The sequence below is a fragment of the Streptomyces endophytica genome, from assembly GCF_026153355.1.
GTDB lineage: Bacteria > Actinomycetota > Actinomycetes > Streptomycetales > Streptomycetaceae > Streptomyces > Streptomyces endophytica.
Genome location: NZ_CP110636.1, coordinates 1,840,108 through 1,955,450, shown reverse-complemented (window position 1 = coordinate 1,955,450; position 115,343 = coordinate 1,840,108). Strand labels below are relative to the sequence as shown.

The following is a 115,343-nucleotide window of genomic DNA, read 5'->3' as shown; positions in this document are numbered from 1 at the left end:
CGGCGCGCACCTGGTCGGGCGCGATCAGCCCGACGCCCTTCGGCAGCCCGGTCAGGCCGTGCGCGTCGTTCTCGTACGGCCAGCGCTGGGTGAGCGCGGCGTACAGCAGTGCGCCGATCGCCTCGGTGTCCGTGCGCTGCGGGTGCTCGCAGGTGATGCCGCGGAGCGCGGCCATGACGGCCAGGCCGCGGATGCGGTACTGCCCGGATTCGGTCCGCAACACCGAGCTGGGGGTGATCCGGAGGTGGGCCAGGCCCTCGCGGTGTGCGGCGGCCATGGCCTGGGAGACCTGGCTGACGAGCTGGTACGCCTCGTGTGGCTCCAGGGGGCCGTTGGCGAGGTGGGTGGTCAGTTCGGTGGCGTCCGGAAGCCACTCGTGGACGACGTAGACGAGGTCGTTCTCCTCGACGGCGTCCAGGACCTGGACGAAGCGGGGGTCGCCGAGCAGCGCCGAGGAACGGGCCGCGGAGAGCACCGGCCGGGCCCTCGGATGGTCGGCGGGCAGGATGTGTACGCCGACGGCGCGGCGCAGCTTTTCGTCGACCGCACGCCAGCTGCTGAATCCGTCCAGACGGGTGACGCACTCTTCGAGGCGGTAGCGTCTGGCGAGCTTGTGGCCGCTGTGCAGATCCGGTGGCTGGGCCTCGTCCGCCGCACGCGTTTCGTCGGTGCGTGCCGCGTCCTCGTCCCTGCTGGATACCTTCTCGGCCTTAGCACCGTCGTCCGTGACCTCGCCCGCCTTGGCGGTCAGCGGCTCTTCGCCGCTCGTGTCGGCCACGTCGACGGCAGCCGTGCTCCGTTCCGCCACCGTCGTTCCTGCCTCCCCATCCGTTGCAGGCTCAATGAGCCAAGACAATTGTGCCCACAGTCCGCCACTATGCACGACACACGGTGGCAGTCGATGGTTGTGCTCAATCAACGCCCAAGCTTTGACCGGACCATGCCGACCAGGGCGTTCATTTCCTCGATGCGCATTTTGCGTGCGGCGACGTAGAACACGCCCAGAAGGGCGGCGGCGCCGACGATCAGAGCGGCCAGCGAGCCGATGAACCCGCTGCCCAGCGTCTGCATGATCGCGTACACCAGGACGCCGGAGACGAGCGTGGCCGGGATGCTGGCGCCCGCCAGCCGCGCGTAGGTCCGGACGACGTGCGCCGTGTCGAGGTCACCGTCCATCCGCCTGCTCAGCCGCTGCCAGGCCACGCCGACGCCGATGATGTACGCCAGGCCGTAGGAGGCCGCCATGCCCACCACGGCCCAGCGGGCGGGCAGGACCAGGAAGCAGAGCCCGGAGGCGGCGGCGTTGACGGCGGCGACGATCACCGTGTTGTAGAAGGGGGTGCGGGTGTCCTCGTACGCGTAGAAGGCGCGCAGGACGACGTACTGCACCGAGAACGGGATCAGGCCCACGCCGAAGCCCATCAGCATGTAGCCCATCGGGACGCCGGCGCCGGACGAGCCGTAGACCAGGGTGCACAGCGGGACGCCGAGGGACAGGAAACCGAACGCGATCGGGACGATGGCGACCGCGGAGGTGCGCAGGCCCTGCGACATGTCGTCCCGGACGGCGCCGGTGTCGCCGTCGTGCGCGGACCGGGCCAGCCGCGGCAGCAGCGCCGCCATGACGGAGACGGTGATGATCGCCTGCGGCATGTTCCAGATCAGCTGGGCGCTGGCGTACGAGATGAAGCCGGTGCCCGGGTGTCCCTGCTGGTCGGCGGTGTTGCCGGCCCAGGTGGAGAGCTGGGTGACGACGAGCACGCCGGCCTGGTTGGCGAGCACGAAGAGCACGGTCCACTTGGCGAGCTTGGCGGCCTTGCCCAGGCCGTGGCCGCGCCAGTCGAACCGCAGCCGGAGCTTGAAGTCGGCGTCGCGCAGGTACGGGATCATCGCCAGCGCCTGGACGACGAGCCCGAGGAGGGTGCCGATGCCCAGGAGGCGGATGCCCTCGTCGGGGATGGTGGTGACGCCGATGTGCGAGGTCTTCGCCGTGCCGTAGACCCAGATGAAGAGGCCGAAGGTGGCGATCATGACGATGTTGTTGAGGACCGGGGTCCACATCATCGCGCCGAAGCGGCCGCGGGCGTTGAGGATCTGCCCCATGACCACGTGCAGGCCCATGAAGAAGATCGTGGGGACGCAGTAGCGGGTGAACGCCACCGCGACCTCGTTGGCCGCCGGGTCCCGGGAGATGTCGAACGAGACCAGTTTCACCAGCAGGGGCGCTGCGACCACCGCCAGCACCGTCAGCACCCCGAGCACGACGATGACGAGGGTCAGCAGCCGGTTGGCGTACGCCTCGCCGCCGTCGTCGTCCTCCTTCATCGCGCGCACCAGCTGCGGCACGAAGACGGAGTTCAGGCCGCCGCCGATGGTCAGGATGAAGATCATCGTCGGGAGCTGGTAGGCGACCTGCCAGGAGTCACCGAGCACCGCGCCGCCGAGCGCGGCGACGATCAGCGCCGAGCGGACGAAGCCCGTCAGGCGGGACACCATCGTGCCGGCGGCCATCACGGCGCTGGACTTGAGCAGTCCGGAGGCCCGGCCGCCGGAGGGCTTGCCGGCCGCCGGCACGGGAGCGGGCTCCGGTTCCGTCGCGGTCTGCTGGGGCACGGCCTCCGGGCCGGGTACCGCCCCGGTCACCGGCGCCCCGGCGGGCGGGCCGGCCGGGGCGGGGCGCTGGGGCTCGTAGGGATGCTGATCCCGGTAGAGGTGTGCAAAGGCGTCGGACTCCGGACGCTCGCCCCCGGCCTGATTGACCAGGGGATCGACGCCCATGAACTGCGTCGTCGCGGCGTCGTCACCGTACGGAGCGGCCCGGTCCGGGCGCTGCGGCGCGGGTGTGCGGGGCGCGGCCCACGCCTGCGGGTCAGGAGCCTGCCGCCCGGGCCCGGGCTGCGGGTAGAACGGCTTGGTGGGCTGCCCCGGGGACGGCGGCGGGTGCGCGGCGCGGTCGTAGCGCGCGTCGCTCACCGGATCCTGGGCCATCGGGTCCTGGGCGTGGTGCGGGTCGTTGCGGTAGGCGTCCCGGACGTAGGGGTCCTGCTCCGTGGGGAACGGGGGCGTCGGAGGGACCGGCCCCATGGGGTCGCCATTGGCGCCCCGGCCCCGGTCACCGTCGTACGGCGCATTCATCGCTGCCCCACCTCATCAGTCGCCGGCCATCCGGCCCCGCCATCTATCAACGGTCCACTTTCTCACCTGAGCCGGACGGCTCGGAGTTTTCCGAACCGGTGTCCGGCGCGGGGTCACTCGGCTGCTCGGGCTCGTCTCCGTCCGTGCCACCGTCGTTGCCGTCCGTGCCCGCCGTGCCTTCGGAGCCGTCATCGGGGCCGTCCTCCTCGGGCCGGCTGCCCGCCCGCTTGCGCTGGAGGTAGATCCGTACGCCGGCGAGCACGAGCAGCAGCACGCCGCCCGCGATGACGAGCATCACCGTGGCGGTGATCTCCGTGACGTTCACCTGGAACGTCATGGGCTCACCGTAGGGCTTGCCGTCCGAGGTGTAGAGCTGGGCGGTCACCCAGGCCCGGCCGTTGGCGTTGGCGGTGGTGTCGAACTTGAACGACTGGCTGTGCCCGCCGTCCACCGAGATCTGCTGCGACTTGCCCACGTCGAGCCGGTTGGGCTGGGAGGACGTGAGCCGCAGCGTCATGTCCCTGACGCCCTGGAAGAGGTTGTTCTGGACCGTCACCGGAATCGTGGCGCTGCGCCCGGAGAGCGTGGCCTCCGACTTCTGGATCAGGTGCACCTTCGTCGTCAGGTTGTCGAGGTAGTTGCGCACGGAGTGACGGAAGCCGGCGGCACCGGAGCCGTCGCCGCGCCACTGCGTCGACATCTCCCGCATTATCGCGTTGCCGAACGGGGTCACCACCCGCTCCGGCTGGGCCAGGATCGGCTGGAAGTCCTCCAGCGACGACTGCGTGCCCTGGATCTGCCGGAACGCCTCGGTGGGGAGCTCCTGCCGGCGCAGCGAGGCCGGGTAGGAGGCGCTGCTCGGCACCTGGCGGGTGGCCGCGGGGTCGGGCTTGGCCTTGGCCGCGGCGCCGAGGTTCTGCGCCTGGGTCCAGCGGCCGGACTCGTCCAGCTCACGCAGGGCGGTGGCCATGGCGTGCGCCTGGCTGGCCGACGGCATCCGCTGCGGCGCGACGACGACACTGCGCTGCCGGTCCGGGTCCTGGAGGCCGATCATCTGGGTCTGGGCGAGGAATTCCTGGACCGCGTGCGTCGCGTTCGTCGCCTTCGACATGTCGCCCTCGAAGGCGCGGGAGAGCTGTGCGTCCGCCACGATGGCGGTGTTGCCGCCGCCGATGGGACGGGCCGCCGTCGGGGTGTACGACAGCTGGCCGGCGTCCCGGAGGCTGTCGCTGCGGGTGATCACGTTGTGCGCGCCGGCCGAGGTCGCGACATCGACGATCGAGCGGTCGATGGCGCCGTCGAGGGGCCAGGCGAAGTCCGTACGCGGCTTGACCCCGAGGATCGTGTCCACGGTCTTGTCGGCGAGGTCGGTGGCCGGCCCGAGGTGGCCGAGCGCACTCGGCACGCCCTTGCCGTGGTGGGCGAGCGAGGCCAGGTCGGGGTCGGCGAAGGGCAGCGCGACCACCTGGTGCGACTTCACCGCCTCTTCGAGCTCGTGCAGCCACTGTTTGGCGACCGCCTGGTTCTTCCCCATGGGGCCGTCCGGGCCGTTCACCCGGTACGACTTGGTCATCGCGTCGACGGTCGCGAGCAGGTCCGGGTCGATGACGAAGGTCACCGGGAGGTTCTTGCCGAGCGTGACCATCTGCTGCAGCCGGCCGCCGGGGGCGAGCTCGGCGGCGAGATCGTCGTTGCGGAAGACCGGGGTCTGCTGGGTGTCGGCGTCGGTCTCCGCCGTGAGGTGCGTGGACGAGATCAGCGGCCACATGTAGGTGAGCTGCGTCTTCTTGTCGGCAGCCGCGGACTGCCAGGGCAGGAAGGTCCGGTCGATGCCCAGGAGCTGGTCGTACGGCGAGGACTGGGAGTGCCCCGACAGAGAGACACCGATCTGATACACGCCGTCATCGTTGAGATCGAGGTCCTTGACCGGGACGCTCAGGCTGAAGGGGCGACTGGCACCGGCCTCCAGCTTGTCGATCTTCTCCGTGTGGCCCTTGATCTCCTCGCCGTCCACGCTGGGCAGATAGCCGGTCCGACGGGAGGCCGTCTCGATCGAACTGCGGTTGCCCAGCGCGTCGCCGCGGTGCATGCCGACGTGCGCGTCGGTGATCGTGCTGCGGCTGTCGTTGGTCAGGGTGCCGGAGACGGTGACGGTGTCGCCCTTGCCGGGAGCCGACGGCGACATGGAGTCGATGGACACGTCGACCGCGTGCGACCCGGCCGCAGCGGCCTGGGCGGAGGGGGCGTGCGGGGCCTGGAGCAGTCCCACGAGCAGGGGTACTCCAGTGACGAGTGTCACGGTCCTGCGCAGCCATCGACCACGCGGCCGTTCAGTCCCCTGGAACCCTGCCGCCTCGGCCACGCGCTCGCCCGTCCCTCGTCGTCGTCAGTGGTCGTCGGAATGTGCGTCCACGAATGGTAACGAGACCCGCCGCGGACGAGTGCCGCGGACTGCTCCACATGATCGCGGAGCCGACGGCCGCCCGACCGTCCTGTCCCCTTTATTACCTGCGCCTTTATTACGTGGCGCTTCGCGCGGCGCGGCCACGTACCCTGTTCTGTTGTGCCGAACGCCAACAATGACCTCCCTGCCCCGCACGCCGAGCGGGCCCCGCAGTCGACGAACGCGTTGAACCACGTACAGCGCCGCGCCGTGAGCGAGCTCCTGCGGGTGTCCCCCGTCGCGGACGACCTGGCCCGCCGATTCCAGGAGGCCGGGTTCACACTTGCCCTGGTCGGCGGCTCGGTCCGGGACGCGCTGCTCGGCCGGCTCGGCAACGACCTGGACTTCACCACCGACGCACGCCCCGAGGACGTCCTGAAGATCGTCCGGCCGTGGGCGGACGCGCTCTGGGAGGTCGGGATCGCCTTCGGCACGGTCGGCTGCAAGAAGGACTCGTTCGACATCGAGGTCACGACCTACCGCTCCGAGGCGTACGACCGCACCTCCCGCAAGCCCGAGGTGTCCTACGGCGACTCCATCGAGGACGACCTGGTGCGCCGGGACTTCACGGTGAACGCGATGGCGGTCTTCCTGCCGCAGAAGGAGTTCGTCGACCCGCACAACGGCCTGGAAGACCTGGCCGCCCGCGTGCTGCGGACGCCGGGTGCGCCGGAGGACTCGTTCTCGGACGATCCGCTGCGGATGATGCGGGCGGCCCGGTTCGCCGCCCAGCTGGACTTCGAGGTCGCGCCCGAGGTCGTCGCCGCGATGAAGGCGATGTCCGACCGCATCGACATCGTCTCCGCGGAGCGGGTCCGGGACGAGCTGAACAAGCTGATCCTCGCGCCGCACCCGCGCAAGGGACTGCGACTGCTCGTCGACTCCGGCCTGGCGGACCGGGTCCTTCCCGAGCTTCCCGCGCTGCGCCTGGAAAGTGACGAGCATCACCGTCACAAGGACGTCTACGAGCACTCGCTCACGGTGCTGGAGCAGGCGATCGACCTCGAAGAGGACGGTCCCGATCTGGTGCTGCGGCTGTCGGCCCTGCTGCACGACATCGGCAAGCCGCGGACGCGCCGCTTCGAGAAGGACGGCCGGGTCTCCTTCCACCACCACGAGGTGGTGGGCGCGAAGATGACCAAGAAGCGGATGGCCGCGCTGAAGTACTCCAACGACATGATCAAGGACGTCTCGCTTCTGGTGGAGCTGCATCTGCGCTTCCACGGCTACGGCACCGGCGAATGGACCGACTCGGCGGTCCGCCGCTATGTCCGTGACGCCGGCCCGCAGCTGGAGCGGCTGCACAAGCTGACGCGTTCGGACTGCACGACCCGCAACAAGCGCAAGGCCGGTGCCCTGTCCCGCGCCTACGACGGGCTGGAGGAGCGCATCGCGCTGCTGCAGGAGCAGGAAGAGCTCGATGCGATCCGTCCGGACCTGGACGGCAACGACATCATGGAGATTCTGGGTCTGCGGCCGGGCCCCGAGGTCGGCAAGGCGTACAAGCAGATGCTGGAGCTCCGGCTGGAGCACGGGCCCATGGAGCGCGAGGCGGCGATCGCCGCGCTGAAGGACTGGTGGGCCACGCAGCAGGGCTGATGTTTCACGTGAAACGGCCGGACGGCCGGCCGGGTGTGATGTTTCACGTGAAACGAGCAGACCGCGGACAGCTGCCACGTTTCACGTGAAACGAGCGGACGGTGGCTCGGTGTCGTGTTTCCCGTGAAACGTGGCGCAGACGGCTGGGGCGGTGTTTCACGTGAAACACCGCCCCAGAGCCGTCTTCAGGAGACGGAGTGCGCTACTTCGTGGGGGTCAGGCAGAGCACCATGGCCGTGTCGGCCCGCCGGCGGCGGTGCACCGTCTTGACATAGGCGTCCTCGCCGGCGGAGCACACGGTCGGGTCCGAAGTGCCGTCGTGCACCTTGGAGACCTTGTACTGGGCTTCCCCGCTGCTGCAGTCGACCACTGCGAGCCCGTCGTCGAGTGAACTGCTGGACTTCTTCACGCAGTCGCCGGCCTCGGCGTTGCTGGCGTCGTCGCGGCTGGTGAACCAGAAGAACGCGAAGGCGGCCAGAACGACGACGATCCCGATGCCCCGCAGGATCGACTTGGCGGAATGGGTCTTGGTCGGGCGGGGCGGCGGTATGGGAGCGCCGGGCTGCACATAAGGCTGCTGCGGCTGTGCCGGGTACCCGGGCTGGGGCTGACCGTAGGGCGCCTGCGGCTGCTGGGGATAGGCGTATCCGCCCTGGGGCTGGCCGTACGGCGCCTGGGGGGCCGGTGGCGCCTGCGGATACGGGTTCTGGCCGTAAGGCTGCTGCCCGTACGGCGCCTGGCCGTATGGATTGGGACCCGGCGGCGGCATGGTCATGGAACTCCCCCGATTTTGTTGTGTACAGGCTTGTGTGGGACGCCCGTAAGGTACCGGGTCCCGGCGCCCACCGCAGGGACGGTGTCCTACGGGCCGAGGGAGGGCGGGGCCTAACTCCGCCGAAAGCGGGCCATTGCCGCGGCGACCAGCCCGTAGATGACGGTCACCATCCCGAGCAACGCGGCCGATCTGCCGTCCGGCGGCAGCATGAGGGCGGCGACCGCGGCGGCGCCGACGAAGGCGACATTGAAGAGCACGTCGTACAGGGCGAAGATGCGCCCGCGGAAGGCGTCGTCGACCCACGACTGGACGACCGTGTCGGTGGAGATCTTGGTGCCCTGGGTGCCAAGACCAAGCACGAACGCGGCGGCCAGCATCGGCCCCGGTGTGAAGAAGAGGCCCAGTGCCGGCACCAGCACCGCACATCCGAAGGCACAGCAGGCGATCCAGCCGAACGGGGTGAGCCGTTCCACCGCCCAGGGAGTGACAACGGCGGCGGCGAAGAATCCCGCCCCCGACACCACGACGGCGATGCCGAGCAGCGCCAGGCCCTCGGACTCGGTGGCCGACCACGCATACCGGCACAGCATCAGCACCATGACCGTCAGTGCCCCGTAGCAGAAGCGGATCAGGGTCATCGCGGCCAGGGCACGGGCCGGTACGCGCCGCTGGGCGAGATGGCGCAGGCCCGCCGCGAGGCCCCGGACGGTGCTCAACAGGGCCTCGCCCAGGTGGGGTTGGAGCTGCGTCGGGTCGGGGCCGAGCAGCTGCGGCGTCATGCGCAGGGCGGTGAGCGCCGAAAGGAAGTAGAAGGCCGAGGCGAGCAGCACCACGAACGCATCCACGTCGGGGCCGATCAGCCGGATGGCGAAGGCCAGCCCGCCACCGGCCGTCGCGGCGAGCGTCCCGGCCGTCGGGGCGAGCGAGTTGGCCATGACCAATTGCTGTTCACCGTCGACGACGCGGGGCAGCGCGGCCGAGAGGCCGGCCAGGACGAAGCGGTTCACCGCCGTGACCGAGAGGGCCGAGGCGTAGAACAGCCAGTCCGGGACCTTCGACACGATCAGCGCCGCGGTGGCCATGGCGAGCAGCGTCCGCAGCAGGTTCCCGTACAGCAGGACCTGACGGCGCCGCCAGCGGTCGAGCAGTACGCCGGTGAACGGCCCGAGCAGCGAGTAGGGGAGCAGCAGGATGGCCATGGCGGAGGCGATGGCCGCGGGCGAGGCCTGTTTCTCCGGGGAGAAGACGACGTAGGTGGCGAGCGCGACCTGGTACACGCCGTCGGCCGCTTGGGAGAGCAGCCGTGCGGCGAGCAGCGAACGGAAATCGCGTAGCCGGAGTAATACGCGGAGGGCGCGCACAGCATGCATGGGGCACAGCCTCACACAGCCCGCAGGCCCCCGGGTGGAATACCCGGGGGCCTGCGAAGGATGGTGGCGACCGGCGCCTCAGCGCTCGACCTCGCCCTTGATGAACTTCTCGACGTTCTCGCGGGCCTCGTCGTCGAAGTACTGGACCGGCGGGGACTTCATGAAGTACGAGGACGCGGACAGGATCGGGCCGCCGATGCCGCGGTCCTTGGCGATCTTCGCGGCACGCAGCGCGTCGATGATGACGCCCGCGGAGTTCGGGGAGTCCCAGACCTCGAGCTTGTACTCCAGGTTGAGCGGAACGTCGCCGAAGGCGCGGCCTTCGAGGCGGACGTAGGCCCACTTGCGGTCGTCCAGCCAGGCCACGAAGTCCGAGGGGCCGATGTGGACGTTGTCCTCGCCCAGCTCGCGGTCGCGGATCTGCGAGGTGACGGCCTGGGTCTTGGAGATCTTCTTGGACTCCAGGCGCTCGCGCTCGAGCATGTTCTTGAAGTCCATGTTGCCGCCGACGTTCAGCTGCATCGTGCGGTCCAGGACGACGCCCCGGTCCTCGAAGAGCTTGGCCATGACGCGGTGCGTGATGGTGGCGCCGACCTGCGACTTGATGTCGTCACCGACGATCGGGACACCGGCCTCGGTGAACTTGTCGGCCCACTCCTTGGTGCCGGCGATGAAGACCGGGAGGGCGTTGACGAAGGCGACCTTGGCGTCGATGGCGCACTGGGCGTAGTACTTCGCGGCGTCCTCGGAGCCCACCGGGAGGTAGCAGACCAGCACGTCGGCCTGGGTGTCCTTGAGGACCTGGACGATGTCCACCGGAGCCTCGGCGGACTCCTCGATGGTCTGGCGGTAGTACTTGCCCAGACCGTCGAGGGTGTGGCCGCGCTGGACCTGCACGCCGGCGTTCGGCACGTCGCAGATCTTGATGGTGTTGTTCTCGCTCGCGCCGATGGCGTCCGCGAGGTCGAGGCCGACCTTCTTGGCGTCGACGTCGAAGGCGGCCACGAACTCGATGTCACGCACGTGGTGGTCGCCGAACTGCACGTGCATGAGGCCGGGCACGCGGCTGTCCGGGTCGGCGTCCTTGTAGTACTCGACGCCTTGTACCAGCGAGGCGGCGCAGTTGCCCACGCCGACGATGGCTACGCGAACCGAACCCATTCCGGTTGCTCCCTGTGTTCTCGATGAGGAACTGCGCCGCAGTGCCTCATGTGGTGGTGTCATCGGACGGATCCGGCCGGGATCCACCCCGGTGCCGGGGCAGGCCGCCCGTATCTCCTGACTGGTTCTTCTTGTTCTGCGCTGCGGGGTCCGGCGCGCGATGGTCGCGTCCGGCACGCTCACTCTCGATGAGCCCGTTCAGCCAACGGACCTCACGCTCCACGGACTCCATGCCGTGGCGTTGCAGTTCGAGGGTGTAGTCGTCCAGCCGCTCGCGGGACCGGGCCAAGGACGTGCGCATCTTCTCGAGGCGCTCCTCCAGCCGGCTGCGGCGGCCTTCCAGTACACGCATCCGTACGTCCCGCGACGTCTGGCCGAAAAATGCGAAGCGGACGCCGAAGTGTTCGTCCTCCCACGCATCCGGACCGGAGTGGGCGAGCAATTCTTCGAAGTGTTCTTTGCCCTCTGCGGTCAATCGGTAGACGATCTTGGCCCGCCGCCCGGTCAGCGCCGCGGCGGGAACACCCTCCGCGTCACCGTCCGTCTCCTCGGTGAGCCAGCCGTTCGCGACCAGCGCCTTGAGGCAGGGGTAGAGGGTGCCATAGCTGAACGCACGGAACACCCCGAGCGACGTATTGAGCCGTTTACGCAGCTCATAGCCGTGCATCGGGGATTCACGGAGCAGGCCGAGGACGGCGAACTCAAGGATGCCGGAACGTCTGCTCATCCTCCGCCTCCTCGGCCCGGTGCGTTCTTTATGCCGTCCTGATGTATCGACTCGATACATCCAGACGATAGAACGGCCCCTGGGGCGGAACAAGAGGGGGGACGGTGAACGGCGTCACATCACTGATTCGTGCCATCCAACCTGACTGATTTGGAGTGAATTTCAACACTGGGCAGGTTTTGGCCGTGCGTAGTCTGTGCGGCATGCAGACTGCCGGGAACCGCGGGCCGATATCAGACGTCCCCGTCCTCGGTGTAGTGCGGCTCGCGCCTCTGGGGCGGGCCGCGCATCGGGGGGACCTGAAGACAACTGCCGCCTTCAGGCGACGAGATAGCGCGCCTGCCCGAGGAGTATCCGTTCCATGAGCGAGCACCGTCGCAAACCGCCACAGCCGCAAAGTGGCGGACGTGCCGCGGCCCGACGCGCCGCACAGCAGTCAGGGTCAGGGCGTCGTGCCGCCCCTACGTATGGCTCCGCTGCCGGCCCCACCCCTCCTTCCGGCCCGCCCGGGCAGGAGCCGAGGCAGGGCGGGCGGGCCGAGGCCCGCAGGGCCGCCCAGCGCGGCGGCCGCCGCCGGGCGCCCGACACCGCAGCCATGGGCTCCGGTGGTGGCGGCCGCGGAGGCCGTCGTGGCGGTGGCGGTGGTGGCCCGAGGGCGGCCGCGGCCGCGGCCGTGACGGCGGCGGCCCGCCCGGCAAGAAGCGGTTCATCGACTATCCGCGTGCCAACAAGTTCGGCTGGCGGCGGTTCGTCCCGTCCTGGAAGCAGGTCGCCAGCCTGTGTGTCGGCTTCCTCGGCCTGATGGTCGGTGCGGCCGGTGTGGCGCTCGCGATGGTCAAGGTGCCGAGTGAGAGCGACGCGGCGAAGTCGCAGAACAACGTCTATCTCTGGGCCAACGGCAAGGTCATGGCCCGCGACGGTGAGACGAACCGTCAGAACGTGACGATAGATGAGATTCCGAAGTCGATGCAGGATGCCGCGATCTCAGCCGAGAACGCCTCCTTCCGCACGGACTCCGGTGTCGACCCGATGGGTATCGCCCGCGCCGTGGTGAACATGGCCAGAGGCGGCGAGACCCAGGGTGGCTCGACCATCACGCAGCAGTACGTGAAGAACGCGATGCTGAGCCAGGAGCAGACCCTTGACCGCAAGTTCAAGGAGCTGTTCATCGCGATCAAGGTCGGCTGGAAGATGGACAAGCCCCACATCCTCCAGGGCTACCTGAACACCAGCTACTACGGCCGCGGCGCGTACGGCATCCAGGCGGCGGCCCAGGCGTACTACGGCAAGGACGCGAAGAAGCTGACGCCGGACGAGGGGGCCTTTCTCGCGGCTGTCCTCAAGGGCGCCAACCTCTACGACCCGCGGGTGGCACCGGGCCGGGTGCGACGGCGGCGGAGAACACCAAGCGCGTCAAGGCCCGCTGGTCGTGGATCCTGGACCGCGAGGTGGCCAACCACCTCATGCCGAAGGCACAGCGGGCCAAGTACACGACGGACCGCTTCCCGCGGCCCATCCGGCCGAAGCCCGTGGCCAGCAAGAGCGGCCAGATCGGCTATCTGATGGACGTCGCCAAGAAGTACGTCCTGAGGCACGCCAACATTCCCGAGGCCCGGTTCGACAAGGGCGGCTACACGATCCGGACCACCTTCGACGAGAAGAAGACCCAGGAGCTGGAGTCCGCGGTCAAGAAGGTCGACAAGCGCTACATCGACCCGAAGAAGCGGGAGAAGGACAAGTTCGTCCAGTTCGGTGGCGCGTCCGTGGTGCCGGGAGACGGCAAGATCGTCGCCCTGTACGGCGGTGAGGGCTACGACAAGGGCCACTTCAGCAACAACGCCGACACCTTCGGTGTGCCGGTCGGTTCGACCTGGAAGCCGTTCGTCCTGGCGGCGTCGATGAAGTACGGCGTCCCCAAGACCCGGCCCGAGGGGCTCTCGCCGGACAGCCTCTACAACGGCAACGACCACCTCAAGGTGAAGGACGCACAAGGCAACTTCGTGCTGAAGAGGGACAACTCGCCCTTCTATCAGGAGAACGAGAGCAACCACCCCTGGGGCTACATCTCGCTGGTCAAGGCGATGGAGCAGTCCGTCAACACGCCCTTCGTCCAGCTGGGCATGGACGTCGGCATGGACAAGGTCCGGGACATGGCGCAGGCCTGCGGTATCTCCGAGGCCAGCTTCGACAAGCACCTCAACCCGTCCTTCGCGCTGGGCACCTCCACACCGAGTGCGATCCGCATGGCCGATGCCTATGCGACGTTCGCCGAGTCGGGCACCAAGGTGGAGCCGTACTCGGTGACCAAGGTGACGTCGGGGGGCGTGGACGTGCCGGGCTTCGATAAGCCCAAGCAGGAGACGGCGATGGACGCCAACATCGCCAACAACGTCACCAAGGTCCTGAAGAACGTCATCCAGAACGGCACCGGCAAGGCGGCCCGCCGCCTGAACATGCCGGCCGCGGGCAAGACCGGTACTACCGACGAGAACAAGTCGGCCTGGTTCGTCGGCTACACCAAGCAGCTCTCGACGGCCATCACGATGTTCCGTGAGGACGCCCAGAACCCGCGCCAGCTGTCCATGAACGGTGTCGGTGGCTTCGACTCGATCCACGGTGGCGCACTGCCCACCGAGGTGTGGACCGAGTACATGCTGCAGGCGATGAACGGTGTCACCCCGGAGGACTTCCCCGCGGCGACGCCCATCGGGCAGAAGGCGGACGAGGCGGGCATGCCGGCCCCGACGCCGACGCCCACGCCGTCGGACACCCCGTCGGCGACCCCGTCGGACAAGCCCACCGAGTCCGCTCCCCCGAGCGACAGCCCGAGCCCGTCGCCGACCGACACCTGCTCGCCGTTCGACCCCACCTGCCGGGACACGGCGGTAACGGCAACGGTGGAGGAAAGGGCGGCGGCACCGGCGGACCGGGCGGCAGTACCGGAGGCACGACTCCGACACCGGATCCCACGGATGCCAACGGCGGTGGAGGCATCTTCGGCGGACCGCAAGGCTGACCCCGCGACCGTTTCACGTGAAACAGCGCCATGTTTCACGTGAAACGGAGGAGCCGACGAGGCCCCTGCCCGGCTTGACCGGGCCGGGGCTTCGCCATGTTCTGCCCCCGCTCGTACGGCAGGATGGGCCCATGACGAGCGTGCGACAGGACGAGCCGGTGCGGCCGACGAAGCGGGACGAGGTGGCGGCGGCCGGCAGCGAGCTGATCGGAGGGCCGTTCGGCCGGCACGCACTGTTCGGTACGCACTGGCTGACGCCGGTACGCGTCATCGCGCTGGTCGCGATCGGGATGTTCGCGCTCGGCATGGTGCAGAAGCTCCCCTGCTACAACGGCGGCTGGTTCTTCGGCGCCACGAGCCAGTACACCCATGCCTGCTACTCCGACATCCCCCATCTCTACTCCGGCCGCGGCTTCGCCGACGGGCTCATCCCGTACTTCGACCGGCTGCCCGGCGACATGGAGTACCTGGAATACCCCGTGCTGACCGGCGTCTTCATGGAGGTCGCCTCCTGGATGACGCCGCACAGCGGGGACCTCCAGTTCCGCGAGCAGGTCTACTGGCTGGTCAACGCCGGGATGCTGATGATCTGCGCCGCCGTCATCGCGGTGTGCGTGACCCGTACCCACCGGCGGCGTCCCTGGGACGGCCTGCTGGTGGCGCTGGCGCCCGCCTTCGCGCTCACCGCCACGATCAACTGGGACCTACTGGCGATCGCCCTGACGGCGGCCGGCATGCTGATGTGGGCCCGCAGCCGCCCACTGGGCGCAGGCGTCCTGATCGGTCTGGCGACCGCGGCGAAGCTGTACCCCGTGCTCCTGCTGGGGCCGCTGCTGGTGCTGTGCTGGCGGGCGGGGGCCTGGCGCGCGTACGGCAAGGCGGTGGCGGGCGCGGTGGCGTCCTGGCTGGTGGTGAACCTGCCGGTGATGATCACGCACGATGCGACGGGCTTCCACATCCGCGAGGGCTGGGCGAAGTTCTACGTCTTCAGCCAGCAGCGGCCCATCGACTTCGGTTCCGTCTGGCTGCTGATCTCCCAGCGCACCGGCGCCGCGCTGGAGAACGCCAACACCTACGCCACGCTGCTGATGATCCTGGGCTGCGGCGCCATCGGTGTGCTGACCCTCTATGCGCCGCGCCGGCCGCGCTTCGCCCAGCTCGCCTTCCTCGTCGTGGCGCTGTTCATCCTCACCAACAAGGTCTACTCCCCGCAGTACGTCCTCTGGCTGACCCCGCTGGCCGTGCTGGCCCGGCCGCGCTGGCGGGACTTCCTGATCTGGCAGGCCTGCGAGGTCATGTACTTCCTCGGGATCTGGATGTACCTCGCGTACACCGGCAACGGCGACAAGCACCAGGGGCTGCCGCCGGAGGGCTACCAGCTGGCCATCGCGCTGCACCTCCTGGGCACTCTCTACCTGTGTGCCCTGGTCGTCCGGGACATCCTCATGCCGGAGCGCGACGTGGTCCGCAGGGACGGTGACGACGACCCGTCGGGCGGTGTCCTGGACCGTAGCCCCGATGCGTTCGTGCTCGGGCGGGCGTACCACCCGCCGCGCCATGCGGTGCACTTCGAGAAGGCACCGCGGGTCCGCTGGGGCGTGGCACGCGACTGAGCCGGCCGGCCCCCATGCGACGGGCCCGGTGCCGCAGAGGGGATCTGCGGCACCGGGCCCGTCGTCCGTCCGGTGGGGTTGCTGTCCGGCTCAGCGGTCCACGAGACGGTCGTACTGGGTCGTGGTGTGCCGCAGATGGGCCACCAGCTCCTCGCCGACCTGCGGCTCCGGCGCGTCGGCCGGCACGAAGAGGATCGAGACCTGCATGTGCGGCGGCTCGGCGAACCACCGCTGCTTGCCGGCCCAGAGATACGGCGCGAGGTTGCGGTTGACGGTCGCCAGGCCGGCCCGGGCGACTCCCTTGGCGCGCGGCATCACGCCGTGCAGCGCCTTGGGCGCTTCCAGTCCCACGCCGTGCGAGGTGCCGCCGGCCACCACGACCAGGTAGCCGTCGGAGGCCGCCTTCTGCTGGCGATAGCCGAAGCGTTCCCCCTTGGCGACCCGGGTGACGTCCAGCACCGAGCCGCGGTACTCGGTGGCGTCGTGGTCGCCGAGCCAGAGCCGGGTCCCGATCCGGGCGCGGAACCGGGTCTGCGGGAACTGCTGCTGGAGACGGGCGAGTTCATTGGCCTTGAGGTGGCTGACGAACATGGTGTGCAGCGGGAGGCGGGCGGCCCGCAGCCGGTCCATCCAGCCGATGACCTCCTCGACCGCGTCGGACCCGTCGGCGCGGTCCAGCGGCAGGTGGATCGCGAAGCCCTCGAGCCGGACGTCCTCGATGGCCGTGGCCAGCTTCGGCAGGTCCTCCGGCTTGACGCCGTGCCGCTTCATGCTGCTCATGACCTCGATCACGACCCGGGCGCCGACCAGACCGCCCACGCCCTCGACCGAGGAGACCGAACGGATCGCCCGGTCGGGCAGCGGCACCGGCTCCTCGCCGTGCCGGAACGGCGTCAGGACGAGCAGGTCACCGCTGAAGTAGTCCTTGATGTGGGCCGCTTCGTAGGTCGTCCCGACCGCGAGAATGTCGGCGCCCAGGCGGGTGGCCTCCTCGGCGAGCCGCTCATGGCCGAAGCCGTAACCGTTGCCTTTGCAGACCGGGACCAGCCCGGGGAACTGCTGGAGAACGCTCTGCTGATGCGCCCGCCAGCGCGCGGTGTCGACGTAGAGGGTGAGCGCCATGGCCGGGCCCGGAACCTTTCTCGTGGCTGGGGTGTGTCAGGAGTACGGACGGTGCGGTGGAGCGGTCAGCGGCGCGACATGTAGATGTCGAGCGCCTTGTGCAGCAGCTTGTTGAGCGGGAAGTCCCACTCACCGAGGTACTCAGCTGCCTGCCCACCCGTGCCGACCTTGAACTGGATCAGGCCGAAGAGGTGGTCGTTCTCGTCCAGCGAGTCGCTGATGCCGCGGAGGTCGTAGACCGTGGCGCCGAGCGCGTAGGAGTCCTGCAGCATCTTCCACTGCATGGCGTTGGAGGGCCGGACCTCGCGGCCGATGTTGTCCGAGGCGCCGTAGGAGTACCAGACGTGCCGCCGACGACGAGCATGGTCGCCGCGGAGAGGTTCACGCCGTTGTGGCGGGCGAAGTACAGCTTCATGCGGTTGGGATCCTCGGAGTTGAGGGCCGTCCACATGCGCTGGAAGTAGCCGAGCGGCCGCGGGCGGAAGCGGTCGCGCTCCGCGGTGATCTCGTAGAGCCGCTGCCATTCGGCCAGGTCGTCGTAGCCGCCTGGACGACCTCGACGCCGGCCTTCTCGGCCTTCTTGATGTTGCGGCGCCACAGCTGGTTGAAGCCCTTGTGGACCTCCTCCAGCGAGCGGTCGGCCAGCGGCACCTGGAAGACGTAGCGGGGCTGGACGTCACCGAAGCCGGCGCCGCCGTCCTCGCCCTGCTGCCAGCCCATGCGCCGCAGCCGGTCGGCCACCTCGAAGGCGCGCGGCTCGATGTGGGTCGCCTCGACGTCGCGGAGCCGCTTGACGTCCGGGTTCTGGATGCCCGACTTGATCGCGGCCGCGTCCCAGCGACGGATGATCACGGGCGGGCCCATCTTCACGGAGAAGGCGCCCTGCTGCTTGAGGTGGCTGAGCATCGGCTGCAGCCAGTCCTCCAGATTCGGCGCGTACCAGTTGATCACCGGTCCCTCGGGCAGATACGCGAGGTAGCGCTTGATCTTGGGCAGCTGGCGGTAGAGCACCAGGCCGGCACCGACCAGCTCACCGCTCGCGTCGAACCAGCCCAGGCTCTCCGAACGCCATTCGGCCTTCACATCCGCCCAGGCCGGAACCTGCATGTGGCTCGCCGCGGGCAGGCTCTGGATGTATGCCAGATGCTGCTCTCGACTGATGGTCCTCAGGGTCAGGCTCATGCGGGGCGCTCCTCGGCAGGTGTGTCCCCTTGTTCGGGGCTCCGGCTCTCGCGCCGAAGCCTACTGTGGCCGGGGAGCGCCCCGTCTGGGCCATACGTGCCGGGGCCCCGTATGCCGCAGTGGCACCGGGGCCGGGCGGCTATCCGATGACGCCTCCGAAGAGGCCGCCGTGCGCCATGCCGAGGAAGAAGCCGAAGCCTGAGGCTCCGAGGCCGATGATCAACAGGAAGCGCTCACCCGTCGTCGACGAGATGAACTGACCCCACAGGCCGCTGCCGATTCCGACCAGGCCGACCCAGGAACTGACCAGATGCAGACTGGGAGAAAGTGTGGTGAAGGCGGCGATCGCGCCGAGCACCACGGTGACAAGGGCGAAGGTGTTCTCTACGGGATGGTCCTTGCCGTCGCTGTTGAGAAGCGAGAGCAGACTGCGCTGGATCCTGGCTGCCTGTGCCATGCGGCACCTCCCATGACAGGGCGGCGCACTGTAACGCCGCTCACACCCGTTGTGTTCCAGATTGGGGGGTGTACCGGGCGGATTTCAACCGGAAGACTTCAGGCAGGTAGTGTGTACCGTCTGCGCCTATGTCTGCCCGATGACCGGTCCGGCTCGGCGCGGAACGCATATGACCCTCCTGCCACGGAACGACCGTGGCCGCTGAGTCCAAAGGAGGTGGGTTCACCATGCGTCACTACGAGGTGATGGTCATCCTCGACCCCGATCTCGAGGAGCGCGCTGTCTCCCCGCTGATCGAGAACTTCCTCTCCGTCGTCCGTGAGGGCAACGGAAAGGTCGAGAAGGTCGACACCTGGGGCCGTCGTCGTCTCTCGTACGAGATCAAGAAGAAGCCCGAGGGCATCTACTCGGTCATCGACCTGCAGGCCGAGCCTGCGGTCGTCAAGGAGCTCGACCGTCAGATGAACCTGAACGAGTCGGTCCTCCGGACCAAGGTTCTCCGTCCCGAGACCCACTGAACGCGTCAGCGTCCAGCGGTAACCGGGTCCGAGTAGCAGCAACACCAGCAGCCAGCAGCACACCCGCCGAGAGGTTCCCCTAATGGCAGGCGAGACCGTCATCACGGTTGTCGGCAATCTTGTCGACGACCCCGAGCTGCGCTTCACCCCGTCCGGTGCGGCGGTCGCGAAGTTCCGCGTCGCGTCCACCCCCCGCACCTTCGACCGTCAGACCAATGAGTGGAAGGACGGCGAGAGCCTGTTCCTGACCTGCTCGGTGTGGCGCCAGGCGGCCGAGAACGTCGCCGAGTCCCTGACGCGGGGTACCCGCGTGGTCGTCCAGGGCCGCCTGAAGCAGCGGTCGTACGAGGACCGCGAGGGCGTGAAGCGCACGGTCTACGAGCTCGACGTCGAGGAAGTGGGCGCGAGCCTCAAGAACGCCACGGCCAAGATCACCAAGACCAGCGGTCGCGGTGGCCAGGGCGGCGGCTTCGGCGGCGGTCAGGGCGGTGGCCAGGGTGGCGGCGGCTGGGGCGGTGGCCCCGGCGGCGGCCAGCAGGGCGGCGGCGCTCCCGCCGACGACCCGTGGGCGACCGGCGGTCCTTCTGGCGGTGGCCAGCAGGGTGGCGGCGGTGGTGGCTGGGGCGGCGGCTCCGGCGGTGGCTACTCGGACGAGCCGCCCTTCTAAGTCCGTATCGGCTCGGCGCTGCGCTGTTTCACGTGAAACAGCGCCGTGAAACGGGCGGCGGCCTTGAGGGCGTCAGCACAAACTTCTTGAACTCACTGGAGAGAGACAATGGCGAAGCCGCCTGCTCGCAAGCCTAAGAAGAAGGTTTGCGTGTTCTGCAAGGAGAAGATCTCCTACGTCGACTACAAGGACACGAACCTGCTGCGGAAGTTCATCTCCGACCGCGGCAAGATCCGTGCCCGTCGAGTGACCGGCAACTGCACGCAGCACCAGCGTGACGTCGCCACGGCCGTGAAGAACAGCCGTGAGATGGCGCTGCTGCCCTACACGTCCACCGCGCGATAAGGGAAGGGTGACCGACAAATGAAGATCATCCTCACCCACGAGGTCTCCGGCCTCGGCACCGCCGGTGACGTCGTTGACGTCAAGGACGGGTACGCCCGTAACTACCTGGTTCCGCGTGGTTTCGCGATCCGCTGGACCAAGGGTGGCGAGAAGGACGTCGAGCAGATCCGCCGCGGTCGCAAGATCCGCGAGATCGCCACGATCGAGCAGGCCAACGAGGTCAAGGGCCGGCTCGAGGGCGTCAGCGTGAAGCTGGCCGTGCGTGCCGGCGACGCGGGCCGCCTGTTCGGTTCCGTCACCCCGGCCGACGTCGCTTCGGCGATCAAGGCCGCCGGTGGTCCGGACGTCGACAAGCGCCGCGTCGAGCTGGGCTCGCCGATCAAGACCCTGGGCGCGCACCAGGTCTCCGTGCGTCTGCACGCCGAGGTCGTCGCGAAGCTGGGCGTCGAGGTCGTCGCCGCGTAATCGCAGCACCGAGCCGAAGGGCCGCACCCCGTCCTGGGGTGCGGCCCTTCGCCGTGCCGGTCCGCGTTCGCCGTGGCCGACGACGGTGGGCTCAGTCGTCGTCCTGGGCGCGCCTGTAGAGCGCGGCGACGTCGTCGTCGAAGTACGCGGCGTACGAGACGTCGTCCTGGTCGCCGCCGCCTTCGTGGCCGCCGAGGACACCGATGACCGTGCCGGTGTGGCTCTTGGGGTCGTAGTCGGCCAGCCAGGGGCTGCCGCTCGTACCGCCCTCGAAGTCGGTGCACTGGATGCGCATCTGGGTGTCGCTGTACTTCGTGGTGCGGTTCTGGCAGGAGATCGGGGTGTCGCGGCTGGTGGGATAGCCGGTGATCTTGACTTCGTTGTCGAAGCCGCGGTCTATGCCGAGGGTGTTGCCGCCCAGGACGTCCTGGATGTCCTTGCCGTCCTTCTTGTCCAGGATGAGGAAGGCGACATCGAGGTCCTCGTCCTGCGACTTGGCCCAGCGATCGTCGAGGATCACCTTCTTGACCTTCCACAGACCGGTGGGCTCGTCGCCGTCGCGGTAGTCGGGGGCGAAGACGAGGTCGTCGACCGTGCTTCCGGCCTCGGCGTCGAAGGCGCAGTGCGCGGCCGTGATCAGCATGTTCCGGCCCGGGCTCTGCACCACGCTCGCGGTGCAGAAGTGATCGCCGGAGTCGTTCTTCTCGAAGACCACGCCGACCCGGGCGTTCTGCTCGGTCCGGCGGGGGGTGTACGCGTTGCCGTCATCGGCCGGTGCGGTCGCCGCGGGATCCTGGTCCTGCGGGTCCTGACCCGACTCGCCGGACTTGCCGAAGCTGCTCCGCCCGCTGGCTCTGCTGCTGGTGTCCGACACGTCCGAGGCGTATCCCGCCACGGCAGCGGCCATGACGATGACGAACGTCATGGGCAGCAAGGACCTTCTGGCAAGCGAGCGCACCCCGTCATTATCGACAAGCGCGGAGTGTTACGGGAGATGCTTCAGCGAGAGGCTCCGGTCACAATCCACCGGCCGGACCGAGTGCGCAGCAAGAGCGTGAGCATGCGGACGGTCATCATCAGGGCCATCGTCCACCACAGGGCGACCAGACCGCCGCCGAAAGCGGGCACGGCGAGCGCGGCCGGAGCGAACACGGCCAGCGTCACCACCATCGCCCAGGCGAGATACGGACCGTCCCCCGCGCCCATCAGCACGCCGTCGAGGATGAAGACGACACCGGAGACCGGCTGGGTCACGGCGACCACCAGGAGCGTGGTCAGCAACGGGTCCCGTACGGCGGGGTCGGAGGTGAACAGCGGGATGAACAGGGGGCGGGAGACGACGACCAGGAGCCCGAGGACCAGGCCGGAGGCGATGCCCCACTGCACCATGCGGCGGCAGGCGGCCCGGGCGCCGGCCCGGTCCCCGGCGCCGAGGTAGCGGCCTATGATGGCCTGCCCGGCGATGGCTATCGCGTCCAGCGCGAAGGCCAGCAGGTTCCACAACGTGATCACGATCTGATGGGCGGCGACCTCGGCGTCGCCCAGCCGGGCGGCGATGGCGGTGGCGATCATCAGCACCGCGCGCAGCGAGAGCGTACGGACCAGCAGCGGCACGCCGGCCTGGGCGGAGGCGCGGATGCCCGCCGCGTCGGGGCGCAGCGAGGCGCCGTGCCGGCGCGCGCCGCGGACGACGACGGTGAGGTAGACGGCGGCCATGGCGCACTGGGCGATGACGGTGCCCCAGGCGGAGCCGGCGATGCCGAGGCCGGCGCCGTAGACCAGGCCGACGTTCAGGGCGGCGTTGGCGGAGAAGCCGCCGATGGCGACGTAGAGCGGGGTCCGGGTGTCCTGGAGGCCTCGGAGCAGGCCGGTGGCGGCCAGCACCATGAGCATCGCGGGGATGCCGAGCGCGCTGATGCGCAGGTACGTCGTGGCGTACGGCGCGGCGGTGCCGGAGGCGCCGAAGGCCTCCACCAGCCAGGGGGCGGTGGGCAGCACGGCGGCGATGACCGCGGCGCCGAGCAGCAGGGCGAGCCAGATGCCGTCCATGCCCTGGCGGATGGCGGCGGGCAGGTCGCCCGCGCCGACCCGGCGGGCGACCGCGGCGGTGGTGGCGTAGGCGAGGAAGATGAAGACGGAGACGGCGGTGGTGAGCAGCCCGGCGGCGACGCCGAGGCCGGCCAGCTGGGAGGTGCCGAGGTGGCCGATGACGGCGCTGTCGACCATGACGAAGAGGGGTTCCGCGACCAGGGAGCCGAAGGCGGGCACGGCTAGGGCGATGATCTCGCGGTCGTGGCGGCGGGCGATGCGCCGCGGGGTCGCGGGAGCCTGTGTCATGCACTCAATCTAATCTTCCACAGGTAAGAGATGCAAACCCTTTGCGCTCCTTACTTTGCGCGCTCCGGTGCCGTCTTCTCCGTGCCGTTTGTCGCGATCTTGAACAGGCGGTGGAAGTTTTTCTCCCCCACAGCCTATGGATGAGAAAACCGCAGGTCAGGGCCGTGTGCACAGGGTGATTGTGTGCTTGTCCACAGAAGTTTCCCCCGCCCCGTGCACAGGATCCGGGGAGTTCTCCACAGCTGAGGGTCAGTCATCCACACGGCCTGTGGATAACCAGATTGGCGGACGGCGCCCATGGGCCTACCGTGGTCCGGCGCCCGCCGCCCGTTTCCGGTCTGAGACCACGTCCGAACTCGACGCGCCGTAACCGGAGTCGGGCGTCTCGATTGTCAGAGCTGTGCCGTAAGAAGGAAGCGCACAGCAAGGTCCGCGCCGCGGACGGGAGGAGGTGCCGGGGTGAGCATTCCCGAGCCCATGGAAGACCCCTGGGCGGGCTCCGGCCCCAGCGACCTGCTGCCGGCCGCCCGGTCCCGGCGGCCCGACGGCAAGGGCCGCGGCCGCGGGGACCGGCCGGACCGCGACGACGACGGCGGATCCTGGTCCGGCGGTTTCGAGCGGGTCCCCCCGCAGGACCTGGACGCCGAACAGTCCGTGCTCGGCGGCATGCTGCTGTCCAAGGACGCCATCGCGGACGTCGTCGAGGTCCTCAAGGGCGAGGACTTCTACCGCCCCGCCCATGAGCTGGTCTTCCAGGCGATCCTCGACCTCTACGCCAAGGGCGAGCCGGCCGACCCCATCACCATCGCCGCCGAGCTCACCAAGCGCGGCGAGATCGCCCGGGTCGGCGGCGCCTCCTACCTGCACACCCTCGTCCAGTCCGTCCCGACGGCCGCGAACGCCGAGTACTACGCCGAGATCGTCCACGAGCGCGCCGTGCTGCGCCGGCTGGTCGAGGCCGGCACCCGCATCACCCAGATGGGATACGCGGCGGACGGCGACGTCGACGAGATCGTCAACAGCGCCCAGGCGGAGATCTACGCCGTCACCGAGCAGCGCACCAGCGAGGACTACCTCCCGCTCGGCGACATCATGGAAGGCGCCCTCGACGAGATCGAGGCGATCGGCTCCCGCCAGGGCCAGATGACCGGCGTGCCGACCGGCTTCACCGACCTGGACTCCCTCACCAACGGCCTGCACCCGGGCCAGATGATCGTGATCGCCGCGCGTCCCGCCATGGGTAAGTCCACCCTCGCGCTGGACTTCGCCCGCGCCGCCTCCATCAAGAGCAATCTCCCCAGCGTGATCTTCTCGCTGGAGATGGGGCGCAACGAGATCGCGATGCGCCTGCTCTCCGCCGAGGCCCGGGTGGCGCTGCACCACATGCGTTCCGGCAGCATGACGGACGACGACTGGACGCGGCTGGCCCGCCGGATGCCGGACGTCTCCGCGGCGCCGCTCTACATCGACGACTCGCCCAACCTGTCGATGATGGAGATCCGCGCCAAGTGCCGCCGACTCAAGCAGCGCAACGATCTCAAGCTGGTGGTCATCGACTACCTCCAGCTGATGCAGTCCGGTGGCTCCAAGCGCGCCGAGAGCCGCCAGCAGGAGGTTTCGGACATGTCCCGTAACCTCAAGCTGCTGGCCAAGGAGCTGGAGCTCCCGGTGATCGCGCTCTCCCAGCTGAACCGTGGCCCCGAGCAGCGCACGGACAAGAAGCCGATGGTGTCGGACCTCCGCGAATCCGGCTCGATCGAGCAGGACGCCGACATGGTCATCCTGCTGCACCGCGAGGACGCCTACGAAAAGGAGTCCCCGCGCGCCGGCGAGGCCGACCTGATCGTGGCCAAGCACCGTAACGGCCCCACGGCCACGATCACGGTGGCCTTCCAGGGCCACTACTCGCGCTTCGTGGACATGGCGCAGACCTGACGACGCGCCTCGGCCCGGCGATCGACGCCTGCGTCAGCCGCGAGGGCGGGCGGGAACGTCCGGGCGGATGCCGGTGTCCGGGCGGGCGTCCGCGTCCGTGTGGAGGTGGAGGTCGAGTCCGCTGGTGCCCGGTGCCTCGACGCCCGGCAGCAGTCGCATGTCGCGCCCGTAGTCACCGCCGTCGAGCGACCGGAACGGAACCGGTGCGTCGGTGAAGAGTCCATCGAGATGCCGCCCGAACTCCCGCTTCGCCGCCGCGAGTTGTTCCTCCGGCAGGTCGTTCGCGCCGTACACCGCGAACGGTTCGAGCGGTGTCATGCCGGTGAACCAGAACAGGCCGTGCTGGACCGGGTGCAGGACGTCCGCGAGCCGCCCGTGGATGCCCCGGTCGGAGAACGCGGACTCCCGGGCGCCGGCCGTCACGGACACCAGCGCCCGGCGCCCCGCCAGGGCACTCTCGCTGTAGGGCGGCGGAACTGCCGGGCCGTACCCGAACCCGCTGGTGAACACCCGGTCCATCCAGCCCTTGAGGATCGCGGGCACCGAGAACCACCACAGCGGGAACTGCAGGATCACCGCGTCCGCCCAGCGCACCTTCTCCTGCTCCGCCGCGATCTCGGGCGCCAGCCGCCCCGCCAAGGTGGCCCGTTCCGAGGCTGCCATCACCCGCAGCCGCCGGTCCGCGGCATGGTCGGGGAAGTCGTCGGCGTCCACCGTCGCCTTCCACTTCATGGCGTAGAGGTCGGACACCTGCACCTCATGCCCGGCCGCACGCAGGTGCTCGACCGCGAAGGCGGTCAGAACGGCGTTGAGCGAACGGGGTTCCGGATGGGCGCTGACGACGAGGATCTTCTGCGGTTGCTGCGGCGTGGCTTCGGTCATGCGGCCACGTTCTCCCGTGCGCGGCCGGCTAACCAGAACCCGCTTCAACCGCCGGAACGGCAATCCTGGTAACGCGAGGGCCACCCATACTTGACCGCATGGACGGTGCGGACCACATCGAGCAGACAGGCGGCGGGGGCAACGGGACGGGCCACGGGACAGGCCATCGGACCGAGCCCGCGGCCGGGAACGGGGTCATGACCGCGAACGGGGCCGGGATCGGGAACCGGGCCGGTGACGGCGGCGGGCTCGACCGCATCGACGACCGCGTAGGCGACCGCGTCGACGACCGCATCGACGGGGTCGGGGACACCCGGCGGGCGCTCGGCAGTTTTCTGCGGGCCCGCCGGGGGCGGGTGGCGCCGGAGGACGTCGGGCTCGCCGGCGGCCGTCGGCGCCGGGTGCGGGGGCTGCGCCGTGAGGAGTTGGCCCAGCTCGCGGGGATCAGCGTGGACTATTACGTGCGCCTCGAACAGGGCCGCAACACCCAGCCGTCCCCCGAGGTGCTGGACGCCCTCGCCGACGCGCTCGGCCTCGACGGGGCGGAGCGCAGGCACCTCGCCACGCTGGCCGATGCCCGGCGGGGCCCCGCGCCCGTGGCCCGGGTCAGCCCCGTGCTGCAGCGGATGCTGGACGCCATGGGCGGCCTCCCGGCTTTCGCGACGAACCATCGCCTCGACGTGGTGGCGTGGAATGACCTGGGGTCCGAGCTGATCGGTGGCCTGGCCGACCCGGAACGGCGCGACCGGAACAACGCCCGATTCCTCTTCCGCGACCCCGCGTCCCAGGAGCTCCATCCCGAGTGGCCGGACAGGGCAGCGGAGGCCGTGGGCCAGTTGCGGGTCGCCGCAGGCCGTTACCCCGAGGACGGGGAACTGGCCGCGCTCATCACCGAACTGTCCACGCACAGCGCCGAGTTCCGACGGATCTGGGACAGCGGTGAGGTAGTGATGTGCGGCTCCGGACGCAAGCGACTGCGGCACCCGGTGGCCGGCCTGCTCACCCTGGACTACGAGACGCTGCACGTGCCGACCGCACCGGGTGAGACGGGCCTCGTGGTGCATGTGTTCAGCGCCGAGGCGGGCAGCGATGAGGCGGTTGCCCTCGCCCGGCTGGCGACCGCTGGGGTGCCGGCATGAGGCGGCCCCGGCAGGGTCCGGAGATCCGTGGGACCGAGGCCGGGCGTTGACCTTCAGGTTGGTCGAAGCTCCAGAATCGCGTGCATGGACGACACCGGCGAGCTGTTGAGCATCGGCGCGTTCGCGCGGCAGGTGGGCCTGGCGCCGAGCGCCCTGCGGTTCTACGACGACTGCGGGGTGCTGCGGCCGGACCAGGTGGACGGCGCGACGGGCTATCGGCGTTATGCCGCGGAACAGGCGGCGCGGGCGGTGCGGCTGCGCCGTCTGCGGGAGGCGGGGCTGCCGCTGGTCGATGTCGCGGTGGTCCTGGACGGTCCGCAGGAGGCGGCTCGGGAGGTCCTCCGTGACCATCTGGAACGGATGCGGCGGACGGCCGATGAGGCGCATGCGGTGGTGGCGGGGTTTCTGCGCGAGGCGCCCGGCGGGGTGCCTGGTGAGGCAACGGACGGCAACGGCTGGGCGCGGGCGCGGGTGGGCGGTGCCGAGCTCGCCAGCGCCGTACGGCAGGTGGCACCGGCGGCCGCGAGGGGCGCGACCGCTCAGGAAATGCCCGTACTGGGCTGTGTGGCGCTCGAACTCGCCGACGGTGAGGTGAGGTTGATCGCGACCGACCGTTATCGGCTGGCGGTACGCGTGCTGCGGCCGGAGGAGTTCGCGGGCGGGCCGCGGCAGGTCCTCATCGGTGCGGACGCTGCCCGGAGCCTGGCGGAATGGGCCGTACGGCAGGTGTCGGTGGACGTGGAATGTGATGGGGAGACGGCGGGCGTACGACTGCGGAGCGGAGCGAACGGAGCGAACGTAGGGGACTGGCGCGAGGTGCCGGAGCCCGTTGGCACCGCGGGTGGTGGGTCCGCTGAAGGGCACCTGGCGAAGGGCGCGGCGAGGTTTCCGGATTACCGGATGGTGCTGGAGGACCTGGCAGCGGAGCGGCAGCGACTGATTGTGGACCGGGTGGGGCTGAGGGACGCGGTAGCGGGGCGGTCGGGGGTGGTGTCGTTGTCGGTCCCTTCCAGGGCCAAGTGCGAGGCCGAGGGGAGGCAGCGGGCCGTTTCACGTGAAACACGCGACGGATTGGTCGATGTTTCACGTGAAACCGCGGAAGCCGACCCAGAGGCCGTGCCGATGCTGGAGGTGGCGGGCGGGGACAGGCAGCCCGTCCGGCTGAAGGCCGTCCTCACGGGAAGAGCACTGCGTATCGCCTTCGACCCAGCGGTCCTTGTGCCTGCGTTGGAAGCCGGAGTGGGGCCGGATGTGCTGATGGAGATCGTCTCGGCGGACCGGCCGGTCGTGGTCCGCTCCGCCGACCAGGGAAGTTTCACGACGCTGGTGATGCCTGTACGCGGTGCCGGGGGCCGGCGATGACGGAGGAGGGGTGCCGACCGATGGATCCGGAGCTGCCCGTGGTGCGGTTGTGCGGGGAAGGGATGCAGGCCGAGGCGGAGGGGCGGGCGGAAGCCGCGCGCGAACTCTTCCAGCAGGCCTGGGACATCGCCGCCGACGACTATGAGGCATGCATCGCCGCGCACTACCTCGCGCGGCACCAGAAGTCGGCGGAGGAGACGCTGCGGTGGAACCAGGAGTGTCTTGACCGCGCCGATCGCGTCGCGGATGAGCGCGTGCGGGAGTTCTATCCCTCGCTGTATCTGAACATGGCCCACGCCTATCGCCGGCTCGGCCGCCGCGCGCTCGCTCACCACTACTTCCTGCGGGCAGCGGAGTCGGTGTGTGACGCGGCCGGAGGCCGGCACGATCGACACGGCCAATGTGACCACTACGACCACCACGGCCAGTACGGCGACTGGAACCGTTTCGCGATCGCGGAAGGGCTGCGGGCGACGGCCGACGCGGTGCCCGCCGAAGTGTCCGACGTCCCCACGCTGCCCAGTGCCGCGGCGCTCCAGCCCCTCGATGCCGAGCTCGACGGACGCATCCAGGAACTGTTGGCGCGTTGGTGTGCGCGGGCCGACCTCAAGGCGCTGGGGCTGACGCTCCCGGCGTACCTCGGCCACCTCGGAACGGAAGCGGACCGCGTACGGCTCCGGTCCGCGCTGCACATGGTGCATGCGGCGCGTTGGCTGCCGGCGGACGAGCAGACCGAACTGGGTGCGGTTGTCGGGGCGACGGCGCTGCGGTGAGAGGTGAGGATAGGGGCCGGCCGAGTTGGACCTGCCGTTGAGGAGCGCACCATGACCATCACCCAGTCCGCGGAGTCGCCTGAGCCCGTAGCGGACGGTCCCCGGCCGGTGGGCGGGGAGCCGGTGTGGGCCGAGACCTCTGCGGCGTTCACGGAGCTGTTGCCCCAGACGCGGCGGGCGTTGCTGCGCCGACTGGCCGTCGGGCAGACCGAGGGGCGGGCGCCTTCGATGGTGGGTGCGGTGGTGCGCGAGGGACGACCGGTCTGGATGGGGAGCCGGGGCTCGGTCGAGGGGGCGGCGCCGCACGGCGATGTCCAATACCGGATCGGCTCGCTCACCAAAACGCTGATCGCCGTCCTCGTGATGCGGCTCCGCGACGAAGGGCTGCTGCGTCTGGACGATCCCGTGGGCAAGCACCTCAAGGGCACCCCGATCCCTGAGGCGACGTTCGCCCAACTCCTGTCCCACTCCTCGGGATTGACGGCCGAGCCACGTGGCCCGTGGTGGGAGCGGACCGCGGGTGAGCTTCGCCCCGAGCCGGCCGATCTGTTCGATGACCGCCCGCAGCGGCTCGCGGCGGGGCGTCGCCACCACTACTCCAACCCGGGATACGCCCTGCTCGGCGCCGTCGTCGAACGGCTTCGGGGCGGCATGCCCTGGTACGAGGTACTGCGGGGCGAGGTCCTCCAGCCCTGGGCATGGTCCGTACGACGCTCGATCCCCAGGCGCCCCACGCGAACGGCTGGGCGGTGCATCCGTGGGCCGATGCGCTGCTGCCCGAACCCGCCCACGACACCGGACTGATGGCTCCGGCAGGGCAGTTGTGGTCGACACCGGACGACCTGTGCCGCTGGGCGGCCTTCCTGCTGCGCGGTGACGCCCGGGTGCTGAGCGCGTCGACCGTGGCCGAGATGCGCACGCCCGCGGTGCCGCCGGAGGAGAACGGCTGGGACGCCGGGTACGGGCTGGGGCTCCAGCTCGTACGCCGGGGAGGGCGTCGGCTGGCCGGGCACACCGGCTCGATGCCCGGGTTCCTGGCGACACTGTGGACCGACCCGGAGGAGGACGTGGCGGCGATCGTGCTGGCGAACTGCACCTCGGGTCCTGCGGTCCCCACCATCGCGGCCGAGCTCGCCGGAATCGTGACCGCACACGAACCACGGATCCCCGAGCCCTGGCGCCCGCTGTCCGGACCGCTGGATCCGGAGCTGCTGGCGCTGACAGGGCCCTGGTACTGGGGCGCGAACCCACATGCGTTGCGGCTGCGAGCCGACCGCGAGCTGGAACTCGCCCCGCTGTCCGGGACGGGACGGGGCTCGCGGTTCCGTGCCGAGGACGACGGCACCTGGACCGGCCTGGACGGCTACTACGCGGGCGAGACGCTGCGGGTGGTGCGGAACGAGCAGGGCGCGGTCAGCCATCTCGACCTGGGCACCTTCGTCTTCACCCGCGGCCCCTACGAGCCGTCGGAACCGGTGCCCGGCGGAGTGGACCCGGAGGGCTGGCGGGTCTGACGCCCGTAAAGCGGCGGCGCGGACTCCGGACGTACAGTCGAATCTGATGTCAGGAGCCGCGCCGAGGCGGCTCGCTACCGCTGGAAGGCCCCATGTCTGCCGTGTCTGATCCGACCGCGAACACCGCCGCCCCCGACCTGCTCGACCAGCCGCCGCTCACCGCGGCCCACTTCGCGCGCATCGAGGACAAGGTCGCCGCGCTGATGCGCACCCGCTGCGACGTCGTGACGATGCAGGGCGAGGCGCTGCTGCCGCTGGAGGCCTGCATCCGGTCCGCCGTACGGCCTGGCAGCACCGCCCTCAACATCATCACCGGTCCCTACGGGGAGACCTTCGGCGGTTGGCTGCGTTCCTGCGGCGCCGAGGTGGTCACCCTCTCCGCACCCTTCACCGGGGCGGTCGACCCGCGTCAGGTGGCCGAGGCGCTGCGTGAGCGCCCCGAGATCGACTTCGTGAGCCTGGTGCACGCCGAGGCGGCCACCGGCAACACCAACCCCGTCGCCGAGATCGGTGCCGTGGTGCGGGAGCACGGCGCGCTGCTGATGCTGGACGCGGTCGCTTCGGTCGGTGCCGAGCCGCTGTTGACCGATGAGTGGGGCGTGGACCTGTGCGTCATCGGCGGGCAGAAGGCGCTGGCCGGGCCCGCCGGAGTATCCGTGGCCTCGGTCAGCGCCCGGGCGTGGGAGCGGATCGCCGCCAATGAGCAGGCCCCGAGGCGTTCGTACCTGTCGCTGCTGGACTGGAAGGAACGCTGGCTCGACGGCGGTCGTACGGCCCTGCCGCACGCGCCGGCCCAGCTGGAGATGCTCGCGCTGGAGCAGGCGGCGGACCGTATCGAGGCGGAAGGGCTGGACGCGGTCATCACTCGGCACCGGGCGGCCGCAGCGGCGACCCGGGCCGGCGTAGGGGCCCTGGGGGAGCTGACTCCGTACGTCGTGCGTGACGAGGACGCGGCGCCGGCGGCGACAACCCTGCGCGCGCCTGTGGGAGTCGACGCACGGGAGATCGTGGCCGCCGCACTCGCGGTGGACGGAGCGGTACCCGTGCAGGCCGCGGCGGGAACGCTGGCCAAGGAGATGATCCGGGTGAACCACTACGGCCGTGCCGCCGACCTTGCCGTGGTCAGGGCCTCGCTGGTGGCGCTGGCCGGCGGGCTCCGTGCGCTGGGCGTCTCGGTGGATGCCGAGGGCGCGGCCGTTGCGGCGGGCGAGGCATGGGACGGGGTGTTCACCGGCTGAGGGGTGCCGCCTGGGGTCGTGTTTCACGTGAAACACGACCCCAGGCGGATGCGCCATGCACCGCCGTTTCACGTGAAACCAGCTCACTCGCTCGGGCCCCGAGGTCGCCGAAGTGCTCCTCAAGGGCCCATTTTTGTTTGCCAAGTTCCCTTCGCAGGAGGGCAGTTGGGGTCTGCGCCCTTCTGTGTGCGGACGGGGAGACCGACCCGACCGGGTGTACTCCGGTGGCGCGTCAGATGCGCTGGCGGCAGGCTGAATGCTGAAGATCCCCGACGCGCTGAAGGTTCCCCCGGCAACGTCCGGTGGCTCTGACTCATGCTCCGGCCCGGCTCGTGTGCTCGACAGCCCCGGCTTGTGTGCTCGACAGCCCGGCTTGTGTGCTCGACCGCGCCCCCTCCCCGGCAGCTCGCCGTGAGTCCCTTAACGATCATGTCCAAACGCTCTCATAGAATCGGAACGAGCGACCCGCTTGGTAGTGCGGGGGCGCGCGAACCGATGGGGCATGGTCTGCGGGAGGTCCGGCGATGGCGGAGGGTGGTGCCCGGCGCGGTCATGCGCCCGCGCGCTCTGATGCACGGCGCAACAGGGCGCTCGTGCTCCAGGCGGCCCGATCGGCCTTCGAGGAACAGGGGTTGGGGGTGCCGCTCGGCGAGATCGCCCGCCGGGCAGGGGTCGGCGCGGGCACCGTCTACCGCCATTTCCCTTCCAAGGAAGCCCTGTTCAGGGCAGCCGTAGTCGAGCGGATCGAGCTCTTCACGGACACCGCAAGGGACTTGGTGGATGTCGACGACCCCGGCGAGGTCTTCTTCCGCTACCTGTCCTCGGTGGTGCGCCTCGCGTCACGGAACAAGGCGCTGTGTGACGCGCTGGAGGCGGCCGGCACGGGACGCTTCGCGCCGTCACCGGAGGCCGGGCGGGACTTCGACGAGGCGCTGGAATCCTTGCTCACCAGAGCCCAACTCGCCGGCAAGGTACGGCTGGACGTCGGGATCGCCGACCTCAAGGCGCTGCTGGTGGGCTGTCTCTCCATGGAGCAGGCCCGGTCCGGATCGGACACGGACGGCGGGGCGCCGGGCCGGATGACGGCGCTGATGTGTGATGCGCTGCGCACCCATGACACCGTAACGAAACTGCCTGGTTCGCCCGGAAAGCGTAACGAAACGTGCTGTGTGGAGTGCGGGACGGTGATCGAACCCGCGCGCACCGGCCGACCCGCGCGCTACTGCGGCGGGGCCTGCCGGCAGCGGGCACACCGGGCAAGGGGCCGCACCCGGCGGATGTGACCCCGTCCCCCGTTCAGAGCATCAGCTTGAATCCCAGGTGGGAGGCCTCGAAGCCGAGGCGCTCGTAGAAGCGGTGGGCATCGACGCGGGTGGCGTCAGAGGTCAGTTGCACCATCCCGCAGCCCAGCGCGCGTGATTCGGCGATGGCCCACTCGATGAGCTGGGTGCCGAGGCCGCTGCCGCGTCCCTCGCGGTGGACGCGTACGCCCTCGACGATCGACCGGGTGGCGCCGCGCCGGGACAGCCCGGGGATGACCGTGAGCTGGAGCGTTCCGATCGTCCGTCCTTCGCGCGCCGCGACGATCAGGTGCTGGTTCGGGTCGGCGGCCAGTGCCGTGTAGGCGGCGACGTACGGAGCCAGGTCGTCCGGCGATTCCCGGGTGGCGCCCAACGGGTCGTCGGCAAGCATCGCGACGATGGCGGGCAGGTCGGCCTCGGTGGCGCGGCGTATCTCGATGTCGCTCATGGGCGCGACCCTATGCCTCGGCATCTCCGCCGCGCCGACCTGGCCGCTGGTCAGTCCTGTGACGGGGCGAGGGTCTGAACCGCCGTGACCAGCGGCGCCAGCTCGGGCCGCTGTGCGGCCTCCTGCAGGGCCTCGCAGAGGGCCCCGTCATGCGTCGGCCGGGCCTCCACCAGGAGGGCCAGCCCGTCAGCCGTGACATTCGTATAAATGCCACGTCGGTCGTCGGGGCACAGGTAGCGGGACAGCAGACCGCGGTCCTCCAGGCGGGTCACGAGGCGGGTGGTGGCGCTCTGGCTGAGTACGACCGAGTCCGCGACCTGGTTCATCCGCAGATGACCGCCCGGCCCGTCGTGCTGCTCGCTGAGCACGTTGAGAACCGAGAACTCGCGGACGCTGAGGTCGTGCTGCGCCTGCAGAGCGCGCTCGATGTGCGACTCGATGCGGCTGTGCAGAGCCGAGAGCGCGCACCAGCCCTGAGCCAGGGCGGGGGTGGCCGCCGGCGGGCAGCCGGGCCCGGTCTCCGGGGCCACCGCGGTCACCGGGACCTCCGATCCCGTGGCCTCCACCTGCGGGGCGCCTGCTCTCGCGGCCTCCGTCTGCGGCCGAGCTTTCTGCTTCTCGCGCGTCTGCTGCGTCATCGAAGACCTCCTCATGGGGCGCACGACCCAGGATAGGACACCATCGAAATATCCAGCGCTTGCAATTAACCCGCGTCTGCAATTATTGTGGACGCTCGTAAGGGACGGACGCAATCATTCGAAGGGATCCGTCATGCCTCTCGCACTCCTGGCTCTTGCCATCGGTGCTTTCGGGATCGGAACGACCGAGTTCGCGGTCATGGGCCTGCTGCCCGACATGGCGGCCGGCTTCGATGTCTCCATCCCCCTCGCCGGATACGCGACCACCCTCTACGCCCTCGGCGTGGTCATCGGCGCCCCGCTGATGACGGCGCTCGGCACGCGCTTCACGCGCAAGCAGATGCTGATGGTGCTGATGGGCCTGTTCATCGTGGGCAACCTGCTCACGGCGCTCGCACCCAGCTTCTGGATCATGCTCGCCGGCCGGATCGTCTCCGCGTTCACGCACGGCGCGTTCTTCGGCATCGGCGCCATCGTTGCCGCCGACCTCGTCGCCCCCCAGAAGCGCGCCGCCGCCATCTCGCTCATGTTCAGCGGCCTGACCGTCGCCAACGTCGTGGGCGTGCCGGCCGGCACGATGCTCAGCCAGCAGTTCGGCTGGCGGACCACCTTCTACGCCATCACCGCGCTCGGCGTGATCGGCCTGCTGGGCATCATCAAGCTGATCCCGGCGCAGCAGGCGAAGGCCGCCTCGCGCCTCGGTAGCGAGCTCGCGGTCTTCCGCAACCCGCAGGTCGGTCTGGCGATGCTGATGACGGTCCTCGGCTTCGGCGGTGTCTTCGCCGCGGTCACCTACCTCGCCTCGATGATGACCGAGGTCACCGGCTTCGCCCCGTCCTCCGTCATCTGGCTGACGGCGATCTTCGGCCTCGGCATGGTCGGGGGAAACCTGGTCTCCGGCCGTTTCACCGACCGCGCCATGATGCCGATGCTGTACGTGTCGATGACCGGCCTGGCGCTCTCGCTGGCCGCGTTCAACTTCACCGCGCACAACAAGATCGCCGCGACGATCACCATCGCACTGATCGGCATCTTCGGCTTCGCGACCGTGCCGCCGCTGCAGAAGCGGGTCATGGACCAGGCGGCCGCCGCGCCCACGCTCGCCTCGGCCGGCAACATCGCGGCCTTCAACTTCGGCAATGCGCTGGCCGCTTGGCTCGGCGGGCTGGTCATCTCGGCCGGCCTCGGCTACACCGCACCCAACTGGGTCGGTGCGCTGATGACCGCCGCCGCGCTCGGTGTGGCGATATTCGCCTCCGCCCTGGAGCGGCGTCAGACGGGCCGTGGCCAGGTGGTGGCCGCGGGCGGCTCCACCACGGTCGCCGACGAGCCCATGGCAGCGGCGCACCTCTGATACCCGCGGCGGCCCCGTACGGCTGAGGTACACCGACCGACCGACTGCTCCGCACGGGCAGTGCAGCCCCGCAAGAAGCCCCGCAAGAAGCCCCACAAGAAACCTTGCAAGGAACGTCGCAAGGAATCCCGCAAGAAACCCCACAAGGAACCCCTCATGAGCACCTCACCTTCCTCCACGGCCTCGCCCTCCTCCACCGCCTCCTCTTCCACCACCGGCCCCAATGCCGCCTCCCCCGCCGACAGCGGCGCGCCCGTCGTGCGTCCGCTCACCACCCGCGATGCGGAGAGCCTCATCGAGGCCGCCGTGCGGGCGGCCGAGGGCACCGAGGTGCGGGGCAGCGTCAGCGTTCTGGACGCGGGCGGGCATCTGCTCGGCTTCCGTAGGGACGATGCGGCCGTGCTGATCTCCGGGGAGACCAGCACCCGCAAGGCCTTCACCGCCCTCCAGCTGGATGCGCCGACCGCCGACCTGGTCGAGCTGGTACGGCCCGACGGCCTCTTCCACACGCTGCCCACCGCGCTGGACCGGCCGCTGCTCTTCCTCGCGGGCGGGGTGCCACTCCACCGTGACGGGCGGCTGATCGGCGCGATCGGCTTCGGCGGCGGCGCCCCCGACCAGGACCACCAGATCGTCCTCAGCGCGATAGCGGAGGCGGGCCTGGAGTGAGCTGGGGTGAGCTGGAGTGAGCCGGAGCGGGACTGGACTGAGCGGGGGATGAAACGGCCGACCGGCCGCCCGTCTGCTGACGCCCGTGCCCGCCCGTCAGCTGACGCCCCTGCCCGCCCGGCCGTTCCCCGGCACCCGGCGGGCGCGGGCCCCGGCCGCCCGGTCCTCGCGAAGTCGGCGGCCGAGGCGGGTCGGTCCCCAGGGCTTGAGGACGGAGATCGCGGTGAGGAAGAAGTAGGTGGCCGAGGCGACCGCGGGTGCGATGACGAGGCCGATGTCGGGGGCCGGGATGCCGGTGGTGGCTTCGGCGGCGAGACGATCGATGCCCGGACGGAGTGAGAAGACCGACAGCAGCACCGTGACGAGCGTCAGCCAGAACTTGACGTAGACCCAGCGGTGCCGGGCCAGTCCCCAGGGGGTGCCCAGCGACAGCACCAGACCGGTGACCAGCGCACTGAAGGCGAGGGGGAGGACCAGCCAGTCACCGAAGACCTTCATCGCACGGTAGGCGACGGCTGCCATCTCGGGGGAGCTGGTGGTCCAGCCCGTGATGCTGAGCGCCAGCAGCCCGAGCGTGACACCGAGCCAGCTGACGGATGCGGCGACATGGAGGACGAGGAGGGCCCGGCGGGCGGGCCGGCTGAGCTGCTGCATACGGTCCACGGTCGTGGCCGGGCCCGTGTCGTACATCTGCCGCCGGGAGTATCCGCGTATACGCGTCCCTGAGTACGGCCCACATAGGCCCGCATCCGGCCCGCGGGTGCGGGTGCGGGTGCGGTTGCGGCGGTGGCGGTTCGCGGCCGTCGCCATCCCACTGCCTCTCAATGCCCGAGTCGCCTCGCTGTCCGACCTGACGTCTCCCTTGCCCGGCTCTGGCCCCAGACCCGGCTCCGGCCCCGGCCCCGGACCCCTCCACCCTCCCCCTCTACCTCGGCCCTCCCTCACCTCGCCCGCCCCCACTTCGCCCCGACCCTCGCCCCGCCCGGACCCGCAGCTGCCCCCTGCCCCCTGCCCCCTGCCCCCGTGATCGTGCAGTGGTTACGCTCCCCGGCATGGGGACGCTGCATCTGTTCGATATGGACGGGACCTTGCTGTACGGGTCCGCGGCCGCCGTGGAGATATCGCGGCAGCTCGGTCTCGACCGGGAGATCGCCGAGTTGGAGCGCCGGTTCGCCACGGCGGAGCTGACGCCGGTGCAGTTCGCGCAGTTGGCCTGCGACCTCTGGGCCGCCGAGCTGACCGAACTTCAAGTGGCCGCCGCCTTCGAGGGCGCACCCTGGCTCGCCGGAATTCGGGAGGTCTGGGCCGATATCCGTACCCGCGGCGAACGGTGCGCGGTGATTTCCCTCTCGCCCGGCTTCTTCGTCGAGCGGCTGCTGGACTGGGGGGCCGACACGGCGCACGGTTCACGCTGGCCCGCCGTGCCGATCAGGCGGCCGGTGAATCCGGCCGGCATCCTCTCGTCGGCGGCGAAGGTGCGGATCGCAGACGAACTCTGCGTGCAGTACGGGTTGACCCGTGACGACTGCGTGGCGTACGGCGACTCCATGTCGGACACCGCACTGTTCGCGGCGGTGCCCCGGTCCGTGGCGGTGAATGCCGATCACCACGTCAGTGACCTGGCTTCATTTGCCTACACGGGGCGTGATCTGCGGGAGGCATACGCATTGGTCCGTACCGGCGGGTAATTCCGTGCTTTCCGCGGCTGATTCACCCGTGTGTGCGCGAAAAATGCGCTCTGTGCTGAGGATCGCGGATATCGGAGGGGCGTGCGGAGTGTTCCAAGATCAGGGCTTGTGGTTTCAACTACTGCCGGTATGGTCGAGTCCGGCTTGGCGGGGTGAGGGCTTCCGCGGGCATGCAAGGACGCGGGCAAAGCTTGTCAGCGTAGCGGTGAAGTGGCCCGTGACACCCGGACTTCCGGCTGTTTGTCCGTTGTGGTGGGCTGGGTGGCATGCTGTTGACGCGGCATCTGCTCCACATTGTCGCAGGGGAGTGAGATTTGTCCGCTTTAGCGGGTGTTGCCGGAATCGCTTGAGTCGATTAAGAATTCCGGTCAGGGCGGGGGAATTCCGGGCAGTTCCGGTCTACGGAAGTGCGAAGACGACCGAAAGACGTTCGAGGCGAGGCAGACCATGGACGCTCCGACCACCACATCGGCCGATAGCGGCTCTTCTGGCGGCAGCAGCGGCGATTGGGGTTGGTTCACTCCGCCGGCGAAGAAGTCCTCCGGGGAACAGCCGGAGCGACAGGATGCCCGGGACCACCAGGATCCGGGCACTCAGGACAGTCAGCGCCGGGACGGCCGGGACCGGGACGGCCTGGACGGGAACGCTCCCTACGGAAGCGGCCGGGCCGAGCCTGAAGGCTGGGGCGAGGCCAACGGCCGGGTGAGCCCAGCGACCGGGACGAACGTGCCCATCACGGCGAACAAGGCGAGCGCAGCGAACACGCCTATCGCAACCAACCCGACCAGCGGGACCAACGCCACTACCGCGGCGAACAAGGCGAACGCGAACTACCACGGCGTACCGGACGGCCGTAATGCGCCGAACGTCCCGAGCTCCCCGCATGCCTCGAACGTTCCGCACCCTCCGAACGACCGGAGCGGATACCAGTCGGCCGGTCAACCCGATCCGGCCGGTAGGTACCGCCGCCGACCGTGGGACGGAGCCGCCGCAGGCTCCCAGCCGCACCGCGAGCCCCCCAACCCGTTCGGCGAACCCGACCCCGCGTACGGCGAACCCGACCCCGCGTACGGGGGCCCCGCCGCCCGTACGGCGACCCCGCCCCGGCATACCGGGGCCCCTCCCGCCCCTATGGCGAGCCAGTTCGTCATCCGGCTCCGGAATCCACCCGTCATCCGGCCCCGGAGCCCGTCCGTCGGCCGGCCCCGGAGCCCACCGGTCAGCCCGCCGCAGAGATCACCGGCCAGCCGGCTGCGGAGGCCGCGCGCCGCCCGCCCATGGAGCCGTCGCCGCCCCGTCCGTCCGTATGGGAGCGTGGCGCCGCCCGTGGCCATGAGCCCGAGCCCGTCCATCAAGCGGCGCGCCACACGACAGCGGCGCCCACCCACAGCGCCACCCCCGGCCCCGGTGATCCCCACCGCGGCGCGGCTGGCCCCGGCACCACCGGCCCCAGCACCCCCACCGGCAACATCCCACCGCCAACAGCCCCCTCAGCAACATCCCCACCCCAACAGCCCCCTCACGCACACCCCACCCCCGGTACCGCCGCTGCTCCCCCCGCTCCCCCGTTCCCCCCGCCCCCAGCCCTCCCTCGCCGCGCTCGAAGCCACCGTGTCCGAGGCGTCCGCTTCGCCCGACGCGATCCTCATCCGTCGCACCATGGCCGAGATCGAGCCCGTGGCCGACAAGGTCACCTCGTACTTCTACGCGCTGCTCTTCGTCCAGCACCCGGATCTGCGGGCCCTCTTCCCGGCCTCGATGGACACCCAGCGCGACCGGCTGTTCAAGGCGCTGCTCACCGCGGCCACGCACGTCGACGACACCGAGGTGCTCACCGGCTACCTCGCCAACCTCGGCCGCGGCCACCGCAAATACGGCACCCAGCCCGACCACTACCCGCGGTCGGCGAGTGCCTGCTCATCGCGCTCGCCCGTTACGCCACCACCAGTTGGGCCCGGAAACCGAGGCCGCGTGGGTGCGCGCGTACACCGCGATCTCCCAGATCATGATCGACGCGGCCGCCGAGAACGAGGCCGTGGCGCCCGCCTGGTGGCAGGCCGAGGTCGTCTCGCACGAGCTGCGCACGCCGGAGATCGCGGTGGTCACGGTCCGTCCGGACCAGCCGTACCCGTTCCTCGCCGGGCAGTACACCAGCATAGAAACGCCCTGGTGGCCGCGGGTCTGGCGGCACTACTCCTTCGCCTCGGCGCCGCGTTCCGACGGTCTGCTCTCCTTCCACGTGAAGGCGGTACCGGCCGGCTGGGTCTCCAACGCGATGGTGCACCGCGCCCGCCCGGCGACGTCCTCCGGCTCGGCGCACCGGCCGGTTCGATGACCGTCGACCACACCACCCGCAACGGCCTGCTGTGCGTCGGCGGCGGCACCGGCATCGCGCCCATCAAGGCCCTGATCGAGGACGTCGCCGACCACGGCATCCGGCGCCCGGTCGAGGTGTTCTACGGCGCTCGCAGCGACCACGACCTCTACGACCTCGACACCATGCTGCGACTGGAGCAGACCCACCAGTGGCTCTCGGTCCGCCCGGTCGTCGCCACCGGACCCGCGGTCCGCGGCGGAACCAGCAGCGAGACCGGTCAACTCCCCGATGCAGTGCGGCAATACGGTCCGTTCCGGGAATACGACGCATATCTTTCCGGGCCGCCGGGCTTGATCCGCAGCGGTGTGGACGCTTTGGTGGGGGTCGGCATTCCGTCCGACCGTATACGGCACGACTCGGTGGAAGAGCTGGTCTCGGTAGGGGATTGAGGTCTTGGCAGAGCACGGCGAATACGGGCCGACAGGGGAGGCGCGGGGTATGCGGGGTATGCCGCAAGGAGAGCGCCCCGGGAGCGACGGCGAGCACCTGGTGCAGCAGAGACTCGGTACGACCGAGCGCGCCGACCGCTTCTACCGCGACCAGGTGCTGGACCACCTCAATGCCCGTATGCGGGAGTTCGTCGGTCGGCAGGAGATGTTCTTCCTGTCCACGGCCGACCGGCACGGCGAATGCGATGCAACGTTCCGTGCCGGTCCACCCGGATTTGTGCAGGTGCTCGACGCGCGCACGCTGGCGTACCCGGAATACCGGGGCAATGGCGTCATGGCATCCATCGGCAATATCTCGGAGAACCCCCGCCTCGGCATCCTGATGGTCGACTTCACCCGGGACCGCATCGGCCTGCACGTCAACGGGCGGGCCCGGGTGGTGATGGACGAGGAGATGCGGGCCGGCCATCCCGCTCTGCCGGTCGATCCGGTCCCCGGCCGGCGCGCCCAGTTGTGGGTCGTGGTCGAGGTCGAGGAGGCGTACATCCACTGCGCCAAGCACATTCCGCATCTGCAGAAGGTCCCGCCGCAGCAGCGCGGGGCGCGGGCCTGGGGCACCGACGACTTCAAGCGGAAGGGCGGTGACTTCTTCGACGCGGCGGCCGAGGCGGACGACCGAGCGCCCTTCCGCCGCCCGGAGCGCAAGAACGAACACCTCCGGGGCGGCTTGCACGAGGACGCCCCGGCGAGGCACCGGTGGCGCACGGGACCGGAAACGAAAACGGAATCGTGCCCGGAAACGGAATCGGGGCCGCGAGCGGAAACGGAAACGGTTCAGCACTGGACGGCACCGCGACACCCGGCCGTCCCTCCCGGATCGCCGAGACCGGCTCATCGTCCAGTGCCCGGGCGGCCGCCGCCCCGGGCCGGGACGACTTCGTGGGGGAGCTGAACGCGGAGTTCCTCGACCGGGTTGAGCGGGTGCTGGCGCGTGCCCAGCCGCGTCGGCCGGCGGAGGACGAGCCGGAGTTCCGCGGCTGGTTCGGCCGACGCGACAGCTGAGGTGCCAACCCGGCCGCGGGTCCTGCACCCTGGGCTCACCCCGGGCCGGGCTCAGCGCAGGCCAGCCTCCCGGCTCACCCCAGATCCGGCGCGTGCATCGCCCGTACGCCCTCGATGTTGCCGTCCAGATAGTGCCGCAACGACAGCGGAACGACCTCGACGGAGGCGATGCCGACGCGGGTGAACGGCACCCGCACGATCTCGTAGTCGCCGCACGGCTCGTCGACCTCGGGGCCGTGCCGGCGAGTGGGATCCATGGAGTCGAGCCGGCAGACGAAGAAGTGCTGGACCTTCACGCCGTCCACCCCGCCGTCACTGAAGTGCTCGACGGTGTCGACGAAGACCGGAACCACGTCCTTGATCTTGGCGCCCAGCTCTTCGTCCAGCTCGCGGTGGAGCGCGTCGACAACCGTGGCGTCCTCCGGCTCAACGCCGCCACCAGGGTGATCCAGTACGGGGCCCGTCCCGGCTTGGTGCGTTTGATCAGAATCAGGTCCTCGCCGTCGAGCAGAATCGCGCGGGCGGTGCGTTTGACGACTGGCCGTACGGTCATAGTCGACAGATGCCGCAACCACGCCCTGGTGAAACCCCCGCCCCTCCACCACCAGTCACCGGGGCACCGCGGCTCCTCACCGGTCCATGGGCCACCGCAGCTCGTCATCGGTCCACCGGCCCCCGGCGGCTCGCCGCCGGCCGACCGATGCCCGCAGCTCGTCACCAGTCGACCGCGGACCGCAGCAGCCACTCGTGAGCCCGGGCGATATGCGGCAGGCCCAGCGTTCCGGTCCGCACGGCGAGGAAGTAGGTGCGCAGCGGGGGCACCGGAGGATCGAGCAGCGCCACGACCTCGCCGCACGCGAGTGCCTCGGCGCACAGGTAGCGCGGCAGCACGGCCAGCCCCGCCCCGGCCGTCACACACGCCAGCACCGCGCGGAGATCGGCGGTGATGACGGCGGCGGACGCCGCGGGCTTGGCGTCGAAGACCTCGGCCCAGTAGCGGGCGATCATCGGCAGGCTCTCGTGGACCTCGACGAGCGGTACGGAATCCAGTACGCGGACGCCGCCCGCCTGCAGCGCGTCCGGGCCGCCGAACTGCGCCGACCAGGACGGCGCGGCGATCAGTACGTGCTCCTCGTCGCACAGCGCGGTAGCGGTCAGCAGCCCGCCGCGTGGCCGGGTGGTGGTGACGGTCAGGTCGTGGTGGCCGGCCGCCAGCCCGGTCAACAGCTCGTCCGCGGAGCCGAAGGCGGTGCGTAGGGAGAGGCCCTGGGGGATGAGCGGAGCCAGTGCGGGAAGCGCGCGTCGGGCCATGAATTCCGGTGGCCCGGCGAGGTGCAGGGTGCGGGTGACGGATTCCCGGTCGAGGCCGGCCTCGGTGATCTCGGTGAGCGCGTCGAGGTGCGGTGCCACTTTGTGGGCGAGCTCGTCGCCGAAGGTGGTCGGTGTGACGCCACGGGCGCAGCGGAGGAACAGCGGACGCCCCAACTGGCGTTCCAGCGAGCGAATCTGGCTGGTCACGGCGGGCTGGGAGAGCCCGAGTAACGCCGCAGCGCGGGTGAAGGAACCGGCTCGGTGCACCGTGACGAAGGTGCGCAGCAGAGCCAGATCCATCCCGTACCTCCTGCGTCCCTCGGAAGCCTGGTCGCGGGCCAGCCATAAAATTGCGGATAGGGCTGTGTCTCTAGCGTGATTGGACACTGACGCTCAGTCAACTAGCCTTGTTCGAGCGGTTGGTTTCACGTGAAACATTCGGTTTCACGTGAAACACGTGGCGGCGCGCACCACGCAACCGCGGCCGGCAGGGTGACGAGGGGGGATACCCTGCCGGCCCTCTCATGTGATGCCCCGGGACTGGCCGTTGGGGGACCGCCCGTTCGGGGACTGGCTGTTCGGAAGCTGGCCGTTCCGACTCTCGCCGCCAGCGCCAGCGCCAGCGCCAGTGCCAGCGTCAGGCCAGTTCGCGTGAGCCGATTCCGCCGCTAGTGGCAGATCATCCCGCGTTGCCCGCACCGCCCGCACTACCTGCACTGCTCGCATCGCCCGCGTGGGCGGTGTCCAAGGCGCGGAGGACGTCCGCGATCAGATCGTCCGGGTCCTCGATGCCGACCGAGAAGCGGATGAAGCCCTCGGGAACGGCGTCGCCGCCCCAGCGGGCCCGGCGTTCGGCGGTGGAGCGCACACCGCCGAAGCTCGTGGCGTCGTCGACCAGGGTGAGGGCGGCCAGGAAGCGTTCCGCGTGGGCCCTGTCCGGGAGGGTGAAGGACACCACGGAGCCGAAATGCCCGGGGCGCATCTGGCGCGCGGCGAGCGGGTGGGCCGGGTCGGCCGGCAAGCCGGGGTGGCGCAGGCCGGTGACCTCGGGACGGTCGGCCAGTGCGGTGGCGAGCGCCAGGGCGCCGGCCGACTGCTGGCGGACGCGTAGCGCGAGGGTGGCCAGCGAGCGGTGCGCCAGCCAGCTCTCCATGGGCCGGGGATCGCGCCCACGGTCTTGCGCCACTGCCGTACGGCATCGGCCAGCGCGGCGTCGCGGGTGCTGACATAGCCGAGCAGGACGTCGCCGTGCCCGGTCAGTGCCTTGGTGCCGCTGGCGACCGAGAAGTCCGCCCCGAGGTCCAGCGGGCGCTGGCCGAGCGGCGTGGCGAGGGTGTTGTCGACCGCGACCAGGGCGCCGCGCCGGTGAGCCTCGTCGGCGAGCCGGCGGACATCACACACATCGAGGCCGGGGTTGGAGGGTGTCTCGATCCACAGCAGCCGGGCGCCGTCCAGCACGTCGAGTTGGGCGTCGTGTGCGGTCGGGGCCGTACGGACCTCGATGCCGTAGCTCTCCAGCCGGGCCCGGACGGCGGGCAGCAGCTGATAGCCGTCGCTGGGCAGCACGACGGCATCGCCGGAACGCAGCTGGGAGAAGAGGACGGCGCTGATCGCCGCCATCCCGGAGGCGAACGCGACGGTGTGCGCGGTGCCGTCCGGGGACTCCAGCTCCCCGATGGCGCGTTCCAGATGGGTCCACGTCGGGTTGGTGTCGCGGCCGTAGGTGTACGGGCCGGAGGCGTCGCCGGGGAGGTGGTAGTGGGCCGCGAACACCGGTCCGGGCAGCGCCGGTTCGAAGGCCTCCGGCTCCGGGAGCCCGGCTCGTACGGCGCGGGTGCCGTCGCCCGTCATGCGCTCTCCTTCTCCTGCGGGTGGTACGGGCCCTGCGCGGGGCGTCGGTCGTCGGGCTCCGGTGTGCGCGCCGGGAGCAGCGTCCGTTGGGTGAGCGCGGTGCGGACCTCGGCCAGCAGGCCGTCGCTCGCCGCCTCGATCATCTCCAGGCACTCCTCGAAGCCTTCGAAGCCGCCGTAGTACGGGTCCGGGACGTCGAGGTCGGCGGCGGCCCGCACCGCGAACGAACGCAGCAGGCGCACCTTGGCGGCGTCCTGCGGTGTGGGGGCCAGCCTGCGGAGTTCGCGCAGATGGCCGGAGTCGAGGGCGATCACGAGGTCGAGGCGGGCGAACCAGGAGGAGCGGAACTGCCGGGCGGTGTGGGCGGTCGGGTAGCCGGCGGCACGCAGGACGGCGACCGTGCGCGGATCGGCACCGTCGCCCTCGTGCCAGCCGCCGGTGCCCGCGCTGTCCACCTCCACCAGGCCGCCGAGTCCGTCTTCCGCGACCCGGGCGCGGAAGACGGACTCCGCCATCGGCGACCGGCAGATGTTGCGGTGCAGACGAAGCAGACGCGGTACGGAACGGTCAACGGTCAGTCCTCGTCGGGAAGGATCACGTGCATCGCCCAGGAGACGACCGAGACGATCACGCCACCGAGCACAGCCGTCCAGAAGCCGTTCACATGGAAGGCGAGGTCGGCCTTGCCCGCGAGCCAGGAGGTCAAAAGCAGCATCAGCGCGTTCACGACCAGCGTGATCAGGCCGAGGGTGAGGATGAACAAGGGGAGGGACAGCAGCTTCACGACGGGCTTCACGATGAAGTTGACCAACCCGAAGATCAGCGCCACGAGGATCAGGGTGAGTATCTTGCGGCCGGTGTTCTCGCCGGTCAGCGTGATGTCCTTGAGTAGCCAGATGGCCACGGCAAGCGCCGCGGCGTTGGCGATCGTCTTGACCAGAAAATGCTTCATGGTGAGATCGTCGCAGACGAGTGTGAATCATCAGAGGGGTGCGAACGGCATGAAGGCTTTCAGGCTGGAGGAACTGGAAGCAGAGCGGGTCGCGAACGACGGCGCGTATCTGCAGTTCATCCGGGAACGCAACATGTCGGTCGGGCTGTACGCGCTGGACGCCGGCAGCATCGATCCGCAGCAGCCGCACGCGCAGGACGAGGTGTACCTCGTCGTCAGCGGCCGGGGATTGATCACCGTCGGGGCGGAAACGGAGCAGGTGGCGCGTGGCAGCGTCGTCTATGTGCCGGCCGGGGTACCCCACAAGTTCCATCACATCAGCGAGGATCTGCGGGTGATGGTGGTCTTCTCTCCTCCTGAGAGCTAAGGGTCGGGGCCCCGAACCCGTAGGGGACGAGTCAGGGTCGAGCCGGGGATACGAGGCCCCCACGGCGGTGTCCGGCGCCCTAGCATCGTGGGTGATGGAAGAGCCTGAAGCGGCAGGAGCGCGGCCCGCGGACGGTGCCATCGGCGCTGAACGCAGCGCACCGGACAGATAGCGCGGTACGGACAACGGTACAGACAGCGCGACCGACAGAAAGCAGGGCAGAGCAGTGGCTGGTAAGGGGATATTCACCGGACTTCCGTGGTGGGTCACCTGGGTTGTGGTGCCGTCGTCCTGATCGTGGTGTTCGGCGGCCTGATCGCCTCCGCGCTCCACTTCCTGATCGGCCTGCTGTTCAAGGTCCTCATAGCGGCGGCTCTGATCGCGGGGGTCATCTACCTGGTCCGCCGCTTCACCGGCTCGTCGTCGTCCTCGTCGAAGACCGACTGGTAAGCCACGGGTCTGCGCCGCCGGCCGCCGCCACCGCGGCGGCCGCGCGTGTGTGCGTCCTTCGCCCGGGCGCTCACTTGCGGGCGGCAGCTCTCCCCTCAGCAGTCGCCCACCCGGGCACCCGCTCCCTCGTAGTGGTCCGCCCCCGGGCATCCGCTTGCCCGGGCGGGCGACCACCTGCCACGGCGGGCCCGGGACGAGGATCGCCGAAGGCGAAGGCGCGCTCCGAACCGAACGCGACCTTGGACGGACGTGACTACGGACATGACTACGGGCGAACGTGATCCCCGGACGGACGTGACGGACGTGACGGGCGCGACCCGCGGGCGCGACCCCGGACGGGCGTGAGCCTGTGGCGGGCGTGACCTCGGACGCACACCGCCAGGCATGCACACCGCCAGGCATGCACACCGCCAGGCACGGACACCGCCAGGCACGAACCTCGTCAGACGCGGGCGCCGCCAGGCACCGACGTGGCCCTGGGCGGGCGTTGCCTCGGGCGGAGTGGGTACGGGCGACCTGGGTACGGGCGATGTGGAGCCTGGACGAGGTGGCCTACATGAAGGTCGGGACGGGACCGAGGTGGTCCCGGATGGCGGTGCCCTGCCCGGCAAGGGGCGAACGCGACCACCCCCGCCGCATCAACTCCCCTCGTGATCGCCGCTGGGCCAGGCGGGTTAACTCCCCCGGCTTTCGGCCTATCGACGCGACGGGCGGAGCTAGAGTGCGGTCCGCAGACGTCTTCCGGATGGTGACGTTCCGCATGTTGACGTTCGAACGGTGACGCCCGGACCGTGATGCCCGGGCGGTGGCGCGCGGATGTCGTGATGCGGAGGGTGAGGTTCGGGAGGCGCTGCATGAGGCGAGGCCGGGACGGGTGTCACCGGGGGACGGGAGACGCATGCGGGCGCGGGAGCGGTTCCCGCGACCGGGGTGCCCGGGCCCGTGGCGCGCGGAACCTGGGGGTTGGCGTTGGCAATGGCGAATGGCGAATCCGGCTCTCACCCCACCCTGATCGGATCGGTGCAGCGGGCGCTCCGGTTGCTGGAAGCGGTGGGGGCGCACGAGGACGGGGCGCCCGCCAAACAACTCGCCAGAGAGACCGGGCTGCCGCTGCCGACGACGTACCACCTGCTGCGGACCCTGACCCACGAGGGGTATCTGCGCCGGGAGAACGGCGTGTTCGTCTTCGGGGAGGCGGCCGAAGCCATCGGCCGGGCAGGAGCCAGGCGCCGGCAGCGGGCCCAGATCTCGGAGGCGCTGGCACTCGCGGGCCGGGAGTTGGGGGCCGCCGTCTACTTCGCCGTCTACCGCGAGGGTGAAGTCGAGGTCGTGGCGGTGACCGACGACCCGGAACGGCCACCCGTGGAGGAGTGGGTCGACTTCCGCAGCACCGCCCACGCCCACGCGATCGGGCAATGTCTGCTCGCTCAGCTTGACGACGCGACGAGGAAGGAGCATCTGGCCCGCTATCCCATGCAGTCCATAACCCCGTTCTCCCTGGAAACCGAGGACGATCTGCTGCGCCGCCTGGATACGGTGCGTCGCGAGCAGGTCGCCTACGAGCGCCAGGAATATGCCCTCGGCACGGTCTGTTCGGCCATTCCCGTCCAGGTCGGCGCCGCCGCGGCGGCCCTGGCGGTCTCCCTGCCGGCGGAAGAACTGCATCGATTGCGGTCCGTTACGGATCGACTACGAAAAATGGCGGAGGCGACACTAACGACACTCGCCTTCTCTATCAGTATCTGAAAACTCACTCCTTGTGATCTGCCTGCGCCTGGCCGACGATGGCGTCAATAGGGCTATGGGGGATGTTTCCCGGCCATCTCCGATCAAGTGCGGGGCAGTGGTTGATGACCGACACAGTTCAGGCAGAAGTGATCATGAGCTTCGTCGTCTCCGAGGAGCTTTCGTTCCGGATCCCGGTGGATCTCGACTTCGACAGCGCCGATCCGTATGCCGTCCGTCTCACCTTCGACCTGCCCGGCGATGCGCCCGTGACCTGGGCGTTCGGTCGTGAGCTGCTGCTGGACGGGCTGAGTCGGCCGTCCGGTGAGGGTGATGTGCGGATCGAACCGGCCGGGCCCGCGCACCTCAGCGACGTCTTCATCAGCCTTCAAGTGGGCCTCGAGCGCGCCCTGTTCCGGGTCAGTGCGGCGCCCCTGGTCGCCTTCCTGGACCGTACGGACCGGCTCGTCCCGCTGGGCAAGGAAGAGGTCTGTGACACCCTGGAAGCGGTGCTGGACCAGATCCTCACGGAGGCTCCCGCCGGCTGACCCGCCCGCGTCCCACCGGCCGTGCCCAACCGCCCCCGACCGCGGGTCGCGCCCACTTGGCCGCGATCCCGGTCGCGCCGGCCTACTGCGGCCCCGGTTCATCCCCTCTGGCTGTGACCCCAGTCCGTACCCACCTGGCGGCGGCTCGGTTCGTTCCCACCTGGCTGCGGCCCGGGTTTCGCCCCTGTCTGGTTGCGTCCCGGTGCGTACCCACCTGACCGTGCCTGACCGTGTGACCCGGTGCGTTCCCGACTGGCTGCGGCCCTGGTGCGAGCCCACTTGCCGTGGGCCTGGTCCGCGACTACGTGGCCACGACCCCAGCCGCACCCACCCAGTTGCGCCCGCCCCCCGCCCGCCGCCCGCCCGCCCGCCCGCCGCCCGCCTGACCGCCTGCCTGCCTGCCCGAGTCGCCCGAGTCGCCCGAGTCGCCCGAGTCGCCCGAGTCGCCCGAGTCGCCCGAGTCGGCCGAGTCGGCCGCGTCCCGCGTGCTCGCGTCCCGAGCTTTGGGGCCCTCGTGCCCTCGTACTCGCGTCCCCGGGTTCCGGGTTTCCGCGTCCGTGGGTGCACCGCGTTCTGGGGCTCCCGCGTCTCTGGCCTCCGGGCCTCAAGCCCCAGCTCCCGGCTCCCGCCCCGCCCTGCTCACCGCCTACGTCGTCTGCCGCGGCCTCCGCGGTGACCGGAGCCGGCGCGGGGGGTGGCTCTCGTTTGCCCTGATGCCCCGGTCGTCTCCTGCGTCCCGTAGGGGTCCGGTGGGGCTGCCGCACTCCGCGTTCCGGGGATACCCGGCGGGGTGGCGGGGCCTCGCGTGCCAGGGGTTTGCGGTGGGGCCCCCGTGCCCCGCCTGCCCGGCTTTTTGCGGTCTGCTGCGACGACCAGGGCCGCCAGTAGCGTCGTCAGGGGGACCGAGGCCACCAGGCCGATGCTGCCCACCAGGGTGCGGACGATTTCCTCGGCGACGACCTCGCTCGTGGCGACCGTGCTGACGCTGCTCTGTGCGATCGAAAACAGCAAAAGCAACGGCAGGGCGGCGCCCGCGTAGGCCAGTACGAGGGTGTTGACGACGGAGGCGATGTGGTCCCGGCCGATCCGCATCGCCGCGCCGTACAGCTTCCGCCAGCCGGCCGACGGGTCGGCCTCCCGTAGTTCCCAGATCGCCGCGGTCTGGGTGACCGTCACATCGTCGAGCACGCCCAGCGAGCCGATGATGATCCCCGCCAGCAGCAGACCGCGGATCTCGATGTTCGGATAGAGGCCGTGTACCAGGCCCGTGGTGTCGTCCGTATTGCCGGTCAGCAGCGCCCAGTTGATGAACACCGACCCCAGCAGCCCGATCAGCAGCAGCGAGGCGAGGGTGCCCAGCACCGCGACCGAGGTGCGGGCCGTCAGGCCGTGGCACATGTACAGCGCGATCAGCATGATCGCGCTGCCCCCGACCACCGCGACCACCAGCGGATCGGAGCCCTGCAGGATCGCCGGCAGGATGAACAGCGTCAGGACGACGAAGCTGGCTGCCAGTGCCACCAGCGCCAGCACCCCGCGCAGCCGCCCCACGACGATGACCGCCAGGGCGAAGATCCCCGCCAGGATCCACATCGGCACGGACCGGTCGACATCGCTGACCGAGTACTGGAGTTCCTTCGGCGCCTTGGGGGAGTAGGCCACCACGACGTCCTGCCCGGTGGAGTAGTGCCGGAGCGCGTCCGGCGTCACCACCGTCTGGAAGGTGCGTCCGGCGTTCTCGCCCGTGGTGACCTTGATCGTCGCCTGCTGGCAGGGCTTTCCCTTCGCCGCTCCCCGGTTGGCTGCTGCCCGGTCGGCGACGGTGGCTGGGGCTGCTGCTCGGCATGTACGTCCGCACAGTTCACCTCCGCCACCTTGATCACGCGGGCCCGTTCCGTGGGCTGGTCGAAGCCCACCCCGGACGGTTTGTGCGGGGCGCACCGCCCGGCCAGAGCACGACCAGGCCGACCGCCACCGCGGCCGCGAACGGAATGAGCACCGCCGCGATCACCTTGCGCAGATGCCGGGAGACGGGCGCGGCCGGCCCGTGGCCATGCCCGTGGTTGTGGCCATGCCCGTGGCCATGACTGTGCCCGTGCCCATCGTTGTGCCCGTGGCCACGGCTGGGCCCGTCCTCGCCCTCACCCCCATGCCGGCCGGCCTGCTGACCAGCCTGCACGCCGGCCTGTGGACCAGGCCGTGGCGGTCCGGACTGCGGACCAGGCTGGGGCGGCCCGGACTGCGGACCAGGCTGGGGCGGGCCGGGCTGAAGGTGGGGCTCGTGAGTGCTCACCGCCCGATCATTGCAAGATGTCCGGCTGCCCTCGCACGACGGGCGGCCGCTGTCGGCGCTCTGTTCCGCTATCGGCGCTTCGTTCCGACGGGCCCCCTGTTCACTCCGCGGCATCGGCCGCTACCGTGGTGCCACCTTTGCAATCGCGGGAGCTCGGAGCACCGGGCTGAGAGGGCGCTGACCTTCGTCCCAGCTGTGTTTCACGTGAAAACACCAGCGGACGGATACGGCTGCGTCGACCGCCGAACCTGTTACCGGGTAATGCCGGCGTAGGGAGTTGGGTCTTATGACTCTGCAGGATGCACGCACGCCCGAAAGCGGAAGCGGTGCCAGCGGCGAGCCGAAGGAGATCGGCTGGCACAAGGGCTATGTCTCCGGATCGCGCCCGGACCTGCGGGTACCGGTCCGGCGAGTGCACCTCACCAACGGCAAGGACGTGACGCTCTACGACACGTCAGGGCCGTATACCGACCCGAACATCGAAACCGACGTCCGCCGTGGCCTGGCGCCGCTGCGGGAGAACTGGATCATCGCCCGCGGCGACACCGAGGAGTACGCGGGCCGGCCCCTGCGGCCGGAGGACGACGGCCTCAAGCACACCTCACGCGCGGCGGCCTCAAGAACCTCGACGCGGTCTTCCCCGGCCGCCCGCGCCAGCCGCGCCGCGGCCGTGACGGCGTCGCGGTCACCCAGCTCGCGTACGCGCGGCGCGGTGAGATCACCGCGGAGATGGAGTACGTCGCCCTCCGCGAGAACGTGAGCCCCGAGTTCGTACGCGACGAGATCGCGGCGGGGCGGGCGGTGCTGCCGGCCAACGTCAACCACCCGGAGATCGAGCCGATGATCATCGGTAAGAACTTCCTGGTGAAGGTGAACGCCAACATCGGTAATTCGGCGGTCACTTCCTCCATCGAGGAGGAGGTGGAGAAGATGACCTGGGCGACGCGCTGGGGCGCGGACACGGTCATGGACCTCTCCACCGGCCGCAACATCCACACCACCCGCGAGTGGGTGCTGCGCAACTCCCCCGTCCCGATCGGCACCGTCCCGCTCTACCAGGCGCTGGAGAAGGTCGACGGCAAGGCGGAGGAGCTGACCTGGGAGATCTACAAGGACACCGTCATCGAGCAGGCCGAGCAGGGCGTGGACTACATGACGGTGCACGCCGGTGTGCTGCTCCGCTACGTCCCGCTCACCGCCCGCCGCAAGACCGGCATCGTCTCCCGCGGCGGCTCGATCATGGCCGCGTGGTGTCTGGCGCACCACAAGGAGTCGTTCCTCTACACGCACTTCGAGGAGCTCTGCGAGATCCTCGCCTCCTACGACGTGACCTACTCGCTCGGTGACGGCCTGCGTCCCGGCTCCATCGCGGACGCCAACGACGAGGCGCAGTTCGCGGAGCTGAAGACGCTCGGCGAGCTGAACACCATCGCCAAGCGGCACGGCGTACAGACCATGATCGAGGGCCCGGGCCACGTCCCGATGCACAAGATCAAGGAGAACATCGACCTCCAGCAAGAGATCTGCGAGGAGGCGCCGTTCTACACGCTCGGCCCGCTGACCACCGACATCGCGCCCGCCTACGACCACATCACCTCCGGTATCGGCGCGGCGATGATCGCCTGGTGGGGCACCGCGATGCTCTGCTACGTCACGCCCAAGGAGCACCTGGGCCTACCGGACCGCGATGACGTCAAGACCGGCGTGATCACGTACAAGATCGCGGCCCATGCGGCGGACCTGGCCAAGGGGCACCCGGGCGCCCAGGAATGGGACGACGCGCTCTCCGACGCGCGCTTCGAGTTCCGCTGGGAGGACCAGTTCAACCTGGCCCTCGACCCGGACACGGCACGCGCCTTCCACGACGAGACGCTGCCCGCCGAGCCGGCCAAGACAGCGCACTTCTGCTCGATGTGCGGGCCGAAGTTCTGCTCCATGAAGATCAGCAGGAGCATCACGGAGCAGTTCGGCGGCGACGCGGACGCCACGCCCGAGGAGGTCGAGGCGGGGATGCTGGAGAAGTCGAAGGAGTTCGCGGCAGCCGGGAACCGGGTGTACCTGCCGCTGGCGGACTGATCGGCTGACGGCGTGTGGTGGGGGCCCAAACAGGGCCCCCACCTCCGCCTCCCCCACCGATTCCGTCGCCCCGGGTCCTGGTCCGCCCGTGGTCCCGGGTCCTGATCCGCCCCGTCGTCCGCCCCGGTGCCTAGTCCGCCTCCTCGTCCGGCCCCTCGTAATCCGGGCTGGTGAAGTCCGGGCTGGAGTAGCGCGGGCGGGAGGCCGACGAGCCGCTTTCCGGGCTGGTGAACTCGGGACGGGAGTAACCGAGGGTCGGGATGCGGCTCTCGGAGACCGGGGTGCGGCGGGGGACGTAGTGGACCGGGTCGTCGTCAGGAGTGGCCGTGGGGTCGGCGAGCGCCTCGCGCAGAAAGGGCAGCAGTCCGCGTTCCAACAGGGCGCGCCGCCACGCCTCCCGGGCCTGGTCCAGGGCCTCGTACAGCTCGTCCACTCTGGCGGACTCGGCGGACGGGCCGTTGCGCAGTGCGGTGACGACCAGGCAGGTCATCGCGACCAGGGAGCCGGCCGCGGCGAGCGCCGCGAACACCCAGCCGACGCTGATCAGCGGCTGCGCCAGCGACTTGTCGGGGCTGACCGCGCGCAGGACGTAGCCGATGACGAGGAAGAGCACGGCGGCGATACCGGCGAGGACCGGGGCGAGCACGGTGACCACCGCCGCCAGCCCGGCACCGGTGTTTCCGGCCCCGATGACGGCCGGGTCGGTGGCCGGTCCCGTTCCCCCGTCGTCGCCCTCCTCGTGCTCCTCGTGCTCCCCGACGGGCGTCACGGGGCCGGACGCCGGGCCGGATGCGGCCGGTGCCGGTGTCCGCAGCTCGGCACGGAGCTGGACATAGCGCTGATATTCGGCCGTCGCGCAGGCGGCGATGGCGGTGGTCGCGCTGAGCGCCATCGTGCGCAACTGCTCGTTGTTCAGATGCTTTCCCGTGGCGGCGGTGAGGTCGTCCGGGCGGTATTCCGCGGTACGCAGCGCCTCATCAAGGAGCCGCGCGAATTCCGCGCGGTCCTCGTTCAGCAGGTGCGGAGCGCTGTTCATGTGCATCCCCCGATGCTCCGTAGGGCCGTACGGCCGGCGTGGGCCGGGCAGTGGGCGGAAACGGAGGAGAGCCTGCTACGGATAGACCGATGGTAGAGCGACTCCGGTACGGGGTGACAGAGAGTTTGCGGAAATTGAGTAACCGCCCGACCGGATTCCGCCGGTGTCTCCCCTCGTTCCCGCCCCGTACCGGCCGTCCCGCCGGTCGGGGGGATACCTGCCCCGGGAACGCTCAGCCAGTCAGGGGGAGTTGGACGACCAGCAGCTTTCCGGCCATCGTGATGCCGCCGTCCATGGCGATGGCCAGCCCGTCGGCGTAGACGTGCGGACCGTCGACGGCGATGCCGTCGCCCTCGCCGTCCTCCGTGCCGACCTCGCCCAGGAGGTACGGGATCGGGCTGTGGCCGTGCACGACACGGTCGCCGCCGTAGGCGTCGAGGAGTTCGCGCACGGCCTGCGAGCCGGACTCGTCGCGGAAGGCGAAGCGCTTGGTGAACTTCCGGAAGAGGTCCCAGACTTCGTCGGCGTCGCTGCGGGTGAGGACGTCGTGGACGGTGTCGTTGACGGCCTCGATGGAGTCGCCGTAGTCGAGGTAGGCGGTGGTGTCGGAGTGCACGAGCAGATGCCCGTCCTCCTCCATCACGGCGTCCAGTCGGGCCATCCACTGCAGGTGGTGGTCCTCCAGGCGGTCCATGTCGGTCTTCTGGCCGCCGTTGAGGAGCCAGGCGGCCTGGAACGAGGCGGTGCCGGCACCGGACTGCACGGGGGTGTCGCCGAACCGCTTGGCGCCCAGCAGCAGCAGCTCGTGATTGCCCATCAGGGCCTTGCAGTAGCCACCGGCCGCCGCGGCCTCCGCGGACAGCTGCATGACCAGGTCGATCACGCCGATGCCGTCCGGGCCGCGGTCGGTGAAGTCGCCGAGGAACCACAGGCGGGCGTTGCCGGCCGCCCAGCTGCCGTCGGCGTCGATCAGGCCCTCGGCGGCCAGCGCCTCGCGCAGCTCGTCGTAGTAGCCGTGCACATCGCCGACGACGTACAGGGGGCCCATGCCCTCGGGCGCGTCGGAGCCGTTGGCCGGCTCGGGGACCGGCGCGACGGACGGCTGGTCGATGAGCGTGTCGGTACGGCCCGGGGTGACGACCGGAAGGTCGCGCGCGGTCGGGGTGTAGTCCTCGGGCAGCTCGACCGGCGGCGCGGCCGGCGGCACCGAGGGGGGCGCGGGGGGCGGCGCGACCGGGGGACCGGCGGGCAGATGGAGCGGCGGGCCGGCCGGTGGCACGGGGGATCCTGCGGACATTCCGGGCGGTTGAACGGACGCCGGAGCTTGTCCACCCATGGTCCACACCATGGGCCCCTGACTGGCCCCTGAGTCATCGACCCCTCCACCGTTGCGCCGCCGTGCACCTCTCGGACCTTGCCTGGTCGACGGCGGTCCGCGGTGTCGTGCGCCCATCATAGGAATGCCGGTCGCGGGTTGTGACGCACCCGGGGGTGGTCAATCCACTGGAGCCCGGCAATCGCGGCTGATTTCTCCCGAGATCATCCAGTTTTTCTGCGTCAACGCGGGCGCCCCGGCGTCGTCCGGCACGCCCGCTCGTTCGTGTTCGGCGGAACGTCAGTCGCCGGCGGGTCCTCGTGGTGGGCTGACGGTCGTGCGCGGGGACCGTCGCTGGGAGGAGGTGCGCACGATCAGATCGGTCGGTATCACCTGCTCGATCGGGCGTCCGGTGTCGAGACCCTCGATGGCGTCGATGAGGATCTGCACGACGGCGGTGCCGATCCGGCGCGGCTTGAGGGAGAGCGTGGTGATCGGCGGTTCGGTCGTGGCGTAGACGGTGGACTCGCTGCAGCAGACCAGCAGCAGGTCCTCCGGGACGCGCAGGCCGTAGCGGCGGGCGGCGGCGAGCAGATCGGTGCCGTTGGGGTCGAAGAGGCCGTAGACGGCGTCCGGCCGGTCCGGGCGGGCCAGCAGCCGGTCGGCGGCCACCGCGCCCGCGCACGGGTCGTGGGCCGGGTACGACTCGTAGACCGGATCCTGTCCGACCCGCTCGCACCAGCGCAGATACGCCGTGGTCGAGAGGCGGGTGTAGGTGTCGGTGGTGGTGCCGGTGAGCAGGCCGATGCGGCGGGCGCCGGCGTCGGCGAGGTGGTCGAGCAGGCCGAGGACGGCGGCCTCGTGGTCGTTGTCGACCCAGCCGGTGACCGGCAGGGCGCCGCCGGGGCGGCCGTCGGAGACCACCGGGATGCCGTGCCGGACGAGTTCGGTCACGACCGGGTCGCCGTCGGCGGGGTCGATGACGACCGTGCCGTCCAGGGCGACGTTGGACCACACGTCGTGGCGGGAGGTCGCGGGGAGGATGACCAGCGCGTAGCCGCGGGCCAGGGCCGCGGAGGTGGCCGCTCTGGCCATCTCCGCGAAGTACGCGAACTCGGTGAAGGTGAAAGGTTCATCCCGTACGTGGTCACGGTCAGGCCGAGGAGCCCCGACTTACCGGTACGGAGGGTGCGGGCGGCTGCGGACGGGCGGTAGCCCAGCCGGTCGGCCACTTCGCGGACGTGGCTACGGGTGGCATCCGGAAGCCGGCCCTTGCCGTTGAGCGCGTCGGAGACGGTCGTGATCGACACACCGGCTGCGGCGGCAACATCGCGGATGCCCGCCCGCCCCAGCCGGCGACCGGTCGCCCGGCTCACCTGGTGCTTCCCTGCTGCTGTCATGGCGAGCCGATAGTAGGGCTCGATAGGGCCATTCGCGGGGCGTTGACCGGTGTGATGGAAAGGCACGTTTCTGCAAGGTGATTTACCGTCAGTTTCCCTAGAAACAAAGGAAGTTGAGGGCTAAGAAGGCTATTTGGGGGGAGATTCACCGGCTCGGCCTGTCGATCGGTTCAGGTCTCGAAGAGGTCTCAAGTCACCTTGACGAGGGATGCGCGCCACGGCGTAGGCCACCGGCGCGCGACTGCGAGCGGGGCGCGCCCCGAAGGTCTCACGCTGGCCCCTTCCGAGTGATCTTGGTGCACGGGTGCGGAGGAACGTGCCGGGCGACCGGGTTCCGGCCGGGGCTGCCGCCGAACGGGTCAATCCTCTTAAGGTGTGCAGTATTGGAGATGGACGGGACGGTCGAGGAGGACCTGCGGTGAGCGAGAAGACCCCGAAGCTGCGTGCGGCGCTGGACGGCATCCCCACCTACAAGCCGGGGCGGCCGGCGCCGGCCGACGGTCCCGTCACCTACAAGCTGTCCTCCAACGAGAACCCCTATCCGCCGCTGCCGGGCGTCCTGGAGAGCGCGGTGACCGCCGCGGGGGCCTTCAACCGTTACCCGGACATGGCCTGCACGGGCCTGATGGCGGAGCTGGCCGACCGGTTCTCGGTGCCGGTGGAGCATCTGGCGACCGGCACCGGGTCGGTGGGCGTGGCCCAGCAGCTGATCCAGTCGACGGCCGGGCCGGGCGACGAAGTGATCTACGCCTGGCGCTCGTTCGAGGCGTACCCGATCATCACCCAGGTGTCCGGGGCCACCTCCGTGCAGGTGCCGCTGACCTCCGGTGAGGTGCACGACCTGGATGCGATGCTCGCCGCGATCACCGACCGGACCCGGCTGATCTTCGTCTGCAACCCCAACAACCCCACCGGCACGGTCGTCCGCCGTGCGGAGCTGGAGGCGTTCCTGGACCGGGTGCCGGGGGACGTCCTGGTGGTGCTGGACGAGGCGTACCGCGAGTTCATCCGCGACCCCGAGGTGCCGGACGGGACCGAGATCTACCGCGACCGTCCCAATGTCTGCGTGCTGCGGACCTTCTCCAAGGCGTACGGCCTGGCGGGGCTGCGGGTGGGGTTCGCGGTCGCGCACGAGCCGGTGGCCGCCGCGCTGCGGAAGACGGCGGTGCCGTTCGGGGTGAGCCAGCTCGCGCAGGACGCTGCGGTGGCGTCGCTGCGCAGCGAGCAGGCCCTGATGGAGCGGGTGGACGCGCTGGTGGCCGAGCGGGCGCGGGTGGTCGACGGGCTGCTCGGGCAGGGCTGGACGGTGCCCGAGACCCAGGCCAACTTCGTCTGGCTGCGGCTGGGGGACCGTACGACCGACTTCGCGGCGGCCTGTGAGCGGGCCGGCGTGGTGGTGCGGCCGTTCGCCGGCGAGGGCGTCCGGGTCACGATCGGGGAGACCGCGGCGATGGATCTGTTCCTGCAGGCGGCGGAGGATTTCCGCAAGGCGCTGTAAGCGGCTGAAAGGCGCCGGCAGGCGCACCGGAAGGCTCTGCAACGCCTTGCAGAGGAGTGGCACGTCGAGGCCGCGGGGTCGTCGACCCGCGGCCTCCGGCATGGTGGGCGGGGCCGCTCACGCCTTCTGTACGTGGATGGGGTCACCGCTGCGGACGGTGGCAAGCGCCCGGGGATCGCCGTCGATGCGGCCCAGCACATTGCAGGGGGAGGCCAGCCGGGGCTCGTCGCCCTCGGAGATCGGCGTGGGGCCGAAGGGGAGCGCGAGGGCGTTCCCGGGTGGCCAGAAAGCGACGGTGCCGGCCTCGACGACCTGGCGGGCGTCGGGTTCCAGCGCGGGCGAGAGTCCGGTGTCGAAGTAGACCTCCTCGCCCCAGGTGTGGGCGGTGGCGTCGACCGGGAGGGCGGCCATGAGTGCCGCCGCGGTCGGGGTGTCGTCGAGGGTCGCGGTCAAGTGCCCGGCGGGCCAGGTGATGCGGATCTTCATGGCGATGAATTCAACAATGTGTTGAAGGCTTGCGGAAGAGGGCGTCCACACTCGGAGAAGGGGCCCGCAACCTCGGCGGAAACGTTCACACGCCATGGATTCGAGCGTGACCGCGGTCACGTACCCCCCTTACCCAAGGCCGAGGGGGCATGGGAGATAATTGCTTGTGAATGTGAACGCGTTCACAAGCCCGTCCCGGTATTTACCGCTTTGTGTGACGCAAAAGGGACATTGCCGTTGGCAAACGGCGAGGTAAGGAGCACGGCATGGAACTGGCCTTGGCGCCGGAGACTCTGGCGCGATGGCAATTCGGCATCACCACCGTCTACCACTTCCTCTTCGTCCCCCTGACGATCTCCCTCGCCGCTCTGGTGGCCGGACTCGAGACCGCATGGGTGCGGACGGGCAAGCAGCAGTACCTCAGGGCCACCAAGTTCTGGGGCAAGCTGTTCCTGATCAACATCGCGATGGGTGTCGTCACCGGCATCGTGCAGGAGTTCCAGTTCGGCATGAACTGGTCCGACTACTCGCGGTTCGTCGGTGACGTCTTCGGTGCCCCGCTGGCCTTCGAGGCGCTGATCGCGTTCTTCTTCGAGTCGACCTTCATCGGGCTGTGGATCTTCGGCTGGGACAAGCTGCCCAAGAAGATCCACTGCTTCTGCATGTGGATGGTCTCCATAGGCACGATCCTGTCGGCGTACTTCATCCTGGCCGCGAACTCCTGGATGCAGCACCCGGTGGGCTACAAGTACAACGCCACCACCGGACGCGCCGAGCTCACGGACTTCTGGAAGGTGCTGACCCAGGACACCACCCTGGTCGTCGTCTTCCACACGCTGACCGCGGCCTTCCTCACGGGCGCCGCGTTCATGGTCGGCATCTCCGCCTTCCACCTGATGCGCAAGAAGCACATCAAGGTCATGCGGACCTCGCTGCGGCTCGGGCTGATCACCCTCGTCATCGCCGGCATCCTCACCGCGGTCAGCGGTGACACGCTCGGCAAGGTCATGTTCAAGCAGCAGCCGATGAAGATGGCCGCCGCCGAGGCGCTCTGGGACAAGGAGGCGCCGGCGCCGTTCTCGGTCTTCGCCTACGGAGACGTGGAGAAGGGCCACAACAAGGTGGCCATCGAGATACCCGGCCTGCTCTCGTTCTTGGCCCATGACGACTTCTCCTCGCCGGTCCCCGGCATCAACGACGTCAACAGGTCCGAGCAGCAGAAGTTCGGCCCCGGCGACTACCGGCCCAACATCCCCGTCGCCTACTGGGGCTTCCGCTGGATGATCGGCTTCGGCATGTCGTCGTTCGCCATCGGGCTCGCCGGGCTCTGGCTCACCCGCAAGAAGTTCTGGCTGTCGCCCGGACTGCGCACGGGCGACGAGGAACCACCGAAGCTCGCGCTCACCAAGAACAAGGTGCTCGGCGCCCGCCTCAGCAAGTGGTACTGGTCGCTCGCCTTCGTCACCCTCGGCTTCCCGCTGATCGCCAACTCGTGGGGCTGGATCTTCACCGAGACGGGCCGGCAGCCCTGGGTCGTCTACGGCGTGCTGCGCACCTCGGACGCGGTCTCCCCCGGCGTCTCGCAGGGCGAGGTGCTCACCTCGATGATCGTCTTCACCACGCTCTACGCGATCCTCGCCGTGGTCGAGGTCAAGCTGCTGGTGAAGTACGTCAAGGCCGGGCCCCCCGAGCTCACCGACGACGACCTCAACCCGCCCACCAAGATCGGCGGGGACAGCGCCGACGCCGACCGGCCGATGGCCTTCTCGTACTAGGAGGCGACCGTGCAACTCCACGACGTCTGGTTCGTTCTCATCGCCGTCCTGTGGACCGGATACTTCTTCCTCGAAGGATTCGACTTCGGGATCGGCGTCCTCACCAAGCTCCTCGCCCGCGACCGCAGCGAGAAGCGGGTACTGATCAACACCATCGGCCCGGTCTGGGACGGCAACGAGGTCTGGCTGCTCAGCGCGGGCGGGGCGACCTTCGCCGCCTTCCCCGAGTGGTACGCCACCCTGTTCTCCGGCTTCTACCTGCCGCTGCTGGTCATCCTGGTCTGCCTGATCGTGCGCGGCGTGGCCTTCGAATACCGCGCCAAGCGGCCGAGGAGCGCTGGCAGCGCAACTGGGAGCACGCGATCTTCTGGACCTCGCTGCTGCCCGCGGTGCTCTGGGGCGTGGCGTTCGGCAACATCGTGCGCGGGGTGAAGATCGACGCGCACAAGGAGTACGTCGGCGGCCTGCTCGACCTGTTCAATCCGTACGCGCTCCTGGGCGGCCTGGTCACGCTCACGCTGTTCACCTTCCACGGCGCGGTCTTCGCCTCGCTCAAGACGGTGGGCGACATCCGGGCACGTGCGCGCAGGACGGCGGGCGTCCTCGGACTGGTCGCCGCCGTGCTCGCGCTGGGCTTCCTGGGCTGGACCCAGGCCGACAAGGGCGACGGCAGCAGCCTGATCGCCATGATCGTCGCGGTGGTCGCGCTGGTCGCGGCGCTGGGCGCCAACAGGATCGGGCGCGAGGGGTGGGCGTTCGCCTTCTCCGGGATCACCATCGCGGCGGCGGTCGCCATGCTGTTCCTGACGCTCTTCCCGAACGTCATGCCGTCCACGCTGAACGAGAGCTGGAGCCTCACGGTCAGCAACGCCTCGTCCAGCCCCTACACCCTGAAGATCATGACCTGGTGTGCGGGGATCGCCGCGCCCCTCGTGATGCTCTACCAGGGCTGGACGTACTGGGTGTTCCGTAAGCGCATCGGCACCCAGCACATCGCCGAATCCCACTAGCCGATACGCCGCCCTTCGGGCGGCCCCGGCAGGATGGAATGTTTCACGTGAAACCCGTCGACCCGCGCCTGCTCCGTTACGCCCACGCCACCCGCGGCTTCCTCATCGCGGTGGTGCTCCTCGGGCTGGCCGGAGCGGGCCTGGTCGTCGGCCAGGCGATGCTGATCGCCGAGATCGTGGTCGGTGCCTTCCGGCACGGCCTCGGTCCCGGCGGTCTGGCCACTCCCCTGGCGCTGCTCGCCGCGGTGTCCGTGGGCCGTGGCCTGGTCTCCTGGCTCACCGAGCTGGCCGCGCACCGCGCCAGCGCGACGGTGAAGTCCGAGCTGCGGATGCGGCTGGTCGAGCGGGCGGCACGGCAGCGTCCGGAGCGGGCCACCGGCGAACTGACCACGCTCGCCACCCGCGGCATCGACGCCCTCGACGACTACTTCTCCCGCTATCTGCCGCAGCTGGGGCTGGCGGTCGTCGTCCCGGTCGCGGTTCTGGCCCGGATCGTCACCGGCGACTGGATCTCCGCGCTGACGATCGTGCTCACGCTGCCGTTGATCCGCTGTTCATGATCCTCATCGGCTGGGCCACCCAGTCGCGGATGGACCGCCAGTGGCGGCTGCTGGCCCGGCTGTCCGGGCACTTCCTCGACGTCGTCGAGGGCCTGCCCACCCTCAAGGTCTTCGGCCGGGCCAAGGCCCAGGCCGCCGCGATCCGCACCATCACCGGCGAGTACCGGCGCGCGACGCTGCGCACCCTGCGGATCGCCTTCCTCTCCTCGTTCGCCCTGGAACTGCTCGCCACGATCTCGGTGGCCCTGGTCGCGGTCGGCATCGGCATGCGGCTGGTGAACGGCGAACTCGATCTGTACACCGGCCTGATGGTGCTGGTGCTCGCGCCCGAGGCGTATCTGCCGCTGCGGCAGGTGGGGGCGCAGTACCACGCGGCAGCCGAAGGGCTCGCCGCGGCGGAGGAGATCTTCGCCGTGCTGGAGGCGCCGCTGCCCACGCCCGGCACCGCACCGGCGCCCGAGGGCACCGCGCTGACCGTCGACAACCTCGTGGTCCGCCACCCGGGACGGACCGCGGACTCGCTGCCCGCCACCTCGTTCGAGGTCCGGCCCGGCGAGACCGTCGCCCTGGTCGGCTCCTCGGGTGCGGGCAAGTCCACGCTGCTCAGCGTGCTGCTCGGCCTCACCGCACCGACCGAAGGTCGGGCCCTGGTCGACGGCCGGGACATCGCCGGGCTCGCCCCCGACAGCTGGCGGCAGCGGATCGCCTGGGTGCCGCAGCGCCCGCAGCTGTTCGCCGGGACCGTCGCCGAGAACGTACGGCTGGCGCGGCCGGACGCGGACGACGCAGCCGTTCGCACCGCCCTCGCGGACGCCGGTGCCCTGGACTTCGTGGACGCGCTCCCCGACGGTCTGGCGACCCGACTCGGCGAATCCGGTGCCGGGCTCTCCGCCGGCCAGCGGCAGCGGCTGGCGCTGGCCCGGGCCTTCCTCGCCGACCGCCCGATCCTGCTGCTGGACGAGCCGACCGCGAGCCTGGACGGCGCGACCGAGGAGGCCATCGTCGCCGCGGTCGGCCGGCTCGCCGCGGGCCGGACCGTGCTGCTCGTCGTGCACCGCCCGGCGCTGCTGGCGGTGGCCGACCGGGTGGTGCGGCTGCCGGACATCGCTTCCGACGTGCGGGAAGCAGCTGTGGACGCGGGCGTACGGGCGGGCCGCGGCGCGGCCCCGGCCGCCGCCCCGGATGTTCCCACCGCCCCCGCTCCGGACCGCCCCGCCGACCCCGGCGAGGGGCTCGACCTGGCCCCCACCCGAGCCTCGGCCCCCACCCGCCTGCGGCGGATGGCGCGGGCCCGGCGGGCCCGGTTCGCGCTGGCGCTGCTGCTCGGCAGCCTCGCCCTGGGCAGCGCGGTCGGCCTGATGGCCACGTCCGGCTGGCTGATCTCGCGGGCCGCGCAGCAGCCGCCGGTGCTCTACCTGATGGTGGCGGTGACCGCGACCAGGGCGTTCGGCATCGGGCGCGCGGTCTTCCGGTACGCCGAGCGGCTGGTCTCCCACGACGCGGTCTTCCGCATGCTCGCGGACGTGCGGGTCGCCGTCTTCCGGCGGCTGGAGCGGCTGGCGCCGGCCGGGCTCGCCGGGCGCCGGCGCGGCGACCTGCTCTCGCGGCTGGTGGCCGACGTCGATGCGGTGCAGGACCACTTCCTGCGCTGGCTGCTGCCCGCCGGGGCGGCGGCGCTGGTCGGTGCGGGCGCGGTCGGCTTCACCGGCTGGCTGCTGCCCGAGGCCGGCGCGATCCTGGCCGCCGGGCTGCTGCTCGCGGGCGCCGGGGTGCCGCTGCTCTCGGCCGCGCTGGCCCGGCGGGCGGAGCGGCAGCTGGCCCCGGCCCGCGGCAAGCTCGCCACCCGCGTCGTCGATCTGCTCACCGGCACCGCCGAGTTGACGGTGGCCGGCGCGCTGCCGGCCCGTACGGAAGCGGTGCGGCGGGCGGACCGCGAGCTGACCCGGATCGCGGCCCGGTCGGCGACCGTGGCGGGCACCGGCGCCGGGCTCTCGGCGTTGCTGTGCGGGCTGACCGTCGCCGCCGCCGCGGTCGCCGGCGTCCAGGCGGTGCACGCCGGGCGGCTGGACGGGGTGGCGCTGGCGGTCGTCGTGCTCACCCCGCTCGCCGCGTTCGAGGCGGTGACCGGGCTGCCGCTCGCCGTGCAGTACCGGCAGCGGACCCGGCGCGCGGCCGAGCGGGTCTTCGAGGTGCTGGACGCGCCCGCACCGGTGCGCGAACCGGCCGCCCCCGCGACGGCTCCCGGCACGCCGTTCCCGCTGGTCGTGCGGGGTCTGACCGCCCGCCACGCCGGGCAGGGCCGGCCCGCGCTGGACGGCGTGGACCTCACGCTGGCGGCCGGCCGCCGGATCGCCGTGGTCGGCCCGTCCGGGTCCGGCAAGACCACCCTGGCGCAGGTGCTGCTGCGCTTCCTGGACCGGGAGGCGGGCACGTACACGCTGGCCGGAACGGACGCCCAGGCGCTCGACGGTGACGCGGTCCGGCGGCTGGTCGGGCTGTGCGCGCAGGACGCGCACCTCTTCGACAGCTCATTGCGGGAGAACCTCCGGCTGGCCCTGCGGGACCGGAGCGCCGGTCCGGGCGAGGACGCGGACCGGGTGCTGTGGGACGCGCTCGGCCGGGCCCGGCTCGACGACTGGGTGCGCGGGCTGCCCGACGGCCTGGACACCATGGTCGGCGAGCACGGCGCCCGGCTCTCCGGCGGTCAGCGGCAGCGGCTGGCCCTGGCCCGTGCGCTGCTCGCGGACTTCCCGGTGCTCGTCCTGGACGAGCCAGCCGAGCACCTCGACCTGGCCACCGCCGATGCGCTGACCGCCGATCTGCTGGCCGCGACCGAGGGCCGCACGACGCTCCTGATCACCCATCGCCTCACCGGGCTCGACGCCGTCGACGAGGTGCTGGTGCTGGACGGCGGACGGGTCGTGCAGCGCGGTGGTCCGGCGGAGCTGGCCGCGGCCGACGGCCCGTTCCGGCGGATGCTGGAGCGCGAACGAGCGGTGGACGAGGCCTACGGGCCGGCACCGGCAATCTGACGCTTTTGCAGGTAAATGGCCTCTTATGGGGGGTCTCATTAGGCTCGAGGGCATGGATCGCGCCGCCCGCACGGACCCGCCCGCCCCCGACCCCATGCACGAGGCCACCGAGGCCACCCGCAGCCTGCAGGGCCTGTCCGCCGAGCTGACCGCCCGGGTACCGCAGCTCCTGGAGGCGATGCGCACGGTCGGCGCGGGGCTCGATCTGCACATCACCCTCGACCGGATCGTGCAGACCGCGGCCGAACTCGCCGACGCGCGCTACGCCGCCATCGGGATCATCGACGACGCCCGCGAGGGGCTGTCGGACTTCGTGACGTACGGCGTCGGCGCGCGGGAGCACCAGCGGATCGGCGCGCTGCCGGACGGCGACAAGGGGCTGCTCGGCGCGCTCATCCACGACCCCAAACCGCTGCGCCTCGCCGACCTCACCCAGGACCCGCGCTCGGCCGGCTTCCCCCCGGAGCACCCGCCGATGCGCACCTTCCTGGGGGTGCCGATCCGCGTCCAGGGCGAGATCTTCGGCAACCTCTACCTGACCGAGAAGCGTGGCGGTGGGGAGTTCAGCGAGGAGGACCTGCACATGGTCCGGGTGCTCGCCACGGAGGCGGGCATCGCGATCGGCAACGCCCGGATGTACGCGGCGACCCGCCAGCGGGAACGGTGGATCGACGGTTCGGTGGCGGTCACGACCGAACTCCTCGCGGGCAGCGACGTCGACGACGCGCTCGCCGTGGTGGCCGAGCAGGCCAGGAAGCTGGCGGATTCGGCGGCGGGCATAGTGCTGCTGCCCGACGACGAGGGCGGTCTGGAGATCGTCGCCGTATCGGCCGACGACCCCACCGGCATCCTCGGGACGCACATCCCGCCGGACAGCCCGGTGGCCCGGCAACTCCTCGACGGCGAGCCGGTGTTCGTGGACGACTCGGCCAGCGACCCCCGGATGGTCACCGCCATCGCGGCCCGTTTCGGCCCCAGCATGCTGCTGCCGCTCAAGAGCGGGGGCCGGGTCCTGGGCACCCTCGCCACCCCGCGGACCAGGGGCGCCCGGCCGTTCTCCGCCGCCGAGCGGACGCTGGCCACCCAGTTCGCCGCGCAGGCCGCGCTGGCGCTGGTGCTGGCCGACGCCCAGCGCGACCGGGAGCGGCTGGCGGTCTACGAGGACCGCGACCGGATCGCCCGTGACCTGCACGACCTCGTCATTCAGCGGCTCTTCGCGACCGGCATGATGCTGGAGGGCGCGCAGCGCAGGTCCGTCGTCCCGGAGGTGGCGGCGGGCATCGGCAAGGCCGTCGACGAACTGGACGTCACCATCCAGGAGATCCGGACCGCGATCTTCGCCCTCCAGCAGAGCCCGGTGGAGGCGCCGTCGGGCCTGCGTACCCGGGTACTGCGCGAGATCGGCACCGCCGCCGTACCGCTCGGCTTCCAGCCGTCGGCCCACTTCGTCGGTCCGGTCGACTCCCGGGTCGGCGAGCTGACCGGCAAGAACTTGATCGCCGCGCTGCGCGAGGCGCTGTCCAACGCCTTCCGGCACGCCCACGCCTCGCGGATCGAGGTCGTCGTGGACGCGACGATCCGGCTGCCGGACGGCACCGACGGGGTCCGGCTGACGGTCGCCGACGACGGCATCGGCATACCGGCCGGCGGCCGTCGCAGCGGTCTGCAGAACCTCGCCAAGCGCGCGGAATCGCTGGGCGGCGCCAGCACGTACGGGCCCGGGGTGGGCGAGGACGGCGCGGGCACGACGGTGACCTGGGAGGCGCCGCTGTGAGCCGCGACCTGGGAGGCGCCGCTGTGAGCCGCCGCGCCGGCCCGGTGTCACTCAGGGGCGCGCGGCACCCCGCTCGGCACTCCGCTCGGCGCACCGCTGCAGAATCCGCTCGATGACCAGGGCGACGCCGTCCTCGTTGTTGGACGCGGTACGGCCCGTCGTGGCGGCCAGCACCTCCGGGTGGGCGTTGGCCATGGCGTACGAGGTGCCGGCCCAGCTCAGCATCTCTATGTCGTTCGGCATGTCCCCGAAGGCGACGACCTCCTCCCGGGAGATGCCGCGTTCGGCACAGCAGTGGGCCAGCGTGCCGGCCTTGCTGACGCCCGGGCCGCTGATCTCCAGGAGGGCGGTGGGGCTGGAGCGGGTGAACGATGCCAGATCGCCCGCGGCCGACCGGGCCAGCGTGAGGAACGCGTCCGGTTCGAGGTCCGGGTGGTGCGCGAGCAGCTTGATCACCGGCTGATCGGGGAAGGCGGGCGGCTCCGCATCGGCTGCGGAGCCCGCCCCGTCGGGCCCCAACGGCGCCACGAAGTCGTCTGCCAGCAGCTTCTCGACCGGTGCCACGACCGCGGCCGGGTCGAGCAGGAGCGGCGGGTACTGCGGTTCGTAATGGATGCCGCTGGTGCGCTCGACGGCGAACGAGGTGCCGGGCGCGGCGCTGCGCAGCGCGTCCACGACCTCCCGCGCGAGCGCCTGGTCCAGCGGGCTGACCTCGACGATCCGGCCGCCGCGGTGCAGATCGACGACGGCCGCGCCGTTCGCGCAGATCGCCAGGCCGTGGCCGTGCACATGGTCGCTGACCACGTCCATCCAGCGGGCCGGGCGTCCGGTGACGAAGAACACCTCGATGCCGGCCCGCTCGGCGGCGGCGAGCGCGGCGATGGTCCGCTCGGACACCGTCTTGTCGTCGTGCAGCAGGGTGCCGTCGAGATCGGTGGCGATCAGCCGGGGCACGACGGCCGGTTCGGGCGGAACGGCCGGTCCGGGGGCAACGGCCGGTTCGGCCGACCGGGGTGGCGTGGCGGAGGCATCAGTCACGGGCCCATCTTCCCGCACCAGTGCGCACAGGCGTGCGGTGGGTCGCGCGGATGAGCCGGTGTGGGAGCCGGACGGAGGACGGGGTGGGCGGCCGCTCACGGGCCAGGGCGGGGTGCCGGCTCAGGGCGGCGGGATGTGCGCGGTGACCGGCGGCGATCGTGGGGAACACCCGGACGGCCGTACGCTCGATGGCATGCGACTGAGCACCGTGATACTTCCCGTCCGCCGCTGGTCCGAAGGTGGACGGGAGGTGTGGCAGCGCGCCGAGGAGCTGGGCTTCCACGCCGCCTACACCTACGACCACCTGTCCTGGCGGAGCTTCCGCGACCAGCCCTGGTTCGGTGCCCTGCCCACCCTGACCGCCGCCGCGGCCGCGACCTCCCGGCTGCGCCTGGGCACCCTCGTCACCTCACCGAACTTCCGGCACCCGGTCACCCTCGCCAAGGAACTGATCTCCCTCGACGACATCAGCGGCGGCCGGTTCACCCTGGGCATCGGCGCCGGCGGCAACGGCTTCGACGCCACCGCGCTCGGCCAGGAGCCCTGGTCGCCGCGGGAGCGGGCGGACCGCTTCGGCGAGTTCGTGCCGCTGCTCGACCGGCTGCTGACCGAGGACGTGGTCTCGTACGAGGGTGCGCACTACTCCGCGGACGAGGTCCGCAACATCCCCGGCTGTGTGCAGCGGCCGCGGCTGCCGTTCGCGGTGGCCGCGACCGGGCCGCGCGGCCTGAAGCTCGCGGCCAAGTACGGCCAGGCGTGGGTGACGACCGGCGACCCCAAGGTCTCCAATGGCGGCGGCAGCTCGGCCGACTCCCTGGAGGCGGTCCGCGGGCAGTGCGAACGGCTCGGCAAGGCCTGCGCGGAAATCGGCCGCGATGCCGGCGATCTGGAGAAGATCATGCTCTCCGGCTTCACCCCGGACCGGCCGCTGGACTCCGTCGACGCGTTTGTGGACTTCGCCGGGAACCACGCCGCGCTGGGCTTCGACGAGCTGGTCCTCCACTGGCCGATCGCCGATTCGCTCTTCGCGGCGGACCTCGACGTCTTCGAGCGGATCGCCACGGAGGGGCTGGCGCAGCTCGGCGAGTAGCAGCTCGGCACTGAGGGGGCGGGGCCGAGGAGGGGCGGGCCGGGCTGCGGCGTGTTTCACGTGAAACACGCCGCCTGGCTCTCACGCGAAATCCGCCGCCCGGCTCTCACAACCCGCCGCTCGGCCCGACCCGCCGCGCCCGGTCATTCGCTCACCTCCGCTTTACCTCGTATATAGCCCGGAAGAGGGAGAATCGGGACAGCGGCGCAGTGTGGCGGACGCGGCGCGCCGGGCGAGAACGGCGTGCGAGCGGGCCGGCGCACTGCGCGAAGTGCGGTGTTCGTGGAGGAGCCATGGCACAGACCCGATTCGCCCCGGACCGCGGGCTGACCTCGCGGATGATCACGACGATGTTCTTCATCGGGCTGCTGTACGTCGTGGTCGTCGGCGTGCTGGTGGTCCTGCTCAAGGGCGCCTGGGTGGTGGTGCTGCTGATCGCGGGAGCCCTGTTCGTCGCGCAGTTCTGGTTCAGCGACCGGATCGCGGCCTTCAGCATGGGGGCACACGAGGTCACGCCCGAGCAGGCGCCGGTGCTGCACGGCGCGGTGGACCGGCTGTGCGCCCTGGCCGACATGCCCAAGCCGCGGGTCGCGATCGCGGAGTCGGACGTGCCGAACGCCTTCGCCACCGGCCGCAACCGGAAGAACTCGATGGTGTGCGCCACCACGGGCCTGCTCCGGCGGCTGGAGCCGGAGGAGCTGGAGGGCGTGCTGGCCCACGAGCTCTCGCACGTCGCGCACCGCGATGTCGCGGTGATGACCATCGCGTCGTTCCTCGGCGTACTGGCGGGGATCATCACCCGCGCCGCCCTGTGGAGCGGCGTCGGGCGCAACAACCGGGACCAGAACGCGGCCATCGCCGTGCTGATCGTCACCGCGGTCAGCGCGGTCGTCTACGCGATCAGCTTCCTGCTGACCCGGCTGCTATCCCGTTACCGCGAACTGGCCGCCGACCGCGCGGCCGCGCTGCTGACCGGTCGCCCCTCGGCGCTGGCCGCCGCGCTGACCAAGGTCACCGGGCAGATCGCCCGGATCCCGACCGAAGACCTGCGCAAGGCCCAGCCGTACAACGCCTTCTTCTTCGCCCCGGCGTTCAACAAGGAGAGCTTCCACCAGCTGCTGTCCTCGCACCCGACGCTGGAACAGCGCCTGGACCAGCTGGGCCGGATCGCGGCGCAGCTCGGGACGTGAGGCGTCCGTGACGATCACCGGCCCGCCCTGACGGTGCGGGCCGGCCCCTCCAGGAGCAAGGAGTACCCCGCGCATGGGATTTCTGGACGCCCTCCTCGGCCGCAGCAAGCCGGTACGCCCCGATCTGGACCAGCTCTTCGCGCTGCCGTCCGCCGCGATCACCCTGCAGGCCGCGGCCGGATTCACGCCCACCGGCCTCGGCTCGGTGTGCTTCGCCAGTGTGGAGGGCGGCGCGTTCGCCCGCATCCAGGAGGAGGCCCGGTCCCTGCTGGACGGGCCGGTGGAGTTCACCCAGGACGCGTACGGCTACACCTGGCTGCTCGTACGGCATCCGCCGGAGGACGTGGCGGGCCTGGTCAACGACCTGCACGCGGTCAACACGTCCCTGGAGGAGGCGGGTTTTGGCCCACAACTACTGTGTTCGCTGGTCGGCTTCCGTGACGACCGACAGCGGTCGCTGGCGCTGGTCTACCTCTACAAGAGGGGCACGTTCTATCCCTTCGCACCGAAGCCGGGCGGTGGGGAGAAGCGCGAGAATCCGCTCGAACTCCAGGTCAGGGCGATGCTCGGGGACGATCTGACGATCGAGAAGGACCTGGCGCGGTGGTTCCCCGTATGGGGCGCACCGGGGTTGTGATCCTCGGGCGGGGTGGTGCTCTCCCTCGTGCGGGATGGTGGCCCCTCCCGCGGGGTGGTGAACCCGGTGGACGGGTCGGTGGACGGGTCGGTGGACGGGTCGGTCACCCGGGGAAGCGGAGGAAGCGGGCGGGCACCCGGTCGGTGAGCCAGACGCCGTTCGCGCTGACGTGGAAGACATGTCCGGCCCGGTGCATCGCCGCCGCGTCCACGGCCAGGACCACCGGCTTGCCGCGCCGGGCGCCCACCCGGGTCGCGGTGTCCCGGTCCGGTGAGAGGTGGACCGCGTGCCGGCCCATCGGCAGGAGTCCCGCTTCCTGGATGGCGGCCACATTGCGCGCCACCGTGCCGTGGAAGAGGTACGCGGGAGGTTCGGCCGGCGGCAGTCCGAGGTCCACCCGTACGGAGTGGCCCTGGTTGGCGCGTATCCGGCCGTCCTCGATGGTGAAGCGCTGTTTGTCGTTGCCGGCCACCACGGCCGCCAACTCGTCCCGCGAGAACCGGAATCCATGGGCCGCGGCCGCCGGCATCAGGGCGTCGACGGGCACCCAGCCCTGGGCGTCGAGAGTGAGGCCGATCCGCTCCGGTTTATGGCGCAAATGCTTCGACAGGTACTTCGAGAGGCGCACGGAGCGCTGGGTGTTCATGCCTCCAGGGTGCAGCGCCGAGCGCCCCGGAGGCATCCGAATTCACGTCCCGCCGGTCTCGTCCCCCTGCGGGCCCTCGGCGTCCTTTCCCTGCGCTTCGTGGCTTCGTCCGTGTCCTTCGTGCTGGGCGTGCGCGAGCTCGCTGGCCCGTCGTGCCTTGGCGGTGGTCACCTGCTCGGCCGCCCAGCGGGCCCACTCCTCCTGGGCCGCCGACATCCGCAGGCCGTACTCCAGGGCGATCCGTCCGTAGACCGAAATCATCTCGTCGTCCCACTGGGCGTTCTCGTCGACCTGCTCGCACATGGCGCGGGTGCGCGCGGCGAGCTCGGCCTGATGGAGAAGGAAGGTCTGGGCTTCGAGCGGCGTGACGATGCCGAGGAAGAAGACGCGCAGCAGGCCGTCATCGCGCTGCGGACCACTCGGCTCGACCTTGGTGAGCCAGTGGCGCAGCTCCGTCAGGCCGTCGTCGGTGATCGCGTATTCCTTGCGGCCGCGGGGTCCGTGGGCGGTGACCTCGACCATGCCGGCGGTGGTGAGCTTGCCGAGCTCGCCGTACACCTGGCTCTGCGTGGCCGGCCAGACCATCGAGAGCGTGGCGTTGAACAGCTTCATCAGGTCGTAGCCGCTCGCGGGGGCTTCGGACAGCAGACCCAGCACGGCATGTCTCAGGCTCATGACCGGCACATTACCTTCCACTGTTGACATGTCAAAGGAGGACCTTCTAGATTCGACATGTCGAAGTTGGAATGTGCGGCGGAGATGCGGACGGCGAAGGGTGCCGGTCGTGCGGCCGCGGACGAAGAGGGGGAGTCATGAACTATCTGCGGGGCTTCGTGCCGTGGCTGGTCTTCGCGGGGGTTTCCACGGCCGGCTGGCAGTGGGGCGCTCTCGCCGGTGTGCTGACGGCCGCCGCGCTGCTCATCGCCGACCGGGCGGCGGGACTTTCGCTCGACTACCGCGTGCTGGAGTACGGCACGATCGTCTTCTTCGCCGCCCTGTCCGCGCTGGCCTTCGCCCGCCCCGACAGCGGCCTGCGGCTGTACGGCAGCGCGCTCTCGATGGGCTGGCTGGCGCTCATCGCCTGGGTGTCGATAGCGGTCCGGCGGCCCTTCACGATGGGCATCGCGCGCCGGATGGCTCCGCCCGAGGTCTGGCACACCCCGCTGTTCCGCCGCATCAACGTCGTGCTCACCGCCGCGTGGGCGCTCTCCTTCACCCTCACCGCGACCGCCCAGGCCCTCGTCTCCGCCTACCAGCTGGACACGGTCTACTCGGTCCTCATCCAGGTCGCCGGCTTCGTCCTCCCCGTCCGCTTCACCTCCAGCTACCCCGACCGGGCCCGGGCCCGCTTCGAGCAGCAGGCCGCCGCGCAGGGCGGCGTCCAGGAAGGCATGGCGTCATGACCACCACCTCCCCGACCACCCCGTCCGCCTCCGATGCCCCCGCTCCGCACCTGGCCGGCAACTTCGCCCCGGTCGCCGAGGAGCTGACCGCCTACGACCTCCCGGTCACCGGCACCGTGCCGCCCGAGCTCAGCGGCTGGTTCCTGCGCAACGGCCCCAACCCGCGGGACGCTGCCACACCGCACTGGTTCTTCGGTGACGGCATGGTCCACGGGCTCCGCCTGGAGGGCGGCCGGGCGGTCTCCTACCGCAACCGCTGGGTCCGCACCTCGACCTTCACCGACGGCGTGCCGCCCCGCGACGCACAGGGCCGCCGCAATCTGTCGGCGGGCGTGGCCAACACCCACGTCGTCCGGCACGCCGGCCGCACCCTCGCGCTCGTCGAGTCGTCGTTCCCGTACGAAATCGACTGCCGCCCCGGCCATGAGCTGGAGACCGTGGGCGTCCATGACTTCGGCGGGCGGCTCACCACCGCCATGACCGCGCACCCCAAGACCTGCCCGACCACCGGCGAGCTGCACTTCTTCGGATACGGCGGGTCCAAGCCGCCCTATCTGACCTACCACCGGGCCGATGCGGACGGGGAGTTGGTGATCAGCCGCCCCATCGACGTCACGGCGCACACGATGATGCACGACTTCCATCTGACCGAGCGCCATGTCATCTTCATGGACCTCCCGATGGTCTTCGACGCCCACCGCCGCCCCGGGATGCCCTACCGCTGGGACCCGGAGTACGGCGCCCGGCTGGGCGTCCTGCGCCGGGACGACCCGCACGGCGAGGTCCGCTGGCTGCCCATCGACCCCTGCTACGTCTTCCATGCGCTGAACGCCCATGACGACGGCGACCAGCGGATCGTCCTCCATGTCTCCCGCTATCCCGACTTCACCGGCAGACAGCCGTCCTGCCTGTGGCGCTGGACGATCGACCTGGCCTCCGGCACGGTCGCCGAGGAGCAGCTGGACGACCAGTACTGCGAGTTCCCGCGGGTGGACGACCGCCTGGTGGGGCAGCGGGCCCGCTTCGGCCACGCCACCGTCGCCGAGGCCCCGGGGACGGGCCACATACCCGGCGCCCTGCTGCGCTACGACCTGGAGACCGGCGCGGTCGTCCGCCATGACTTCGGTCCGGGCCGCACCCCGGGCGAGGCGGCCTTCGCCCCGGCGGACGACCGTCCGGGCGGACCGGGCTGGCTGCTCACCTACGTCTACGACGCGACCACCGACACCAGCGATCTGGTCGTCCTCGACGCCGAGGACATATCCGCCGACCCGGTGGCCACGGTCCATCTGCCGCAGCGGGTGCCGTACGGCTTCCACGGCAACTGGCTGCCGGACCCGGCACGTTGAGCCGGCGAGTCGTTGCGAGGTCCCGACAGGTTTGTCCCTCCGGGGCGGAATAACCGCGACCGCATGCTTCTTGAGACCTGAAAAGCGCGAAGTGGCACGCCCGTTGGGGGTGCCGGCTCAGGTGCCGGGCGGGGGCCCGGCACGGGGGGCGGTGTCCGCGGGGCCCTCGGGCGGGTCCTGGGGGCCGCCCGGGAGCAAGGCGTCCATGGTGCGGGCCTGCACCTCGCGCCGGGCGGCGGCCGCGATGAACGCCGCGGTGTGTGCGGGGCCCACCAGGTCCCGTACGGCCGCCACGGCGTCGGCGGGCAGCGCCACCGCCTCGGCGCCGGCATCGGACCCGGCCGCCGTGGCGGGCATTCGCGCGGGGCCCGGCGCCTTCTCGGGGGCGGGGCCGGGAGCAGGGCTCGGGTCGGTCGCGGTACGGGGGTCCGTGACCGGCCCGGAGCCTGCCGGTGCCGAGGGGGCGCTGCCCCTCGGTCCGTGGCTCTCCGCGGGGAGTGCCTCGCTGAGGTGCCGGCGGAGGTAGCGGGTGGCCAGGGTCCGCATGGCGCGGGCGAGTTCGGCGTCGACGGTCTGCTGGGCCAGCGGCCGCAGCCGGCGGACGAGGGCGGCGGCCTCGGCCGCCTCGGCGTTGCTGGGCGGATGGTCCAGGAACTGCTGGAAGACGTGCTCGGTGGTGAAGTCCAGGAAGCGCGAGGCGATGTGTTCCACCTGGCCGCGCAGCTCCCGGAGATGGGCGGAGATCGCCAGCAGCGGGACGCCCGCGGAATGCAGCTCGGCGGCGACGGCGAGCTCCTGCGGGCTGGGCACGAGGAACTCGTCGTCCTGGCCGGGGAGCCGTTCCAGGACACCCAGCTCGACGGCCTCGGCGACCGCCGCCTCGTCGGAGGCGCCCCCGAAGGCCGCGTCCAGGTCGGCGCGGCTGATCCGGGACGCCTCCTCGTCGGTCCACGGGCCGTCGATCTCGGCGACCAGGCCCAGCACCCCGCCGAGGTCGAGGCCGGCGTCCCAGGCCTGGAGGAGCTCCTTGATGCTGGCGAGGGTGTAGCCGCGGTCCAGCAGATCGGCGATCTGGCGCAGTCGGGCCAGATGGGTGGTGCCGTAGACGTTGGCCCGGCCGCGGCGTTCCGGGCGGGGGAGCAGCCCGCGGTCCTGGTAGGCGCGGATCGTCCGAACCGTGGCACCGCTGAGGTGGGCCAGGTCGTCGATGCGGTACTCGGCCGGGCGGGGTGCGGCCGCCGGCTGCTGCTGGGTCACTGCGGTGCTCCTCCTCCGTCGGCCGCGCGTTACGAGACGGCCGCGCGGCCCACCGAGCCCGCCGCGGCCCGGGCGGCCGGTGAGGACGCCAGGTAGGCGACGGCCGTGCGCAGCGACCCTTCCTGCGAGGGATGGTACGACCGCCGCAGATAGCGCGGTATCGCCGCTCCCAGCTCACGCCAGGTGGGGAGCAGTCCCTTGCGGACGGCCCGGTTGTGCTCCCGCAGCGCGTAGCGGGAGCGGGCGGCGAGCTGCGGGTCGTGCCGGAGGAGGTAGGCCGCGCCCCAGAGCCAGAGATGGAGCAGCACGGGGGCGGTGACGGCCATGCCCAGCACCCGGCGGGCGTACCGGCCCGGGTCCTCGCCGCCGGTGTGCTGATACACGTCGAAGGCGACCGCCCGGTGCTCGACCTCCTCCGCACCGTGCCAGCGCAGCAGGTCGAGCATGACCGGGTCGGGCCCGGCCCGGTCGAGGCCGTCGGCGGCCAGCACCCAGTTCCCGAGCACCGCGGTGAACTGCTCGATGGCGGCGACCAGGGAGAGCCGGAAGCGCAGCCACTCCCGTTCCGGGACGGGGACGCCGAACGGCGGCCGGTCGCCGAGCAGACGCTCGAAGAGGAAGTCGACATGCCGGGTGTAGGAGCCGGTGTCCAGGCCCTGGTGGGCCAGATGGTCGAGGACGTAGGAGTGCTGGACGCTGTGGGTGGCCTCCTGGCCCATGAAGCCCTTGACGTCCTTGAGGAGCTGCTCGTCCCGGACCAGCGGCAGGCCTCCTTGAAGACCTTGACGAACCACCGCTCCCCGGCCGGCAGCAGCAGGTGCAGCACGTTGATGACGTGGGTGGCGGTGGGCTCGTCGGGGATCCACAGCAGCGGCGTCGCACGCCAGTCGAACGAGACCCGGCGCGGGGTGATCGGGTGCTGCTCCTGGAGGGGGAGGTACTCATGCGCGGCTCCTGACAGGCGCAGTGGTCCGGCTCTCGGGAATCTCCGGTCGCCGGGGCTCCTCCTGGCGGGCCGGGGGCTCGCCTACAGCCGCGGCTCGATGCGGGCGAGGGCGCGCAAGGCTCGCGGGGCGAAGCGCGACAGGAGGTGGGCGCCGCGGGCCTCGGGGGTGACGGGCACCACCGCCTGGTTGCGGACCACCGCCCGCAGGATGGCGTCGGCGACCTTCTCCGGCGGGTAGTTGCGCAGCCCGTACATCCGCGCGGCCTTGGCCTGGCGGCGCTTCTCCTCCTCGGCCGAGACCCCGGCGAAGCGGGCGGTGCTGGTGATGGCGGTGTTGACCAGCCCGGGGCAGATGGCCGAGACGCCGATGCCCTGCCCGGCCAGTTCGGCGCGCAGGCACTCGCTGAGCATCAGGACCGCGGCCTTGGAGGTGCTGTAGGCGGGCAGCATCTTCGACGGCTGGAAGGCGGCAGCCGAGGCGGTGTTGACGATGTGGCCGCCCTGACCGCGGTCGGCCATCCGCCTGCCGAAGATCCGGCAGCCGTGGATGACGCCCCACAGGTTGACGTCCAGCACCTTCTTCCAGTCGTCGGTGGTGGTCTGGAGGAAGGAGCCGGACAGGCCGATCCCGGCGTTGTTCACCAGCACGTCCACGGGGCCGTACTCGGCGTCGACCTTGTCGGCGAGCTTCTCCATGGCCGCCTCGTCCGCGACGTCGACGACCTCGGGCCAGGCCTGCGGGGCGCCGACCAGGCGGGCCAGCTCGGCGGTCCGCGCCGCGCCGTCCGCGTCCCGGTCGACGGCGATCACCCGGGCGCCGGCCTCCGCGAAGGCGAACGCGGTGGCCCGGCCGATGCCGCTGGCCGCGCCGGTCACCAGCACCAGTTGCCCGCCGAACCGGTCGGCGTACGGGCCGCGCGGGCCGACCTGCTTCGCCGGGTCGCCCTCCTCCTTGGCGGTGACGAACTCGGTGATCCAGGAGACCAATTGGTCGGGGCGGGTGCGGGGGACCCAGTGCTTGGCCGGGAGGGTGCGGCGGACGAGCTGCGGCGCCCACTGCTCCAGGTCGTCGTAGAGCCGCTGGGAGAGGAAGGCGTCGCCGGTGGGGGTGATCAGCTGGACCGGGCAGTGCGCGTAGGCGTCGGCGCGCGGGCGGCGGAGCCGGGCGCGGACGTTGTCGCGGTAGAGCCAGGCGCCGTGGGCCGCGTCGGTGGGGAGCGAGGCGGTCGGGTAGTCCCCGGCCGGCACCTTCTCCACCCGCTGGAGGACGCCCGGCCAGCGCTTGCCGAGCGGGCCCTTCCAGGCCAGTTCGGGCAGCACGGGTGTGTGCAGCAGGTAGACGTACCAGGACTTGGCGCCCTGGTTGAGGAGCTGGGCGGCGCGGCGTGGGGTGGGCCGCACCATCCGCTTCTTGATCCAGTGGCCGAAGTGGTCCAGTGACGGGCCCGACATGGACGTGAAGGAGGCGATCCGGCCCTCCGCGCGGCGCACGGTGGCGAACTCCCAGGCCTGTACCGAGCCCCAGTCGTGGCCCACGACGTGCACCGGGCGGTCGGGGCTGACGGCGTCGGCGACGGCCAGGAAGTCGTCGGTCAGCTTCTCCAGGGTGAAGCCGCCGCGCAGCGGCCGCGGGGCGGTGGACCGGCCGCAGCCCCGGACGTCGTAGAGCACCACATGGAAGCGGTCGGCCAGCCCGCGGGCCACCTCGGACCACACCTCCTTGCTGTCCGGGTAGCCGTGCACCAGCACCACCGTGGGGTGTGCCGGGTCGCCCAGCTCGGCGACGCACAGCTCCACGCCGCCGGTGTGCACCCAGCGCTCCGGCGCCCCCGCGAGCCCCGGGCCGCGGCCCGATCCGCGGTCCTGCGCCCCGCCCTGCGTGCGGCCCGGCTCCTCGCCGCGGCCCGCAGCCGCGTCCCGTCCACGTCCCGTCTTCACGCGGCCTTCTCCTCCTGCCAGCGCCGCACGTGCGGCAGATCGTCGTCCAGCCAAAAGGCGCTTTCCTGGGGGTCCTTGGAGTCCGTCACGACCAGGATCTCCTCGAACTTCGCGCCGGTGCCCCGGAATCCGAGGTGGGGTTCGACCGCCCACAGCCCGGGCTGCGGCGGATGGTCGGAGAAGGTGTACGGGCTCCACAGCGGGGACCAGCCGTCCCGGTGGCCGTGCAGCGCGTCGGAGGCGAGGCCCTTGAGGGACTGGGCGCCGAAGCCGAAGAGGGTGGGCGACCAGCGGCGCTGCTTCACCCGGTCGATCTTGTGCGCGATGACGCCGAAGGGATAGGCGCGGTGGCGGTTGGCGTAGCCCTGCCGCACCATGAGCCGGTCGACGTCCTGGTAGATCTCCCGCAGCGGGCGGCGTTCGCGGACCTCGCGCAGGATCAGCTCGCGGTGCGCCTCCAGGTCGGCGAGCAGCTTGTCGTGCACGGGGTTGAGGCCGAGGCAGCCGGAGTAGCCGATGTCGGCGGTGTAGCCCTGGTGGACGGGGGCCATGTCGAGGATGAAGGGCATCCCCGGTTCCAGCGCGCGGTTGGTGGGGAAGAACTGCAGCGGTATCCGGAAGTTGACGAACGCGGTGCGGTCGCCGAACCAGGCGAACGGCAGGTGGAACCAGTCCCGCACCCCGCGCTCGCGCAGCCACTCGCGCTGCATCCGCGCCGCCGCGCGCTCGGTGATCCCGGGCTTGAGCTGGGCGGCCACGGCCTCCGCGCAGGCGTAGGCGAGCCGCTGGACCTCTCTGAACCCCCTGAGTTCTGCGGTGAGTTCTCCGGCTGCTGCTGAGGTCGCTGTGGTGACTGGGGCCATCGCCAACCGTCCGTCCGTGAGCCGTGCATCGCGGTACGCGCCCGTAACTTGACACTGATGAATGTGACAATGACTGGCGGCGACGTCAAGGGGTCCGACGCAACCCCGCGGCCGGAAGCCGGGCGGCCCGCCCCTACGGGCCCGACCCTGAGGCGGGGCCCCTCAAAGCAGGAGAACCCCTACGGGCACGTAATACCGCAGGGGGATGCCGATACCGACTTGTGGGTTGACGACCGGTGTGGCGGACGCCACTACCGTCGAAGACGTGACTGTGATCGTGACCGAAAGCCTGAGCAAGCGGTTCCCGCGGGTGACCGCTTTGGACCGGCTCTCCGTTGACATCGCCCCCGGCGTGACGGGCCTGGTGGGTGCCAACGGCGCCGGAAAGTCCACCCTGATCAAGATCCTGCTAGGACTGGCCCCGGCCAGCGAGGGATCGGCGCGCGTCCTCGGCCTGGACGTGGCCAAGGACGGCAACGCCATCCGCGAGCGGGTCGGCTACATGCCCGAGCACGACTGCCTGCCGCCGGACGTCTCGGCCACCGAGTTCGTCGTGCACATGGCCCGGATGTCGGGGCTGCCGCCGACCGCGGCCCGCGAGCGCACCGCCGACACCCTGCGCCACGTCGGTCTCTACGAGGAGCGCTACCGCCCCATCGGCGGCTATTCGACGGGCATGAAGCAGCGGGTGAAGCTGGCCCAGGCGCTGGTCCACGACCCGCAGCTGGTGTTCCTCGACGAGCCCACCAACGGCCTCGACCCGGCCGGCCGGGACGAGATGCTCGGCCTGATCCGGCGGGTCCACACCGACTTCGGCATCTCCGTCCTCGTGACCTCGCACCTCCTCGGCGAGCTGGAGCGCACCTGCGACCACGTCGTCGTCATCGACGGCGGCAAGCTGCTGCGGTCCTCCGCCACCGATGAGTTCACGCAGGTCACGGCCTCCCTCGCGGTGGAGGTCACGGACACCGAGGCCCACCCGGACGGCGCCGAGGCGCTGCGCGCGGCCCTGGCCGCCGCCGGCGTCGCGGTGACGACCGGCGCTCCGGGCGCCGCCGGCCTCCCCTCGTCCGGCCACCTCCTGCTCGTCGAGGCGGCCGGTGAGCAGACCTACGACCTGGTGCGGGACACCGTCGCCGGACTCGGGCTCGGCCTGATCCGGATGGAACAGCGCCGCCACCAGATCGCCGAGGTCTTCCGCGACGCGGACCGGGCCCAGGCCACCCCCGCCGCCGCGGGCGCCCCCGGCGCCCCGTACGCCACCCAGGAAGGAGGCGCCCACGATGTCGCCTGAGCCCATGACCCCGGCGCCCACCGCCCCACCCGGCGCCTCCATCCACAACATCGGCTACCGCCACTACGACGGCCCGCGACTGGGCCGCGCCTATGCCCGCCGGTCGCTCTTCTCGCAGAGCCTGCGCGGCGCCTACGGCCTCGGCCGCTCGGCCAAGAGCAAGGTGCTGCCGATGCTGCTCTTCGCGGTGATGTGCCTGCCCGCCGCGATCATGGTCGCGGTCGCGGTGTTCACCAAGGCCGGCAGCCTCCCGGTCGGCTACACCCGCTACGCCATCTACCTCCAGGCCGTCATCGGCCTCTATCTGGCCGCCCAGGCCCCGCAGTCGGTCTCCCGGGACCTGCGCTTCAAGACCGTGCCGCTGTATTTCTCCCGCCCCATCGAGCGCGGCGACTACGTGGCCTCGAAGTTCGCGGCGATGGCGAGCGCCCTGTTCGTCCTCACCGCCGCCCCGCTGCTGGTCCTCTACATCGGCGCGCTGCTGGCGAAGATGGACTTCCTCGACCAGACCAAGGGCTTCGCCCAAGGACTCGTCTCCGTGGTGCTGCTGTCGCTGCTGTTCGCCGGGATAGGGCTGGTCGTCTCCGCGCTCACCCCGCGCCGCGGCTTCGGCGTCGCCGGCGTGATCGCCGTCCTCACCATCCCGTACGGCGCGGTGACCGCGGTCCAGGGCATCGCCTTCGTCCAGGGCAGCGAGTCCGCCGTCGGCTGGCTCGGACTGTTCTCGCCCATCACGCTCATCGACGGGGTGCAGTCCACGTTCCTCGGCGGAAGCAGCTCCTTCCCCAACGGGCTCGCGCCGTCGACCGGTGCCGGGTTCGTCTACCTCCTCGTCACCCTGATCGCCATCGCCGGCTGCTATGCCCTGCTGATGCGCCGCTACCGGAAGGCCGGTCTATGAGCACCCTCCACATCGACCACGCCTCGCGCTGGTTCGGCAACGTCGTGGCCGTCAACGACATCACGATGACCATCGGCCCCGGGGTGACCGGTCTGCTCGGCCCCAACGGCGCCGGCAAGTCCACGCTGATCAACATGATGGGCGGCTTCCTCGCCCCCTCCAACGGCTCGGTCACCCTCGACGGGACGATGATCTGGCGCAACGCCGGCATCTACCGCCACATCGGCCTTGTCCCGGAGCGCGAGGCGATGTACGACTTCCTCACCGGGCGCGAATTCGTCGTGGCCAACGCCGAGTTGCACGGCCTCGGGCGACGGGAGGCGGCCCGGGCGCTGGCCACCGTGGAGATGGAATACGCCCAGGACCGCAAGATCGCCACGTACAGCAAGGGCATGCGGCAGCGCGTGAAGATGGCCTCCGCACTGGTCCACGACCCGTCCGTGCTGCTGCTCGACGAGCCGTTCAACGGCATGGACCCGCGCCAGCGGATGCAGCTGATGGAGCTGCTGCGCCGGATGGGCGACGAGGGGCGCACGGTCCTGTTCTCCTCGCACATCCTGGAGGAGGTCGAGCAACTCGCCTCGCACATCGAGGTGGTGGTCGCCGGCCGGCACGCCGCGTCCGGCGACTTCCGCAAGATCCGCCGGCTGATGACCGACCGCCCGCACCGCTATCTCGTCCGGTCCGACGACGACCGGGCGCTGGCGGGCGCGCTGATCGCCGACCCCTCGACGTCCGGGATCGAGGTCGATCTCGTCGACGGCGGACTGCGCATCCAGGCCGTCGACTTCGGCCGCTTCACCGCACTCCTGCCGCGCGTCGCCCGCGACCACGGCATCCGCCTGCTGACGGTCTCGCCCTCCGACGAATCGCTGGAATCCGTCTTCTCCTACCTCGTAGCGGCCTGAGGCTGAAAGGAGCCCTGACGCATGTCCACGAGCACGACCAATCCGACCGCCCCGCCGGCGCCGGCCGCCGCGCCCCGGGCCTCGCTGTTCCACCCGACCGTCGCCCGGCTCACCTACCGAGCCCTGCTCGGCCGGCGGCGGGCCCTGATCCTCTTCGTGCTGCCCGCCCTGCTCCTCGTCATCGCGGTGGCCGTCCGGGCCCTGACCGGCGCCGATGACAGCACCGCCGGCGGGATCCTGGGCGGTTTCGCCCTGGGCACGATGGTCCCGCTGATCGGCGTCATCGCCGGCACGGGCGCGATCGGGCCGGAGATCGACGACGGATCGGTGGTCTACCTCCTGTCCAAGCCGGTCTCCCGGTCGACGATCATCTTCACCAAACTCCTGGTCGCGATCGGCGTCACGGTCGCCTTCTCCGCCCTCCCCGTGCTGCTCGCCGGCTTCCTCCTGAACGGCAACAGCCAGCAGATAGCGGTCGGGTACGCGGTGTCCGCGGCCGTCGCCGCGGTCGCCTACAGCGCGCTCTTCCTCCTCTTCGGCACGATCACCCGGCACGCCGTGGTCTTCGGGCTGGTCTACGCCCTGGTCTGGGAGGCGCTGGTCGGCACCCTCGTGCCCGGTGCGCGGACCCTCAGCGTCCAGCAGTGGGCCCTCGCCATCGGTCAGAAGGTCGCCGCCGAGGGAGCGATCACCTCGGACGTCGAACTCCCCCTGGCGATAGGCCTGTTGACGGCCCTGACGGTCGCCGCGACCTGGTACGCCGGCCGCCGGCTGAAGGCCCTCACCCTGGCGGGCGAGGAGTAGGACACCGCGCCGGCTGCCCCGGGGCCGTCTTCCTAGGCGCCGCCGTTCTTCTGCCGGTCGTTGAACTCCCGCACGTTCTTCAGGTGCTCCTGGTAGTCGGCGGTGAAGCGGGTGTCGCCCGGTTTGACGGTGACGAAGTACAGCCAGTCGCCCGCGGGCGGCGCACCGGCCGCCTTGAGGGCGTCCGCTCCGGGGTTGTCGATCGGAGTGGGCGGCAGGCCCTCGTAGCGGTAGGTGTTGTACGGGCTCTTGGTGCGGGTGTCGGCGTGGCTGGTGTGGAGCGTGCTGCGGCCCAGCGCGTAATTGATCGTCGAGTCCATCTGCAGCGGCATGTGCCGGGCCAGCCGGTTGTCGATCACGCGCGCGACCTTGCCCATGTCGGCGGGCCGGTCGGCCTCCGCCTGCACGATGCTGGCGATCACCACCGTCCGGTAGGAGGTGATGCGGTCCTCGGCGAGCCGCTGGTTGCCGGTCTTGACCATGTACGACAGCAGCGACGCCGGGGTGGTGTCCGAGCGGATCGGATACGTCGCCGGGAAGAGGTAGCCCTCGGGGTTGCCCTTCGCCTCGGCCGGCAGCGGGAGGTGCGCGTTCTTGGCGGCCTTCGCCGTGGAGCCGCTGGGCAGGTGGAGGGCCTTGTCGGCGGTGGCGTAGATCTGGGCGGCCCGCTGTCCCTCGGGGACGGTCAAGGTCTGCTCGTTCGCCCGCTCGCGCAGCAGCCGGGTCACCAGGACCACGGCGACGACGACCAGGACGGCCAGCACGGCCACCACGATGAGCCGGCCGGTGCGGGAGAACCGCGGGCCCGGCCGGCGAACGGTGTGCTGAACATCGCTCATGGGGGCACGGTAAGCCACACTCCCCGAGCCCTCGGGGGGCCACCCCCGGATCGTTGCCAACGAGGGAGATCGTTCACCGAACCGCCATCGCCCGCCCACCCGGCGGGCCTCGCCACCGGCCCGTTCGGCTGCCGTACCCCGGGGCACGCCAGTCGTACGCGGGCCCCCGGCCAGGCGGGCGGGCCCCGCCGGCCTGGCGCGGCGCCCGCCCTCAGGCCGTGTGGGTCGCCGTGTCCCCGATCCGGCGGTCGCGGCCGGCGCCCAGGGCGAGGAGGGCCAGGGCTGCGCAGACGGTGAGCAGCAGGAGGAGGGGGACGGTCCAGCCGTCGGTCGTCTGGTGGACGGCGCCGAGGGCGAGCGGGCCGGCGGCGGCGAGGAGGTAGCCGCCGGTCTGCGCCATGCCGGAGAGGCGGGCGGCCGTATGGGCGTCGCCGGAGCGCAGCACCATCATCGTCAGGGCCAGCCCCAGCGCGCCGCCCTGCCCGACGCCGAGCAGCGCCGCCCACAGCCAGGCGCCCGCCACCGGCGCCGTGAGCAGTCCGCCGACGCCGCAGGCCATCAGTGCGGACACCGCCACCCCCAGCAGCCGCTGCCGCCGCATCCGCCCCGCCAGCATCGGCACCACGAACGAACCGGCCATCTGCAGCAGCGTGCTGAACGCGAAGACCAGCCCCGCTTCGCCCTTGCTCATCCCGTGGTCGGTGAAGATCGTCGGCATCCAGGCGATGACCACGTACGCGATCAGCGACTGCGAGCCCATGAACAGCGTGACCTGCCAGGCGAGCGGCGAGCGGGCGAGCCTTGGGCCGCGCTCGACCGGGTGCGCGGGCGTGGCCGCGGCGGTGCCGTGCCGGGTGCCGCGCCGCGCCAGCACCGCCTGGGGAACCCAGACCGCCGCGGCGACGGCGGCCAGCAGCGCCCAGGAGACCAGCGACCCCTGCCAGCCGCCGAGCGCGCTCTCCAGCGGTACGGCCGTGGCGGCGGAGACGGTCGCGCCGAGGATCATCGCGGTCGAGTACAGCGCCGTCATCCCGGCGGCCCGGTCCGGGAAGTCCCGCTTGATCAGGCCGGGCATCAGCACGTTCAGCAGGGCGATGGCCGCGCCGACGACCGCGCAGCCGGCGAACAGCGCGACCACCGGCGGCGCGATCCGCAGCACGATGCCGCCGCACAGCGTCACCAGCGCCCCGCAGAGCACGGTCTCGGTGCCCCAGCGCCGGGCCAGTACGGGGGCGACGACCGAGCCCAGTCCCATGAAGATCAGCGGGATGGTGGTGACCAGGCTGCTGACCGTGGCGGGCAGATGGAAGTGCGTGCCGATCTCCCCGAGCAGCGGTGACACCCCGGCGAGCGCCGCCCGCATGTTGAGCGCGGCGAGCACGATCCCGGCCAGTACGAGCGCCGGGTGAACGGTCCGCAGCCGGCGCCGCGCCGCGACGACCGCCGGTGCCGCGACGAGATCCTCTTCGGCGTCGATCAGCCGGGCGTCCGGGCGGGGCGGAGCAGCGGGTCGGGGTCCTGACATGCGTATGTACCTCGCCAAGCGTTACGGAAGACGGAGAGAAGGGAGAGGAGTGAGAAGGGAGGGAGAGAAGAGAGGGAGCCCGGAGCCGGGGTCAGTGGGGCGGGGTGGCGGTGGGGGGCTCGCCGAGCAGGGCTTCCACGGCCCGTTTCGGTTTCTCCAGCAGGTCGCGGGTGGCCCGCTCCGCGGCGTCCGGGTCGCCCGCGGCGATCGCGTCCAGGACGGCGCGGTGGTCGCCGTGCACGATCTTCGGCATCGCCTGGTCGTCCAGCGCGCTGACCAGCGCCTCCCGTACGGAGCTGCTGAACCAGCCGTAGGTCGCGGTCAGCGCGGTGTTGTGGGCGGCGTCGACGACGGCCTGGTGGAAGGCGATGTCGTGATCGGCGTAGAGCTCCAGGCTGCCGGAGCCGGGCTGCCCGGACGCGTCCGTCAGCTCGGCCTGGGCGTTCAGGGCCGCGCGCATCCGCTCCAGATCGTCCGGCCGGTGCCGGAGCGCGGCCAGCCGGGCGGCCTCCGCCTCCAGTGCGATCCGCAGTTCCAGGACGTCACGGATCCCGGCCCGCCGGACCCCGCGCAGGATGTCGCCCGGGTCCGCGGTGGAGACGACGAAGGTGCCCTCGCCCTGCCGCGACCGCAGCATTCCCGCGTGTACGAGCACCCGGACGGCCTCGCGCACGGTGTTGCGGCCCACCTGCAACTGCTCGGCGAGCGCGTGCTCGGTGGGGATCCGCGAGCCGACCGGCCACTCCCCGGCCGTCAGCTGGGCCCGCAGCGCGTCGACCACGGTGTCCACGAGGGATCGCCGTCCCGCAGCCTGCAGTGCCATGGCCGTCCCGTGCCTTCCCGTTGCCTGGCCGGGCCGCGACCGCCCGCTCAGTGGCGTGCTCGATTGCCCCGTTGGCCAGTTGCCCAGTCATCCTACAAATATGGCTTCATGGTACATGCAAGTGGCGGCGAACGGTCCGCGGGCCCCGGGGCGGTCCCGGGGCCCACGGACCCAGTTGCCGTGCGGAGAGCGAGCGGCAGTCAGCCAGACCTCACAGACCTCGCAGATCTCACAACCCTCACAGGCTTGTCAGACCTGACCGACCTGACAGACCTCACAGGCCGATGTCGCGTTCCTGGATGTCCGCCAGGGATTCGCGGCGGACGAGGAGGCGGGCGGTGCCCGAGGTGACCGCGACGACCGGGGGTCGGCCGACGAGGTTGTAGCCGGAGGCCATGGAGAGGTGGTACGCGCCGGCCACGGGCACGGCGAGCAGGTCGCCGGGGCGGAGGTCGCCGGGCAGCCGGGCGTCGGCGGCCAGTACGTCGCCGGCCTCGCAGTGCCGGCCGACGACGCTGACCCGTTCCGGGGCGGCCGACGAGGCCCGGCCGACCAGCCGGGGCGCGTAGCGCACCCCGTACAGCGCGGGCCGCGGGTTGTCGCTCATCCCACCGTCCACCGCCACGAAGGTGTGCGTCCCGGTGCGCTTGACGGACAGCACCCGGTAGAGGACGACACCGGACGGGCCGATGATCGCGCGGCCCGGTTCGACGGCGAGCCGGGGAACCGGCAGGCCGGCCGCCGCACAGCCGCGCACCAGCTCGGCGCGGATCCGGGCGCCGAGCGCGGCGATGTCGAGGGCGGGCTCGCCGGGCCGGTAGGCGACGCCGTGCCCGCCGCCGAGGTCCAGCTCGGGCAGGGTGACGCCGTGCTGTTCGCGGATCCGCGCCAGCAGGCCGACCAGCCGCCGTACGGCCGACAGATACGGCTTGGCGGCGGTGATCTGGGAGCCCAAGTGGCAGTGCAGACCGGTGAGTTCGAGGCGCGGCTGGCCGAGGACCCGGGTAATGGCGTGCTGCGCGGAGCCGTCCGCGATCGACAGCCCGAACTTCTGGTCGTCGGTCCCGGTGCGGACCTTGGCGTGACCGCCCGCGGCGATTCCCGGGACGACCCGGATCAGCACCTTCTGGCGGGTGCCGGCCGGGACCGCGGCGGTCAGCCGGGCGATCTCGGAGGTGGAGTCGATGACGATCCGCCCGACGCCGAGCCGGAGCGCGGCCCGGAGGTCCGCCGGGCTCTTGGCGTTGCCGTGCAGCACGATCCGCCCGGGCGGGAAGCCGGTGGTGACGGCGAGTTCCAGTTCGCCCGCGGAACAGACGTCCAGGCCGAGGCCCTCTTCGTGCACCCAGTGGATCATGGCGCGGCACAGGAATGCCTTGGCCGCGTAGAAGATGTCGGCGTCGGGGAAGGCCCGGAGGTAGGCGCGGCAGCGGTGGCGGACCTCGTCCTCGTCCAGTACGTAGGCGGGGGTGCCGAAGCGGTCGGCCAGTTCGGTCAGCGGGACGCCGCCGAGGGTGAGGTCACCGGGGCCGTGCGGTAACGCGGAGCCGGGCCAGACGGAGAGCGGGTCGGGCGGCGGGGCGGGGAGCGGATCGGGCAGCGGGGCCCCCAGGTGGGCGGCGGGGGCCGGTGCGGGCGACGGCGTCGGGGCCGGGCCGGTGAGGGGGCCGGCGGTCGCGGACGGTGCCGGGCCGCCGGGCTCCTGGGCGGTGCGGGGCAGGGTGCTGTGGCTCATGGTGTTCGCCCCTCTCAGACGGCCCGCAGGTGCGGCGTACGGGACGCCCGGGCCAGGTGTGAGGCGCCCGCCGCACGGGCCGCCTGGGGCACGCGTGGTGCGCCCGGGGCGTGGGTGGCGCGGGGGCCTCCGGGGTGAGGCGGGGATCGACGGTCAGGGCCGTCGCCCCGAGGGGCTCGGCCAGCGCCCGCAGGGCCGGCTCGGAGAGCCTGACCCACGGCTGGCCGCCGCCGAGGGCCGCGGCGAGGCGTTGGGCCGAGGTGAAGCCGACGGCGGTACGCCCGCCGAGCGGGGTGCGGAACAGGCGGGCCGTACAGCCCGCGGGGCCCGACCGGACGGGGACGAACAGAGGCCCGGCCGGGACGCGATCGGAGGGCTCGGGATCTTCCGCGTAGAGATGGTGGGACACGGCGTTGCTCCTCGAACAGGACATCGGCGGCCCCGGACCGGTGGATGACGCTGCGTATGCCGGGGCTCGGCTCTGCCGACGCTATGCCCGGGGAACGGCCCCCTCCGCCGGACGCTGACGCGTCATTGACGAGTTGTGGACCCTACTTGACGCGATGCTGCCGCCCGGTGGCCGATTGTGGGGCGGGAGTGACGCGGTGGATCCGGCCGCACCGCCGCTTCGTTCCGGGCCGGCCGGCCGAATCGCCGCTCGTTCCGGGCCGGCCGCCGGCTCGTTCCGCGCACCCGGCACGGTGGAACACCGCCGTCCCCCATCGTGTGGACCACGGTCCTTGACCTTGACACTGTGGAAAGCACTCCACTGGAAGGCGTCATGTTCAGCATCGGAGATTTCGCCCAGTACGGCCGCGTATCGGCGCGCATGCTGCGCCACTACGACGCGATCGGGCTGCTGTGCCCGGCCCGTACCGACCCCGTCACCGGCTACCGCTTCTACGAAGCCGCCCAGCTCGCCCGGCTCAACCGGATCATCGCGCTCAAGGACCTCGGATTCAGCCTCCAGCAGGTGGGGGCCATCCTGGCCGAGGAGGTCAGCGTGCCGGAACTGCGCGGCATGCTGCGGCTGCGCCGGGCGGAGCTGGCGGCGACGCTGACGGCGGCCGGCGAACGGCTGGCGCAGGTCGAGGCGAGGCTCCGGTCCATCGAGAGTGAGGGACACATGTCTGCCGACGATGTGGTGGTCAAACCGACCGGGACGGTACTGCTCGCGGAGCTGAGCGGGGTCGCCGCCGGCTACGGGCCCGAGGACATCGGCCCGGTGATCCAGCCGCTCTACGCCGAGCTGTGCGCGCACCTGGAGGCGGCCGGCGTCACCCCGGCGGGCCCCGGCCTGGCGTACTACGAGGACGTGCGGGGGAGCGCGGGGAGCGCGACGGGGGACGAGCCGGGGCCCGGCGCCGTCGTCGTGCACGCCGGGCTGACGGTCACCGCCGAGGCGCTGGCCAGGGCCGGGGCCCGGTGCGGCGGGACGGGGGCCCCGGCCACCGGCACCCCCACCGCGACCGGCCTCGGCTTCGACGTGGTCGCGCTGCCCGGGCTGGAGTGCGCCGCCACGGTGGTGCACCGCGGCCCGATGAGCCGCATCCTGCCCACCGCGCAGAACCTGGCGCACTGGATCGACGCGAACGGCTACCGCTCCGCCGGGTACGCCCGCGAGCTCTACCTGGAGTGCCCACCGGACCAGGAGAAGTGGGTCACGGAGATCCAGGAACCGGTGGTGCGGGCCGCCCCAGACACGCCGTGACGGTCTCCGCGAACGCCACCGCCGCCGGGCTCAGGGCGTCCCACTGACGCACCGCCCACCCGGTGGCGAGCGGCGGCAGCGCGGGGATCGGCACCAGCCGCAGGGACGGGTGGGCGGTGGCCCCGAGGCCCGGGGGCCGGGGGACGACCGCGGGGCCGACGCCGAGTTCGGCCAGCAACAGGGCGGTGTCCCAGTCGGCGACGCTGGTGGTGCTCGGCGGCGGCACGGCGCCGGAACCTTCCCCGTGCGGCGGCTCCCGATGGCCGAGCTCCCCGTCGAGCCGATGGCTGAGGTGCCCGTCGAGCCGCATCCGGGAGGTGGAGTTCTCCGGCAGCCGTATGTGCCGGATGACGGCCAGTTCCTCCGGCTCGATCCGCTCCCGCGCGGCCAGCGGATCATCGCTGCGTACGGCGAGCACCCACGGCAGCCCGACCACCGGATGCTGCTCGATGCCACGCACCGGTGGCCCGAGCGTGATCCAGGCGAGTTCGGAGTCGCCGTCCACCACCGCCTCGAAGCAGCGGCGGCTCGAACTCTCCGTCCGGAACTCCAGGTTGACGTGCGGATGGCGGCCGCGGAAGGCGACCACGGCCTCGGACATGAAGTGCCGTACGGTCGTCGCGCCGGTGGTGACCCGTACGGTGCCGCCGTCGCCCGCCCGCAGATCGGCGAGTTGACGTAGCGCCAGGTCGAGCCCGCTCAGGCCGTCCGCCGCGGCGCGCCGGAGGATCCGGCCGGCCTGGGTGGGGGCGACCCCGCGCGGCCGGCGTTCCAGGAGCCTGATGCCCGTCTCGCGTTCCAGGCGCTTGATGCGCTGGCTGACGGCCGACTGGGTGCAGCCCAGATCACGGGCGACGGCACTGAGATTGCCCGCCTCGCAGACCGCCACGAAGGCGCGAAGATCATCGAGTGTCACCCGGGTACGGTACGCCGCGCCCGACGCTCAACCCGAGCCAGGGCTAAGGCATGTGGGGGGAGGTCAGAGAGCCGTCTTGGGGGCGCGGCAAACGCCTCGTCCCGCGGCGAACCTTGACCGGCGCGCCCAGCCGCGGCGAACGACCACCGGCGCGTCACGTCGCGGCGTACGACCACCGGCGCGTCACGTCGCGGCGAACGACCACCGGCGCGTCACGTCGTGGCGTACGACCACCGGCGCGTCACGTCGCGGCGAACGACGACCGCACCTGCCGGCCGTTGACGATCAGCGCGACGCCGAGCAGGGCGACCCCGCAGACCCCCTGCTCGATCTTCAGCCACGCCGGGAAGGAACCGGGGATCGCCAGGATCACCGCGATGGCCACCAGCATCACGCCGGAGAGGATCCGCACGCGGCGGTACGCCGGGCGGGAACCCCGGGCCGCGCGGCGGGCGGAGACGAACATCACCACCGCGCTGGCGACGACGATGACGGTGCGCACCCAGACGGCGTCGTTCACCACCGCGGCGTCATCGCGCAGGGCGACGACCGCCGCGAGGGTGAGGACGCTGAGGCCGAGATAGCCGCCGACGAGCAACGTCGTGCGGCGGAGCGCCGCCAGGGCGCGCGGGGCGAGCGGCTGCCCGCTCAAGGAAGGGAGGGTGGCGGGGGAGGGGGTCTCGGGGCGTAAATGCCGGGCGGCCATGGGCGTCGTCCTTTCGTTCCGTCGGCGGGCCGGTTCCAGCATCCGGCCCGCCCGCCGCCGATTCCTCGGCCGCGTGGACGAAACGAGGCACCGCCGCTCTCCGGGTCCCGTCCGGGCCACCCCGTAGTGGACCGGCACCGGGAACCCGGAAATCTCCCCTGATCCGCCCCTACCGATCCGCCGGTGCGGGCCCGACGGCCTCCGCCGCACGAGCGCCTGCGCTCCCGCCCCCGGGCCCGCTCCCGTCCCCGCCGTCGCCCGCGCGCCGCCGTACGACCGCCAGCACCAGCAGACCGGCCGCCACCGCCACCAGCCCGGAGATCACCACGATGTCCCTCAGCCCGGCCATATAGGCGGCGTTGACGACCTGAGGGGAGACGGCCTGGCGGGAGACGGCCGGGTGCGCGGCGGACCCGCGCACGCCGTGCAGCGCGTCGGCGAAAACGGTGCCGAGGACCGCGATGCCCAGGGCGTAGCCGAGCTGGCGGAAGGTGTTGACCGCGCCGCTGGCCATGCCCGCGCGCCAGGGCGGTGCCGCGCCGAGCGCCGCCGACACCAGTACCGGCATCGCCATCCCGATGCCCACCCCGCTCACCGCGAGACCGGGCACCAGCGTCGCCCAGCCGGAGCCGGCATCCAGCAACGCCCAGTGCAGCAGGGCACCCGCACCGGTCAGCAACAGGCCGACCCCGACCGGGAGTTGGGGCGCCATCCGCTGCAGGTGACGGCCGCCCAACGCGCCGACCAGCAACGACATCACCGCCATCGGCGTCACCGCGAGACCCGCCCGCACCGGGCTCAGCCCCAGGATGTCCTGCACCCACAGCCCCACGAACGTCAGGTACGGGAACGCCGCCGCCTGCAGCAGGAGCGCCGCCGCCATCAGCGTCGCGAACGACGGCCGGCGCAGCAACCCGAGGTCGAGCAGCGGCCGGCGCACCCGTCGTTCGATCACGAGGAACGCCACCAGCGCCAGGGCCGCGACCACCAGCGAGCCCAGCGTCCCGGCCTCCGACCAGCCGCGTTCCCCGCCGCGGATCAGCCCGTACGTCAACGCGCCCGCGCACGCGGTGAAGGACGCCGCGCCCGGCCAGTCGATCCGGGCGGCCGGGGACCCTCCGGCCGCGTCCGTACGGGACCGGGAGGGGTCGCCGTAGGACTCGGGGACCCGGCGCAGCGTGATCACCACCGCGACCGCGGTCAGCGGCAGATTGACCAGGAAGATCGCCCGCCAGTCGACGTACTCCGTGAGCAGCCCGCCCAGGACGGGACCGATCGCGGCCGCGGCGCCGCTGGTGCCGCCCCAGACGCCGAACGCCACACCGCGGTCCCGGCCCCGGTAACAGGCCATCAGCAGCGGGGTGTTGGTGGCGAACATCGCCGCCGCGCCCACGCCCTGCACGGCACGTGCCGCGATCAGCACGCCCGGGCCCGGCGCCAGCCCGCAGGCCAGCGAGGCGAGCGCGAACAGGGCCAGCCCCGCCACGTACAGCCGGCGCCGCCCGAAGAGGTCGGCCGCCGAACCGGCGACCATCAGCAGCGCGGCCAGCGCCAGCGCGTAGATGTCCATCACCCACTGGAGCGAGGTGAAGGAGGCGCCCAGGCCGTCGGCTATCCGGGGCAGCGCGGTGTTCACGATCGTCACGTCGACCAGCAGCAGGAAGTTGCCGAGGGTGATGGCGGCCAGGGGCCACCACTTGCCGCGCCGGCCGGCGCCCGGCGTGGCCTCCGGTGCCGCGCCGCCGGCCGGCCCGTGGGGCGCGGCAGGCGTGCCTGGGCTGCCGGGTCTGTGGGATGCGCCGGACGTGCCTGGTCGTCCGCTGCCGGGTCTGTGGGGTGCGCCGTGCATGAGTGGTTGTCCTCTTTCCGCCGTCGCTTCGATGGCGACCCCACGGTCGGTTCCGTACCCGCCGGTCTCCCAGCCACCGCGCTCCCGGCGGCGCAATCCGACACGCGCTAGCCTCGGACGGTGAAAACCGACGGGAAGCCCGGCGCGGGCGGGGGCGGTTTCGACGCCCTCGACCGCCGGCTGGCCCATGCGCTGCAGCTCGACGGCCGCGCGCCGTTCAGCCGGATCGCGGAGGTGCTCGGGGTGTCCGACCAGACCGTCGCCCGCCGTTACGGGCGGCACCGCAGCAGCGGTGCGCTCAGGGTGCTGGGACTGTCCGACGCGCGGGCGTTGGGCGAGGTCGAGTGGATGGTCCGGGTGCAGTGCGCGCCGGAGGCGGCGGTCACCGTCGCCGAGGCACTGGCCCGCCGTCCGGACACCTCGTGGATCTGCCTGATGTCCGGCGGCACCGAGATCACCGCGGTCTGCCGGGCGGCGAACAGCGACCACAGCGACGCACTCCTGCTGGAGAAGCTGCCGCGTACCCCGAGCGTGGTCGGCGTCACCGCACACTGCCTGCTGCACGAGTTCTGCGGCGGTCCGCAGGGCCTGATCAGCAAGTCCGGGGCGCTGACGGACGAGGAGGCCGCGTGGCTCGGCCCGCCGCCCCCGGACGTCGATCCGGCGGCCGATCCGGTGGTGCTCGACGACGCCGACCGCCGGCTGTTCGCCGCCCTGGCCCGGGACGGCCGGGCGCCGCTGGCCGAACTCGCCGCCGTCACCGGCTGGTCGCCCACCACGGTCCGCCGCCGTCTCGCCGAACTCCGGGCGACCGGGGCGCTGTATTACGACGTCGATTACGACCTGCGGAAGTTCGGGTACGGCGCGATGGTCGCCCTCTGGCTGTCCGTCGCCCCCGCCGAACTCGCCGCGGCCGGCGCGGAGTTGGCGGAGCATCCGGAGGTGGCCTTCGCCGGTGCCACCACCGGCCCGAACAACCTGTTCGCGTCGGTGCTCTGCCGGGACGTCCGGGCCGTCTACACGTACCTGACGACCCGGGTCGCGGCGCTGCCCGGCGTACGGACGATGGAGAGCGCGCCCCGCATCCGGCAGATCAAGGGGCCGGGCCCGCTGGTCGCCGGCTCGCCCGCGGCCCGGGGACGCCGCCGATGAGGACACCGATGAGGATCCTGATGGAGCCCCCGCGCGACCCCTGGGCGCGGCCCGCGGGCAACCCCGTGATCTGGGTGAAGAACTGGGTCCGGTCGTCCCCGGCACCCACATCTGGCTGCTGATCATCGGTGTCACCAGCCTCGTGATCGCCTCCGCCTCGGAGGGGCTGGGCCAGTTCCTCATCCACCGCACAAGCAGCAACATCCACGAACTCAACGAGCATCCGCTGCCCTCGCTGCTGATCAGCGGCTTCTGGATCGAGAACCCCGGATCGTTCCTGCTGTACGTCGTGATGTTCGAGCTGGTGCACGCCAACGTCGAGCGCTGGACGGGCAGTTGGCGCTGGCTGCTGGTCGTCGGCGGGGCGCACGTCGCCGCGACCCTGGCCAGCCAGGAACTCGTCCTGCTGGCCATCGAGGGGCACCAGCTGCCGCGCTCGATGACGCACGTCGTCGACATCGGCGTCTCGTACGGCCTGGCGGCCGCGGCCGGCGTGCTGACGTACCGTCTGCGGTCCCCCTGGCGCTACGGCTATCTCGTCGGCGTACTGGCGTTCTTCGCCATCCCCCTGACGACCGGCGCCACCTTCACCGACTTCGGCCACGCCATCGCCCTGACCATGGGCTTCGCAGCGTGGCCGTTGACACCGGCGGCGGAGGTGACGGGGGACGACCAACCCGACGCGGAGGACGCGGGAGCCGACACGCGGGAAGAGGGCGGCGGGGGCGGGCGTTAGGGGTTCAAGGGGCCTTCCGAACCCCTACGGGTGAGGCGAACGGATCCCGTAGGGGACGCGAGCGCCCCCTCGGGGGCCTCAACGCTGGGGCGCGGGAAGGTATTCCGCAACCGGCCCCATCGCCCCGAGCCCCCGCCCTCACACCCCGTAAAGCCGCTCCAGAACCACCGCGATGCCGTCGGCCTCGGAGGAGGTGGTCACCTCGTCGGCGACCGCCTTCAGTTCGGGGTGGGCGTTGGCCATGGCGACGCCGTGAGCGGCCCAGGCGAACATCGGGATGTCGTTGGGCATGTCGCCGAACGCCAGTGTCTCCTTGGCGGTGCGGCCCAGGCGGCGGGCGGCCAGGGACAGCCCGGTGGCCTTGGTCAGGCCCAGCGGCAGCAGTTCGACGACGCCGGGGCCGGCCACCATGATGCCGACCAGGTCACCGGCGACCTGGCGGGCGGCCGCCGCCAGTGCGTCGTCGTCCAGCGTCGGGTGCTGGAGGTAGACCTTGTTGATCGGGGCCGCCCACAGCGCGTCGTGGTCGTCGATCATGACGTTCGGCAGCGGGCCCTCCTGGAAGCGGTAGCCGGGGCCGACCAGCACCTCGCCCTCCAGGCCGTCCCGGCTCGCCGCCAGATACAGCGGGCCGACCTCGGCCTCGATCTTGGACAGCGCGAGACCGGCCAGCTGGCGGTCCAGCGTCACCGAGGTCAGCAGCCGGTGCTCACCGGCGTGGTAGACCTGCCCGCCCTGGCCGCACACCGCGAGCCCGCGGTAGTCCAGGGCGTCGAGGATGTGCCGGGTCCAGGGCACCGCACGGCCGGTGACGACGATGTGCGCCGCGCCCGCCGCGGTGGCCGCGGCGAGCGCCTGGCGGGTGCGCTCCGAGACGGTCCCGTCCGGGCGCAGCAGCGTCCCGTCGAGGTCGGTCGCGATGAGCGTGTACGGCAGCGGCGGGACGTCCGCCGGAGCTGATCCGCTCACTTGGCGCCGGACTCCTGGCGCGCCGCGACGGGCTCCAGCACGGTCCGGCCGCCCAGGTAGGGGCGCAGCACCTCGGGGACGCGCACCGAGCCGTCCGCCTGCTGGTGGTTCTCGAAGATCGCCACGATGGTGCGCGGGACGGCGCAGAGCGTGCCGTTGAGGGTGGCGAGCGGGCGGACCTTCTGCTTGCCGTCGGCGTTCTCGCGCATGCGGACGGAGAGCCGGCGGGCCTGGAACTCGTCGCAGTTGGAGGCCGAGGTCAGCTCGCGGTACTTGCCCTGGGTCGGGATCCACGCCTCGCAGTCGAACTTGCGGGAGGCCGAGGCGCCCAGGTCACCGGTGGCGACGTCGATCACCTGGAACGGCAGCTCCAGGCTGTTCAGCCACTGCTTCTCCCAGTCCAGCAGGCGCTGGTGCTCGGCCTGCGCGTCCTCCGGCGCGACGTAGGAGAACATCTCCACCTTGTCGAACTGGTGGACCCGGAAGATGCCGCGGGTGTCCTTGCCGTACGTGCCGGCCTCGCGGCGGAAGCAGGGGGAGAAGCCGGCGTAGCGCAGCGGCAGCTGGCCGGCGTCGACGATCTCGTCCATGTGGTACGCGGCGAGCGGGACCTCGGAGGTGCCGACGAGGTAGTAGTCGTCCTTTTCGAGGTGGTAGACGTTCTCGGCGGCCTGGCCGAGGAAGCCGGTGCCTTCCATGGCGTGCGGGCGGACCAGTGCCGGGGTCAGCATCGGGATGAAGCCGGCCTCGGTGGCCTGCGCGATGGCGGCGTTGACCAGCGCGAGCTCCAGGAGCGCGCCGATGCCCGTCAGGTAGTAGAAGCGCGAGCCGGAGACCTTGGCGGCCCGCTCCACGTCGATGGCACCGAGTGCCTGGCCGATCTCCAGGTGGTCCTTGGGCTCGAAGCCCTCGGCGGCGAAGTCGCGGATGGTGCCGTGCGTCTCCAGGACCGCGAAGTCCTCCTCGCCGCCGACGGGGACGTCGGGGTGGACGAGGTTGCCGAGCTTGAGCAGCAGCTGCTGGGTCTCGTCCTTGGCCTCGTCCTGCGCGGCGTCGGCGGCCTTGACGGCGGCGGACAGCTCGCCGGCCTTCTTCAGCAGCGCGGCCTTCTCGTCGCCGGTGGCCTTGGGGATGAGCTTGCCGAGCGTCTTCTGCTCGGCGCGCAGCTCGTCGAAGCGGACGCTGGACGACCTGCGCCGCTCGTCGGCGGAGAGAAGCGCGTCGACGAGCGCGACGTCCTCTCCACGGGCGCGCTGGGACGCGCGCACACGGTCGGGGTCCTCACGGAGCAGGCGAAGGTCAATCACACCACCAGGCTACCGGGGCCGCGCCCCGCGCTTCGACGCGATATTCCCTCCCATTGCAATTTGTCCGGTTTGAGAGGTTTATTCCATGGCGGGGATGCGGTAAATCCGCCGGGGAATTCCCGCCCATTCGCATCCCTCCCGGTCGTCATGATCTTCTGGAGGGGGCGGCGGAGTCATCCGGTATGCGGATGTTCGCGGCGTCCGTGATCGGTGATCCACTGGGCGGGATCGGGGAGTTGGAGCGACCTTCGGGACCCCCGCGCGGTGAGGTTGTCCACAGGGGAGAGGGGTTCGCGGATTTTTATCCACAGGCTGTGCGTGAAATCTGTGGAAGTCGGCGGCGATCATTCCGGTTCCGAAATGGTCGGCTATGGATTCTCTGTCCAAACCCCGTTCACGCACTCTTTCGTGTGGGATTGCCTCGCTCTAAAGGATGGACCGCAGGAATTATGCTGACGGGTCCGAGGTGGGGTGCTGTGGAGGGATGTGAGGTCGGTAGGGCGATTTGTCGACGATGTCCGGCTGCCATGTCGACTTACCCACAGGTCGAGAACCGAGTCTGTGGATAACTTTGTGGACAACCCACAGGCGCTCAAAGCCGCAGGTCGGGAGCTCAGCCCCGGCCGTCCAGGCAGCGTGCCAGCCAGTCCGAGGCCTCGGTGAACGCCGAGTCGGTCATCTGCCGCCGCACGCTCGGCGTCGTCTCGTCCGCCCGCGGATACGAACCGAGGAACCGCACCTCCCGGCAGACCCGCTTGAGGCCCATCAGGACCTCGCTGACCCGGCGGTCGGTGATGTGCCCCTCGCAGTCCACCGAGAAGCAGTAGCGCCCGATGCCCTCGCCGGTCGGCCGGGACTCGATGCGCATCATGCTGACCCCGCGCACCGCGTACTCCTGGAGCAGTTCGAGCAGCGCACCGGGGTGGTCCTCGGCCAGCCACAGCACCACCGACGTCTTGTCCGCGCCGGTGGGCGCCGCCGGCCGCGCCGGGCGGCCCACCAGCACGAAGCGGGTGGCCGCGTTCTGCGCGTCGTGGATGTCGGTGACCAGCGGCGTCAGGCCGTACGTCGCCGCCGCGAACTCACCGGCGAACGCACCGTCGTAGCGGCCCTCCTGCACCAGCCGCGCTCCGTCCGCGTTCGAGGCCGCCGACTCCCAGACCGCTTCCGGGAGTTGGGCCGCCAGCCACTTGCGGACCTGGGGCTGCGCGACCGGGTGCCCGGTCACCGTCTTGACCTCGTCGAGCGTCGTACCGGGGCGCACCAGCAGCGCGAAGGCGATCGGCAGCAGCACCTCGCGGTAGATCATCAGCGGCTCGCCGGAGGCCAGTTCGTCGAGGGTCGTGGTCACCCCGCCCTCGACGGAGTTCTCGATCGGCACCAGGGCGGCCGCCGCCTCCCCGGCCCGCACCGCGTCCAGGGCGGCCGGCACCGACACCATCGGTACCAGCTCGCGCGTCGCCGCCTCGGGCAGGCTGCGCAGCGCGGCCTCGGTGAACGTGCCCGCGGGGCCGAGATAGGTATAGCGGCTGGCCGACATCCTTAGGACTCCCTCGCGTGACTGCGGGGGCACCCCGCCGATCTTCTCCCTGTCCTGCCACGATACCGAGCCGTCCCGGCCCCCGGACCGGCCTTCCGAAGGCCGGACGGCGCACCGGGCCTCCGCCGGGCGGTCCCGCTAGCCCTCCAGCAGCGGCTGCCCCACGTACCCGCCCGGCACCGCGGCCGGCGGTACCGCGTACAGGCCGCTCGCCTCGTGCCGCAGGAACGGCGAGAGCGCGTCCCCGCGGTCCAGCTTCCGCTGGATCTGGGTGAAGGCCCGCAGCGGGTCGGCCTGCCAGCAGACGAACAGCAGCCCGGCGTCCGGCGCGCCGTCCTCCCGGAAACCGTCGTGGTACGAGAACGGGCGGCGCAGCATCGCCGCGCCCTGGTTGGACTCCGGCGCCGCGACCCGGGCGTGCGCGTTGGCCGGGATGACCGGCAGCCCGTCCGCTCCGGTGGCGTCCAGCTTCATCGGCGTGGTCTCGGAACCGCCGGTCAGCGGCGCTCCGTTGTCCTTGCGGCGCCCGATGACCCGCTCCTGCTCGTGCCGGGAGCGCTTCTCCCAGTCGTCCAGCAGCATCCGGATCCGGCGGACCACGGCGTACGAGCCGCCGCGCATCCACTCCTGCTCGGCGTCCCGCCCGACGAATATCCGCCGGTCGAAGTCCGCGTCGGTCGGCTTGGGGTTGTTGGTGCCGTCGACCTGGCCCATCAGGTTGCGGGCGGTCATCGGGTGGGCGGTGGCGCCCGGGGTGCGGTTGAAGCCGTTCATCTGCCAGCGCAGCCGGGCGGTGCCGGCCGCGTCTTTCTGCAGCGCCCGCAGCGCGTGGAAGGCGACCAGCGCGTCATCGGCGCCGATCTGGATCCACAGGTCGCCGTTGCTGCGCTCGGGGTCCAGCGCGTCGGCGGAGAAGTCCGGCAGCGGATCGAGCTGGTCGGGGCGGTGCTTCGTCAGGCCCGTACGGTCGAAGAAGCTGTGGCCGAGGCCGAAGGTGACGGTCAGCGAGGACGGGCCGGCGTCCAGCGCCACGCCGGTGTCGGCGTCCGGCGTGCGCCCGGCCATCAGCTCCTCGGCCGTCCGCGACCAGCGGCGCAGCAGCGCGGCGGCGGCCTTGCGGTCGCTGCCCGGGGCCAGGTCGAAGGCGACCAGGTGCCCGCTGGCCTGCAGCGGGGTGGTGATCCCGGCCTGCTGCTTCGCCCGGTCGTCCCGGAACGGCACCTCGGTCGAGCCGAGGGAGCTCAGGGCCGCGGCGGGCCCCTCCTCATGGGCGGCGGCCGTCCCCAGGGCACCGCCGGCGCCGCCGACGACCAGCCCGGCGGCGCCCGCCGCGCCGACGGTGCCGAGCAGCCGGCGGCGGGAGAGCGTCAGGGCGGTCCGCGGGCCGGCCGGCTCGGGCGCCGGGGCCTGCGGTTCGGGGGCCCGGGGTTCGGGGGCTTTGGCGGTTCGCTTGCTCATCAGCCGATCTTCACGTTCCTGAACTCGGTCACCTGGTCGATGTCGGAGGTCCGTACGAGCAGCGAGAGCTGCCACCGTCCGGGGACCGGCAGCAGGACGCCGCTGGCGCGCCAGTGTCCCTTGCCGGTGTGCCGGGGCACCACCGTCAGCGGCCCGAGCTTTTTGGCCTTGAGGGTGAATTCGACCTTCACCTCGGGGACGTCCTTGGCCCGGCCCTTCGGGTCGGAGATCCGCAGCCGCAGGTCGTTGGCGTTGCCGCTGCGGCCGGGGTCGAGGTCGAGGCGGGCGGTGCCCTTGCCGCCCGGGCCGCCGGTGTCGAACGGGACGGTGAGGACCTGCGGCTGGTTGGCCGCGGCCGACTGACCGCCCGACACGGCCTTGACCGCCTCCTCGGTACGGGCCGGCTCGGTGGCGGTCAGCACCGTCGTCACCACCAGCAGGAGCACCGCGACCGACGCCTCGGCCAGTACGGACCGGCGCAGCCCCCGCCGCTCGGGGTCGGCGTCGCGCAGCCGCTTGGTGCGGGCGGTGCGCAACGCGGCCTGCTGGCGGGCGAGTTGGGCGGCGCGGGCGGGGTCGGCCGGTCCCGTCGTGGGAGTCGCCGCCGGTTCCGTCGCGGGCCCGTCGTCCTGGGCGGTCTTCCCGGCCGTGCCGGCCGCCGGCACGGTCACGGCCTTCTCGGAGAGCTGGTCGGCCTCGTCGGCCTCGTCGGCCTCCTCGGCCTCCTTGGCCTCCGGGGCCGCGTCCGCCGCTTCCGCGTCCGCCGCTGCCGCTTCTGCCGTCCGTACCTCCGTCAGCCGCGCCGTCCAGCGCCGGGAGAACCAGGCGATGCCCACGAGCACCACCACCAGGCCCACCTTGAGCAGCAGCAGCCGCCCGTAGGCGGTGCCGGTCAGCGCGGTCCAGGTGCCGACCTGCCGCCAGGACTGGTAGAGGCCGGTGGTGACCAGTACCAGGACGGAGCCGAACGCGATCCGGGAGAAGCGGCGGACGGCGGTCCGTTCGATCGGCGGCCCCCAGTACAGGGACACCACCAGCGCCGCCAGCCCGCCGAGCCAGGTGGCGACGGCGAGCAGGTGCAGGACGTCGACCGGCATCGCGATCGCGGGCTGCAGCCCGGTCGAGGCGTGTTCGGCCATCGCCCAGGTCGTCGCGAGGCCGGCGGCGACGATCACCCCGCCGATGCCGAGCCCGAACGTCAGGTCCTTGCGGCGGCGGGCCGCCTCGGCAGGGTCCTCGGGCGCGTCCTCGGCGGTCCGGCCCGTGTCGTCCCTGTCGTCCCCCCTGTCGTCCTTGCCGTCCCCGTCGGCCCGGTCCTCGTGGTCCCCGCCGTCCGCCCCGGCACCCGTCTCCGGGGCTTCCCGCGGCTCCCGCGGTTCCTGCGCCCGGGCGTACGCCCCGAACAGCACCGCCACGAACAGCGCCGCCGCGGCGAGCAGCAGCAGCCGGGAGACCAGCGCCGCGCCCGGCTTGGTGATCAGTACCTGCTGCAGGCCGCCGAGGTCGAAGACGTCGGAGACGTCGCCGGAGCCGGTGTACGGGGTGCGCAGCAGCAGCATGGCCACGGTGGTGCCGGTCAGCACCGCCCATCCCTGGACGACCAGGCGCTGGACGGACCGTACCCGGGCGGCGGCCGGCCGGCAGGCCACCACGAAGGCGGCGCCGCCGGCCAGCAGGACGAAGCCCGCGTACGCCAGCGCGCGGGCGATGCCGTAGAGCGCCCCGACCAGGCCTCCGCCGGCCTCCTGCTGGGCTACCGGCGCGGTGGTCTTCGAGGGCGCCCCGATGGAGAAGGTGAAGGCACCGGAGACCGGGTGGCTGTCGGCGGAGACCGCCTGCCAGGCGACGGTGTACGTGCCGTCGCCCAGGCCCGGCGGCAGCCCCGTGCCGTATTTGACGGTGCTGCCGCTGCACAGGTTGCGCAGTTTGCCGCGGTCCACGCGTTTGCCCTGCGGGTTCAGGACCCGGATGGAGTCGCCGCCCATCGCGACGCCCTCGGAGAAGGTGAGCGCGACCTGTTCGGGCGCCTGGTCCACCACCGAGCCCTGCGTGGGGGTGCTGCCGGTCAGCGCGGCGTGCGCGGACGCCGGGGCGGCGCCGCCCAGCAGCGCGCCGGCCAGTGCCACCGCGACGAGCAGCACCCGCAGTACGGCGGACCGCCGTCGTGGCCCGGTGATGACCATAGTGATCGCTCCCTCAACTGCCGTGTGAGTGCGGTTGCGTGACGTACCGTGCCGCCCGTTACTTCTTCGGCTGGTAGTTGACGGCCTTGACCGGGACGCTCACCCGGACGGGGTCGGCATGGGCGAACTGCAGCTGGACGGTGATCACGTCGCCCTTGGTCGGCTTGTACTTGAGGCCCATGAACATCAGGTGGTTGCCGCCGCGGCTGAGCGTCAGCTCGCCGTTCGCCGGGATCGGCAGCGAGTCGACCTGCTCCATCTTTCCGCCGGACGTCTTGTGGAGGGTGATGTCCTTGGCGAAGTTGCTGGTGACCGCGGTGAGCTTGTCGGCGGTGCCGCCGGTGTTCTTGACGGTGAAGAACGCCCCGGCCATGTCCTGGGTGACCGGCTGCGGCAGGTACGCGCCGCTGACCGACAGCTTGGGGGCGCTGCCGTCGTCGCAGGCGCTCAGGGCCAGACCGGCGGTGAGGGCGAGGGCGGCGGCGAGGGTGGTGCGGCGGTTCACGGGTTCTGTCCCTTGATGATCTTCGGAAGTGCGGTGGTGTAGTTGTCGGAGGTCGCCTCCTGCATGCCCAGCCAGTGGATCTTGTCGTCCTTGGGGGAGCTCAGCAGGACCTGCGCGCCGTGGGTGGAGACCACATCGCCGTTCTTCTTCTTGACCGGCTTCTCGATCCCGATGTTGACGCTGCGGGCGCCCGCCTGGATGGTGTCGAAGCGGCCCGTCAGGCCGATGAAGTCCTTGTTGATGCCGCCGAGCCACTTCTTGAGGGCGGCCGGGTCGTCGCGCTCCGGGTCGGAGGTGACGAAGACGACCCGCAGGTCCTTCTGCTCGGCCTTCGGCAGCTGCTTCACCGCGACCGCGATGTTGGCCATGGTCAGCGGGCAGACGTCCGGGCAGTGGGTGTAGCCGAAGTAGATCAGCGTCGGGTGGCCCTTGGTCTTCTCCAGCAGGTCGTACTTGGCGCCCTGGGAGTCGGTCAGGACCAGGTCCGGCTTCTCCATCGGGCTGTCGAGCGTGACGATGGGTTTGGCGGCGGTGCCCCCGGAGACCTCGGCGACCGGCTTGTCGCCGTCACCTCCCTGGTCGCAGGCGGTCAGGCCGAATGCCGTGACGGCCGCGACGGCGGAGGCGAGCAGGGCCCTTCTACGCATTGCGCTACGCATTGCAGATGTATCCCGTTTGTGTGGTGTGGTCCGGCGCCCCGCTCATGGGGAACGGGGCGACGGGCCGGCGGCGCGGTGCGGCGCCGCCCGGCCCGTAGTGGCGATCAGGCGTTGCGCCGCCGGCCGGCGAACACGCCGAAGCCGACGCCGATGACGCCGACGACGATGCCCGCGGCGCCCAGGAGACGGGCCGTGCCGTCGCTGGCGTCGGTGGCCGCGGCGGTCTTCACGTCCCCGCTCCTGTCCGCGCTCTTGGCGTCGGCGGCCGCGCCGTGCGCGTCGTCCTCGGCCGCGGTGAGCTTGAGCACCGGCGCCGGGTTCTCCGGCTCCGGGCCGCCCTCCTTCGTCGGCTCGATCCAGCGCACGACCTGCTTGTTGTCGTACGTCTGGAGGGCCTTGAAGACGAGCTGGTCGGCGTCCTTGGGCAGCTGGCCGATGGAGAGCGGGAACTGCTGGAACTGGCCGGGCTCGACGCCCTTGCCGTCAGCGGTCCAGGTGATCTTCGAGGGCGCCTCGGTGATCTTCTCGCCCTCCATCTCGATCGGCTTGGCGAGCTTGGTCTTGGTGACCGACACCTTCCAGCCGGGCACCGGCTGCGGCATGACCGACGCCAGCGGGTGGTCGGTCGGCAGGGTCACCTCCAGCTTCACCGTCGAGGCGTGGTCCTGCTCGTTGGGGACCTTGAAGTTGACCGTGGCGAAGCCGCCCTTGGGGGCATTGTCGGACTGCACGCTGACGTGCGCGAAGGCCGGCCCGGCGAGCAGCAGCACACTGCCGGCCGCGATGCCGCCCACCAGGGGCAGTCTGGTCTTGATGAATCCGGCAATTCCGGATGACTTGGAAGTTTCGGAGATGTCAGAAGTACCGGACATCGTGGGCTCGCTGGGCAGGGTCGACGCGTTCGACATGGAAAGCACTCCACAGGAAGGAGAGAGATACGGGTGACGGTGATCGGTGGCGCGCACACGGCGACGCCGCGCGAGCCCGTACCCTCCCCCAGCCTTGAGGCATGGGAGGTACTCCCATGTGGGAACGTGCGTCGCGTGACGTCAGGCCGCGAGGGCCAGGGCGGTCACGACAGGCGGCCCTCGCCGGATCACACTGTGGTCGAGCGCAGCACCCTGCGGGCCGGGTTTGTCATCCCCGTACGAAACGAGGGCGCGCAGCAGTGCCTCGTGCGCCGCGCCGAGGCCTGCGAGCAGGGCGCCGACGAGCGTGAGCGCCCCGCGCACCGCACCGAGCAGGGCGTGGACGGTCAGCTCGTACGCGGCCGGGGCCGACAGCCGGACCAGCCGCCACAGCGCCGCCTCGCCCCGCCGCAGCAGCCAGCCGACCGCGAGCGCGGCCAGCAGGTGCCCCAGCAGCATGGGCAGCGACGGCAGCAGACCGTGCGTCATCGCCGGGTCGGCTGCGGCGCCGCCACGTGCCGTCCCGGGTCCACCGGGTGCGCCCAGACCGGCCGCGGAGGCCATGTCGTAGCCGCCCCCGTCGAGGAGCCGCCGCGCCCGCGCACCGTCCAGCCGGCCCGTGCCGAGCCCGCACATCAGGTGCCGGGCCAGGTCCACGGCCGTCGCGTCGGACAGCGCGCCGTGCCCGGAATCCCCGGCGCCGCTCGCCATCCCGGCCATCGGCATCCGCTGCCGCGTCATCCGCTCGGCCGTCGTCAGGCCGCACACCTGGCCCCACACGAACAGCGAGTGCAGTGCCAGCTGGCCCACCGCGAGTCCCGCGGCGATGCCCGGCAGCGTCCGCTCCCGGCCGGCCAGCGGCGCCGCGACCGCGAACACCACGGCGGCGGCGACGCCCAGCGTCCACAGCGGAACGGCGGCACAGGAAGCGATCATGTGCCCGGCCGCGGACAGCGTGACACAGACCGCGGTGAAGACCGCGGCCCTCAGCAGCCGCAGGTCCGCGGCCGCGCGCGCTGGGGAGGCGGGCGGGGCAATCATGGCCGCGCCATCATCCCACTGCCTCCGCCCGCGGCCTACGGCAGGTCGGCCCGACGGGGGTGCCTCCCGGGGGCGTCCAGGGCGTCCGGCGGGGCGCGCGGTGGCGCGGGCGCGGCGCTGCGTCTACACCGGTGCGCTCACTCTTCGCATCCGCCGAATGAGCGGTATCACGTCCCGGACATGCTTACGGACCTTGGGGCACGGCAATACGTATCGATATGTCGAGCCGCGGCCAGGAGGCTGGAGCGATGAGCATCTGGTGGTCACTCCATTTGCGGCGCGAGGCTGCGAGCGTGCCGCTCGCCCGGCGTCTGCTGCTGGGCACGATGGAAACGGCGGGCGTCGACCCGGACATCTGTTACGACCTGTCGGTCGCTCTCTCCGAGGCGTGTGCGAACGCCGTCGAGCACGGCGGCGACGGAGCCCCCGAGGACTACCGCGTGACGGTCTTCATCGACGGCGACACCTGCCGCATCGAGGTCACCGACTCGGGCCCCGGTTTCCGCGGCGCCCCCTCCGCCCCGCCCCATAGCCCCGCGGACCGCCCCCTGCCGGCCCCCGTCCCCGCCCCCGCCCAGGCCCCCGCGTTCGCGGAGGACGGCCGGGGGCTCTTTCTCATCGAGGCCCTCACCGACCACGTCCGCTACCGCAACCGCACCGGCCGCCCGGGCGCGGTGGTCAGCTTCGACAAGATCCTCAAGTGGCGGGAGGGCGCGGCGCTGCCGATGGCGTCCTGAGGCGGCGTCGGCGGGGGCCGTGCGCGGGCATCGGACGCGGCGGCGCGGAGTGTAAGTGCGATGCTGCCTCGCGGAGCCGCCGGCTGGCCGGAAAGTGCCTGGCCGGGAGGGATGGCGGCGCGGTCTCGCGGTGGGAGGACCTCCCCCGCGGCGTCCCCTGTCCCGACGAGACCGGCGCACACCAAATCTAACGCGAAGATGCTCGCGTTAGTCTTTGTCGGACAATACTTGGCGTGATCCCGCACTGCAATACGGAGCCGGCGTGACGACAGCGCACCAGCCCCGGGGCGCCCCGGGCGAGACCCGACCCGGCGGGCGCACGGCGCGCACCCGCGAGGCCGTACTGGCCGCGGTGTTCGAGGAGTTGGGCGCCGGCGGGTTCGCCGGACTCACCATGGAGAAGGTCTCCCAGCGCTCGGGCATCCACGTCGCGACGCTCTACCGGCGCTGGCGCAGCATCGAGGGCCTGGTCTGCGACCTGCTGACCGAGCTGAGCTCCGACGTGCCGCTGCCGGACACCGGCACGCTCCCCGGCGACCTCCACGCGCTGGCCCACTCGATAACCGCGTTCTACGGCGAGCCGCGGACGCGGCGGCTCATCGAGGCGGTGGTGTCCGCGGCGGCCCGCGACCCCCAGGTGGCCACCGTGCTGCGGTCGTTCTTCGGCGAACGGCTGGCGCTGGCCGGCCGGATGGTGGAGCGGGCCGTCGCGCGCGGCGAACTGCCCGCGGACACCGATCCCGAGCAGGTGATGTCGGCGCTCGGCGCGCCCTTCTACTACCGGATCCTGATCGCCCGCCGCCCGGTCGACGCGGCACTGGCGGAGTCCGCGGCCACCGCCGTGTGGGCCGCGGCCCGGGCGGGCGCGTACCCGCGGGAAGGCCACGGGCCGGTGGACGACGCCACCGGCCCGTGAACCAGGGTTACTTCCGGGGTTACTTCTTCAGCCCGGCCATCCAGGCCTCGACCTCGTCGGACCGGCGCGGCAGCGCGGCCGAGAGGTTCCGGTTGCCGTCCTCCGTGACGAGGATGTCGTCCTCGATGCGGACGCCGATGCCGCGGTACTCCTCGGGGACCGTCAGGTCGTCCGCCTGGAAGTACAGACCGGGCTCAACGGTGAGGACCATGCCGGGCTCCAGCGTGCCGTTGACGTACGTCTCGGTGCGCGCCGCGGCGCAGTCGTGGACGTCCAGGCCGAGCATGTGGCCGGTGCCGTGCAGGGTCCAGCGGCGCTGCAGGCCGAGCTCCAGCACCCGCTCGACCGGGCCCTCGACCAGACCCCACTCGACGAGCTTCTCGGCGAGCACCCGCTGCGCCGCGTCGTGGAAGTCGCGGTAGGCGGCGCCCGGCTTGACCGCCGCCATGCCCGCCTCCTGGGCCTCGAAGACCGCGTCGTAGATCTTGCGCTGGAGGTCGGAGAAGCGGCCGTTGATCGGCAGGGTGCGGGTGACGTCCGCGGTGTAGAGGGTGTCGGTCTCCACACCGGCGTCCAGCAGCAGCAGGTCGCCGGAGCGGACCGGGCCGTCGTTGCGGACCCAGTGCAGGGTGGTGGCGTGCGGGCCCGCGGCGCAGATCGAGCCGTAGCCGACGTCGTTGCCCTCGACGCGGGCGCGCAGGAAGAACGTTCCCTCGATGTAGCGCTCGGACGTCGCCTCGGCCTTGTCCAGGACCTTCACGACGTCCTCGAAGCCGCGGACGGTGGAGTCGACGGCCTTCTGCAGCTGGCCGATCTCGAACTCGTCCTTGATCACCCGGGCCTCGGAGAGGTGGACCCGCAGTTCCTCGTCGCGCTCGGCGGTGACCTTGTCGGCCAGCGCGGCCTCGATGCCGGCGTCGTGCCCGCGGACGACGCGGACCGGGCCGGTGGCCTCCTTGAGCGCGTCGGCCAGCTCCCGCACGTCCTTGCAGGCCACGCCGAGCAGCGCGGCGGACTCGGTGAGGCTGTGGCGGCGGCCCACCCACAGCTCGCCCATGCCGTTGAGCCAGAACTCGCCGTTCTCGCGTTCGGAACGGGGCAGGCGGTAGAGCGTCGCCTCGTGGCCGTCCTTGGTGGGCTCCAGGACCAGCACGCTGTCGTCGGTCTGGTCGCCGGTGAGGTAGACGTACTCGGTCGAGGCGCGGAAGGAGTACTCGGTGTCGTTGGAGCGGGTCTTCAGGTTGCCCGCCGGGATCACCAGGCGCTCACCGGGGAAGCGCGCGGACAGCGCGGCGCGGCGGCGGGCGGCGTTCGGGGCCTGCTCGATCGGCTGCAGGTCGCGCAGCTCGGTGTCGGCCCAGCCACTCTTCATGTTCTCCGCGAGCTCGTCCGAGACGCCCGGGTAAAGGCCGTTCTTGCGCTGCTTGATCGGCTGCTCGTCCTCGTCCGGGGTCTCCGGCGTGAGCTCGTCGGTCACAATGCCTCCTTTTAAGAGTGAACCGCATTCCATCGTATGTGCCGACGGATGACGGTCCAGGGGGCAACGGGTGTGACCTGTCGGGCAGCGGCCGCGCCCCCTCCCGGGGCACGGCCGCCCACCCGCCTGACCTGCACGCTCGCGGGCGCTACTCCTCGAAGTACGCCACCAGCAGCACCACGTCCTCCTCCGACGACGGGTCGTGGAGCCCCCGCGGCAGCATCGTGCGCAGGACGTGGTCGGCCACCGCCTCCGGATCATGGCGGATCGCCCGGGGGACGCCCGCGGCGGCGGTGTGCAACCGGGCGAAGGCGCGGTCCATGGGCTCCCCGGTGCGGTGCAGCAGCCCGTCGCTGTACAGCAGCAGGGTCTCGCCGCCGGCCGGTTCGATCTCCACGCTCGGCGCTTCCCAGCAGGCCAGCATGCCCAGCGGCGCGGACAGCGTGGTCTCCACGAACTCCGTCCGCAGATCCCCGAGGATCAGCGGCGGGCAGTGACCGGCCCCGGCCAGCACCAGCTTGCGCGGCAGCACACCCGGCACCGGCGGCGCGGGCGGCCCGCCCGGGGCACCCGGCGGCGGCTCGGTGAACGCGAACAGCGCGGTCGCGCTGCGCGCCGGCTCGGTCAGCCGCAGCAGCAGCTCCAGGTCGGAGAGGACCGCGACCGGGTCCTCGCCCTCCATGACCGCGTACGCGCGCAGCGACGCCCGCAGCCGTCCCATGGCGGCCACCGCGCTCGGCCCGGACCCGGTCACCGAGCCGACGGCCAGGCCCAGCGCGCCGTCCGGCAGCGGCAGCGCGTCGTACCAGTCGCCGCCGCCGCGCGGCCCGGTGGTGTGCCGCACCGCGAGGCGGACGCCCGGGACCCGCGGCAGCCGGTGCGGCAGCAGCTCCTCGCGGAGCGTGGCGGCGGCCTGCCGGCTGCGGTGGAGTTCGAGGAGGCGGGCGAGGTGTTCGGAGGCGTGGGTGCGGTAGAGGCCGACGAGGTGGCGCTGGCGCTCGGTGGGGGCGGCCGGTTCGTCGTAGAGCCAGACCGCGGCGCCGGTCCGGCCGACGGGATCGGCGGTGAGCGGCACGGCGTAGCTGGCGGCGTACCCGAGGCGGGCGGCGACCTCCCGCAGCCGGGGATCGAGGTCCTTCTCCCCGGGGATGTCGGGCTCGCTGATCTCCGTGCGGTCGTCGGGCCCGCCCCCGCCCCCGGGGGTGTCGTCGCCGGCGCCGGAGACGCCCGGCTCCGGAAGGCCGTCCAGTATCCGCGCGTACGACAGGGCGCGGCGCGGCACGGTCTCGATGTGACCGATCTCGGCGTGGCCGAGGCCGAGGCCGACGGTGGTCTCCGGGCCGAGGCCGTCGGCCGGCGCCAGGACGACCAGACCGCGGCGGGCGCCGACCAGCGAGGCGCCGGCGCGCAGCAGCTCGTGCAGCGCCTCGTCCAACGTCCGCGTGCGGGCGAGCCGTTCGGTCAGGTCGTGCAGGGTGCTGAGGTCGGAGATCCAGCCGGCCAGCCGGTCCTGGACGGCGGCGAGTTGGTCGAGGGCGGAGACGTCGGGGGTGGCGGGGGCGGAGCCGGGCGAGGGGTCGGGGGCGGCGGTTCCGGCTCCGTCGGTGGCGGGGTCGGACGCGTCGTCGGAGGGGTCGGAGGGGCTGCCGGAGGCGGGGTCCGCGGGGGTCTTCGCCACATGCGGGCCGACAGTGTGCGTGGGAGCGGGCAGAGCTGGTTCGATTCCAGCCACTTTCGGTACGTGAGGGGCAGTCATGGCCGGCGGCTATCGTCGCGCCAGGCATTACTCCAGTTCAGGCCGCTGATTGTGAGGGAGTGCGGCTTTTTGTTGAGTGACGTTGTGCGATCCGTTCGGGCGCTCAATTTCCTCAATAGCATCGCAAACCCCCATGTCATGCTGCTCCGCTATCAATGCCTCCAGATGTACACGCACCAGAGAGGGGATGTCCAGCATTGTCCCCGTGGGGTTTGTGGTGTCAGTGAGGTCTGTAGATTGGCCTGAAAACAGCCCCACGAGCGTCAATTTGAGGTCGACTGGCGCCGATCGACAGCGCGTCATCACCACCATGGCGGGTACGTAATCGGAAAGGTGCGGGGCCAGTTGGGCTCGCACCGGGAACTCTCCGGCGGGCACCGGCGTCTCATACGGCGACGACCGCACGCACTCCCAAGTGGCGGGGACTGCACCACCGGAAGCGCAAGCGCCATGCGCGCGCCACCCCTCGCCACGTTCCCCGCTCGGCGTACGACGTGATGCGCTGCCTTGTACACGCGGTGACCAGAGATCCACGTGGCGTGATCGACGCGCGATCGACCCCGGCGTGCATGACCGGGCCGCAAGAGCGCCACCACGGCGTCGAGCGGCCCGTGCGCAACCATGCGGACCGGGCAAGCAGTGCCTGGAAGTGCCATGAAGAGCGATGGACGAAGCCCTCGGCAAGCCCTTGGCGTTAACGGAAAGGAACGAGCGCTCATGCGCGAGATCCTCGGAAGGCGACGCAAGATCCTGTTCCGGCGCACGGGGAGGTCGGCGCTGCTCGGTGCGGCGCTCCACTGCGCCACCGAGTGGCAGTGGCCCGTACTTCCCGGTGTCGCGCTCGCCCCCGCCGGCCGGCAGCCCGCCGGCGCCCGGCTCGGCCTCGGTGAGCGGCCCACCCGCCGGTGCAGCTGCCCCGACCCGGACTGCGTGGTGCCCGGCGCACACCCCTTCGACCCCGGCCTGCTCGCGGCGACCACCGACGCCCGGATGGTGCGCTGGTGGTGGACCAACCGCCCGTCCGCCCCGATCGTGCTGGCCACCGGCGGCCGCGCGCCCTGCGCGGTGAGCCTCCCGGCGGTCGCCGGTGCCCGCGCGCTGGCCGCCCTGGACCACTTCGGCGTCCGCGTCGGCCCCGTGGTCGCCACGCCCACCCGCTGGTCCCTGCTCGTATCGCCGTACGGACTGGAGGAGTTGGGGGAGCTGCTGCACTCGCAGGACTGGGTGCCCAGCTCGCTGCGGTTCCACGGCGAGGGCGGCTATGTGGTGCTCCCGCCGTCCCAGATCGGCGCCGGCCGGGTGCGCTGGGAGCGGCCACCGGCAGCGACCCCCGCCGCCCCCTGGCTGCCGAAGGTGGCGACCATCGTCGACGCCCTCGTGACGGCCAGCACCAGCACACCGGACGGCGGCAGCCGGCTCGCCTACTGACCGGCGCGGGGCGGGCGACGGCCGAAGGAACCGCGGGCGGTTCACCCGTACGGGTGTGACGGGCCCCGATCACTACGGGAAATGGGTGTCCGGGTGACCGGCCGCACCGCCCGCGGCCGATAGGTTCGGCCCACCGTCAAGCCGTCGGCGTCGACGACGGCAACTCAATCGCAGGTGGGGCCCATGCAGCGTGCGCAGAAACTCCGCATGACCGGGCTCGCCGGTGTGGCCGCGCTCGCCGTCGCCGTACCGCTCGGCGCCGCGATGGCCGGCCCGGCCGAACCACTGCTCCCCCACCGCCGGGCCGCCGGGCCCCGCCTCGGGCAAGGAACGCGCACGGCCGAAAACCGCCCCCTCCTCGGACGGGACATGACGGGGGAAAGCGGCGCCAAGGCCAGGAAAAGCGGCATCGGGGCAGCGGGGAAGAAGGACGCCGTGATGCGGGAGATCGGCGTCGCCGCGGACAAGGTGGCCGCGGCCGCCCGCTCCCACCGCCCCGTCCGGTCGCCCGCCGGTCTCCGGGCCGGGGCCCCGACGGCCCCCTGGACGACCTCGGGCTGCCGCTCCTCTCCGGCCGGATCATCCACTGCGGTCCCGAACTCGCTTCCGGGCGGGGCATCGAGGCACAGACCTGTGTACTCACCGAGAGCGGCCGGACCTGGGGGCGGACGTACTACCGCAATGTCACCGGCGGCGCGCTGCGGGCCGTACTGACCCTGCTGCGCCCGGACGGCCGGAGCGTCCAGGTGAACTGCGAGGTACCGGCGGCCGATGTGCCGGGCGTGTGCGAGACGCCGGCCGGCCGGACCGTACGCGCGGGTCGCACCGGGTACACGGCGGTCGCGGAGTTCTCGGACCGGGCGGGCGAGCGGCTGCTGCTGCGCTCCGGCAGCAACTCGGCGGCGGACGCCGGGAGCCCGGCGGCGGATGGCCCGGCGGTGGTCGGCGGCTCGGGCTGATCGCTCGCGCGTGCTCGCCGGTGCTGATCGTCCGGTCGATCGGAGTGCCTGGTTCCGGACATGGAAGCGCCCGGTCGCTGGCGACGGGGGATGCACCAGCGACCGGGCTTTTAGAACCGTAACAAGAGATCGGCGGTTAGCAAATTCGATCGTGGAATTCCGGACGCTCATTTACCGTCAGGTAGGGGGAGTTGTGACCGGTGTCACGCCGGGGCTCCCGGAGGCGTACGGTGCGCACGATCGCCGCCGGGACGGTCAGCTCAGCGTGATCTGACGGTTGGTGAGACCACCGCGCGCCCGGCGCTCGTCGGCGGTCAGCGGGGTCTTGGCGGCGAGCGCCTCGGCCAGCCGCTCGGCGAACTCCGCGGCCGGCTTGGCCACCTCGTCCGCCCCCATCTCCGAGGGCAGGTCCCACACCGGTACGACCAGCCCGTGGGCGCGGAACGAACCGACCAGGCGGGTGCCCTCGCCGAGCGAGGACGCGCCCGCGGCGTGCAGCCGGGCGAGCGCGTCCAGCAGCTGCTCCTCGGGGTGGGCGGTGACCCAGCGCAGGTGGTTCTTCTCGGGCGCCTCGCACCAGTACGCGCCCTCCAGGCCGGGAATCCGGGCGGTCGGGATGGCGGCCGCGTTGGCCCGCTCCAGAGAGGCGGCGACCTCACCGGTGGCGTTCTCGGCGTTCTCCACCCAGAACTCGAAGCCCGTGTGGACGGTCGGCTCAAAAGATGCGTTCAGGTCGAGCAGGTCCTGCAGGCGCGGACCCTCGGCGGAGGGGCGCGCGGCAGCGACCGGATTGCCCGGTTCCGCGGCCAGTGCGCGCTGCAGGGTGTCCGCGAGGTCGCGGCTGATGTCCCCGGAGGCGGTGTCGTTCTGCAGCCCGAGCAGGATGGCCCCGTTGTCGCGGCGCAGCGCGGGCCAGGCCATCGGCAGCACCGTCGCCAGCGTCACGGAGGGCACGCCCTCGGGCAGCCCGCCCTTCAGCGTCAACTCGGCGGTGGCGGCGGGCACCAGCTCGCGCAGCGCCACCCAGTCGCACTCGCCGGGCAGGCCCTCGAAGGGGCGCTGCACCAACTCGGTGACGGCGTGCGCCGCGCGCCGCCCGTGACACGCCTTGTACCGGCGGCCGGAACCACAGGGGCAGGGCTCACGAGCGCCGACGACCGGCACCTCCCCGTCCTTGATCTGCGGTGCTGCGGACTGGGGCTGGGGGCGGCGCTTCTTGGCCATGCGACGGCTTCTCCTGGTCGATCCCGGGCGTACGCGTTTCGGCGCGAGCCTAGAGGATCGCGTACCGGGCCGCCCTGACCGTGCGGGGGCCGTCGCGGGTGTTTCGTGGGTGGTGGGTACCGACCGAGCCGGCCGAGCCGACTGGTCCGGCGTGCACGCCGCCTACGCCAACTCCCAGCGCCGCCGGGCCGAACCCCAGTACGTCTACGCCAAGCCCTCGATGTCCAGGAAGGCGGCAGGGTTCAGCGGCCGGCCGGTGGGCGCGAGTGAGGACGGCAGCCCGGCAACCGGGTCGGTCATCGCGTCGACCGTCGGATCGGGCAGCAGATCCACGCGCGTAGCGAAGGCGCCCTGAAGAGAGAGCACGGCCCAGACCGTGACCTCACCCGGGGTGCTGTCGCGTACGCCCCAGTCCTTGGTGAGCGAGCGGATGATCGCCAGTCCCCGGCCGCCGTGCGCGGTGATGGAGGGAGTGGCCGGGCGGGGACGGGTCGGCCCGCCGCCGTCCGTGACCGCAACGGTCAACCGGCCCTGCCCGTCGATCTGCCAGGACGCCCGCACGGACGCCGCGGCCCCCACCCGCGAGCCGTTCCGGGCCGCCATCGGGCCCGTCGGGCCGGGTTCGTCGATCGGACGGGCATGCCGACAGGAATTGCTCAGCAACTCCGAAAGGACCAGGACCGCGTCATCGACGACCGTGTCCTGAACTCCGCTTGCCAACAGCTCTTCACGCATGCGTCGCCTGGCCATGCCCACACCCACTGGACCATGAGGTACGGCCATGATCGACGACGTCGGCACCTCTTGTGCCACCACCAACGCCACCCCCGAGACCTCCTTTGCCCCACGCCACGGGATGA

General features: G+C 71.4%; 89 protein-coding genes and 14 pseudogenes (2 of these 103 only partly in view). 48 read left to right on the top strand and 55 right to left on the bottom strand.

Annotated elements, in window-relative coordinates; all coding sequences use genetic code 11:
- The 3 genes from OJ254_RS08850 to OJ254_RS08840 all read right to left on the bottom strand — a co-directional run.
- A protein-coding gene (locus OJ254_RS08850; protein ID WP_265361899.1) for a protein kinase family protein crosses the window boundary here: on the bottom strand, positions 1-808 show its start. The gene continues 902 nt to the left of window position 1, outside the view; the window shows 808 of its 1,710 coding nt (coding positions 1-808); the start codon lies at positions 806-808; its stop codon lies beyond the left edge, outside the window.
- Between the two features lie 107 nt (positions 809-915).
- Positions 916-3,135, bottom strand: coding sequence for a murein biosynthesis integral membrane protein MurJ (murJ, locus tag OJ254_RS08845; protein WP_265361898.1), 2,220 nt, complete (start codon positions 3,133-3,135; stop codon positions 916-918).
- Between the two features lie 46 nt (positions 3,136-3,181).
- The gene (locus tag OJ254_RS08840; protein ID WP_265365104.1) at positions 3,182-5,446 is read right to left on the bottom strand and encodes a DUF6049 family protein; all 2,265 of its coding nucleotides are present in this window, start codon (positions 5,444-5,446) and stop codon (positions 3,182-3,184) included.
- Positions 5,447-5,698: 252 nt separating this feature from the next.
- Between OJ254_RS08840 and OJ254_RS08835 the strand changes: the two genes are divergently transcribed.
- Complete coding sequence (locus OJ254_RS08835; protein WP_265361896.1) at positions 5,699-7,177, top strand: CCA tRNA nucleotidyltransferase; 1,479 nt, start codon at positions 5,699-5,701, stop codon at positions 7,175-7,177.
- A 202-nt stretch (positions 7,178-7,379) separates the two neighbouring features.
- On the opposite strand, the gene OJ254_RS08830 is transcribed toward OJ254_RS08835, so the two are convergent.
- From OJ254_RS08830 to OJ254_RS08815, 4 genes are all read right to left on the bottom strand, one after another.
- The gene (locus OJ254_RS08830) at positions 7,380-7,952 is read right to left on the bottom strand and encodes an LppU/SCO3897 family protein (RefSeq protein ID WP_265361895.1); all 573 of its coding nucleotides are present in this window, start codon (positions 7,950-7,952) and stop codon (positions 7,380-7,382) included.
- Positions 7,953-8,062: 110 nt separating this feature from the next.
- Complete coding sequence (locus tag OJ254_RS08825) at positions 8,063-9,322, bottom strand: MFS transporter (RefSeq protein ID WP_265361894.1); 1,260 nt, start codon at positions 9,320-9,322, stop codon at positions 8,063-8,065.
- Positions 9,323-9,400: 78 nt separating this feature from the next.
- On the bottom strand, positions 9,401-10,483 hold the full coding sequence (locus OJ254_RS08820; protein WP_265361892.1) for an inositol-3-phosphate synthase: 1,083 nt from the start codon (positions 10,481-10,483) through the stop codon (positions 9,401-9,403).
- Between the two features lie 46 nt (positions 10,484-10,529).
- A complete protein-coding gene (locus OJ254_RS08815; RefSeq protein WP_261956684.1) occupies positions 10,530-11,210 on the bottom strand; it encodes a PadR family transcriptional regulator in 681 nt (226 codons plus the stop codon).
- 361 nt (positions 11,211-11,571) lie between these two features.
- Between OJ254_RS08815 and OJ254_RS08810 the strand changes: the two are divergent.
- Positions 11,572-14,226 (top strand): annotated as a pseudogene (locus OJ254_RS08810) (transglycosylase domain-containing protein).
- A gap of 131 nt (positions 14,227-14,357) precedes the next feature.
- Positions 14,358-15,839: a glycosyltransferase family 87 protein gene (locus OJ254_RS08805; protein ID WP_265361891.1), complete on the top strand. Its 1,482-nt coding sequence runs from the start codon at positions 14,358-14,360 to the stop codon at positions 15,837-15,839.
- Positions 15,840-15,929: 90 nt separating this feature from the next.
- Here the strand turns inward: OJ254_RS08805 and OJ254_RS08800 are convergent, their stop codons facing one another.
- The 3 genes and pseudogenes from OJ254_RS08800 to OJ254_RS08790 all read right to left on the bottom strand — a co-directional run bounded on the left by OJ254_RS08800 (position 15,930) and on the right by OJ254_RS08790 (position 18,600).
- Positions 15,930-16,961 carry an alanine racemase gene (locus OJ254_RS08800; protein ID WP_265361890.1) on the bottom strand — a complete coding sequence of 344 codons (1,032 nt, stop codon included), beginning with the start codon at positions 16,959-16,961 and terminating at the stop codon, positions 15,930-15,932.
- Between the two features lie 65 nt (positions 16,962-17,026).
- Positions 17,027-18,143, bottom strand: a pseudogene (locus OJ254_RS08795) (lipid II:glycine glycyltransferase FemX).
- A 139-nt stretch (positions 18,144-18,282) separates the two neighbouring features.
- On the bottom strand, positions 18,283-18,600 hold the full coding sequence (locus OJ254_RS08790; protein WP_265361889.1) for a hypothetical protein: 318 nt from the start codon (positions 18,598-18,600) through the stop codon (positions 18,283-18,285).
- A gap of 227 nt (positions 18,601-18,827) precedes the next feature.
- Between OJ254_RS08790 and rpsF the strand changes: the two genes are divergently transcribed.
- From rpsF to rplI, 4 genes are all read left to right on the top strand, one after another.
- Complete coding sequence (gene rpsF / locus OJ254_RS08785) at positions 18,828-19,118, top strand: 30S ribosomal protein S6 (RefSeq protein ID WP_006604399.1); 291 nt, start codon at positions 18,828-18,830, stop codon at positions 19,116-19,118.
- 82 nt (positions 19,119-19,200) lie between these two features.
- Complete coding sequence (locus tag OJ254_RS08780; protein WP_261956679.1) at positions 19,201-19,785, top strand: single-stranded DNA-binding protein; 585 nt, start codon at positions 19,201-19,203, stop codon at positions 19,783-19,785.
- A 108-nt stretch (positions 19,786-19,893) separates the two neighbouring features.
- Complete coding sequence (gene rpsR, locus OJ254_RS08775) at positions 19,894-20,130, top strand: 30S ribosomal protein S18 (RefSeq protein ID WP_003978893.1); 237 nt, start codon at positions 19,894-19,896, stop codon at positions 20,128-20,130.
- Between the two features lie 18 nt (positions 20,131-20,148).
- Positions 20,149-20,595, top strand: a complete 447-nt coding sequence (rplI, locus tag OJ254_RS08770) for a 50S ribosomal protein L9 (RefSeq protein ID WP_265361886.1) — start codon at positions 20,149-20,151, stop codon at positions 20,593-20,595.
- Positions 20,596-20,686: 91 nt separating this feature from the next.
- On the opposite strand, the gene OJ254_RS08765 is transcribed toward rplI, so the two are convergent.
- Both OJ254_RS08765 and OJ254_RS08760 read right to left on the bottom strand, forming a co-directional pair.
- Positions 20,687-21,520: a trypsin-like serine peptidase gene (locus OJ254_RS08765; RefSeq protein WP_265361885.1), complete on the bottom strand. Its 834-nt coding sequence runs from the start codon at positions 21,518-21,520 to the stop codon at positions 20,687-20,689.
- A 74-nt stretch (positions 21,521-21,594) separates the two neighbouring features.
- Positions 21,595-22,932: an MATE family efflux transporter gene (locus OJ254_RS08760; protein ID WP_265361883.1), complete on the bottom strand. Its 1,338-nt coding sequence runs from the start codon at positions 22,930-22,932 to the stop codon at positions 21,595-21,597.
- A gap of 459 nt (positions 22,933-23,391) precedes the next feature.
- On the opposite strand from OJ254_RS08760, the gene dnaB reads away from it, so the two are divergent.
- Complete coding sequence (dnaB, locus tag OJ254_RS08755; protein ID WP_261956676.1) at positions 23,392-24,867, top strand: replicative DNA helicase; 1,476 nt, start codon at positions 23,392-23,394, stop codon at positions 24,865-24,867.
- 33 nt (positions 24,868-24,900) lie between these two features.
- On the opposite strand, the gene OJ254_RS08750 is transcribed toward dnaB, so the two are convergent.
- Complete coding sequence (locus OJ254_RS08750; RefSeq protein ID WP_265361881.1) at positions 24,901-25,749, bottom strand: NAD(P)H-dependent oxidoreductase; 849 nt, start codon at positions 25,747-25,749, stop codon at positions 24,901-24,903.
- Between the two features lie 197 nt (positions 25,750-25,946).
- Here OJ254_RS08750 and OJ254_RS08745 point away from each other — a divergent pair, with 197 nt between their 5' ends.
- The 6 genes and pseudogenes from OJ254_RS08745 (at position 25,947) to OJ254_RS08720 (ending at position 33,058) form a co-directional block, all read left to right on the top strand.
- Positions 25,947-26,888: a helix-turn-helix transcriptional regulator gene (locus tag OJ254_RS08745; RefSeq protein WP_265361880.1), complete on the top strand. Its 942-nt coding sequence runs from the start codon at positions 25,947-25,949 to the stop codon at positions 26,886-26,888.
- Between the two features lie 84 nt (positions 26,889-26,972).
- Positions 26,973-28,250: a MerR family transcriptional regulator gene (locus OJ254_RS08740; RefSeq protein WP_265361879.1), complete on the top strand. Its 1,278-nt coding sequence runs from the start codon at positions 26,973-26,975 to the stop codon at positions 28,248-28,250.
- Positions 28,251-28,270: 20 nt separating this feature from the next.
- Positions 28,271-29,023 (top strand): hypothetical protein, encoded by a 753-nt coding sequence (locus tag OJ254_RS08735; RefSeq protein ID WP_265361878.1) that lies wholly within the window; start codon positions 28,271-28,273, stop codon positions 29,021-29,023.
- Between the two features lie 228 nt (positions 29,024-29,251).
- Positions 29,252-30,537, top strand: a pseudogene (locus tag OJ254_RS08730) (serine hydrolase domain-containing protein).
- A 92-nt stretch (positions 30,538-30,629) separates the two neighbouring features.
- On the top strand, positions 30,630-31,775 hold the full coding sequence (locus OJ254_RS08725; RefSeq protein WP_265361877.1) for a pyridoxal-phosphate-dependent aminotransferase family protein: 1,146 nt from the start codon (positions 30,630-30,632) through the stop codon (positions 31,773-31,775).
- Between the two features lie 593 nt (positions 31,776-32,368).
- Positions 32,369-33,058, top strand: coding sequence for a TetR/AcrR family transcriptional regulator (locus OJ254_RS08720; protein WP_265361876.1), 690 nt, complete (start codon positions 32,369-32,371; stop codon positions 33,056-33,058).
- Between the two features lie 13 nt (positions 33,059-33,071).
- On the opposite strand, the gene OJ254_RS08715 is transcribed toward OJ254_RS08720, so the two are convergent.
- Both OJ254_RS08715 and OJ254_RS08710 read right to left on the bottom strand, forming a co-directional pair.
- Positions 33,072-33,524, bottom strand: coding sequence for a GNAT family N-acetyltransferase (locus tag OJ254_RS08715; RefSeq protein WP_265361875.1), 453 nt, complete (start codon positions 33,522-33,524; stop codon positions 33,072-33,074).
- Positions 33,525-33,574: 50 nt separating this feature from the next.
- Positions 33,575-34,054 carry a MarR family winged helix-turn-helix transcriptional regulator gene (locus OJ254_RS08710; protein ID WP_265365103.1) on the bottom strand — a complete coding sequence of 160 codons (480 nt, stop codon included), beginning with the start codon at positions 34,052-34,054 and terminating at the stop codon, positions 33,575-33,577.
- A gap of 241 nt (positions 34,055-34,295) precedes the next feature.
- Here OJ254_RS08710 and OJ254_RS08705 point away from each other — a divergent pair, with 241 nt between their 5' ends.
- Both OJ254_RS08705 and OJ254_RS08700 read left to right on the top strand, forming a co-directional pair.
- Positions 34,296-35,516: an MFS transporter gene (locus tag OJ254_RS08705; RefSeq protein ID WP_265361874.1), complete on the top strand. Its 1,221-nt coding sequence runs from the start codon at positions 34,296-34,298 to the stop codon at positions 35,514-35,516.
- A gap of 156 nt (positions 35,517-35,672) precedes the next feature.
- Entirely contained in the window at positions 35,673-36,185 is a 513-nt protein-coding gene (locus OJ254_RS08700) for a GlcG/HbpS family heme-binding protein (protein WP_265361873.1), read from the top strand.
- Positions 36,186-36,281: 96 nt separating this feature from the next.
- On the opposite strand, the gene OJ254_RS08695 is transcribed toward OJ254_RS08700, so the two are convergent.
- Positions 36,282-36,839, bottom strand: coding sequence for a DUF2269 family protein (locus OJ254_RS08695; RefSeq protein WP_265361872.1), 558 nt, complete (start codon positions 36,837-36,839; stop codon positions 36,282-36,284).
- Positions 36,840-37,237: 398 nt separating this feature from the next.
- On the opposite strand from OJ254_RS08695, the gene OJ254_RS08690 reads away from it, so the two are divergent.
- The 4 genes and pseudogenes from OJ254_RS08690 to OJ254_RS08675 all read left to right on the top strand — a co-directional run bounded on the left by OJ254_RS08690 (position 37,238) and on the right by OJ254_RS08675 (position 41,701).
- Positions 37,238-37,873 carry an HAD family hydrolase gene (locus OJ254_RS08690; RefSeq protein ID WP_265361871.1) on the top strand — a complete coding sequence of 212 codons (636 nt, stop codon included), beginning with the start codon at positions 37,238-37,240 and terminating at the stop codon, positions 37,871-37,873.
- Between the two features lie 1,332 nt (positions 37,874-39,205).
- Positions 39,206-40,639: pseudogene (locus OJ254_RS08685) on the top strand (globin domain-containing protein).
- 100 nt (positions 40,640-40,739) lie between these two features.
- Entirely contained in the window at positions 40,740-41,591 is an 852-nt protein-coding gene (locus OJ254_RS08680; RefSeq protein ID WP_265361870.1) for a pyridoxamine 5'-phosphate oxidase family protein, read from the top strand.
- On the top strand, positions 41,579-41,701 hold the full coding sequence (locus OJ254_RS08675; protein WP_265361869.1) for a hypothetical protein: 123 nt from the start codon (positions 41,579-41,581) through the stop codon (positions 41,699-41,701). Before OJ254_RS08680 ends, OJ254_RS08675 begins: the two co-directional genes overlap by 13 nt.
- A gap of 74 nt (positions 41,702-41,775) precedes the next feature.
- Here the strand turns inward: OJ254_RS08675 and OJ254_RS08670 are convergent.
- From OJ254_RS08670 to OJ254_RS08650, 5 genes and pseudogenes are all read right to left on the bottom strand, one after another.
- Positions 41,776-42,254 (bottom strand): annotated as a pseudogene (locus OJ254_RS08670) (NUDIX domain-containing protein).
- 161 nt (positions 42,255-42,415) lie between these two features.
- Positions 42,416-43,312, bottom strand: a complete 897-nt coding sequence (locus OJ254_RS08665) for a LysR family transcriptional regulator (protein ID WP_265361868.1) — start codon at positions 43,310-43,312, stop codon at positions 42,416-42,418.
- A 379-nt stretch (positions 43,313-43,691) separates the two neighbouring features.
- A pseudogene (locus OJ254_RS08660) lies at positions 43,692-44,701 on the bottom strand (cystathionine gamma-lyase).
- A 158-nt stretch (positions 44,702-44,859) separates the two neighbouring features.
- Positions 44,860-45,434, bottom strand: a pseudogene (locus tag OJ254_RS08655) (low molecular weight protein-tyrosine-phosphatase).
- Between the two features lie 3 nt (positions 45,435-45,437).
- The gene (locus OJ254_RS08650) at positions 45,438-45,815 is read right to left on the bottom strand and encodes a phage holin family protein (RefSeq protein WP_261956660.1); all 378 of its coding nucleotides are present in this window, start codon (positions 45,813-45,815) and stop codon (positions 45,438-45,440) included.
- 49 nt (positions 45,816-45,864) lie between these two features.
- Here OJ254_RS08650 and OJ254_RS08645 point away from each other — a divergent pair, with 49 nt between their 5' ends.
- From OJ254_RS08645 to OJ254_RS08630, 4 genes and pseudogenes are all read left to right on the top strand, one after another.
- Positions 45,865-46,182, top strand: a complete 318-nt coding sequence (locus tag OJ254_RS08645; RefSeq protein ID WP_265361867.1) for a cupin domain-containing protein — start codon at positions 45,865-45,867, stop codon at positions 46,180-46,182.
- Between the two features lie 226 nt (positions 46,183-46,408).
- Positions 46,409-46,632: pseudogene (locus tag OJ254_RS08640) on the top strand (DUF5326 family protein).
- 975 nt (positions 46,633-47,607) lie between these two features.
- On the top strand, positions 47,608-48,378 hold the full coding sequence (locus tag OJ254_RS08635; protein ID WP_265365102.1) for an IclR family transcriptional regulator: 771 nt from the start codon (positions 47,608-47,610) through the stop codon (positions 48,376-48,378).
- A 104-nt stretch (positions 48,379-48,482) separates the two neighbouring features.
- The gene (locus OJ254_RS08630; protein WP_265361866.1) at positions 48,483-48,905 is read left to right on the top strand and encodes an SsgA family sporulation/cell division regulator; all 423 of its coding nucleotides are present in this window, start codon (positions 48,483-48,485) and stop codon (positions 48,903-48,905) included.
- A 639-nt stretch (positions 48,906-49,544) separates the two neighbouring features.
- Here the strand turns inward: OJ254_RS08630 and OJ254_RS08625 are convergent.
- A pseudogene (locus OJ254_RS08625) lies at positions 49,545-51,198 on the bottom strand (YibE/F family protein).
- Between the two features lie 286 nt (positions 51,199-51,484).
- Between OJ254_RS08625 and thiC the strand changes: the two are divergent.
- Positions 51,485-53,274 (top strand): annotated as a pseudogene (thiC, locus tag OJ254_RS08620) (phosphomethylpyrimidine synthase ThiC).
- Positions 53,275-53,404: 130 nt separating this feature from the next.
- On the opposite strand, the gene OJ254_RS08615 reads toward thiC, so the two are convergent.
- The 3 genes and pseudogenes from OJ254_RS08615 to OJ254_RS08605 all read right to left on the bottom strand — a co-directional run bounded on the left by OJ254_RS08615 (position 53,405) and on the right by OJ254_RS08605 (position 57,025).
- Positions 53,405-54,316, bottom strand: coding sequence for a hypothetical protein (locus OJ254_RS08615; RefSeq protein ID WP_265361865.1), 912 nt, complete (start codon positions 54,314-54,316; stop codon positions 53,405-53,407).
- Positions 54,317-54,542: 226 nt separating this feature from the next.
- Complete coding sequence (locus OJ254_RS08610) at positions 54,543-55,607, bottom strand: metallophosphoesterase (RefSeq protein ID WP_265361864.1); 1,065 nt, start codon at positions 55,605-55,607, stop codon at positions 54,543-54,545.
- Positions 55,608-55,925: 318 nt separating this feature from the next.
- Positions 55,926-57,025, bottom strand: a pseudogene (locus tag OJ254_RS08605) (LacI family DNA-binding transcriptional regulator).
- 418 nt (positions 57,026-57,443) lie between these two features.
- Here OJ254_RS08605 and hisC point away from each other — a divergent pair.
- A complete protein-coding gene (hisC, locus tag OJ254_RS08600; RefSeq protein ID WP_265361863.1) occupies positions 57,444-58,523 on the top strand; it encodes a histidinol-phosphate transaminase in 1,080 nt (359 codons plus the stop codon).
- A 117-nt stretch (positions 58,524-58,640) separates the two neighbouring features.
- Here the strand turns inward: hisC and OJ254_RS08595 are convergent, their stop codons facing one another.
- Entirely contained in the window at positions 58,641-59,009 is a 369-nt protein-coding gene (locus OJ254_RS08595) for a cyclophilin-like fold protein (protein ID WP_265361862.1), read from the bottom strand.
- A 266-nt stretch (positions 59,010-59,275) separates the two neighbouring features.
- On the opposite strand from OJ254_RS08595, the gene OJ254_RS08590 reads away from it, so the two are divergent.
- The 5 genes and pseudogenes from OJ254_RS08590 (at position 59,276) to OJ254_RS08575 (ending at position 67,160) form a co-directional block, all read left to right on the top strand.
- Complete coding sequence (locus OJ254_RS08590; protein WP_265361861.1) at positions 59,276-60,784, top strand: cytochrome ubiquinol oxidase subunit I; 1,509 nt, start codon at positions 59,276-59,278, stop codon at positions 60,782-60,784.
- Positions 60,785-60,793: 9 nt separating this feature from the next.
- Positions 60,794-61,794, top strand: a pseudogene (cydB, locus tag OJ254_RS08585) (cytochrome d ubiquinol oxidase subunit II).
- 47 nt (positions 61,795-61,841) lie between these two features.
- Positions 61,842-62,354 carry an ABC transporter transmembrane domain-containing protein gene (locus tag OJ254_RS31520; RefSeq protein WP_423835868.1) on the top strand — a complete coding sequence of 171 codons (513 nt, stop codon included), beginning with the start codon at positions 61,842-61,844 and terminating at the stop codon, positions 62,352-62,354.
- On the top strand, positions 62,351-65,386 hold the full coding sequence (cydC, locus tag OJ254_RS08580) for a thiol reductant ABC exporter subunit CydC (RefSeq protein WP_423835867.1): 3,036 nt from the start codon (positions 62,351-62,353) through the stop codon (positions 65,384-65,386). The genes OJ254_RS31520 and cydC overlap by 4 nt, the downstream gene beginning before the upstream one ends.
- Positions 65,387-65,480: 94 nt before the next feature.
- On the top strand, positions 65,481-67,160 hold the full coding sequence (locus OJ254_RS08575) for a GAF domain-containing sensor histidine kinase (RefSeq protein ID WP_265365101.1): 1,680 nt from the start codon (positions 65,481-65,483) through the stop codon (positions 67,158-67,160).
- Positions 67,161-67,211: 51 nt separating this feature from the next.
- Here the strand turns inward: OJ254_RS08575 and OJ254_RS08570 are convergent, their stop codons facing one another.
- Positions 67,212-68,198, bottom strand: coding sequence for a Cof-type HAD-IIB family hydrolase (locus tag OJ254_RS08570; protein ID WP_423835866.1), 987 nt, complete (start codon positions 68,196-68,198; stop codon positions 67,212-67,214).
- 193 nt (positions 68,199-68,391) lie between these two features.
- Here OJ254_RS08570 and OJ254_RS08565 point away from each other — a divergent pair, with 193 nt between their 5' ends.
- The 3 genes from OJ254_RS08565 (at position 68,392) to pspAB (ending at position 71,115) form a co-directional block, all read left to right on the top strand.
- The gene (locus OJ254_RS08565; protein ID WP_265361860.1) at positions 68,392-69,288 is read left to right on the top strand and encodes an LLM class flavin-dependent oxidoreductase; all 897 of its coding nucleotides are present in this window, start codon (positions 68,392-68,394) and stop codon (positions 69,286-69,288) included.
- Between the two features lie 293 nt (positions 69,289-69,581).
- Entirely contained in the window at positions 69,582-70,478 is an 897-nt protein-coding gene (htpX, locus tag OJ254_RS08560; protein WP_265361859.1) for a zinc metalloprotease HtpX, read from the top strand.
- 73 nt (positions 70,479-70,551) lie between these two features.
- Positions 70,552-71,115 (top strand): PspA-associated protein PspAB, encoded by a 564-nt coding sequence (pspAB, locus tag OJ254_RS08555; protein ID WP_261956647.1) that lies wholly within the window; start codon positions 70,552-70,554, stop codon positions 71,113-71,115.
- Positions 71,116-71,218: 103 nt separating this feature from the next.
- Here pspAB and OJ254_RS08550 read toward each other — a convergent pair whose 3' ends face one another.
- Together OJ254_RS08550 and OJ254_RS08545 are read right to left on the bottom strand one after the other, a co-directional pair.
- Positions 71,219-71,761: an RNA 2'-phosphotransferase gene (locus tag OJ254_RS08550; RefSeq protein WP_265361858.1), complete on the bottom strand. Its 543-nt coding sequence runs from the start codon at positions 71,759-71,761 to the stop codon at positions 71,219-71,221.
- Positions 71,762-71,803: 42 nt separating this feature from the next.
- Positions 71,804-72,436 (bottom strand): PadR family transcriptional regulator, encoded by a 633-nt coding sequence (locus tag OJ254_RS08545; protein WP_265361857.1) that lies wholly within the window; start codon positions 72,434-72,436, stop codon positions 71,804-71,806.
- Between the two features lie 137 nt (positions 72,437-72,573).
- On the opposite strand from OJ254_RS08545, the gene OJ254_RS08540 reads away from it, so the two are divergent.
- Positions 72,574-73,164, top strand: coding sequence for a hypothetical protein (locus OJ254_RS08540; RefSeq protein WP_265361856.1), 591 nt, complete (start codon positions 72,574-72,576; stop codon positions 73,162-73,164).
- Positions 73,161-74,513 carry a carotenoid oxygenase family protein gene (locus tag OJ254_RS08535; RefSeq protein WP_265361855.1) on the top strand — a complete coding sequence of 451 codons (1,353 nt, stop codon included), beginning with the start codon at positions 73,161-73,163 and terminating at the stop codon, positions 74,511-74,513. Before OJ254_RS08540 ends, OJ254_RS08535 begins: the two co-directional genes overlap by 4 nt.
- 117 nt (positions 74,514-74,630) lie before the next feature.
- On the opposite strand, the gene OJ254_RS08530 is transcribed toward OJ254_RS08535, so the two are convergent.
- The 4 genes and pseudogenes from OJ254_RS08530 to OJ254_RS08515 form a co-directional block, all read right to left on the bottom strand.
- Entirely contained in the window at positions 74,631-75,770 is a 1,140-nt protein-coding gene (locus tag OJ254_RS08530) for a MerR family transcriptional regulator (protein ID WP_265361854.1), read from the bottom strand.
- A gap of 29 nt (positions 75,771-75,799) precedes the next feature.
- Positions 75,800-76,731: pseudogene (locus OJ254_RS08525) on the bottom strand (metal-dependent hydrolase).
- Positions 76,732-76,797: 66 nt separating this feature from the next.
- Positions 76,798-78,528 (bottom strand): SDR family oxidoreductase, encoded by a 1,731-nt coding sequence (locus OJ254_RS08520; RefSeq protein WP_265365099.1) that lies wholly within the window; start codon positions 78,526-78,528, stop codon positions 76,798-76,800.
- Between the two features lie 122 nt (positions 78,529-78,650).
- Positions 78,651-79,517 (bottom strand): M24 family metallopeptidase, encoded by an 867-nt coding sequence (locus OJ254_RS08515; RefSeq protein ID WP_265361853.1) that lies wholly within the window; start codon positions 79,515-79,517, stop codon positions 78,651-78,653.
- A gap of 205 nt (positions 79,518-79,722) precedes the next feature.
- On the opposite strand from OJ254_RS08515, the gene OJ254_RS08510 reads away from it, so the two are divergent.
- The 4 genes from OJ254_RS08510 (at position 79,723) to OJ254_RS08495 (ending at position 83,424) form a co-directional block, all read left to right on the top strand.
- Positions 79,723-80,811, top strand: coding sequence for an ABC transporter ATP-binding protein (locus OJ254_RS08510; RefSeq protein ID WP_265361852.1), 1,089 nt, complete (start codon positions 79,723-79,725; stop codon positions 80,809-80,811).
- Positions 80,801-81,712, top strand: coding sequence for an ABC transporter permease (locus tag OJ254_RS08505; protein WP_265361851.1), 912 nt, complete (start codon positions 80,801-80,803; stop codon positions 81,710-81,712). Before OJ254_RS08510 ends, OJ254_RS08505 begins: the two co-directional genes overlap by 11 nt.
- Positions 81,709-82,620, top strand: a complete 912-nt coding sequence (locus tag OJ254_RS08500; protein WP_265361850.1) for an ABC transporter ATP-binding protein — start codon at positions 81,709-81,711, stop codon at positions 82,618-82,620. Before OJ254_RS08505 ends, OJ254_RS08500 begins: the two co-directional genes overlap by 4 nt.
- Before the next feature lie 84 nt (positions 82,621-82,704).
- Positions 82,705-83,424, top strand: a complete 720-nt coding sequence (locus OJ254_RS08495; protein WP_265365098.1) for an ABC transporter permease subunit — start codon at positions 82,705-82,707, stop codon at positions 83,422-83,424.
- 32 nt (positions 83,425-83,456) lie between these two features.
- Here OJ254_RS08495 and mltG read toward each other — a convergent pair whose 3' ends face one another.
- The 5 genes from mltG to OJ254_RS30975 all read right to left on the bottom strand — a co-directional run bounded on the left by mltG (position 83,457) and on the right by OJ254_RS30975 (position 88,779).
- Positions 83,457-84,263 carry an endolytic transglycosylase MltG gene (gene mltG / locus OJ254_RS08490; protein ID WP_265361849.1) on the bottom strand — a complete coding sequence of 269 codons (807 nt, stop codon included), beginning with the start codon at positions 84,261-84,263 and terminating at the stop codon, positions 83,457-83,459.
- A gap of 211 nt (positions 84,264-84,474) precedes the next feature.
- A complete protein-coding gene (locus OJ254_RS08485) occupies positions 84,475-85,788 on the bottom strand; it encodes a CynX/NimT family MFS transporter (RefSeq protein ID WP_265361848.1) in 1,314 nt (437 codons plus the stop codon).
- A 91-nt stretch (positions 85,789-85,879) separates the two neighbouring features.
- On the bottom strand, positions 85,880-86,611 hold the full coding sequence (locus tag OJ254_RS08480) for a FadR/GntR family transcriptional regulator (RefSeq protein WP_265361847.1): 732 nt from the start codon (positions 86,609-86,611) through the stop codon (positions 85,880-85,882).
- A gap of 274 nt (positions 86,612-86,885) precedes the next feature.
- Positions 86,886-88,211: a diaminopimelate decarboxylase gene (gene lysA, locus OJ254_RS08475; protein WP_341483774.1), complete on the bottom strand. Its 1,326-nt coding sequence runs from the start codon at positions 88,209-88,211 to the stop codon at positions 86,886-86,888.
- Complete coding sequence (locus tag OJ254_RS30975; protein WP_341483587.1) at positions 88,132-88,779, bottom strand: SAV_915 family protein; 648 nt, start codon at positions 88,777-88,779, stop codon at positions 88,132-88,134. Before OJ254_RS30975 ends, lysA begins: the two co-directional genes overlap by 80 nt.
- Before the next feature lie 348 nt (positions 88,780-89,127).
- Between OJ254_RS30975 and OJ254_RS08470 the strand changes: the two genes are divergently transcribed.
- The gene (locus tag OJ254_RS08470) at positions 89,128-90,057 is read left to right on the top strand and encodes a MerR family transcriptional regulator (RefSeq protein ID WP_265361845.1); all 930 of its coding nucleotides are present in this window, start codon (positions 89,128-89,130) and stop codon (positions 90,055-90,057) included.
- On the opposite strand, the gene OJ254_RS08465 is transcribed toward OJ254_RS08470, so the two are convergent.
- The 3 genes from OJ254_RS08465 to OJ254_RS08455 form a co-directional block, all read right to left on the bottom strand.
- The gene (locus tag OJ254_RS08465; protein WP_265361844.1) at positions 90,008-90,973 is read right to left on the bottom strand and encodes a LysR family transcriptional regulator; all 966 of its coding nucleotides are present in this window, start codon (positions 90,971-90,973) and stop codon (positions 90,008-90,010) included. The genes OJ254_RS08470 and OJ254_RS08465 overlap by 50 nt on opposite strands.
- A 241-nt stretch (positions 90,974-91,214) precedes the next feature.
- Positions 91,215-91,625 (bottom strand): hypothetical protein, encoded by a 411-nt coding sequence (locus tag OJ254_RS08460; protein ID WP_265361843.1) that lies wholly within the window; start codon positions 91,623-91,625, stop codon positions 91,215-91,217.
- Positions 91,626-91,848: 223 nt separating this feature from the next.
- Complete coding sequence (locus OJ254_RS08455) at positions 91,849-93,528, bottom strand: MFS transporter (RefSeq protein ID WP_265361842.1); 1,680 nt, start codon at positions 93,526-93,528, stop codon at positions 91,849-91,851.
- Between the two features lie 120 nt (positions 93,529-93,648).
- Here OJ254_RS08455 and OJ254_RS08450 point away from each other — a divergent pair, with 120 nt between their 5' ends.
- Positions 93,649-94,680, top strand: a complete 1,032-nt coding sequence (locus OJ254_RS08450; RefSeq protein ID WP_265361841.1) for an Lrp/AsnC family transcriptional regulator — start codon at positions 93,649-93,651, stop codon at positions 94,678-94,680.
- Between the two features lie 20 nt (positions 94,681-94,700).
- Positions 94,701-95,416, top strand: a pseudogene (locus tag OJ254_RS08445) (rhomboid-like protein).
- Between the two features lie 138 nt (positions 95,417-95,554).
- Here the strand turns inward: OJ254_RS08445 and OJ254_RS08440 are convergent.
- From OJ254_RS08440 to OJ254_RS08400, 9 genes are all read right to left on the bottom strand, one after another.
- On the bottom strand, positions 95,555-96,385 hold the full coding sequence (locus OJ254_RS08440; protein ID WP_265361840.1) for an HAD family hydrolase: 831 nt from the start codon (positions 96,383-96,385) through the stop codon (positions 95,555-95,557).
- Positions 96,382-97,692 (bottom strand): serine--tRNA ligase, encoded by a 1,311-nt coding sequence (gene serS / locus OJ254_RS08435; protein WP_265361839.1) that lies wholly within the window; start codon positions 97,690-97,692, stop codon positions 96,382-96,384. The genes OJ254_RS08440 and serS overlap by 4 nt, the downstream gene beginning before the upstream one ends.
- 613 nt (positions 97,693-98,305) lie before the next feature.
- Positions 98,306-99,232, bottom strand: coding sequence for a prephenate dehydratase (pheA, locus tag OJ254_RS08430; protein ID WP_261956623.1), 927 nt, complete (start codon positions 99,230-99,232; stop codon positions 98,306-98,308).
- Between the two features lie 138 nt (positions 99,233-99,370).
- Positions 99,371-100,690 carry an iron uptake transporter deferrochelatase/peroxidase subunit gene (gene efeB / locus OJ254_RS08425; protein ID WP_265361837.1) on the bottom strand — a complete coding sequence of 440 codons (1,320 nt, stop codon included), beginning with the start codon at positions 100,688-100,690 and terminating at the stop codon, positions 99,371-99,373.
- Entirely contained in the window at positions 100,690-102,873 is a 2,184-nt protein-coding gene (locus OJ254_RS08420) for a copper resistance CopC/CopD family protein (RefSeq protein ID WP_265361836.1), read from the bottom strand. Before OJ254_RS08420 ends, efeB begins: the two co-directional genes overlap by 1 nt.
- A 58-nt stretch (positions 102,874-102,931) precedes the next feature.
- A complete protein-coding gene (locus OJ254_RS08415) occupies positions 102,932-103,378 on the bottom strand; it encodes a copper chaperone PCu(A)C (RefSeq protein WP_265361835.1) in 447 nt (148 codons plus the stop codon).
- Positions 103,375-104,025, bottom strand: a complete 651-nt coding sequence (locus tag OJ254_RS08410) for an SCO family protein (protein ID WP_265361834.1) — start codon at positions 104,023-104,025, stop codon at positions 103,375-103,377. Before OJ254_RS08410 ends, OJ254_RS08415 begins: the two co-directional genes overlap by 4 nt.
- Before the next feature lie 116 nt (positions 104,026-104,141).
- On the bottom strand, positions 104,142-104,945 hold the full coding sequence (locus OJ254_RS08405; protein WP_265361833.1) for a YcnI family copper-binding membrane protein: 804 nt from the start codon (positions 104,943-104,945) through the stop codon (positions 104,142-104,144).
- 141 nt (positions 104,946-105,086) lie between these two features.
- A complete protein-coding gene (locus tag OJ254_RS08400) occupies positions 105,087-105,986 on the bottom strand; it encodes a hypothetical protein (protein ID WP_265361832.1) in 900 nt (299 codons plus the stop codon).
- Between the two features lie 248 nt (positions 105,987-106,234).
- Here OJ254_RS08400 and OJ254_RS08395 point away from each other — a divergent pair, with 248 nt between their 5' ends.
- Entirely contained in the window at positions 106,235-106,723 is a 489-nt protein-coding gene (locus OJ254_RS08395) for an ATP-binding protein (RefSeq protein WP_261956616.1), read from the top strand.
- A gap of 262 nt (positions 106,724-106,985) precedes the next feature.
- Entirely contained in the window at positions 106,986-107,639 is a 654-nt protein-coding gene (locus tag OJ254_RS08390) for a TetR/AcrR family transcriptional regulator (RefSeq protein WP_265361831.1), read from the top strand.
- Positions 107,640-107,658: 19 nt separating this feature from the next.
- Here OJ254_RS08390 and OJ254_RS08385 read toward each other — a convergent pair whose 3' ends face one another.
- From OJ254_RS08385 to OJ254_RS08375, 3 genes are all read right to left on the bottom strand, one after another.
- Positions 107,659-109,116, bottom strand: coding sequence for an aminopeptidase P family protein (locus OJ254_RS08385; RefSeq protein ID WP_265361830.1), 1,458 nt, complete (start codon positions 109,114-109,116; stop codon positions 107,659-107,661).
- Between the two features lie 148 nt (positions 109,117-109,264).
- On the bottom strand, positions 109,265-110,872 hold the full coding sequence (locus OJ254_RS08380; protein WP_265361829.1) for a PP2C family protein-serine/threonine phosphatase: 1,608 nt from the start codon (positions 110,870-110,872) through the stop codon (positions 109,265-109,267).
- A 27-nt stretch (positions 110,873-110,899) separates the two neighbouring features.
- Entirely contained in the window at positions 110,900-111,184 is a 285-nt protein-coding gene (locus OJ254_RS08375) for a hypothetical protein (RefSeq protein ID WP_265361828.1), read from the bottom strand.
- Between the two features lie 405 nt (positions 111,185-111,589).
- On the opposite strand from OJ254_RS08375, the gene OJ254_RS08370 reads away from it, so the two are divergent.
- Complete coding sequence (locus OJ254_RS08370) at positions 111,590-112,300, top strand: bifunctional DNA primase/polymerase (protein ID WP_265361827.1); 711 nt, start codon at positions 111,590-111,592, stop codon at positions 112,298-112,300.
- Between the two features lie 746 nt (positions 112,301-113,046).
- The gene (locus OJ254_RS30970) at positions 113,047-113,259 is read left to right on the top strand and encodes a hypothetical protein (RefSeq protein ID WP_341483586.1); all 213 of its coding nucleotides are present in this window, start codon (positions 113,047-113,049) and stop codon (positions 113,257-113,259) included.
- A gap of 255 nt (positions 113,260-113,514) precedes the next feature.
- Here OJ254_RS30970 and OJ254_RS08360 read toward each other — a convergent pair whose 3' ends face one another.
- Together OJ254_RS08360 and OJ254_RS08355 are read right to left on the bottom strand one after the other, a co-directional pair.
- Positions 113,515-114,483, bottom strand: a complete 969-nt coding sequence (locus OJ254_RS08360) for a DUF5926 family protein (RefSeq protein WP_265361826.1) — start codon at positions 114,481-114,483, stop codon at positions 113,515-113,517.
- Positions 114,484-114,687: 204 nt separating this feature from the next.
- Positions 114,688-115,308 carry an ATP-binding protein gene (locus tag OJ254_RS08355; protein ID WP_265361825.1) on the bottom strand — a complete coding sequence of 207 codons (621 nt, stop codon included), beginning with the start codon at positions 115,306-115,308 and terminating at the stop codon, positions 114,688-114,690.
- Between OJ254_RS08355 and OJ254_RS08350 the strand changes: the two genes are divergently transcribed.
- A protein-coding gene (locus OJ254_RS08350; protein WP_265365395.1) for a hypothetical protein crosses the window boundary here: on the top strand, positions 115,265-115,343 show its 5' portion. Its footprint extends 47 nt past the window's final position; the window shows 79 of its 126 coding nt (coding positions 1-79); its start codon is at positions 115,265-115,267; its stop codon lies off the right edge, out of view. The two genes, OJ254_RS08355 and OJ254_RS08350, sit on opposite strands and share 44 nt — an antisense overlap.

Bases quoted from the DNA above. Each gene is read 5' to 3' on its own strand.
- OJ254_RS08800 (WP_265361890.1), bottom strand. From the start codon at position 16,961: ATGGCGCTCACCCTCTACGTCGACACCGCGCGCTGGCGGGCGCATCAG.
- OJ254_RS08615 (WP_265361865.1), bottom strand. From the start codon at position 54,316: ATGCACATGAACAGCGCTCCGCACCTGCTGAACGAGGACCGCGCGGAA.
- murJ (WP_265361898.1), bottom strand. From the start codon at position 3,135: ATGAATGCGCCGTACGACGGTGACCGGGGCCGGGGCGCCAATGGCGAC.
- OJ254_RS08705 (WP_265361874.1), top strand. From the start codon at position 34,296: ATGCCTCTCGCACTCCTGGCTCTTGCCATCGGTGCTTTCGGGATCGGA.
- OJ254_RS08815 (WP_261956684.1), bottom strand. From the start codon at position 11,210: ATGAGCAGACGTTCCGGCATCCTTGAGTTCGCCGTCCTCGGCCTGCTC.
- OJ254_RS08765 (WP_265361885.1), bottom strand. From the start codon at position 21,520: ATGACGTTCGTCATCGTCATGGCCGCTGCCGTGGCGGGATACGCCTCG.
- OJ254_RS08635 (WP_265365102.1), top strand. From the start codon at position 47,608: ATGGCGAATGGCGAATCCGGCTCTCACCCCACCCTGATCGGATCGGTG.
- htpX (WP_265361859.1), top strand. From the start codon at position 69,582: ATGGCACAGACCCGATTCGCCCCGGACCGCGGGCTGACCTCGCGGATG.
- OJ254_RS08545 (WP_265361857.1), bottom strand. From the start codon at position 72,436: ATGAGCCTGAGACATGCCGTGCTGGGTCTGCTGTCCGAAGCCCCCGCG.
- OJ254_RS08370 (WP_265361827.1), top strand. From the start codon at position 111,590: ATGCGCGAGATCCTCGGAAGGCGACGCAAGATCCTGTTCCGGCGCACG.
- OJ254_RS30975 (WP_341483587.1), bottom strand. From the start codon at position 88,779: ATGTCCTGTTCGAGGAGCAACGCCGTGTCCCACCATCTCTACGCGGAA.
- OJ254_RS08375 (WP_265361828.1), bottom strand. From the start codon at position 111,184: ATGGTGGTGATGACGCGCTGTCGATCGGCGCCAGTCGACCTCAAATTG.
- OJ254_RS08665 (WP_265361868.1), bottom strand. From the start codon at position 43,312: ATGGATCTGGCTCTGCTGCGCACCTTCGTCACGGTGCACCGAGCCGGT.
- OJ254_RS08395 (WP_261956616.1), top strand. From the start codon at position 106,235: ATGAGCATCTGGTGGTCACTCCATTTGCGGCGCGAGGCTGCGAGCGTG.
- OJ254_RS08485 (WP_265361848.1), bottom strand. From the start codon at position 85,788: ATGTCAGGACCCCGACCCGCTGCTCCGCCCCGCCCGGACGCCCGGCTG.
- OJ254_RS08760 (WP_265361883.1), bottom strand. From the start codon at position 22,932: ATGACACAGGCTCCCGCGACCCCGCGGCGCATCGCCCGCCGCCACGAC.
- OJ254_RS08535 (WP_265361855.1), top strand. From the start codon at position 73,161: ATGACCACCACCTCCCCGACCACCCCGTCCGCCTCCGATGCCCCCGCT.
- OJ254_RS08470 (WP_265361845.1), top strand. From the start codon at position 89,128: ATGTTCAGCATCGGAGATTTCGCCCAGTACGGCCGCGTATCGGCGCGC.
- OJ254_RS08750 (WP_265361881.1), bottom strand. From the start codon at position 25,749: ATGACCGAAGCCACGCCGCAGCAACCGCAGAAGATCCTCGTCGTCAGC.
- efeB (WP_265361837.1), bottom strand. From the start codon at position 100,690: ATGAGCAAGCGAACCGCCAAAGCCCCCGAACCCCGGGCCCCCGAACCG.
- rpsF (WP_006604399.1), top strand. From the start codon at position 18,828: ATGCGTCACTACGAGGTGATGGTCATCCTCGACCCCGATCTCGAGGAG.
- OJ254_RS08740 (WP_265361879.1), top strand. From the start codon at position 26,973: ATGGACGACACCGGCGAGCTGTTGAGCATCGGCGCGTTCGCGCGGCAG.
- OJ254_RS08500 (WP_265361850.1), top strand. From the start codon at position 81,709: ATGAGCACCCTCCACATCGACCACGCCTCGCGCTGGTTCGGCAACGTC.
- OJ254_RS08480 (WP_265361847.1), bottom strand. From the start codon at position 86,611: ATGGCACTGCAGGCTGCGGGACGGCGATCCCTCGTGGACACCGTGGTC.
- OJ254_RS08695 (WP_265361872.1), bottom strand. From the start codon at position 36,839: ATGCAGCAGCTCAGCCGGCCCGCCCGCCGGGCCCTCCTCGTCCTCCAT.
- pheA (WP_261956623.1), bottom strand. From the start codon at position 99,232: ATGTCGGCCAGCCGCTATACCTATCTCGGCCCCGCGGGCACGTTCACC.
- OJ254_RS08595 (WP_265361862.1), bottom strand. From the start codon at position 59,009: ATGAAGATCCGCATCACCTGGCCCGCCGGGCACTTGACCGCGACCCTC.
- OJ254_RS08420 (WP_265361836.1), bottom strand. From the start codon at position 102,873: ATGGTCATCACCGGGCCACGACGGCGGTCCGCCGTACTGCGGGTGCTG.
- OJ254_RS08700 (WP_265361873.1), top strand. From the start codon at position 35,673: ATGAGCACCTCACCTTCCTCCACGGCCTCGCCCTCCTCCACCGCCTCC.
- OJ254_RS08725 (WP_265361877.1), top strand. From the start codon at position 30,630: ATGTCTGCCGTGTCTGATCCGACCGCGAACACCGCCGCCCCCGACCTG.
- OJ254_RS08510 (WP_265361852.1), top strand. From the start codon at position 79,723: ATGCCGATACCGACTTGTGGGTTGACGACCGGTGTGGCGGACGCCACT.
- OJ254_RS08780 (WP_261956679.1), top strand. From the start codon at position 19,201: ATGGCAGGCGAGACCGTCATCACGGTTGTCGGCAATCTTGTCGACGAC.
- OJ254_RS08820 (WP_265361892.1), bottom strand. From the start codon at position 10,483: ATGGGTTCGGTTCGCGTAGCCATCGTCGGCGTGGGCAACTGCGCCGCC.
- OJ254_RS08410 (WP_265361834.1), bottom strand. From the start codon at position 104,025: ATGCGTAGAAGGGCCCTGCTCGCCTCCGCCGTCGCGGCCGTCACGGCA.
- OJ254_RS08400 (WP_265361832.1), bottom strand. From the start codon at position 105,986: ATGATTGCCCCGCCCGCCTCCCCAGCGCGCGCGGCCGCGGACCTGCGG.
- OJ254_RS08455 (WP_265361842.1), bottom strand. From the start codon at position 93,528: ATGCACGGCGCACCCCACAGACCCGGCAGCGGACGACCAGGCACGTCC.
- OJ254_RS08405 (WP_265361833.1), bottom strand. From the start codon at position 104,945: ATGTCGAACGCGTCGACCCTGCCCAGCGAGCCCACGATGTCCGGTACT.
- OJ254_RS08805 (WP_265361891.1), top strand. From the start codon at position 14,358: ATGACGAGCGTGCGACAGGACGAGCCGGTGCGGCCGACGAAGCGGGAC.
- OJ254_RS08735 (WP_265361878.1), top strand. From the start codon at position 28,271: ATGGATCCGGAGCTGCCCGTGGTGCGGTTGTGCGGGGAAGGGATGCAG.
- rpsR (WP_003978893.1), top strand. From the start codon at position 19,894: ATGGCGAAGCCGCCTGCTCGCAAGCCTAAGAAGAAGGTTTGCGTGTTC.
- OJ254_RS08645 (WP_265361867.1), top strand. From the start codon at position 45,865: ATGAAGGCTTTCAGGCTGGAGGAACTGGAAGCAGAGCGGGTCGCGAAC.
- OJ254_RS08715 (WP_265361875.1), bottom strand. From the start codon at position 33,524: ATGAGCGACATCGAGATACGCCGCGCCACCGAGGCCGACCTGCCCGCC.
- OJ254_RS08690 (WP_265361871.1), top strand. From the start codon at position 37,238: ATGGGGACGCTGCATCTGTTCGATATGGACGGGACCTTGCTGTACGGG.
- OJ254_RS08565 (WP_265361860.1), top strand. From the start codon at position 68,392: ATGCGACTGAGCACCGTGATACTTCCCGTCCGCCGCTGGTCCGAAGGT.
- cydC (WP_423835867.1), top strand. From the start codon at position 62,351: ATGATCCTCATCGGCTGGGCCACCCAGTCGCGGATGGACCGCCAGTGG.
- OJ254_RS08515 (WP_265361853.1), bottom strand. From the start codon at position 79,517: ATGGCCCCAGTCACCACAGCGACCTCAGCAGCAGCCGGAGAACTCACC.
- OJ254_RS08380 (WP_265361829.1), bottom strand. From the start codon at position 110,872: ATGACTGCCCCTCACGTACCGAAAGTGGCTGGAATCGAACCAGCTCTG.
- OJ254_RS08550 (WP_265361858.1), bottom strand. From the start codon at position 71,761: ATGAACACCCAGCGCTCCGTGCGCCTCTCGAAGTACCTGTCGAAGCAT.
- OJ254_RS08610 (WP_265361864.1), bottom strand. From the start codon at position 55,607: ATGTCCGCAGGATCCCCCGTGCCACCGGCCGGCCCGCCGCTCCATCTG.
- pspAB (WP_261956647.1), top strand. From the start codon at position 70,552: ATGGGATTTCTGGACGCCCTCCTCGGCCGCAGCAAGCCGGTACGCCCC.
- rplI (WP_265361886.1), top strand. From the start codon at position 20,149: ATGAAGATCATCCTCACCCACGAGGTCTCCGGCCTCGGCACCGCCGGT.
- OJ254_RS08360 (WP_265361826.1), bottom strand. From the start codon at position 114,483: ATGGCCAAGAAGCGCCGCCCCCAGCCCCAGTCCGCAGCACCGCAGATC.
- OJ254_RS08505 (WP_265361851.1), top strand. From the start codon at position 80,801: ATGTCGCCTGAGCCCATGACCCCGGCGCCCACCGCCCCACCCGGCGCC.
- OJ254_RS08650 (WP_261956660.1), bottom strand. From the start codon at position 45,815: ATGAAGCATTTTCTGGTCAAGACGATCGCCAACGCCGCGGCGCTTGCC.
- OJ254_RS08575 (WP_265365101.1), top strand. From the start codon at position 65,481: ATGCACGAGGCCACCGAGGCCACCCGCAGCCTGCAGGGCCTGTCCGCC.
- OJ254_RS08590 (WP_265361861.1), top strand. From the start codon at position 59,276: ATGGAACTGGCCTTGGCGCCGGAGACTCTGGCGCGATGGCAATTCGGC.
- OJ254_RS08540 (WP_265361856.1), top strand. From the start codon at position 72,574: ATGAACTATCTGCGGGGCTTCGTGCCGTGGCTGGTCTTCGCGGGGGTT.
- OJ254_RS08825 (WP_265361894.1), bottom strand. From the start codon at position 9,322: ATGCATGCTGTGCGCGCCCTCCGCGTATTACTCCGGCTACGCGATTTC.
- mltG (WP_265361849.1), bottom strand. From the start codon at position 84,263: ATGAGCGATGTTCAGCACACCGTTCGCCGGCCGGGCCCGCGGTTCTCC.
- OJ254_RS08745 (WP_265361880.1), top strand. From the start codon at position 25,947: ATGACCGCGAACGGGGCCGGGATCGGGAACCGGGCCGGTGACGGCGGC.
- OJ254_RS08630 (WP_265361866.1), top strand. From the start codon at position 48,483: ATGACCGACACAGTTCAGGCAGAAGTGATCATGAGCTTCGTCGTCTCC.
- OJ254_RS08830 (WP_265361895.1), bottom strand. From the start codon at position 7,952: ATGACCATGCCGCCGCCGGGTCCCAATCCATACGGCCAGGCGCCGTAC.
- OJ254_RS08790 (WP_265361889.1), bottom strand. From the start codon at position 18,600: ATGGCACAGGCAGCCAGGATCCAGCGCAGTCTGCTCTCGCTTCTCAAC.